Below are 111,537 nucleotides of genomic sequence, written 5' to 3' on the forward strand. Positions count from 1 at the left end.
TCCAGACCGCTCCTCTCCGCTGATCGCCGAGGAGCCAAGCTGTCAGAGGCATGGCCAGCATGAGCAGCGTCAACACAGGGCGATTGAAAATAAAGGGATCGGCCCGCATGCGGATGGCCCTGCGCAGAGCCAAGCCCGTTCTAAGCTCCATCACAATGATAATGCCAGACAGCACGAAGGCGCCGGCCAGGAGCCAAAACATCTGCCGCGTCAGATGCTTGGGCAAGGTCAGAGCCAGGATCAGGGCAGCTGCGATCGGCAGCCAGACCTCTCCCAGGGAGAAAAGGGAGACGGACTTGAACTCGCTCCAGCCGATAGACAGGAGGCTCCAGCCAAAAAACGCAAGCACGGCGAGCCCGAGAGGCGAGGTCAATGCCGCTGAAAGGCTCCGCAGGAAAGGACGAAACCCTCCCTCAAGACACATCGCCACCAAGCACAGGGCGGCACTCAGGACCACATACAGAGGACTGGAGCGGTGTGCGATTGTCATTCCTAAGGGCGTGATAGCCAAGCTCACCATTGCGGCACGCCAGAAGCCTTCGGCAGCGCGAAGCCGAGAGCTGGTTATAGGGACGTCCATGAAAGCCATAAGAAAGCGTGCTCTTTGTTAGATTCTTACGTCAGGCTCTTACGACAAGGTTCAACAGCGATAAAGGACCCAGACGCTTGCCCCTCAAGAAAAGCGCCATTACGGTCGGCGGCACCACGCTCGGACGTGACGTTAAGTCCCATGGAGGAAACAGAATGAGCCAACTTCGAAAGAGCCTTTGGCGCGGCGCCTTGGCTGCGGCTGCCGTTGCAGGATTCGTGACATCGGCTGCGGCCCAGATGGAGCTGAAGATCATGGCCCCGGCTGCGCCCGGCGGCGGCTGGGACCAGACTGCACGCTCCATGCAGCAGGCACTCACCCAATCCGGCATCGCCAAGAGCGTGCAGGTCACCAACGTTCCCGGCGCCGGCGGCTCCATCGGTATCGCCCAGCTGGTGAACAACTCCAAAGGCGATGGCAACCAGCTCATGGTGATGGGCTACGTGATGGTGGGCGCGCTGCTCACCAACAAGTCGCCGGTGACGCTCGACCAGACGACGCCCATCGCCCGCCTGACGGCGGAATACGAGGCGATCGTCGTTCCGGCCGATTCCCCGATCAAGTCCGTCAAGGACTTGGCTGCGGCCATCAAGGCAGATCCGGCCAAGGTCACCTGGGCCGGCGGCTCGGCCGGCGGCGTCGACCACATTGCTGCGGCGCTCTTCGCTAAGGCGGCCGGCGCCGACCCGACCAAGATCAACTACATCCCCTTCTCCGGCGGCGGCGAGGCTCTGGCGGCCATCCTCGGCGGCAAGGTGACGGCCGGCATTTCCGGCTACGGCGAGTTCGAAAGCCAGATCAAGGCGGGCAAGCTGCGCCTCATTGGCCTGACGACCCCGACCAACAAGGGCACCGCTGACCTTCCCTCCATCAAGGCTCAGGGCATCGACCTCGAGATCGCCAACTGGCGCGCCGTCGTGGCTCCTCCCGGCATCTCCGCCGACCAGAAGAAGGCTCTGACGGAGGCCATGGACAAGATGGCCAAGTCCAAGGAGTGGCAGGAGATCCTCAAGGCCAAGGGCTGGGAAGATGCCTATCTGTCGGGCGATGCCTTCGCCAAGCTCCTGACCGAGGAAGTCGTCCGCACGAAGGAAGTGCTGACTGCGGTGGGACTGGTGAAGTCGTAATTTTCGCGATAATGCCCGTTGAAGCGCCGCGTTCTCAGAGCGCGGCGCTTTTTTAGGATATTCATTATGTCATCTCAGCATCGACGCATCGACGTAGCGGGCTTCGTCATTGCCCTTCTTCTCCTTGCCTTGGCCGGCATGGTCTGGTGGGACATGACCAAGCTGCAGCTTTTGTCTCCTTATGACGTTGGCCCGAAGGCCATGCCCGTCATCGTCTCCATCGGCCTGGCTCTCCTGGCTATCGGCAACGGCATCGGAGCCCTCCGCGGCGACCTCCCCGCGCGTGATAGCCTCGATTGGAAGCCCATCATCCTGATCCTCGGCGGCCTCGCCTGCATGATCACCCTCATCGCCATCGGCGGCGGCTTCATGATCGGCACAGCCATTCTCTTCGCGACCACATCGGCGGCCTTCGGGCGCCGGGCCTTCCTGGTGGACCTCCTGATCGGAGCGGTCATTGCCGTCTTCATCTATCTGCTCTTCGCGAAGCTCCTGACCCTGTCCCTGCCGGCAGGGCCGCTCGAACACCTGCTCTGAGGCCCCCATGGAAGCCTTTGTCTCCCTCGCCCACGGCCTGGCTGTAGCTATCCAGCCGATGAACCTGCTGTTCGCGCTCGTCGGCGTCCTTCTCGGCACCGCCGTCGGCGTTCTGCCGGGCATCGGCCCGGCGCTCACCGTGGCACTGCTCCTGCCGATCACCTTCAAGCTCGATCCGGGGGGCTCCATCATCATGTTCGCCGGCATCTATTACGGCGGCATGTATGGTGGCTCGACCACCGCGATCCTCATCAATACCCCGGGCGAAAGCGCCTCGATGGCCACCGCCCTCGAAGGCAACCTGATGGCGAAGGCCGGACGCGGCGGGCCCGCGCTCGCCACCTCCGCCATCGGCTCCTTCGTGGCAGGCACCTTCGCGACCCTGGGACTGGCGCTGCTCGCGCCCTACCTCGTCGACATCGCCGTCAGCTTCGGCCCCGAGGACTACTTCGCCCTCATGTGCGTGGCCTTCGTCACCGTCTCGGCGACCTTCGGGGATTCCCCGGTCCGCGGCCTCACGAGCCTGTTCATCGGCCTGCTCCTCGGCCTCGTCGGCATCGACATCCTGTCCGGCCAGTCACGCCTGAGCTTCGGTGTGCCGGAACTCTACGACAACATCGAAGTGACGACCCTGGCGGTCGGCCTCTTCGCCGTGGGCGAAGCCCTCTATGTTGCCTCGCGCCGTCATGTGCATGAGGAAAAGCTCGAAGCCGTGCGCGGCTCCCTCTGGATGACCAAGGAGGATTGGAAGCGCTCCTGGAAGCCCTGGCTCCGCGGGACGCTCTATGGCTTCCCCATCGGCGCGCTCCCTGCGGGCGGCGCCGAAATCCCGACCTTCCTTTCCTATGCGACGGAGAAGAAGCTCACCAAGCATCCGGAGGATTTCGGCAAGGGCGCGATCGAGGGTGTGGCTGGTCCCGAGGCAGCCAACAACGCCTCGGCGGCGGGCACCCTGGTGCCGCTCCTGACGCTCGGCCTGCCGACCTCCGCCACGGCGGCGATGATGCTGGCAGGCTTCCAGCAATACGGCCTCAATCCGGGCCCTTTGCTCTTCGCCGAGAAGCCGGACCTCGTCTGGGGTCTGATCGCGAGCCTGTTCATCGCCAACGCCATGCTGCTGGTGCTGAACCTGCCGCTGGTCGGCGTATGGGTTCGCCTCCTGGCAATTCCGCAGCCCTGGCTCTATGCGGGCATCCTGGTCTTCGCTACCATGGGTACGATCGCCGCCAATCCGTCGCCGGTGGAACTCATCATGCTGACGGTATTCGGCGTGCTCGGCTTCCTGATGCGGCGCTTCGACTTCCCGATTGCGCCAGTGGTAGTGGGCCTCATTCTGGGTCCCGTGGCGGAGAGTCAGCTGCGGCGCGCCCTGTCGATCAGCCTCGGTGATCCCATGGTGCTTCTGCAAAGTCCGATTTCGGCGACATTGCTCGGAATCGCGCTGATCGCCCTCGTCCTCCCCTTCATGCTGAAGGGCCTGGGGCGCTTCAAGGCCGTCGAGGATTAAGAGCCCAAAGCAACCAATGAAAAAGGCCCGGGAGACCGGGCCTTTTTCATATCTGCCGCTCTTGGCCGATCTTAGTTCAGCGCATGACCGCGCTTGCCCATCTCCTCGCGGGCGCGGCTCAGGATGAATTCCGAGGTCTTCTGGGTCCAGATGGCCATGTCGCGGACGATGGCATCGAGGACACCCGGCTGGATCTGAACCCACTTCTGCCCTACCGCCGACTTGTAGAAGGTGGCGACTTCCTTCAGCTCGGCCTCGTTCATGCCCGCAGCGAGAATCTTCGCCGTGGCGTCGATCATCTCCTGCTTCTTCTGCTCGACTTCAGGGCGAATGAGAGCAACCACCTGATCCAGATCCTGGCGGATCTCGGGGCGGGTCACGTTCATCTGCTGAAGCTGCTTGAGAAGCGGATCGGTCATGGCATCGAAAGCGCCCGTCAGACCGGAGCTGACGGCAACCTCGCGGGCAGCGGCCAGATGGGTAGCGCTCGGCTGGGCCTGCTGCGCAAAGACGGGGCTTGCCAGCATGAACAGCGCAACCGAAGTCGTGGCCAGGCGTGAGGCGGAACGGATCATAGAAGGGACTCCAATCGTAAGGCTGATGGTCAGAGCTGACCGAGTTCGACGAGCCCCTCCCCGGTCGCGAGAATCGCGCCGGTAGCGAGGCCAAGAAAGAGACCGTGCTCGACGACGCCTGGGATGTTGTTGAGCGTCGAGGCGAGAACATTGGGTTTGTCGATGCGACCGAGATGGGCATCGAGGATGAAGTGACCTCCATCGGTGACGTAAGGAGCCCCATCGGCGGCGCGGCGAAGGCGCAGCTCACCGGTCATGCTGAGGCTTTCCAGCAGCTTGGCGATAGCCCGCTCCGTCGCCGTGAGGCCGAAGGGTACGACCTCGATAGGCAGTGGAAACTTGCCGAGTTTCGCGACGCGCTTGGAGCCGTCCGCGATTACGACCATGCGCCGGCTGGCGGAAGCAACGATCTTCTCGCGCAGCAGCGCGCCGCCGCCACCCTTGACGAGGCGCAGGTCGTCATCGAGCTCGTCGGCGCCGTCGACCGTCAGGTCGAGTTCCGGCATCTCGTCGAGGGTCGCGAGGGGAATGCCTTCGCGCTGCGCCTGCTCGCGGGTCGCCTCGGACGTCGGCACGCCGACGACCTTCAGGCCGCCACGCACGCGCTCGCCGATGGCCGCCACGAAATGCGCCGCCGTCGAGCCGGTGCCGAGGCCGAGCCTCATGCCGTTAGTGACGAGTTGGGCCGCTCTTTCGGCTGCTGCACGCTTGAGATTGTCGCTCACTGAGGACCTCTAACAATGTCGCCCCGCTTGAGAAGAGGGCTACGGCCCGCGTCTAGCATGCGAGGATGTTGAAAAGAAAGATGGTTTCATATCTGGCAGAGCACAAAGGCCCGGCGGGTAGGCTTAAGGACGCTGGGGAGAGGCTCCCGAACCCGAGCTGACGCTCGGTGTCGCAGCGGAAGGCGCCAGTGTGGACGCGGCCGAAGATGGCCTCGCCTGCGGCGTACATACCACCCGCTCGTCGAAAACGTAGCAGATGCTCATCTCGCCGGTTCGGTAATTGACCCGGAAGACGCCGCCTTCACGCTCGTGGCGGGACGCGACAAGCCCGTATTCACCAGGCTGCTGGGCCCCTGCCCCCTCGCCCGGGCTGAAGCAGAGGGTGACGCCGATAGTGCCCTCCTGGAGTCCATACTGGCACGAACTGACCTCGCCAGTGACCCGGTCGATCCGGTAGATCCGGTTCAGGTCTGTCTGCGGCGCGGGCACGAAATCATAAGAGGCCGCCAGGGCCGAACCCGGCAGGCTTATCATTGCCAGGGCCATCGACAGAAACGCCGTGCAACCAAAAAGCCGCATTCATCACTCCATAACGGTAAGAACGAATCAACCTTGGGCACCATATCATTCCCATCAACTGATTCCCTTGCTTTGAGCAGGTAACCGAGCTTCATGGTCATTCATACCCCGCAAATCGCCCCGCCCATCGCCGTCTTCGATCTCGACGGCACTCTGGCCGATACGGCCGGCGATCTCGTGGGCACGCTGAACGTCATTCTCGCGCAGGAAGGCCTCGCGCCGCTGCCCGTCGCAAAGGCGCGCGACATGATCGGCGCGGGTGCCCGGGCACTGATCGAGCGCGGGTTCGAGGCTGCGGGCAAGGAGCTCACGCCATCTCACCTCGATACGCTTTTCATGCAGTTCATGGTGCATTACGGCGAAAATATCCGTGTCAGGACCGAGCTTTTCCCCGGTGTCACGGCAGCTCTCGACCGGCTCGAGGCGGCAGGCTTCATCCTGGCCGTGTGTACCAACAAGGTCGAAGAGCATTCGATCAAGCTGCTCGACGAGCTTGGGATCGGCCATCGCTTCGCGGCCAATTGCGGTCGCGACACGTTCCCTTACTTCAAGCCCGATCCCCGGCACCTGACCCTGACCATCGAGCGGGCGGGCGGCGATCCATCGCGAGCGATCATGGTGGGGGATTCGCGCACCGATATCGTAACGGCCCAGAACGCAGGCATTCCGGTCGTGGCCGTACCCTTCGGCTATACGGACGTTCCGGTGCAGGACCTCAAGCCGGATATCGTGATCGATCATTTCGACGAGCTGTTTTCCGCCGTCGAGGCGCTGATGAAGCCCCTGGCAGCCTGACGCGCAGCTTCGCACGCGCTTGCCGTGGCGAGCGCGATGATCCGGATGTCAGTTATCAGGAAGAAAATGGTGGGCGCGACAGGGATTGAACCTGTGACCCTTCGCGTGTGAAGCGAATGCTCTCCCGCTGAGCTACGCGCCCTGACCAGGGCCTTCTAATGGCGACGAAGGCCCGGCGTCAAGCCACTGATTTGGGAACCTCGTGAAGATTTTTCAAATTCGGATTATGGCCGCGCGACATTAACGCCTCGGTTACAAAGTGACGAAAGAAGGCGCGGTCGGGCCAGGAATCGCTAAGCACTCCCGTAGCGGGCCTCGGAAGACCGATGCCAGCCGGCCTTTTCCATAGATGCTCAAGATGCTCAGCGCAGCCGTTCGCGCGAGAGGCCCCTGGCGGCAAGCTCGTCGAGATAGGCCTGCCACTTCTCTTCGTATTGAGCCCCGAGTTCGTAAAGATAGCCCCAGCCGTAGATGCCTGAATCGTGCAGATCGTCGAAGACGAGCTTGACCGCATAATTACCGACCGGCTCGACGCCGATGATCTCCACGTCCTTCTTTCCCGGGACCGTCTTGCGCTCGGCGGGACTGTGACCCTGGACTTCCGCCGAGGGGCTTGTCACGCGCAGGTACTCCGCAGGCAGGTCGAAAGCCGTTCCATCATCGAAAACGACACGGAGGCTGCGCCTGTCCTTGGCGAGACGAAGCTCTGTGGGCCAGCGCTCGATTGTCATGGGGTTGGACCTCTTCTCGGCTTTGTGCTTTGACGATGGCTCTCTACATATGAAGTCTAAAGCAAATCTTCGCGCGCAACCATGAGGCAGGCCCCTGATGCAGGGAGCACCGATCCAGTTTCAATCGTCCTCCTCCGGCTCCCCTCTGCTGGATCCCTTCGGGCGTGCCATTACGTACCTGCGGGTCTCGGTGACGGATCGCTGCGATTTTCGCTGCGTCTATTGCATGTCCGAGAACATGGCGTTCCTGCCTAAACGCGACCTGCTGAGTTTGGAAGAGCTCGACCGTATCTGTTCGGTCTTCGTCGCGCATGGCGTGCGCAAGCTGCGCATCACCGGCGGCGAGCCGCTGGTGCGGCGGGACATCATGACCCTGTTTCGCTCCCTGTCCCGCCATCTCGAAACCGGCGCCCTCGACGAGCTCACCGTCACCACCAACGGATCGCAGCTCGCCCGCTTCGCGCAGGAGCTTGTGTCCTACGGCGTGAAGCGCGTGAACGTGTCCATCGACACCCTCGACCCCGACAAGTTCCACCAGATCACTCGCTGGGGCGATCTGTCGAAGGTGCTGCTGGGGCTCGATGCAGCGCAGGAAGCGGGGCTGAAGATCAAGATCAACACCGTCGCGCTGAAAGGCGTGAACGAGGACGAGATCGAGAGCCTGATTCATTGGGCCCATGGGCGCGGCATGGATCTGACGCTCATCGAAGTCATGCCGCTCGGCGAAATCGACGGTCAGCGCGTGGATCAGTATCTCCCGCTCTCAACGGTGAGACAGCGGATCGAGGCACGCTACACCCTGCATGATCTGCCGGAGCGCACCGGCGGCCCGGCCCGCTACGTGAAGGTGGCGGAGACCGGCGGCAAGCTCGGTTTCATCACGCCGCTGACGCACAATTTCTGTGAGAGCTGCAATCGCGTGCGCCTCACCTGCACGGGCCAGCTCTTCATGTGCTTGGGCCAGGAAGACGCTGCCGATCTTCGCGCGCCGGTTCGCGCCTCGCAGGACGATGCTCTGCTGACGCAGGCCATCGCGGCTGCCATTGCCCGCAAGCCGAAGGGGCACGATTTCATCATCGACCGGACTCACTCCCGTCCTGCTGTCAGCCGTCACATGAGCATGACAGGAGGATAAGTCATTCTGCGAACGTTAAGTCGGAATACTGGTGCTTTCTGTCGATTGACTGTTTAGATTTTTCGAGTGATATCGGCCTTACATAAGCGGGCTGAAGAACTGTGAACGCGTTTCATTTCGGGCGGAAACTGGCAATACTTGCAGGTCTTTTTCTGGGACTTGCCGTTCCCATGGCTTCCGCTCAGGAAGCGACGTCCCCTCAGAAGCCTGTGATCCGCGTCGCGATTGAAGGCGCCTATCCCCCTTTCAACTTCATCGATCCGACCAGCAACGAATTGCAGGGTTTCGAGATCGATCTTCTGAAAAGCCTCTGCGAAGCCATGCAGACCCAGTGCGAGCTCGTTCAGCATGAATGGGATGGCATCATCAAGGGCCTGATCCGCGGCGAATACGATGCGATCATGTCGTCGCTGGAGATCACCGAGAAGCGCCAGAAGAGGATTGCCTTCTCCGACCCTTATTATCGCATTCCGGCTGTCTTCATCGGCTCCAAGGAACTCAAGCCCGGTGAAGTCACACCGCAGGCTCTTGCCGGCAAGAAGATCGGCACCATCGAGCGCAGCGATCATGAGGCTTATCTCAAGGCGTTCTACAAGGACTCCGAGATCGCCCTCTACGCGAAAGCCGAGGAAGCCAATCTCGATCTGCTCGTAGGACGGCTCGATGCTGTCTTCGGCGACGAGCTTTTGCTCTCGAAGTTCCTCGAAAGCCGCGAAGGCGAATGCTGCCATGTGCTTGGTGACGCCCCGGCCGAGCCCGCCTATCGGCGCGAAGCTTACGGGATCGGTCTTCGCAAGGAAGACGAGGATCTGCGCGCTCGCTTCAACCGCGCCATCGCGCAGGTGAAGGCGGACGGCACCTATGACCGGATCCGCGCCAAATATTTTTCCTTCGATATCAAATAGATTCGTTTGACCCCTGCCCTTTCAGTTTGACGCATCGGACGAGAAAAGTGGACACCACTCCGAGGATTCATCCGATGCCCCCTTCTTGTGAAGAGCGCATTGTTGGATGCGGAAAACCGGGTCCACTTTTCCCCACGATGCGCTAGAAATCCTGGGACGAAACGGGAGCATACGATGGCGAAGGTCGCTTTTCTGGGTCTGGGCGTGATGGGCTATCCCATGGCGCGGCATCTCAAGGCCAAGGGTCATGAGGTGACGGTCTATAACCGCACGGTGGCCAAGGCCGACAAATGGGTTTCCGAGAACGGCGGTCGCGCCGCCAAAACGCCGCGCGAGGCGGCGGAAGGTCAGGAGATCGTCTTTTCCTGCGTGGGCAATGACGACGATCTGCGCCAGGTGACCATCGGCGAGGACGGCGCTTTCCACGGCATCCCTAAGGGCGCGATCTTCGTCGACCACACCACCGCTTCCGCAGAAGTCGCCTGCGAGCTTTATGCGGCGGCACGAGACAAGGGCTTTGCCTTCATCGATGCGCCGGTCTCGGGCGGCCAGGCCGGAGCCGAGAACGGCGTGCTCACGGTGATGTGCGGCGGCGATGCGGATGTCTACGCCAAGGTCGAACCGGCGATCATGAGCTTTGCCCGTGCCTGCCGCCTCATGGGCGAGGCCGGTGCCGGCCAGCTGACCAAGATGATCAACCAGATCTGCATCGCGGGCCTCGTGCAGGGCTTGGCCGAAGGCATTCATTTCGGCAAGCGGGCCGGCCTCGACATCGAGGCGGTGCTGGACGTGATCTCCAAGGGAGCCGCCGGTTCCTGGCAGATGGAGAACCGCGGCAAGACCATGAACCAGGGCAAGTTCGATTTCGGCTTTGCAGTGGACTGGATGCGCAAGGATCTGTCGATCGTGCTGGGCGAAGCGCGCAAGAACGGCGCGAGCCTGCCGGTCACGGCGCTAGTGGATCAATTCTATGCCGACGTGCAGAAGATGGGCGGCAACCGCTGGGATACGTCGAGCCTCATCGCACGGCTGGAAAAATAAGCCGCACCGCAAGTTCGATCAAAAGCGCCGGAGCTTTAAGGGCTCCGGCGCTTTTCGCTATGTTTGACTTAATCCCGAAGCAGACAGGGCTTCCCGGGCTCGCAGCCACGCCTGCTCGGCGCGGCTCCAGGAGCCGATGGCCTCTCGGGCTGAGGCCCGGCCGACGGTGCTCGTGGGGGCGCGGGCCTGAACGCGGGCGCGGCAGGCTGAGGCCTGGCTGCAGGAGGCGCCGACCTGACCTCAGGCGCAGCAGGGCGGGGCTGCACCATCGGCCGCGGCGGCCGGATTTCCCTCTGCTCAGGCGCGGGCCTGAACTCAGGTTCAGGCCGTGCCCGGAGCACCCGCGGAGCCGCGGGCCTGAATTCCGGTTCGGGCCGCACCTGCGGCACACGCGGGCGTGCGGGCTGCACAGGACGTTCCACCTCGATCCGAGGCTCGGGCCTGGGTTGTGCTGCTGGACGAGGCGGACGCGGACGCTCCTCCTCCCTGATTGCCGGACGTGGCAGACGAGGCCCATCCGAGCGATCATCATCCACTCCCGGCCGCGGCAGACGCGGCGCAACAGGACGCTCCCGCTCGACGCTCGGACGGAGTGGGCGCGGTGCCGCAGGACGTTCCCGCTCGACATCAGGACGCGCCGGGCGGGCTGCGGCGGGACGCTCCTGTACCAGTCCGGGGCGCGGCAGGCGCGGTCCTGCGTCAGGGACATCCCGAGCCGATGGAACAGGTAGGCGACCGGGTCGCGGTGCCGCTGGCAGCGAAGGCCTCGGGGCAGCCTCCGGCCTGTCATCCACAGCAGGATTGGGTCTTCCGGAAGCCGACGGAACGGGCACCGCCGGGCGCGGCGCCGCGGGCGCGGCGGCTCCGGGAGCCGCAGGCGCAGGACGATCCACCTCCGGCCGCGCAGCGGTCGGAACCGGGATCGGGCGGCTCGGCAGGCGGGGCTGACGGACCCGAGGCGTGTCCGGTGCTCCTGACAGTTCACGAGTTGTCGGCACGCGCGGCGGAGCAGGACGTGCGGCAACCGGAATCGGCTCCGGCTGAGCGGCCAAGCCGGGCTGACGCGGCACGACCGGCTCTGGACGAAGGCCGCGGGAAGGCCTGAGCTCAGGCGCGTCCGGAGCACCCGAAAGCTCTCGAGTGGTCGGCACACGCGGAGGGATGATCCGCGGCAGCCTCACCGGAATGGCGACAGGGCCGCGTGGCGTCACAGGAGCGATAGGCTCATAGAACGAGCGCGGCGGACGAGCATAGCGCGGCACCGGAATCGGAGCCGGGATCGGCAGCACGCCGACCAGGATCGGAGGCGGAGGCGGTTCACGGATGATCGTGACGAACTCCACATCCTCCTCATAATCCGGCAGCAGATAGACCGGCGGAGGCGGCGGAGGGGGCACCTCTCGGATGATCGTCACGACGTCGACGACCTCGATGGTTTCCACCACGGGAAGTGGAGGCGGTAGATCCTCGTAAACGACCTCTTCGAACACCGGCGGCGGAGCAACCGGTGCGGAGAGACGCACGAGCCTGCGGCGGCAGTCAGCCGCGTGCGGACCGTTCGGGTAGCGGCGCAGATAGGTCCAATAGGCCTCGTTCGTGTTGCGGGTGACGGTCTGGCGCCAGACGATGGCCTCCCGTCGCGCGGCCAGCAGCGCCGAGACGCGGCGAGAGAGCGGATGATCAGGGTAGCGGCGCAGGAACGCCTGATAATCCTGGATCGTGTCGCGCTCGACGGCGATGTTGTAGGCCTCTTCGGCAGGAACCTCTTCGATGCGGCGCACTTCTCGCACCGGCGGAGGAAGGGCTGCGGATTCCTCGGGCTCGAAAAACGCGAAAGGCACGTTGCCGAGATTAGACTTGTGCCAAGGCGTCTGCAGACCCTTCGTGGTCTCGTGCGTGCGGAGCCGGACGCGGTTGAACACTTCATCGACCGGCACGCCGGGCTGACGCATCATTTCCGCCAGAGCGGTGGCATAGTGGCCATAAGGGCCGGGCGCATCGCCGGTGGTGATGTTCGGGGCGGAGGAGAAGGCGATCAGGTAACCGGCGGGCGGCTCCATCAGCGCGAGGCCGCGAGCAATCGGATCGCTGCCGGCGGGGAGCGGATAATCGCGCGCCATATCGGCCACGATGATGCGGGCCTGAGCCGGGGTGCCCTCCAGAGAGCGGACGAGGTCCGACAGGCGGAAACCCTCGATCGGCACATCCACATCGCGTCGGATGCGGGCATCGACCGGCAGGAGATAGTTCTCGCCCTCGAGCTGAATGCCATAGCCCGAGAGATAGACCATGATGGCGGCATCGCCCTCGAGGGCCTGGGCCTTGTCGAGGAAGTCGCGCACCACACTGCGCAAGTCGTTGGCGTTCAGGTCGCGACCCTGGACGACTTCGAACCCGGCGCTGGTGAGCGTCTGGGCGATGAGGCCCGCGTCATTGGCGGCAGTGGCAAGCTGGCGGCCGTCATAGGCGCTCTGGCCGATTACCAGCGCGAGGCGCTGCTGTTGCTGTTGAGCCGAGGCGTAGGGCATCGAACCAGCCAGAGAGGCTAGAACGAAGATAGCGAAAACGATAGCACGCTTCATTTGGTACACGATGCGCAAACCTTGTTCACCCGGGGAACGGGCATTTCGGATCAAGGATAAAATGTTACACTTGAATGCCCCGTGAACAAACGAGAACGCATTGAGGCGTCTCAGCGTCGGGTTACGGTGAGATAGACGATGAAGGCGCCGATACCGAGAGCGAGCAGCAGGATGACCATCTCGCGCGTCTCGCCGGTGAACGCCACGCTCCAGTACATTTCCGACAGGCGCTCGGCGCGCTCAGGATCGCGCGAGACAATGATTGTCAAAACGATGCTTAGCGTGGCGAGGATCAGGATCCACGGGAGACGACGCATGATCGATCCCCTCACCGCCCCTCGAACCGGGGGCTGCGCTTCTCGCGGAATGCGGTGACGCCCTCCAGGAAGTCACGGCTGAAACCCGCCTCCCGCTGCAGCCGCGCCTCGAGTTCGAGCTGCGTCTGCAGATCGTTGGAGAGGCTCTGCGCCACGGCCTGCTTTGTGAGGCGTTGGGCAAGTCCCGGACCGGCGGCGACAGATGCCGCAAAGGCGGCTACATCCACCGCGAAGGAGGCATCGTCGAAGACCTTGAAGATCAGACCCATGCGCTGCGCCTCCTCGGCGGGAATGGGCTCGGCGGTGAGCATGAGGGCGAGCGCCTGCTTGGGTCCGACAAGGCGGGGCAGAATCCAGGTACCGCCGGCATCCGGCACGAGTGCGATCTTGGCAAAAGCCTCCTGCAGATAGGCCGAACGCGCGGCCACGACGATGTCGCAGGCGAGCGCGATATTCATGGAGGCACCGACCGCCGGACCATTGAGGGCAGCGATGGTGACCTTCGGATAGTTGGCGAGCTTGAGAACGAGAGGATTGTAGTCACGGGCGAGCGGCGGTCCGAGGTCGATGCGGCCCTTCTCGTCCCTGGGGAGGTTCTCGGTGAGGTCCTGGCCCGAGGAGAAGGCCCTGCCCTCCCCGGTCAGCACCACGACACGCACGGCGTCATCCTGCTCGCACCGTTCGAGCGTCTCCCGCAATTCGGCATGCATGGTGCCGTTCAAGGCATTCAGCTTATCGGGCCGCGCCAGTGCGATAGTGGCGACAGGTCCCTCGATGGTGCAGCGCAGGGTCGTCAGACTCACGGATCAAAGCTCCTCAGCGGTCGAGCTTGAACATAGTGCGGATCTCAGAGCGAAGAACAGGTAAAAGCTCCTCTTCGAACCAGGAATTGGTCTTGAGCCACCCGTTGTTACGCCACGATGGGTGCGGAAGCGGCAGGATGCGCGGCTTCTGCGGGCTGGAGAGGATTTCCCGCCAGCGCTTCACGGTATTCGTCAGCCCCTCCCGACACTCGTCTCCGAGATGCCAGGCCTGCGCGTACTGGCCGATGAGCAGGACGAGTTCGAGATGGGGGAGCGCCTGAAACAGCGGCTGCCTCCAAGTCTCCGCGCATTCGCGGCGCGGGCCCAGATCGCCGCCCTTGGCGTCCTGCCCCGGAAAGCAGGAGCCCATCGGTACAATGGCGACCTTGGAGGCGTCGTAGAACGCTCCCCTATCGAGCCCCAGCCATTCGCGCAGCCGGGTGCCGGAGCGGTCATCGAACGGAATGCCGCTGGCGTGAGCCCGCGTGCCGGGCGCCTGGCTGGCGATGCAAAGCCGCGCCGAAGCACTGCCCTGGATGATCGGGCGCGGCTCATGGGGCAGCGCAGAGCCATAGCGCGGCGCATCGCGGCAGATGCGGCAGGCGCGCAGATCGCGCGCGAGCTCTTCGAAATCAGCAGGATTCATCCGTCTCAGATGGGGATTCCGGCAGTCTTCAGCGAGCGGCGGACAAAGGCCAAAGGGTCGCGCCCGAACTCATTTGCCCGCACGGGAGCGTCGCCAGTCCTGCGGGCGCTCGAACTCGCCGGCCCAGAGACCTTCTCCCCGGCTTTGCGCACGCATTTCCTGAATGTCGTAGTCGCGCCCGTAAGAAACCGCCCAACCGCCCTCCACCATCCGGGCGCCGATATCGCTCCCCTTCACAGTGCAGCGAGCCAGGATCCGCTGGTAGCGGTCACGGCCTGCAGCCCTGCACTGAACATTCTCGCCGGAGACGATGTCGATCAGCGCCCGACGGGCCGTGTCGCCACAGCGATAGGAGCGGCCCGCGCGCAAGCAGGTCTGGTCCATCTCCGGCGCGTCGATTCCCTTCAGGCGGATTTTGGCATCGCCGATATTGATGGTGTCGCCATCGGTAACGTGGGCGCTCCCCTCCAGGGCACGGCCATTCGGCTTGAAGGCGATCACCGATCCGCCGGCGAGCGCCAGCGCGATAATGAGGGATTGAATGCCGCCCGCACCGAAGCGGCGTCGGCGCATTCTCACGACAGGCGCTCGGAAACCCCGGCCTGGCCGAAGGTGGCCATATCGCGATGCACGGCAGCGGCGGCCTTCACGATGCCCATCGCCAGAGCAGCGCCCGAGCCTTCGCCGAGGCGCATGCCGAGAGCCAGAAGCGGGATCTTGCCGAGGCGGGCCAGCACATCCTGATGCGCACCCTCGGCGCTGAGATGGCCTGCAATGCAGTGGTCGATGGTCGAGGGGTGAATGGCGTGGAGAACGGCTGCGGCCGCGGTCGTCGCATAACCGTCGAGCACCACGGGGATGCGCTGGAGACGAGCCGCCAGGATCGCGCCCGCCATCGCCGCGATCTCGCGGCCGCCGAGACGGCGCAGGATCTCGAGCGGATCCTTGAGGTGATCGCGATGATAGGCAACAGCCGCCTCAACGGCAGCGACCTTGCGCTTCAGGCCCTCGTCGTCCACGCCCGTGCCGCGGCCCACCCAATGCTCGGCAGGACCGCCGAAGAGCGCGGTGTAGATCGCCGCAGCAACGGTGGTGTTGCCGATGCCCATTTCACCGACCGCGAGGAGATCCGTGCCGCCGGCGATCGCCTCCATGCCGAAGGCCATGGTGGCAACGCAGGCCTTCTCGTCCATGGCTTCCGCTTCGGTGATGTCGCCTGTCGGCATGTCGAGGGCAAGGTCGAAGACCTTGAAGCCGAGGCCATAGGCCGCGCAGATCTGGTTGATGGCCGCTCCGCCTGCCGCGAAGTTCTCGAGCATCTGGCGGTTCACCTCGGAGGGGAATGCCGATACGCCCTTCGCCGTCACGCCATGACTTCCGGCGAAGACGCAGACCAGCGGACGGTCCGCGGTGGGACTGGGCTTGCCCTGCCAGGCGGCGAGCCATTCGGCGATCCACTCCAGGCGTCCCAGGCTGCCTGTAGGCTTCGTCAGTTGCCGGTCCCGCATCCGCACGGCTTCGATGGCCGCTTCGTCTGGACCAGGCATGGTCGTGATCAGCCGGCGGATATCATCGAATGGCGAGGATGCGGGATTGGTCATGAGGAGCTCCGGCCCAACGGGCATTGCGGAATCTGATTTGGCGTGACCTATAAGCATTTTCCGGCGAAGTCGACACCGGTTTGCCGCAAGAAAATGCGGTCAAAGAAGACAGGGGCCAACCACGCGGGGTGAAGCATGTCCGAGCAAATGGAAACGACCCAGAGTGTCCCGACCGGCTTCTGGCAGGCCGTCATGATCGATCTGGCCCGTTGCCTGCGCTTCTATTCGCGCCTTCCGGTCCCTGCCCTTCCTTATGAGCAGACCCCTCATGCCTTGCCGGACTTCCCCCGCCTTGCCCGCGTCCTGCCGCTGGCGGGCCTTATCCTCGGTATCCTACCTGCGCTTGCGATGGCCAGCGCGCTCTGGCTCGATCTCGGCCCCTGGCTCGCCGCGATTCTGGCTGTGAGCGTCATGACCCTGACCACGGGTGCCTTCCACGAGGACGGCCTTGCCGATACCGCCGACAGCTTCGGCGGAGCCACCCGTGAGCGGCGCCTCGACATCATGCGCGACAGCCGGATCGGCACATTCGGGGCGGCGGCCCTCTTCCTTGCGCTGGCCTTTCGGATCGGAGCCCTGGCGACGCTGATCACCCGCACCGATGGTGTCGCGGCCGCGGCCGCGATCCTCGGCATTGCTGCCTTGTGCCGGACGGCTGGCCTCATGCCGCTCGTCTTTCTCCCTCCGGCCCGGCTCGAGGGAGCCTCCCATGCCGTGGGCCAGCCCCCACGTGACGTCTTCTGGTTCGCCGCGGGCCTTGCCGGTGCCGCAGCGATCATCCTGGGAGTGCTCGGGGGCCTCCCGTTCGAAGGCATCATCCTGATGATGGCTCTCTCCGTCCTGTCCGGCTACGGCATGATCCGCTTTGCCGATCATCACATCCAGGGACAGACCGGCGACATCGCGGGTGCGACCCAGCAGATCGCCGAGATTGCTGCGCTGTTCGGCCTCTTGATCATGATCCATCCGTAACAACATGAAGGTAGCATGACCCGCGCCTCCAGCCCCTGCATCCGAGTCTGTATCCTTGACCCCGAAACGGGGCTCTGCGAGGGCTGCGGCCGCACGCGGGAGGAAATCGGGCGCTGGTATCGCCTGACGGAGCAAGAGCGCCTGCGGATCATGGCCGAGCTGCCGGAGCGCATGCGGCAGGCTTTCGCCATCCAACAGGACAAGGCCGAATGATGTCGGGCATTCGTGGCGCAGGCGGGTTGCTTCTGATGGCAGCGCTGCTGATTGCGATGTTCGCCGAGCAGGATATCGGCGCCTTCACTCCTCTCGAAGCCGCAGGTCTTTTGGGCTTTGGCGGAGTCGGCCTTCTTCTCGCCGGCGGCATCATTGAAGGTTTCGCCCGTCACTGGACCTATGGCATCCAGGCCCTTGCCGTGAGTGGCGGCGTGCTGATCGCGCTCATGGTCATGTATGCCTCACGCGGTGAATTTCAGACCGTGATCGACCGCGCCATCGGCGACATTTCGGTCGGCCGCACGGTCGTTACATCGGATGGCGAAGTGGTCGCCGCGCGCAGAATGGACGGCAGCTTCCTGCTCCAGGGCAAGGTGAACGGGCGCGACACGCGCTTCGTGTTCGACACGGGTGCGAGTACGGTGGTGCTGCGCGCGGAGAATGCGATCGCTCTCGGTTTCAAGCCGGAAACGCTGGACTATTCCGTTCCCGTCGCGACCGCGAATGGCGGTGCGCTCGCCGCTCCCGTCATCATCGACAATCTGTCGGTCGGGCCGATCACGGAGCGCAATATCCGCGCGCTCGTCGCAAGAGAAGGCGTGCTGCACGCCAATCTTCTCGGAATGACATTCCTGGAACGTCTTGGCTCTTACGAGGTCCGCGGCAACCGGCTGATCTTAAGGGCGAGGACAGCTCCTCGATGACGCAACAGGGCAGCTGAAGCCCCGGCCTTTCGCCAGCAGATCATCAAGACTCAGGGAAAGGAATGATTGAAGAGGAGCGCGCGCGGCTCCGCCTGCATCATTTCGAGGCTGCAGTTCTTCGGCCCTAGTCTGCCTGCCAAACGAGGATACCGCTCGGTGAGCTGCTCAAACGTTACATTCTGCGCAATGCGCGGATGAGCGACGCATACCGCACCATCAGGTCCCCAAGCCGCCTCGAACTGCATTCCGTCTGCTTTCTCTGATTTCTGAATGCCGAAACGATCGAAAACATCGACGGATGTGCCATCGCGCGTTGTCGGCTGATCATCTCCGCCGTAATCGGCTCTCAGCATATGCACGCAGGCGCGATGGAGGTCGCGCATCGGGACTCCATCCCTGGCCTCCCAGGGGCGGTAGCCCATGAGAACGCACTTGCCCTCGGCGCCGCTCGTACAGGTAAAATTGAAGCCGCCGGCGCCATCCGGCAGGGGGAATCCTGCATGGCGCCCACGAGAATCGGGCCGACAAAAATTGTCGGACAGGCCGTCAGGCGTGCTGACGGAGAGGCTGTAGAGTGGGATCGATCCGCCGGTTGTTGCCGTATCCTCGGCGAAGCCGACAATCTGAACCTGTGTTTTTCCGTGAGGGCCGGCAAGAACGAAACGCACCCCGATCAGGTCGTCGCCGCGCAGAATCCGGCCATCGTTCAAGCTCAGCACAAGCTCCGGCCCATCGGCCTGAAGCCTGCCGTCCGCGCCGATGGCAGTGTGGGGGAAGGCGAGACTATACAGGGTGATCAGCAGAAAGGATGCGAGGGCCTGGATGCGCATGAACGGATCCTGATCAGGAAGCAGCCTCTCGAACGAGAGGCTGCAAGTTATCAAGTAATTTCTCTTATTGGCCGAGCGAGATCAGCGTACCATCCTGCAGGATTGCCGCTTGAAGCTTCATGCCCACCGGAAATGCGCCGGTGGCATCTCGGCCGTTCACGCTGAGGCCGTTCACGCTGAGACCATTCACGCTCAGACCATTTACGCTCAGACCATTAACACTGAGGCCGTTCACGCTCAGACCGTTGACGCTCAGACCGTTGACGCTCAGACCGTTTGAGATCTCAAGCGCACTTGCACCACAAGTTGCCGAAAGCGCAAACGTGATAGCAAGAACCGAAATGTAAAACCGGTTGATCATATTAATCCCCTTAGTTGCTGTTTTGCGAATGACGTAAAGTTTCTTTTTCATTCGCGAAGAGGAAAATACACTTAATTGCATTACAGTATAGCTTCAAATGTAACGTTATAAATGCAATTTTGCAAGACTAACTTTGCGTAATATTTCTAGTTATCAAGCATACTATTTCATTCAATTACTAATTGAGAATTGCTTACTTAACGTTGCGCAACCTGCAATCTATAACTTAAAGTAAAGATGGTTCCTGACTTACCGGGAACATCTTCAAGAATGGCCAGCGAACACACGACGGACGCGTTCGGAACAGACTTGGTGGCCATCCGCAGGATGAGGCGCGGTGCTACAAGCGCCCTTCACCTACAAAGGCACAAGAACCGGAGCCACGCTCCTGTTGAGGAGGCTGCCGAGCCAACAAAAAGGCCCCCACCGAAGTGGGGGCTGACGACAGGATGAGATCGATAATTCTGTTACTTCAGAAAGATAACAGAACCATCCTGCAGAATTACGGCTTCAAGATCAGTTGAATTGGACGAGGCATCCTTGAGGTGGCCTTGAGAATCCGTGCCATTGGCGCTGAGGCCATTAAGGCTGAGGCCATTTGCGCTTAGACCATTCGCGGCAGGGCCGTTCGCGATCTGAGCCGCTTGCGTACCCGATACCGTTGAGATTCCAACTGCGACTGCCAGGATGGCAGTGCATGAACGAAGAAACATGGACTTTCTCCCTCTAGAGTGAGTGAGCGGGTGCCGAGGCTTGTCCGCTCGAGGCAGAACTAGGACATGTTATGTTATATTAAAGCCGACCATTAATATTTTTCCAATCCTGGAAGAAAATAAGTGAAACTTCACAAGGCTTACGAACGCATGGTTGTATCACAACCCATGATGGGCATAAGCTGCCGAAAATGAACGCAAATGCATCCCGCTGACTAAGGCTGGTCTCTATCCCACGGCTTCCAGCTGCTTAACACGCACATGAGCCACGGCATCGCGAAGGGTGCTGAGGTTAGCTCCAGGCTTCGTCGCCTCTGTCGCCAAGTGTCGACGGAAGGCTCTGGCTCCAGGTTGCCCCGAGAAGAGGCCGAGCATGTGGCGCGTGATGTTGCTGAGGCGCTCGCCCTTCTCTAGCTGTGCTACGATATAAGGCTCGTAAGCCTCCACCGCTTCGAAGCCGTCGGCCACCGGCGGCTCCTCCCCATACAGCTCACGATCGACAGAAAGCAGGATCTCGGGCTCATGGTAGGCCACCCGGCCCAGCATGACGCCATCGACGTGCCTCAGGTGCTCATGAATCTCGGCCCAGGTCTTGATGCCCCCGTTGATGGCAATCGGCAGGTCCGAACGCGCTGCTTTGAGGCGATAGACACGAGGATAATCGAGAGGCGGAATATCCCGGTTTTCCTTCGGCGACAGGCCCTGGAGCCAAGCCTTGCGCGCATGAACCGTGAGCTCGTCGCAGCCTGCGGAGACAACGCTTTCGCTCAGCCGATTGAGAGCGTCCTCCGTATCCTGATCGTCCACGCCGATGCGGCATTTCACCGTCACGGGCACGGAGACAGCGGCCTTCATGGCGGCCACGCACTCGCCGACGAGCACGGGCTCCTGCATGAGGCAGGCGCCGAAGCGGCCGTTCTGCACCCGGTCGGAGGGACAGCCCACATTGAGGTTGATCTCGTCATAGCCGAAATCGGCACAGATCCTGGCGGCCTGGGCCAACTCTGCCGGGTTCGATCCGCCAAGCTGCACCGCCACCGGATGCTCCGCATCACTGAAGCCGAGCAGACGCTCCCGCGGCCCGAAAATGACCGCACCCGTGGTGACCATCTCTGTATAAAGCCGCGCCCGGCGCGACATGACGCGATGGAACGCGCGGCAATGCCGGTCAGTCCAGTCCATCATGGGCGCAACAGTGAGGAACTTCTGGATCATCTTCTCAGCGCGGTTGGATGAGGTCAGGGCGGCCTTTTCCAATATGGGGACGACAATCACAAGGAAAATAAGCGGTCGTCGGTGTCACATGGGCGCCCGCCATTCATGTGACATTCATTTAATACCATAATCGAATCTCAACATAAAAGCGTATTGATATCTTTCAGGCAACGAGTGGAACACTCCTCATCAGCATACGTTCTTCCAGTCCAAGAACCGCATCCCCTAAGGAGCGTAATGATGAAGACAATGCTTGGTATTACTTGTGCCGCCGCTATGCTGTCGGCACTTCCTGTGGCCGCTTATGCGCAGACTTCTAACGGCACTACCAATTCCAACAGCGCGTCCCAATATGCCCCGGGCCAGCAGATGAAGTCCAATACGAACAGTTCGACGACCAGCCCCGGCGCCTCGGGCTACGCCCCCGGTCAACAGATGAAGTCGGACACGACCGGGTCCACGACTGGCACGGGCGCTTCTGATTACGCTCCCGGCCATAAAAAGAAGCTGCCGACGGACACCACCGGTTCGACCTCTTCGACCACGAAGAGGCAATAACACGCTCTTTTCAGCGGAGGGATGCCGAGTGCTCCCTCCGCGCCCTCATGGCATCAGATCAGTTCAGCGACCTTGGCGCCCAGCACCGAGGCCGCGTCGCCTGGCGTCAACTTCACCTGAAGCCCCCGCTGGCCGCCATTCATGAAGACCTTCGGATGCGCGAAGGCGGATTGCTCGAGGAGCGTCGGCACGCGTTTCTTCTGACCGAAGGGACTAATGCCGCCCACGTGGTAGCCGGTCACGCGCTCCGCATCCGCAGGCTTCATCATCTGCGCCGCCTTGCCGCCGAGAGCGGCAGCGAGCTTCTTCAGGTTCACCTCCTTGTCGGAGGGAACGACGACACAGGCAGGCCTCCCATCCACCAGCACCATCAAGGTTTTCAGCACGCTGTTGGGATCCGCTCCCATCGCCTCTGCAGCCTGCAAGCCGATGCGCTCCGCATTCGGATCATACTCATAGGAATGAACCGTGAAGGAAACGCCGGCCTGCTGAAGGGCCTGCGTGGCGCGGGTCGTCTTGGACATGGGATGGCTTCAGAAATTCAAGCGATCAGTGATCGTGCTTGTGGCCATGGTGATGGTGGCCGCATCCGCAGCCATGGCCGTGCTCGTGGTGATGCTCATGACCATGAGAATGCTCGTGGTCATGATGCTCATGCGTGCGGCCATGGGCATGGTCATGATGGTGATCATGATTGTGGTGATGCCCGTGGCCGTGATGGTGGTGATCGTGATCGCAGACATGGGTGCTGCGCTCCGGCTTGAACGGGCGCTCCACGGGCGTTACGGTGCAGCCCTGCCCGCGCGCGAGTTCCGCAAGGGCCGGATCGTTCTCAATGTAGAGAGCATCATTCGTGATCTCGGCCAGGCCATGGTTCGAGCCGAGATGCCAGGCAAGACGCATGAGACGCAACGGGTTCTCCGCCTTCACCTCCAGCAACCCTTCACGCTTTGCCTTCACCTGAACGAGGCGGCCATCCTCCAGACGCAGGGCATCACCATCGTTGATCGTAGTCTCCATGTCGAGATCGAGCAGGATCTCGGTGCCGCCCTCACCCTTCAGCGTCGCCTGCCGCCGGTTTCTCGCCTCATGGTCGAGGGTCACCGTGTCGACGACACGGTCGGCCTTTACGGCGGGCTTGCGAACGATAGTGGTGACGCGGGGCATGGCTTTGTCTCGGGGTGAATGTTTTAAGTCAGCGTTAGATAGGAAGCGCACGAGGCCGAGTTAAGACTCGACATTAATACTCGACCTTGTCCGGCTTGTCCGCCCAAGCCTGAAAGACAGCCTTGGCTTCCAGGCTCGGCAGGTGGTCCATGGGAATGATGCGCTCGGAGATAGGCTTAGGGATTTCGTCATAGATCAGGCTGTCATCGAAGCCGATCTCGGCCGCATCCTGCCGGGTATTGGCATAGACGATGCGCGACACTCGCGCCCAATAAGCGGAAGCGAGACACATGGGGCACGGCTCGCAGCTTGTATAGAGCGTGGCGCCTTCCAGCGAGAAATCGTCGACCGCCTGACAGGCACGGCGGATCGCCGTGACTTCCGCGTGCGCCGTCGGATCGTTGGCGGAGGTCACCTGGTTCCAGCCCTCGGCCAGAACCTTGCCGTCGCGCACGATCACGGCGCCGAAGGGTCCGCCCTCCCCGCCTTCCATGTGCTCGCGGGACAGGTCAATGGCGCGCTTCAGGTAGCGCTGATCTTGTGTGTTCATATCGGTCATGGGGCCTATGTACCGCCTGAGGCAGCGAGAGGCGAGAGATTTCGGTCAAGCTGCCGGCGCTCCCGTATCTGGAGCAGCTGGGCCACCACCGAAGCCGCGATCACCGCCGGGTCCTTGTCCGTGATGCCGGACACCCCGATGGGGCAGACCAAGGAAGCGATCCGCTCTCGAGGCAGCCCCAGCTCCCGAAAACGTTTCTCGAACCTAGCCCGCTTCGTCGCGCTGCCGATGAGGCCGACATAGGGAAAACCGCGCTGCAGGGCCGCAGCCGTGATCGCCAGATCGAGCGGATGATCGTGCGTCATCACGAGAATGACAGAATCCGGCCTCGCTTCCGCAATCTCGGCTTCAGGGCTTTGCAGGCGAATAGCGGATGTATTCGCCGGGACATGAGACGGAAAGGCGTCGTCCCGATCGTCGAGCCAGCGAACGACGAATGGCAACGGCGCAAGCGCCAAGACGAGCGCGCGACCCACATGCCCTGCGCCGAAGAGCAGAACGGGCGTGCGGTCCTCGCCATGAGTCTCGCGCCATTCGGAGCCGGGGGCGACATCTGCCTCGGAGGCCAGCTCACGCGTGACGCGGCCATCCTCCATCCGGCATTCGATGTCGAAGAGGCCGCCCTTGGCCTCCGCTTCGACAAGCGGAGCGATATCGTCGAGGTCGCGCCTGTCGAACGTCTCGATGAGGATCTTTACACGCCCGCCGCAGCACTGGCCGAGATCGGGTCCCAGCGCCTGATCGATGATGCGCGCAGGCCCGCGCCCCTGGCTCAGCATCTCACGCGCGATGTCGAGCATGAGAAATTCGAGCTGGCCGCCGCCGATGGTGCCGTGGAAAGCGCCATCGGGCCGGACGACCATGCGTGCATCTTTCTCCCGAGGCGCGGAGCCTTTCACCTCATGCACAGTGACCAGGGCCGCAGCTCCATGCCGCGTGATGAAATCGGTGAGCTGTCGCCAGACCCTCACCCCATCGGCCTCCCCCGCAAGCTCTCGCAGGCGCGCAGGACCGCCTCCGGTGTCGCAGGCGCATTCAGCGGCACGGGTTTCGAGGGATCGAGTGCATGGATCGCATCGGCCAATGCGCAGAATACGCTGTTCGCCAGCATGAGCGGCGGCTCGCCCACCGCCTTCGAACGGTAGATCGTCTCTTCCCGATTGGAGTTGGGATAGAGCGCCACGTGGAAATCAGCAGGCACGTCAGAGGCAACCGGGATCTTGTAGGTCGACGGCGCATGGGTGAGCAGATGCCCCTCCGTGCTGAACACCAGCTCCTCGGTGGTGAGCCAGCCCATGCCCTGCACGAAGCCGCCCTCGATCTGGCCGATATCAATGGCTGGATTGATGGAGCGCCCGACATCGTGAAGAATGTCCGCACGCAGAAGCCTGTTCTCGCCGGTCAGCGTATCGACGATGACTTCGGAGCACGCCGCACCATAGGCGAAGTAGAAGAAGGGCCTGCCTGTGCCCTTGGCGCGATCCCAGGTGATCTTCGGCGTCTTGTAATGTCCGGCCTCGGAAAGTTGGACACGGGCGAGAATGCACTTCTTCGCCAGCTCGTCGAACGGCATGCTCTCGTTGCCGATGAACACGCGGTCGTCGCGGAACTCGATCTGGTCTTCCGGCACGCTATAGGCTTCGGCAGCATAGGCAATCATGCGCTTCTTGATTGCGCCTGCCGCGATCTTCGCCGCCATTCCGTTGAGATCGGAGCCGGAGGAGGCCGCCGTCGGCGAGGTGTTGGGCACCTTTGCCGTGGTCGTCGCCGTGATCCGCACGCGTTCCATGGCGATGCCGAATTCCTCGGCCACCACCTGAGCCACCTTGATGTAGAGCCCCTGCCCCATCTCTGTGCCGCCGTGGTTCAGATGCACGGAGCCATCCTGATACACATGCACCAGTGCTCCCGCCTGATTCATATGGGTCAGCGTAAAGCTGATGCCGAACTTCACGGGGGTCAGCGCAATCCCGCGCTTCATGATCGGCGAGGAGGCATTGAAAGCCGCAATCTCCTCTCGACGCATGCGGTAATTCGAGGTCTCTTCGAGCGTGCGCACGAGGTTGTGGAGCGTATCCGTCTCCTCCACCTCCATGCCATAAGGGGTGAGGTTCTCATTCGGCCGATAGAAATTGGCATAACGTATATCGAGCGGATCGCGGCCTGTCGCCCATGCGATCTGATCCATCACATGCTCGATGGCGAGCATGCCCTGCGGGCCGCCGAAGCCACGGAAAGCCGTGTTGGATACCGTGTTGGTCTTCAGTCGCTTCGAGGCGATGTGGACGGCAGGCATCCAATAAGCATTGTCCGCATGAAACATCGCGCGGTCCACGACGCCGGCGGAGAGATCTGCCGAATAGCCGCAGCGTGCGAGCAGATCGACGCCGTAACTCTGGATACGTCCCTCGCCATCGAAACCGACGCGCCAGTCGCAGCGAAAATCGTGCCGCTTGCCCGTGAGGATGAAATCGTCGTCACGGTCGAGACGGATCTTGCACGGGCGTCCCGTCACCCGCGCAGCAAGAGCCGCCGTCACGGCCCATTGCGTTGCCTGACTCTCCTTGCCGCCGAAGCCACCACCCATGCGGCGGGTCTCGCAGGTTACGTAAGAATCCGGGATATCGAGCACGCGGGCAACCACGTGCTGTACTTCCGTTGGGTGCTGCGTCGAGGAATAGACATGGACATCGCCGTCCTCGCCTGGAACAGCCAAGGCCACTTGGCCCTCGAGGTAAAAGTGCTCCTGCCCGCCAACGCGAAACTGGCCTTCGAGCCTATGGGGCGCTGCGGCGATAGCGGCATCCGCATCGCCGCGACCAAATGAATAATCCGGCAGGACGGTTTCACCGCGCGCCAGTGCATCCTCGACGGTGACGCTCGGTGTCTCGGACTCGATCTCCATCACCGCTTTCTTCACCGCGCGCCGTGCGATATCGCGGCTCGTCGCGACGACGGCGAAGACGGCCTGTCCGAGAAAGCTGATTTCGCTGTCGACGAACAGAGGATCGTCGCCGAACGCAGGCGACACGTCGTTCTTGCCGGGAATGTCGGCGACTGTGAGAACGGCAATCACGCCAGACGTATTCCGCACGGCGGAGACATCGAGCGAAACCAACCGCCCCCGCGCTTTCGGCGCTTGGCCGATGGCGACATGGAGCGTCCCCTCCGGCTCGCGGATATCGTCGATATATTGCGCGACGCCCTGCACGTGCTTGGGGCCGGAATCATGCGGTAGAGGCTTACGGACGTGGCGGAGCGTTTCTGTTTCGATAGGTTTGGCGGGTACGCTCATGGCCACTACTCCGCCGCCTCGAGCGCTTCGCGCTGGCCAATGATCCGCGTGGCGCGGGTTTCGCCGGAGGCCGTCTCGCTCAGGGCCTTGAACACGAGATTGCGAGCCACCGTCGCGCGATAGGCGGCAGAGGCGCGATGATCGTCGAGAGGCTGGTAATCTCGCGCGATCGCAGCCATGGCCTCGCCCCAGCTGGACGGATCATCGAGGGAAATGCCGAGAAGTGCGGCCTCCGTCGCCAAAGCACGTTTCGGAATGCCCCCCATGCCGCCGAAGGCAATACGCGCCTCGGCGATGCGGCGGCCTTCGAGCGAAAACTTAAAGGCGCCCATGACGGCGGAGATATCCTCGTCGAAGCGCTTCGAGACCTTGTAAGCGCGGAAGATCTCATGTGTCTTAAGCTTCGGCACCATGATCCTGCGCACGAACTCGCCAGGCAGGCGATCCTGCTTGCGATAGGCGATGAAGAAGCTGTCGAGGGGAATGACGCGGGCGTTCTCGCCCTGGCGCAGCTCCAGCGTGGAGCCGAGCGCGATGAGCGCGGGCGCGAGATCGCCGATGGGTGAGCCGTTGGCGATATTGCCGCCGACCGTTCCCGAGGCACGCACTTGAACCGAACCGAAGCGGCGCATGAGTTCACCGAGATCGGAATCGATCGATCCAAGGCTCGCAAAAGCCTGCATATGCGTGACCGTCGCGCCGATGGTCAGCGCATCTGCGCCGTCCTCGATCCAGTCGAGGCCAGCGACGCGCCCGAGCCAGATGATCTTCTCCAGATCGACCATGCCTTTCGTAATCCAAAGGCCGACATCGGTGCAGCCTGCGACAAGCGTGGCATCGGGATGCCGCGCATAGAGAGCTGCAAGAGAGGCTTCGCTCGCGGGAGCCGCGAAGAAGCACGTGTCGGAGCCGATGAAGATGTCCTGACCGTCGGCGAGCTCATCGAGACTGCGCGCCGTTGTCTCGTTCGCTTGAGAGAATGCATCATGCGGTGCGCTTGCGCAGGCATCGAGGGCCGCATCGACGATGGGCCTGTAACCCGTGCAGCGGCAGAGATTGCCTGCCAGAGCATCGTTGATGCGCTCACGGTCCAAAGGCCGCTCGGCCTCCTGATAGAGCGTGAACAGGCTCATCACGAAGCCGGGCGTGCAGAAGCCGCATTGGGAGCCGTGATGCGCCACCATGGCGGACTGGACCGGATGCAACTCTCCGCTTTTCGGCAGATCCTCGATGGTCACGACCTCTGCGCCGTCGATCTGGCCCAGCAGGAGGATGCAGGCATTGATGGGTTCATAATGAACGCGCCCGCCGCGCACGCGGCCGAGAGCCACCGTGCAGGCACCGCAATCACCTTCGGCGCAGCCCTCCTTCGTTCCAACCCGGCGTTCCTGAAGCCTTATGTAGTCCAGGAGTGTGGTGCGCGGGTGAAAGCCGGAAACCTCGATGGGCTGTCCATTCCGCCAGAAGCGGATTGCGTCTCGTGCCAAGATCTTCCTCCGCCGGGTTATTCCCGGCCTCTTATGGTGAGCCGGGAAGAATGACGGAGCAAGGGCTTTTCGCCAAGAGGTCTCTTCTCGCCAAGAGGGCCCTTCTCGAGCTTTCCACGAAACCTTGAGCTTACCAGGTTCCCGTATTCGGCATGGAAGCCCAGGGCTCCTGCACAGGCTTGGGTTCGCCGCGCTGCAGCAATTCGATGGAGATGTTGTCAGGTGTCTTGATGAAGGCCATGTAGCCGTCGCGGGGCGGACGGTTGATGGTAATGCCCGCATCCATCAACTTCTGGCAGGTTTCGTAGATATCATCGACCCGATAGGCGAGATGGCCGAAATTCCGGCCACCCGAATATTCGTGCTCGTCCCAGTTGTAGGTGAGCTCCAGAAGCGGAGCCTTGGTGTCCCTGGCTTTCTCCACATCCCCGGGAGCCGCCAGGAAGACAAGGGTGAACCGGCCCTTCTCGTTCTCCGTCCGGCGGACTTCGACGAGGCCGAACTTGTTGCAGAAGAAATCGAGGGACTGCTCCAGGTTCGAGACCCGGACCATCGTGTGGAGGTATTCCATAGACATCTCTCCTATGCGTTCGGCTTACCGTGATGGCGCATTTGGCGGAGAGATCAAGGCTTATGCTTTATACCCTCGGAAAAAGCCTTGGAATTGTCCAAGTGGGCGTGACTTTTATTGCCAGTCGATTCAGACAATCTTGCCCCTTACCGAGCTCCCGACCTATAACGCAATCACGTTTCACAAGAGAGTAGCCGATGCGCACCGATGTCGCCCAGCTTGTCCGCCTTGAGGATTATCGGCCGAGCGATTTCCTGATCGACCGTGTCGAGCTGGATGTCAGGCTTCATCCCACGATGACCAAGGTGACGGCGACGCTCTCTATGCGATCCAACCCAGCCGGGCGTTCGGACGTTCCGCTGGTGCTCGATGGCGACGAGGTCAACCTGAAGGCAATCGCCCTCGACGAGCGTGCATTGGAGGCTGGGGAGTTCGAGGCCTCGCCCCAATCACTCGTGATTTCCCAGCCGCCGCAGCAGCCCTTCAGGCTCACCATCGAGACCGAGATCAACCCGACGGCCAACACCAAACTCATGGGGCTTTACCGGTCGAGCGGCAACTACTGCACGCAATGCGAGGCGGAAGGCTTCAGGCGCATTACCTATTTTCTCGACCGCCCCGATGTACTCGCCGTCTATACCACGCGCATCGAGGCTGAGCGGGATGAAGCTCCCGTACTGCTCGGCAACGGCAACCCGGTCGAGAGCGGCGCTATCGAGGGCACCGGCAGGCACTATGCCATCTGGCACGATCCTTTCCCGAAGCCGTCCTATCTCTTCGCACTCGTCGGCGGACGTCTGGGCCGTGTTGCAAAGCCCTTCACGAGCATGAGCGGACGTCAAGTGGAGATCGCCGTTTATGTAGAGCCCGGCAAGGAACATCGTGCCGGCTATGCACTCGATGCGCTTGAACGTTCCATGATCTGGGACGAGAAGGTCTTTGGCCGCGAATACGATCTCGACGTGTTCAACATCGTCGCCGTATCCGATTTCAATATGGGTGCGATGGAGAACAAGGGCCTCAACATCTTCAATGACAAATACGTACTCGCTTCGCCTGAGACCGCGACGGACACAGACTACGCGAATATCGAAGCGATCATCGCGCACGAGTACTTCCACAACTGGTCCGGCAACCGCGTGACCTGCCGCGACTGGTTCCAGCTCTGTCTGAAGGAGGGCCTGACGGTCTTCCGCGACCAGGAATTCTCATCCGACGAGCGTTCGCGCCCGGTGCACCGCATCGCGGAGGTGAAAACCTTGAGGGCGCGGCAGTTCCTGGAAGACTCGAGCCCCCTCTCCCATCCGGTCCGTCCGAGCCAGTATCGGGAGATCAACAACTTCTACACTGCCACCGTCTACGAGAAGGGCGCCGAGATCGTGCGCATGCTCAAGACCATCATTGGCGATGAGGATTTCCGGCGCGGGATGGATCTCTACTATGAGCGCTGCGACGGCACCGCTGCGACGGTCGAGGATTTCCTGAAGGCCTTCGCCGATGTGACGGGCCGGGATCTCTCCCACTTCTCGCATTGGTACGCACAATCCGGCACTCCGCGCGTGAACGTGCACGGACATTACGACGAAAACGCGAAGTCCTATCGTCTCGACTTCAAGCAGCAGACCCCGCCCACGCCCGGACAGCCCACCAAGGAGCCGATGGTGATCCCTGTCGTGTTGGGTCTCGTGAGCGAGGACGGGCAGCTCATGCAGGCGGCCTGCGAGCGCGTGAACGCGCGCGGCGTCTTCCTTCTGGATAAGGCTGAGGACAGCATCACCTTCACGGACGTGAGCTCACGCCCTGTTCCGTCCGTCTTCCGTGGTTTCTCGGCACCGGTGAAGGTGTCTCTCGACCTCTCGGGCGAAGAGCTTCTCGTGCTGCTCCGGCACGACACGGATGCCTTCAATCGCTGGCAGGCAGCGCAGACGGTTGCGATGCGCACGCTCGTATCTCTCTCGACGGGTGTCGCGGTGCGCGATGAGGAGATGAACTCCCTCGCCTCCGCCTTCCGCTCCTTCATGGAAACGGACGCCTTGCGCGACCCTGCCTTCGCCGCACTCGTTCTGACGCTGCCGAGCGAGGCCGATATCGCTCAGGAGATTGGCAAAGATGTGGATCCTGACGCGATCCATCGTGCCCGCAAGGAGATGCGCCGGCACATCGGCCGCGCCTGCTTCGAGCGCCTGACGGATTTCCATGGTTTCCTCGCTGAGACTGCAGCCTACAGCCCGGATGCGGCCAGTGCCGGTCGACGGGCTCTGCGCAATGCTGCCCTCGATCTCCTGACGGCTGCGGATCAGCAAGCGGGAGAGAAGCTCGCGAGCGAACAGTTCGAGACCGCCAGCAACATGACCGACCGCCTCGCCTCCCTGGGCGTCCTCATGACGATTCCGGGCATGGTGCGTGAGAACGCCATTGCAAGCTTCGAGCAGCGTTATCGGAATGAGCCGCTCGTTCTCGACAAATGGTTCACTCTGCAGGCAGCCATCCCGGAGGACACGACACTTGATCGCGTGAAGCGCCTGATGGAGCATCCGGCCTTCTCCATCAACAATCCGAACCGCGTGCGCTCCTTGATCGGAAGCTTCGCGATGCTCAATCAGGTTCAGTTCAACCGAAAGGACGGAGCAGGTTATGCGCTCCTCGCATCCATCGTGTTGCGTGCCGACGAGTTGAACCCGCAACTCGCCTCACGTCTGCTCACCGCCTTCAGCACGTGGAAGATGATGGAATCAACACGCCGGTCTCACGCGCGACGCGCGCTGCAATCCATCGCGCAAAAGACGAATCTTTCCCGCGATGTAGGAGACATTGTGAATCGGTCGCTTGAAGAAAGCGAAGCCGGTTAAGGTTAAGAGCGCGATGACAAGTGCAGCTGCGACTTATCCAAAACTATCCCCAGGCCAAGCCAGGAATAAGAATTTTTTATTAACCAAACCGCCGGCATAGCTAGACAAATCACCCGCCCGTGATTCTATTGTTAGTGATTCGGAGAGATGCGGCACGTCCTCCGAATGAGGACAGTAACGGTTCCGAAGGGAGCATCGCATGGCGGGGGCGGTGACCGCATGCGTACCCGCGCGCACGGGTACGATTCTGGGCGTAGCGCGATCGGACGCGAACCCGGCTTATCGTCGGCTCGAGCAGTACGAACCCTTGCTCCGGCTTGCAGTTCCTGCCGTTCTCATTCTCTTTCTCATCACGCTCGCCGGCAGCGCCTGGGTCCAGATCCGAGACGGTCGACGCGACGCCCTGCTCGATGCGATCCAGGACATCGACATCATTGCCTCGCTTTCATCCGCCAAACTCGGCACCTATCGCGCCCCTGCCGATAAAGCACAGGCCGCAGCACAACTCGTCGCCCTCACCAAGGAGATGCCAGCCAGCGCCCTGAGCCAGAGCCGCAGCCTCCTTCTCATCAATCAGTCCGGCGCTGTGCTTGCCATCCATCCGCAGACGGGTAGCGCGCCGCAGACGCTTGCTGAGGTTCTCGGCGATGCGCAACCGCTGGCGTTGTTCGCGGATCGTGCGGGTGTGATGACGATCAGGATGCCCGACGGCAACGAGGGCATTGCGACCGTTCGCTCGCTTCCCTCCTCCTCCGGTCAGATCGCCATCGTCCAGCCCCTGCCCCATGTTCTTTCCGGCTGGTGGACGCGCACCATCGGGCATGTCTCCCTGCTTGGCGCGACGATCATGGTGCTTCTCGGCATTGGCATCGCCTATATGATGCAGGCGAACCGTGCTCGCGCTGCCGACGAAGTTTGCGAGAAGGTGCGCGACCGCATCGACTCCGCCCTCAACCGTGGACGCTGCGGCCTGTGGGATTGGGATATCGGACGCGGACGCATCTATTGGTCCGATTCCATGTATGAGCTGCTCGGGTACGAGCGGCAGGACGAGTTTCTCTCGTTCGGCGAAGTGAACGCCATGATCCACCCTGAGGATCAGGATCTTTACGCACTCGCCGAACAGTTGGCCTCCGCCACCACCTCTCTCGCCGATTTCGAATTCCGCATCCGCAGCGTGACGGGTGATTGGGTGTGGCTGCGCGCCCGTGCGGAGCTGATGAATGATCCGGACGACGCTGCAAGCCACCTCGTCGGCATCGCCGTGGACGTCACCGAGCAGCGCGGCCTGGAGGAGAAGACCGCCCGCGCCGATGCGCGCCTGCACGATGCCATCGAGGCCATCTCCGAGGCCTTCGTGCTCTGGGACGCGAACAATAATCTCGTGCTCTGCAATTCGAAATTCCAGAAGCTCCACGAGTTGCCGTCGGATGCCAATCTCCAGGGCAAGTCCTATGCGGAGGTGATGGCCCTTGGCCGCCCGCCGGAAGTGCAGCACCAGTTCCTGCGCCGTGAGCAGCAGGATGTGGGCGCCCGTACTTTCGAAGCGCGTCTTCAGGATGGCCGCTGGCTGCAGATCAACGAGCGCCGCACCAAGGATGGCGGCTATGTGTCCGTGGGCACCGACATCACCGCGCTCAAGCGCCACGAGCATCGTCTCGTCGAGTCCGAGAAGGAACTCATCGCTACCGTTCTGGATCTGAAGCAGTCGCGCCAAAAGCTGGAAGCGCAGACGCATCAGCTGGCGGACCTCGCCGAACGCTATCTCGATCAGAAGGCGCAGGCCGAGAGCGCCAACCGCGCCAAGTCGGAATTCCTGGCCAACATGAGCCACGAGCTGCGTACTCCGCTCAATGCCATCATCGGCTTCGCTGAGGTGATGCAGAGCGGCATCTTCGGTTCGCTCGGCTCGGAGAAGTACGAAGAATATTGCGCGGACATCCGCTCGAGCGGTGAATATCTTCTGTCCGTGATCAACGACATTCTCGACATGTCGCGCATCGAGGCCGGCCGCACGACGCTGAAGAAGCAGCCACTTGAGGTTCATGCCTCGATCCAGCGTGCGCTGAGACTTGTGAGCGAGCAGACCAAGGCCAAGAACCTTGCGGTCTCGGTCGATGTGAATCCGGAAGACATCGTGGTTCCGGCCGACGAGCGTGCGCTGCACCAGATCCTCGTCAACCTGCTTCAGAACGCGACGAAGTTCACGAGCGAAGGCGGCTGCATCACGGTGCGCACCCGTCTCGCAGGCGGCGCGGTGAACATCTATGTCGAGGACAATGGCATCGGTATTCCAGACCATGCCCTGCACAAGATCGGCCAGCCCTTCGAGCAGGTCGAGACCGAGTTCTCGAAGAGCTACAAGGGCTCAGGCCTGGGTCTCGCCATCGCCCGCTCGCTCGCCGAACTGCACGGCGGCTCACTTCGCATCAAGAGCCAGGAAGGCCTCGGCACCATCGTCCTCGTCCACTTGCCGCTCACGGAAGCCACGAACGCCGACATCGCCCTGGCAGATGCGGCGGCCTGAAGGACCCATGAGCGCATTGAGAAAGCTCTAGGCAATCCGCCAGCGGCGCATTCCACCGTGGCATCATGTCAATGCAGAATGCGCTCGAACACGGCCCTCACCTGCTGGCGCATCTCGTTCATGTGCGTCAGCAGAACATTGGCATCCGGCAGGCCCGCGACCGTCGCAAGGCGCTTGAGGATGGCGGGAGGGGTTTTCGCAGGGTCGAAGGCGCCTTCGATGGTGAGGCGTTGCCATTGGAAAATCAGGCTGAATTGCCGGTGAGCTTCAACGAGAGCCCGGGCATCGTCCTCTGGCAGAAGACCACCCTTACAAGCCTCCTGAAACACGGCCTCCGGCTGGAGACCGATGAGGCTCGGATGCTCCGCTGCATGGGCCAGAACCAGGGCCTGGGCGATGAAATCGAGATCCGTCAGGCCACCCTTGGCGAGCTTGAGATCCCACGGATTGTCGTCACCCTTTTCCTGCGCGATGAGGGCGCGCATGTCGCGCACTTCCTTGCAGACATGCGAAGCGTCACGCTTCACCGCAACGATTTCATGGATCGCGGACTCGACCCGTTTTGCGAATTCGTGATCGCCCGTCAGCACCCGGGTCCGCGTGAGAGCCATGTGCTCCCAGAGATCCGCCTCGCTCTGCTGATAGGTGACGAAGCCTTTGAACTGGGAAGCAACGGGGCCCTTTCCTCCCTGAGGACGAAGGCGCAGGTCGACTTCGTAGAGGAGCCCTCGCCGCGTGGGCACTGTGAGCGCCGCCACGAGACGCTGGGTCAGACGCGTGAAGTAGACCACCACGTCGAGCTGGCGATGCCCCGTGCTCTCGCGCCGCTCCTCGTCGAAATCATAGATGACGACGAGGTCGAGATCGGAGCCTGCCGTGAGTTCTTTCGTGCCGAGCCGTCCGAGCCCGAGGATGACGATCTCCGCGCCCGGCACCCTGCCATGGTCGGCCTCGAATTCCTGGCGTACGCGCTCAAATGAAACACGGATGATGGCGGTTGCGATAGCGGCATAGGCCTCGCCTGCCTGCGCTGGGGAGATGATGTCGGAGAGAAGCCGCGCGCCGGTGATGAAGCGCATCTGCCGTGCCGCATCGCGGGCACGGTCGAGAAAGTCCTCATAACTTTCAGGATTGCCGATGATCTGCCGCACCTGTTCTTCGATGGCTACCTCGTCGACAAGCGGCACATTGAAGGCCGGGTCGATCAGCACGTCGAGCACATGAGGCGATTGCGCCACGGTATTGGCAAGGCGCGGAGCCGTTCCGAGCAGGTCCGCGAAGCGCAGGCGCAATCTGTCATGGGATTGAAGGATCGTGAGGAGCTCGACGGCGGCCGGCATGCGGCCGAAGGCGCTGTCGAGCGCGGCCAGAGCTCCGTCGGGATCGGCTGTGCCGCCGAGGGCCGAGAGCAGAGCGGGTGTGAGTTCCGTCAACACCTCGCGGGCGCGCTGGCTCGTGATGGCGGCACGCCGGCCGAAATGCCAGCCACGCACGGTCTCGGCCGCTTTCTCGGGTTCACGGAAGCCCATGCGTTGTAGCGTGGCGAGCGTCTCGGGATCGTCGGTGGTCCCCGTGAAGACGAGGCTTCCCACTTCGGAGGCTAGTTCAGGCCCCTCCTCGAAGAGCAGCGCGTAATGGCCCTGCACGATCTTGGCCTGATCCGTCAGAGCTTTCGAGAAGGCCTTGAGGTTGGGATAGCCGCAGAATTTCGCAAAGCGCTTGAGGTCTTCCTCATCCAAGGGCAAACGCTGCGTCTGCTCGTCTGCCACCATCTGCAGCCGGTGCTCGACGGTGCGCAGGAAACGATAGGCATGGGAAAGCTCATCGCGCGCCTGCGCCGTGATCCAGCCTTCATTATGCAACTCGACGAGCATATCGAGTGTCCGTCGCCCACGAAGAGCGGGACGCCTGCCGCCGAAGACGAGCTGCTGCGTCTGAACGAAGAACTCGATCTCGCGAATGCCGCCGCGCCCGAGCTTGATGTCGTGACCGGCCACCGCGATCTCATCATGCCCGCGCACGGCATGGATCTGCCGCTTCATGGCATGCACATCGGCGATGGAGGCAAAGTCGAAATACTTGCGCCAGATGAAGGGACGCAGCTCTTTGAGGAAATTCTCGCCCAGCGTCAGATCGCCCGCGACAGGGCGCGCCTTGATGAAGGCCGCGCGCTCCCAGTTCTGACCGAGCGTCTCGTAATAGACATAGGCCGACGACAGCGACATGGCCGTGGGCGTTGAGCCGGGATCGGGACGCAGGCGATAATCGACGCGATGCACATAGCCGTCCGGCGTGCGCTCCTGCAGCAGGCGGGAAAGCTGCTGGGCGATGCGGGTGTATATGGTGGTAGCCTCGGCGCCTTCCCTCAGCGCCGGCGTCTCGGGATCGAAGAAGATGACGAGATCAATGTCGCTGGAGTAGTTGAGCTCACCTGCCCCGTGCTTGCCGAGCGCCAGCACTGTCACGCCCGAGCCCTCGCCTGGTGTATCGGGATTGGGGAGCGTGATGCGGCCCAGATCGGCTGTTTCGGTCAGGATCAGATTCAGACCGCCGGCAACGGAAGCATCCGCGAAATCGGACAGAGCCTGCGTGATTTGCTCCGTACTCCAAAGCCCGCCGATATCGGCCAGGGCCACGAGAAGGGCATGGGAGTTCCGGTTCCGGCGGAAGGCGCTCACCGCATCGTCGCGGGTCATCTCGCCCGAGCGCACGCGGCGGAACAAGTTGGACTGATCATGGATGATGGAGGGATGGACCACTTCCGGCTCCTCCAGCGCAAGCCGTGCCATACGCACGGGGTCATTCGCCACGAGCTGCCAGAGGAAGGGAGAGTAATCGGCAAGCGCCAGAAGCAGGTCGCGGAACAGCCCCTCATCAAGGTGTGGCAGAAGCGCGGTGGCTTCCGGCTCTCCACGGGCGCGCTCGACGAACTCCGCCAGCTGTGCCTTCGCCTTCCTGAGGTCGGAAACGGGTGGAGCCTGCGTCAGGCGGCTAATGAGAGAGCGGTTCTGGTTCGGCACGGCCAATCACCCATGGTCTAGATGGGGTGAGTGTTCATGCCATGGAGCAAGAGGCAACCGAAAATTGCCCTTCCCTCCTTCGACTTCTGGCTCAGGCTGCCGATGGCAGAGCAGCCTGCGGAACCGAAACTTCCTTCAAGGGCAGGACCAGCACGACCCGCAGGCCAGGTGCATTATCTTCCAGCGCGAGGCTTCCGCCATGGAGCCGGACCACGGCAGCGGCAAGGCTCAAGCCCAGCCCGAAGCCCGGGCGCGAGCGTGCCGTTTCCAGCCGCACGAAGCGCTCCAGCACGTGATGGCGCTCTTCTGCCGGGATGCCGGGGCCATGGTCCGCCACGACAATCCTCACCTCCTTGCCGATGCGCTGGGCCGACACGGAAATTGTCTGTGGACTCCCATCGGGAGCTGCGCCGTATTTCAGGGCATTGTCGAGGAGGTTGGCCATAGCTTGGCCCAGCAATTCACGATTGCCGTGGATCGGCAACCCATCCTCGATGGAAACGTCGAGCGAAACACCGGCTTCCTCGGCCAGAGCCTCATAAAGCTCCGCCACATCCCGGACGGCCTCTGCGGCATCGAAGTCGGACAAAGCCTCACGGGCATTGCCAGCCTCAAGCCGGGCAATCATGAGAAGCGCATTGAAGATGCGGATGAGATTGTCGCTCTCCTCAATCGTAGCTTCGAGCGCTGCTTTCAGCTCGTCGGGAGTTTTGGCCGTCCGCAACGCTTCATCAGCCTTGTTGCGCAGGCGCGTCAAAGGCGTCTTCAGGTCATGGGCGATGTTGTCGGAGACCTCGCGCATGCCGCGCATCAGCTCGCCGATGCGGTCGAGCATGTCGTTCAGGTTCTGTGCGAGACGATCGAGCTCATCTCCCGTTCCGGCAACCTTCAAGCGACCATCGAGATCGCCCGCCATGATGTCGCGCGTAATATCCGTCATGTCGTCGACGCGTTTGAGGACGCGCCGTGCGATGAACCAGCTGCCAAGGCATCCCAGAACGCCGATGAACAGCAATGAGTAGCCGAAGGCACGATGGATAATGTCGCGCAGGCGAATGCGCTCTTCGATGTCGCGGCCGACCAGCAGGCGGAAATCGCCTGGCAGGAGATAGACGCGAACAAGAGCAACGTTCGGCTTCGTATCCGTCTCGTCGGTGCGATTATAGAGCGTCTCGAACTGCCCGACGCGGTCAATCACGCCGGGAGGCAGGGCCCCGACATTGCCGGCGATCCGCTCACCGACACTGGTGGTGACGAGATAAAGAGAAGCGCCAGGTGTGCGGGAGCGCCGCTCAACGGAATTCACAAGGCGACGAAGGCCGCCGATCCTGTATTGCTCAGATAAACCATTGATCTCTGCTTCGATAGCAGCGACGAACTGATCGGTCAGCAATCTCTGTGCACTCCAGGCCACATAGCCGAGCGTCACGAAGGCAAAGAGCGTGAAGATGAGAAGGTAGGCGAAGGACAGCTTGAACGCGGTGGTCCGGAAGAGCTTGCCGAGGGCCGTCATGAGAACACACTCATTCCTCGCCCTCCTCCACCAAACCTACACGGACCATGTAGCCTGCGCCTCGGATGGTATGGATGAGCGGCTTGTCGAAGCCCTTGTCGATCTTGGAGCGCAGGCGCGACACGTGAACATCGATCACATTGGTCTGCGGATCGAAGTGATAATCCCACACGTGTTCAAGCAGCATGGTGCGCGTGACCACCTGGTTGGCATTCTTCATGAGATATTCGAGCAGCCTGAACTCGCGCGGCTGCAGCATGATCTCCTGACCGGAGCGCGTGACGCGGTGGGACAGGCGGTCGAGTTCGAGCTCGGCAATGCGATAGACCGTCGGCTCGCCGCTGGGAGCAGATGTTCTGCGGCGTGCGAGAACCTCGACACGGGCCAGCAACTCGGAGAAGGCATAAGGTTTGGGGAGGTAATCATCGCCGCCGGCCCGCAAACCCTTCACACGGTCGTCGACCTGACCAAGGGCGGAGAGGATGAGAACCGGCGTCTCGACCTTCTGCTCGCGCAAGGAGCGAATCAGGGAGAGCCCGTCAAGTTTCGGCAACATGCGGTCGACCACGAGAACGTCGTAATCTCCCGCCTCGGCCATGGCGTAGCCATCGAGTCCATCGGCGGCATGGTCCGCCACATGGCCCGATTCCCGAAATGCCTTCACGAGGTAGGAGGCCGCCTCTTTGTCGTCCTCAATAATGAGAATCCGCATAGCCTATCTGTAACGCAATATGAGCCCGGCGGCAGGCCGGCCCTGGAGGGGAAAAGGCCAACCTGCCGCCGGGCAGAAGACACCAGGTGTCGGGGGCAATCAACACTGAAGGTTCTGGTGTCCTTACTCTTAACCTAAGGATCAGGCACCCTTCGGCTGGCTGCCGACCTCCAGGGTCACCGTCCGTTCCTTACCCTCACGCCACAGGGTGAGGGACAGGGTCTTGCCAGGCGTGGCCTGGGCGACTTTGCGGGAGAGGTCCTTCGCCTCGTTGATCGGCTGACCGTCCACGGCGATGATGGTATCGCCCGTGCGGACACCTGCCTTCGCGGCAGGACCGTCCTTGATCGCATCGGCCACCAGAGCGCCCTTGGCTTCCTTGAGGCCGATCGCTTCCGCGATCTCCTTGGTCACCGGCTGCATCTGCACGCCGATGAAGCCACGGGTCACGGTGCCCTTGTCCTTGAGCGAAGCAACGACCTGCTCGACCGTGCTTGCCGGGATGGCGAAGGCGATACCGACACTGCCGCCGGACGGCGAGTAGATCGCCGTGTTCACGCCCACGACCTCACCGGAGAGGTTGAAGGTCGGGCCACCGGAATTGCCCTTGTTCACCGGAGCGTCGATCTGGATGAAGTCGTCATAAGGACCTGCACCGATGTCACGATGCTGAGCCGAGACGATACCGGCGGTCACCGTTCCGCCGAGACCGAACGGATTGCCGACGGCAAGAACCCAATCACCGATGCGGGCCTTCTGCGAGGCGAGACGCACATAGGGGAAGTCGCTGCCGCCATCGACCTTCAGGAGGGCGATATCGGTCTTAGAATCCGTTCCGATCACCTTGGCCGGCAGTTCCTTGCCGTCATCCATGGTCACCGTCACGTCGGCGGCGTTCTCGACCACGTGGTTGTTGGTCACGACATAGCCGTCAGCCGAGATGAAGAAGCCGGAGCCCAGAGCCTGGCCGAACTGGCGCGGCTGCTGGCGACGGCCGCGCGGCCCGTCCTGCTGCTGATCGCGGAACTGGCGGAAGAACCGCTCCATGGGGCTGCCGGGCGGGAAATCGGGGAAGGCGAATTGCTGGTCGTCATCGTCCTGAGCAGCGACGTTCTGCACCTTGACCTTCACGGCCACGACGGCAGGCTTCACCTTGTCGATCATATCCGCGAAGGACGGCAGACCCTGCATCGGCTGCGCCATGGAGCGCAGTTCGGCATGGGCGGGATTGGGAGCAACGAGGCCGGTTTCGACAGCGCCGCCAGCAATCAGGGCAGCAATAGCCGCGGCACCGAGCCACTTCGCGCTACGTTTACGGAAGGAAGTGGAAACCTTGTCCAACATGTCTTCTCTCTCCTGAACAAACCTTTTTCGGTTCGTGTTGAGAGGAAGATGGGGGGTAGAGCCTTACGGTACCCTCACTCCAAGATGAAATATTGGTAAGGTTCGATCAGGAGGCAGATTGGTCTCGCCTGAGCAGCGCCTCAAGGGCTTTCTGCTCCTCCTGGTTGAGGGTTTCAGGAGCCTGGGGACGCCGGCGGAGAGCCGTATAGGCTCCCATCCCCCCCAGAACCAGCACGAGCACCGGGGTCAGCCACAGCAGCAGATTGTGGCTGCTGAAAGTGGGCTTGAGCAGCACGAACTCGCCATAACGCTTCACCAGGAAGTCACGAACCTGCTGGTCCGTATCGCCCGCTACGAGCCGTTCGCGGACGAGAAGGCGCAGATCCTTGGCAAGCTGGGCATCGGAATCGTCAATGGACTGGTTCTGGCAGACGAGACAGCGCAGACCAGCGGAGATCTCGCGAGCCCGCTTCTCCAGAGCGGGATCCTTCAGCACCTCGTCCGGCTGAACGGCGAAAGCCGAGACGCTGAGAACGAGGGTCGCCAGGAGGACAAGAACAAACCGCATGGCTCACTCCGCAGGAACAGCCGCAGCCGGGCTCGCCTTAGCGCGGGCGGGAGCGCCGATGCGCAGACGACGGTCCGTCAAAGAGACGCCGCCGCCCAAAGCCATGACGAGCGCGCCGATCCAGATCAGCAGTACGAGAGGCTTGTAATACATCCGCACGCCCACGGAACCGTCTGACTGCACCTCGCCAAGGCTGATATAGACTTGGCCCAGGCCGACGGTCATGATGCCAGCCTCCGTGGTCGGCATACCGCGGGTGACGTAGAGACGCTTCATGCTCTCCAGCGTCCCGAGCTCCTGGCCCTGCCGAAAGATGGTGAACACCGCCGCATCCTCCCGGTAGTTCGCATTCGTGCGGGGAACGACACGCTCGAGTCTGGCTTCGTAACCGCCGGTCGTGAGGCGCTCGCCGAGTTTGAGTGTTGCCAGTCCTTCAACGCCCCAAGCCGTGGCAGCGATGCCGATGACGGTGAGACCAACGCCTGCATGGGCCAGCACCGTGCCCCAGGCGGAACGCGGCAGATTGGCGGCTTTGCGCCAGGCAACAGATAGAGGCGTGCCCCTCGACCAGGAGCGTGTCACAATCTCGTTCAAAGAGCCGAGAACCAGATAGACGCCAAGACCGATACCGAGAGGCGCCGCAACAGGCCCACCGTATTTGAACGCGAACATCGCGATTGTCGCGAGAATCGACATTCCGAACACGGCGTAGAGACGCTGGGCGGTGCCCAGGAAGTTACCGCGCTTCCAGGCGAGCGTCTGGCCGAGCGGCAACAGCAGAAGAAGTGGGACGATTAGCGGCAGGAAGGTGAAGTTGAAGAACGGCGCGCCGACGGAAATTTTCTCGCCCGTCAGAACCTCCAATGCCAGCGGATAGAGCGTCCCGATCAGAACCGTCGCACAGGCGGTGGCCAGGAACAGGTTGTTCAGCACGAGCGCGCCTTCGCGCGAGACAGGCGCGAACAGCCCGCCCTGCTTGAGCATAGGCGCACGCCAGGCGAACAGCGCAAGAGAGCCGCCGATGAAGAAGATGAGAATGCCGAGGATGAAGCTGCCGCGTTCCGGATCAACCGCGAAGGAGTGCACCGATGTCAGCACCCCCGAGCGCACAAGAAACGTGCCGAGCAAAGAGAGCGAGAAAGTGAGAATGGCGAGAAGGACCGTCCAGACTTTCAGTGCATCGCGCTTTTCCATCACGACCGTGGAATGCAGAAGCGCCGTACCGGCAAGCCACGGCATGAGCGAGGCGTTTTCCACCGGATCCCAGAACCACCAGCCGCCCCAGCCGAGCTCGTAATAGGCCCAGTACGAACCCATCGCGATCCCAAGCGTCAGGAAAGCCCAAGCGCCGAGCGTCCAAGGACGCACGATGCGCGCCCAGACGGCGTCGATGCGACCATCGATCAGCGAAGCAATGGCGAAAGCGAACGAGATCGAGAAGCCGACATAGCCGATGTAGAGAAGCGGCGGATGGATCGCGAGGCCCGGATCCTGCAGCAGCGGATTCAGATCCTGCCCCTCGGCGGGAGCCGGAATGACGCGCGTGAAAGGATTCGACGTGATCAGAATAAAGAGCAGAAAGGCGATGGTAATCGCTGCCTGCACGGCCAGCGTATTGGCCTGCAATCGCTGCGGAATGCTGTTCCTCGCAAGCGCCACCACAGCTCCGAAGAGAGCCAGGATGAGGATCCACAGGAGCATGGAGCCCTCGTGGTTACCCCACACACCGGAGAGCTTGTAGATGAGAGGCTTTGCCGAATGCGAGTTCTCGACCACGTTGAGAACCGAGAAATCGGACGTCACATAGGCGACCGTCAGCGCCAGAAAGGCAAAGCCGATACAAGCGAAAACGGCCAGGCCTGTGACAGGCCCGACCGACATCAGTACGGGATCGTTGGCGCGTGCGCCCCAGAGCGGCACGACGAACTGGATCAGGGATAACCCAAGCGCCAGCGTCAGCGCGAAATGTCCGGCCTCGACCAACACGAGGGCTCTCCTTGCTTACTGCGTCTTCGGCGCGGCGTTCGCCTCGCCCTGCCAATGCCCCTGCTTCTTCAGGGCATCGGCGACTTCACGCGGCATATAATTTTCGTCGTGCTTGGCGAGAACGGAATCCGCGCGGAAAACCGTCGCGCTTTCAAGCACGCCCTCGGCCACGATGCCCTGCCCTTCACGGAAAAGATCCGGCAACAGGCCCTTGTAGCGCACCTGGATTGCGCCTTGAGCATCCATCACCTCGAAGGTGATCTGCTGGTCGGTGCCGCGTTGCACCGTCCCCTCCTTCACGAGTCCGCCGAGGCGCAGACGCGTGCCGGGCTGCACGTTCTTGGCCTGAATATCCGCCGGCGAGTTGAAGAACACGATGGTGTCGTTCATGGCGTAAAGCACAAGACCAAGCGCAATCGCGAGGATGCCTCCTGCTATACCAATCAAGGTCAGGCGTCTTTTTTTTCTGGTCATGGTCCGGCGTCAGTCAGTTTCAGTTCGCGTGCCATCGCATCGATGGTCTGCAGCCCAGCGTCATTCTGCGCCAGGGCTTGCCGGGCGCGCTCGGCAGCCGCCATGGCTTTGTCGCGCTGCCCGAGAACCGCGTAGGACCGGATCAGGCGCGCCCATTCTTCAGGAGATCCGCCCTGGGTCTCAAGGCGTTCGGCCAAGCCGGACACCATGCGGGCAATGTCTGCTGCTCCTATCTGGGGAGCATCCCCTTGCCCTGCAACGGGCTGCTCGCCTCCAAGGCTCGCCAGGCGCTGCCTGACGACGCCGACCCACGGAGCACCTTCCGGCGACGAGGAGAGAAGCTCACCATAGGCCTGCTTGGCCTTCTCGATCTGCCCGTCCTGTTCGGCAGCGACGGCAAGATAGTAGCGAGCCTTCGGCGAGGTGTTGTCCAACTGCACCGCTTGCTCGAAAACCTTCTGCGCTTCCGAGGAAACGAGGCCGTCCTTGGCAAGGACCATCACCTCGCCGTAATTCGCCAGACGGTCCGCGCTAGGACCGAGATAACGCACGGCAGACTCGTAGGCCTTCACCGCATCGTCGATACGGCCCATGCGGATATACACCGGAGCCACCACCTCCCAGCCACGACCGTCCTGCGGGTTCTGGGCCAGATGCGCCTCGATCTGCGAGATGGCGGCCATCAGATCCATTCTGTTATCCGGGGCCTGAGCCTGTTGCTCCGGTGGATGGGTCAGAAGATGCGGCGAGCCATAGGCTCCGTAGAGTGCGATAGCGACAATCGGGATCACGGACAGGGCCAGTGTCGAAGCGGCTCTGCGACGGCGCAACGCAGGCTCTCCCACGGCAGCCAAAGCATCGGTCGCCGTCATGCCTGTGGCACGCAGAAGGCGACGCCCGGCCTCGGCCTTGGCCGCTTCGGCCTCGCTCGGGAGCAGCACTCCACGCTCACGGTCCCGCTCGATCTCAGCGATCTGCTCACGATAGAACTGCGTATCCGGATCGACCTGCTGCACGGCAAGCGCGCGGTGGCGCGACAACGGCCAAAGCACCGCCATCACGGCTGCCGCCGTCATCAGCAAGAGTATGATCCAGATCACCATAAAATCCTAATTACCCCGAGTCCCCGTCAAGCACGACGGTGGCACGGTGTCACGCGTAAAAATACATAGGATTAGCCTCTATCCCCCGGCAGCTCGAGCACGGCGCGCAAGCCGCCCAGAGGAGCGGCCTCGAGCTTGAGGGATCCTCGATAGAGAGCTGCGAGATCGCTGACAATGGAAAGCCCTAGACCGGAGCCGGGCTTGGTCTCGTCAAGGCGACGGCCGCGCTTCAGGACCTCGGCTCTCGCCGTTTCCGGGAGGCCTGGGCCGTCATCATCGATGAGAAGACGAAACCGGGGGCGATCGTCGTCCTCGCGAATGAACTCGACGGAGATTTCAACCTTGCCTGCAGCCCATTTGGCCGCATTGTCGATGAGGTTGCCCGCCATCTCCTCAAGGTCCTGCTTTTCCCCCCTGAAGCGCAGGTCCCGCGGAATCGCAAGCTCAACCGCCAAGTCCTTGTCGCGGTAAATCTTGGCGAACGTGCGGGCGAGGCCCGCAATCACCGGCTCCACGTCCGTCAGTGTTCCCAACGTTCCAGCGAGAGCCGCAGCGCGGGCACGGTCGAGATAATAGTTCACCTGGTCACGCATGAGAGTTGCCTGCTCACGCACCCGGGCCGCCACCTCGTCGGGGGCATTCTCGGCCTCATTCATGATGATGCTGAGAGGAGTCTTCAGGGCATGAGCCAGGTTACCGACCTGCGTGCGAGCACGCTCTAAAATCTCCCGGTTCGTATCGAGCAGAAGGTTCAACTCGCTGGCGAGCGGGGAAATGTCGCGCGGGTATTCTCCGACGATCCTCTCCGCCTCCCCGCGACGGATTGCGCTGAGGGCACTGCGAAGATTGGCGAGGGGCCGCAAGCCAAAGCGGATCTGGAGAAGAGTGGAAAAGCCGAGCGCGAGCCCGAGAAGCGCGAAGGTGATGGTGAGGGCGAAGAGAAAGTCGCGCACACCCACATCGATTTCGTCGGCTGGACCCGCCACGCGAATGACGTAACGGCCGTCCTCTCCGAGATCGATGTCGCGCTCGATAATGCGAAGATTCCGCTCGTCCGGCGCCTTGCCGTAGCCGCGGCGGATCTGCCCGAACCGGTTGTCGCTGGACACCGCAAGGCTCGGCACCTGTCCGCCGAAGAGGGATTTGGAGGAGCGAATTTCATCCGGCTTGGCATTGGGCCGCGCCACCTGCCAGTACCAGCCGGACAGGGGCAGCTCGAACCGGGGATCGCCGATGGGACCGAGATCGCGATCCGGATCGCCTGGGGCGACAAGGTTCGAGGCCAGGGTGTTGGCATAGACGAGAAGGCGCTGGTCGAAGGCCCTCTCCGTATTGTCGCGATAGAGCGTCAGCAGGATCAACCCGGCGACGAGCAGGATCGCGAAGCTCCAGAAGACGGAGGAAACCGCGAGCCGGACGGCAATGGGCCGTCCGGCGAGACTTTTCAGGATTGGGCGGAAGCCGCTCACGATTTCGTTTGGGTCTGGCTCGCATCGAGGAGGTAACCCAGGCCGCGGACGGTCTGGATGATGTCCACGCCGAGCTTCTTGCGGAGGCGGCCGATGAAGACCTCGATCGTGTTCGAGTCACGGTCGAAGTCCTGGTCGTAGAGGTGCTCCGTCAGTTCGCCCCGGGAAACGATGCGCCCGGTATGGTGCATGAGATAGGACAGAAGCCGGTACTCATGCGAGGTAAGCTTCACCGGGTTCCCGTCCACCGCCACACGGCCCGAACGGGTGTCGAGTTTCACGGGACCGCAGGCGATCTCGCTCGTGGCATGACCCGTGGCCCGGCGCAGCAAGGCGCGGACGCGGGCCAGAAGCTCCTCCATGTGGAAGGGCTTGGTCACATAGTCGTCGGCCCCGGCATCGAAGCCCTGGACCTTGTCGCTCCAGCGGTCGCGTGCGGTCAGGATGATCACGGGCGTCTTCCTGCCCTCGCGGCGCCAGGCGGTGAGAACGGACACGCCGTCCACCTTCGGCAGGCCGAGATCGAGGATGATGGCGTCATAGGGCTCGGTATCCCCGAGGAACTGCCCCTCTTCGCCATCGAAAGCCGTATCGACCGCGTAGCCCGCCTGTTCAAGGGCGGTCACGATCTGCTTATTGAGGGTCTTGTCGTCCTCGACAACGAGAAGGCGCACGTTTCGAGCTTTCTTTTCAATGGACCGATTTCACACGGCCTGTAGAACCGTCGATCATCACTTGCACGATACGACCATCCTTTTGCAAGGCCATGATGACATAAACCAGGGCATCGCTGCTGCGGCAAAGATTGGCCCGCACCACATCCGCATTGGGAACCTGGCGGCGGGCCGTCATGACGGCCATGGCCGGCGCGACGACGCCCTTGGTGGCAACCGCCTCCTGCATTTCCCGGGGCGGCAGGCAATTCTTGAGGGCCGCCGTCGCGCTTTGCGCGGAAGCTGCCCCCATCATCCCCCACATCGCTATGACCAGCCAAACCAGACGCATGTCCGCCTTATGCCTTTGGAGCACTGAACGAAGCCTGAATATCCAATCTAGCCCGCAATCTGCTTGGTGGCCAAGATCCGGAAGACGGTGGAGGCGATGAAGCTGGCCGCCGCAATGAACTGGACCAGGGCCTCCTGGAAGGCTCCTGCATCCAGAGTCGAGGCATCAAAGCCGAACAGACCAAGGATCAGAGCGGCAAGGCCGATCAGGTTGGCCCAGACGGTCCGGCTGGCAAGAATGGTTTTGGTGTCCATCATGATATGTCCTCCTTGGACGGGTTGAGACGAAGATGCGAGCAGGATCGACTCCCGCTCGATGTCGAGAACCCGCCTGCGCCATCCCCGCCCGAAGATGGGCCAGTTAGCGAGACGGGACAGAAAACCGAGACGCTCTTGCGTCAGGCGGCGAATAGCGTCGATGGCATCGGTGCTCCGGGCAGCCTCGAGCGTGACGGGGCCGATCAGCCCATCCACTGCGACACAGAGGACCTTCTGCAGCAGCATGATCGCACGGTCCGGACCCGAGTTGACGGCAAGATCGAAGAGCGCGAGATCAAGTCCTCGGGGAACATCATCAGCGCGGACAGCATCCCAGTAGAAATGGCGATAAATCGCGGCCGCCTCCTCCGGCGTGAGATGACGGACGTCATCGATGGAAGCTGCATATCCTCTTGCCCGGGACAGTGTTTGAAGCGTGATCCCGAAATTCGTCGCCCCTCCGGAATCCCGAGGATGCCGAACGAAACCGCCCTCATGTTGCAGGACAAGCACCAGGGCCTGCTCGAAAGGTGATGAAGAAGCTGCCACGGCCTTGCTCAGAGTTCCGCATCCAGGGCTATGAAGGCGGAGCTTCCGAAATACAGGCTGCCGACGCCTCCGGGTGAGCCTGTGAACAGCGAACTGGACTGAAATCTCAGAACCAATGAGGAGGAATTGGCCGGCAGCGCCGTCGTCAGGGTGAATGTTCCGGTCAGTGTCACCCACGCTGTATTGGTGTTGCTGTAGAAAGCAATCTGGTTTCCGACAGGCGAGGTGTTCACCCACGCGGCGCCGCTCGTCACCAAGGTCGGGGCACCCCGCATCGGCGTGGGCAGGCTCAACGGAATATCGATGAGGTTGCCTGCAATCCTTTGCCCAAGGATCCCCAGGATTTTCGGAGAAATGCCGCTGACAGGCAGAGGCTGGTAATAGCGGCGGCAATGAAACTCTTCTGTGCCGCGTGCCTCACCGACCCAAGGCGTCGCGTAAGATCCGATCTCCAGCTTCACGTGCCTGAAGGAACACGCGTTCGGGGGATTCAATCTGACCACGACATGCCCGGTTTCCGTCTCATCGAGCGTGACCGATACGAAACGACGTCCGGAACCGGCCGGGATCGTCGCCGTCTTCGTTCCGATCACCACCGGCAATGGCCCGGATAGTTCTTCCACAGAGAGCGTCAGGGTCGATCCGCCGAGAGACGCACGTCCGCTCGATGCGGCGACATGCTCCACATCGATCACCTGATCGAGAGCCCCGATCAGCGTAATGGATCCGTCATCTGCGCGGCTGATCGTGCACCCTCCAGGTCCTCCTTTCCAGCGGTCGAAGCCATAGACGCCTTCACCTAACGCTCCTCCGACGAATCCTCTCTGGTTGACATTGAAAGAGGAGTTGATGAGCAGATTGGCGCGCGGCAGGTTCGACAATCCTTGCGGGAAGATACCGATACCCGTCGTTCCGTCGAGGACCAGCGCATCGATCCATTGCGCACCATCAGGCGAGACGCGGATGCTGAAATGATCGTTGCCGATGAGTCCCGTTTCCGCCCGTCCGCTGAAGCCGCGCTGATACACTTGTGAGAGGATATTGTCTGACCCGGCCTTGTTGAGAACGAAGTGCAGGTCTCCCGTTCCCCCCTCCTCCATGCTCAAGGCTGTAAACAGAGCCGCATTGAGCTTCGCAGAGAAACGGTTCAGGTCATCAGGATTGGTTCCGAGACCAAGGCGATCCACGTTGTCGATGACGCGGCAGAAATGACCCATATCGTGCCACTCTGCACCGTCGAAAACGACGATGGCGCTCTCCGCCTCAATATAGACCCTCCAGCCGGCACGTGGTGAGAAGAAGCGCCACATGCCGAGATCGAAAAGCGCGATCTTGGCCTCCTGACCGGAGAATGCGCCGGTTGCGCCCGTTCCGACGAGGTAACGATCTCCTTCGTCAGGAGTGACGGGAGGAGCAGCGCGTCCGCGCTCCTTCACGGCCAGATGAACGAGAGCATCCAGGGATGCGAGCGCTTCGTTATGCGTGACATGCTTTTGCGCCTGCGCAGCAGCGAGCAGCGGCAAAGCCAGATGAGGTGTGGAGATCATTGATGATGTGCCGTGAAATGAACAGGTGAATAATTTTCGTCATGGAGCGCCTAACATCCCCCTCATCCTGAGGAGCAGACGAAGTCTGCGTCTCGAAGGAGGATCCAGCGCGCACTGGAGGCTCCTTCGAGACGGATTGCTCACGCGATCCTCCTCAGGATGAGGGCTGTGTTGGGTTATCATCCTTAGAGAACAGGAAGGGCGACGCTTCTCTCGAAACCTCTTCCTGTGATCGCGCTGACCTGCGCGATGCGAAGACTGAGCATGGTCTGAGGAGCGTCGAAATCGAAGTCTTCTTGAGAAGCAGGATACAGAATGGAAGTCTGGCTGCTCGTCAGCGTGCGAACAACGCTTCCGGCCTTCAGGATGTCGATCTCATATCGCTCGGCATCCTCCGCCAGCGGCACATCGACGGGCTCCCATCCATCCCCACTCTGCCGAGTTCGACGAATCCATGAGATGCGCACTCCGCCTGCCTCACGCCGGAGGCTCACGTGAGCCGGGCTTTGGGGCTTGAGGGCTTCACGCTCCACTCTTGCCGCGATTTCAGTCATGGCCGGATCGGCATGATCGCGCCCTGCAGGACCGACCCTGTAGCGCCAGGTCAAGCCAAGATCGGCCAGGTCGCTGGTGAGAGGAGCAATCGCTTCGTCGAGGCGAACGATGAGAGCTCCCTCCAGTACGGAGCGGCTGGCCTCCGGCTCCGTTCCCGCCAATCCGCGCAGGAACCGCGACAGGCGGTAGGTGCGCTCACCGACCATCTCGGCCCGAGCGGCGGAAAGGATTTCCCAGCGCCCATCCGTGCCCTTCACCGCAAACAGATTGCCGCCGGCCAGCACCGTTTCGTCATCGAGGGAAGCGATTGCGCCGGAGGAAATCTCGATATCGAGAACAGCCTGCGGATCCCATCGCCAGAGGGGACCCGAAGGCAACGCTGTTTTCGTTCGCCCGATTATGGCCGGAAGATCGATAATCCGATGCGAATTGAAACTGGTGCCGGCTCCTGAACGCCAGACGGTCACTGCCCCTGGCCAAGGGTCTGCGGCAACCGCGATGTATTGCAAGGGAGTGGGATCGTCGAGAGCGGCAGGCAGATCGAGAATGACAACCTGCGGCTTGCCAGGAACAGGCGGCGGTCGGCGAACAGGCTTTGAAATCGAGGAGCCGGGCCTTTCGAAAACGGCAGGCTCTACGGCCCGCGTGCTGAGCTTGCGTGCCGGGCCATCCGTGATCCGCACCACGCGGTGAAGTTTAGGCCCCGCGTCGGTGGGAAGTGAGACGACGTCTCCCGGCTCAAGATCGACGCGCCGAGAGGATAGCTCGAACTCCGCCCCTTCCCGCCCCGCCCAGAGATCCTGCAGCCAGGCATCTGCCAGGCGCTGCGCTTCGGCACGGCGGGTAATCATAGCGCAATCGGCCCGTGATTCCCGCCGGCTCGATCCTGACAGGCGGCGAGAGGCCACGGCGGCGCGGCGATAATCCTGCTCGCTTTCCGTGTAGCCGATCTCCACTTGCTGAGGCAGCTCGGTTTCCTGGGAGCGCGTGAGCTTGAGCGAGGGCTCGCCCTCGTTCACCACCAGGTCGTTCTTCGTCAATGCGATGACGGCCCGGCCGCCTCGACCTTTCCAGGTGATGCTGCCGCCACTGGCGACCGCCTCGACACCGAACAGCCCCATGAGAGGCTCGAGCGCTCCACGAAGAGACATGGGCCTGTCGATGACATAGCCGTCCATGAAGCCATCGACAGGGAGCGCTCCCGGATCACTCAAACCGAAATCCCTGAGAATGGCCGCGATCAACCGGTCGAGAGGTGCGCCTTCGATCCGCCCCGTGATCCAATGGCCGGTGTCCCAATTGGGCCCATCGCTCCAGACCGTATCGAAATCGGGGAAAGCGGGAAACGGCCGCGCATCCCAGGCCCAGACGAAGATGCCGGCTGGATCGACCATGCGTCCATCATAGACCGACGAAATCGGATTGTAGGCAGAGGAGAAGCCTCGTTGCGCGGGATCGAACCGGGACAGGATCGCTTCCAGGGCACGCGCTTGCACGAGGTCGTCACGGACCCCGCGGGAGAAAGGCGGATAAGCGGATTCCGATGATTTCGGATCGGGAAACACATTTGGCCCGTTAGGACCCTTGTCCACTGCCGGGACGCCGATCTCAGTCAGCCAGATGGGCTTCGATTGAGGATTCCAAGCGGTCGCGATGGTTTCAACGCCACCGACACGCTCAACGTGCCGGTTCGTCCACCAGGAAACGAGATCCTTCGCGCGAAACACCCATGGCTTGTCATAGGCACTGTCGGTAATCGGCCGGCGGTTCTGCGCCGCACGATCGGCGGCATTGGCATAATACCAATCGAAGGCTTCGCCGCTGCCCAACCTGCTGCGCAGATAAGTCACGTCGTAGATGCTGCGTGCGTCAGCCAGATCCGCATGATCGGAACTGTCGCGCCAGTCGGAAATCGGCGGGTAGTAATCGATGCCGACAGCGTCGATCTCCGCATGGCTGAAGAGCGGATCAAGCGGAAAGCGAACCTCGCTGCCTCCACCAAGTACATGGGCGCCGTATTCGGTCCAATCTGCAGCGTAGACAATTTTCGTGCTGCTTCCCAGGATGGGGCGGATCTGCCCGAGCAGCGAAATCAGATAACCGACAGCAGGATAGCTTCCGGGAGCCTGGCGCACACGTGTGAGACCCACGAGCTCGCTGCCGATGATGAAGCCATGAACGCCGCCTGCATCTTGCGCGAGCTGCGCATAATGGCGGATGAACCTGTTGTAGCCGTCGTCACGGGCGAACCATTGATCGACTTGAGCCGCCGCAGCGCTCGTCCCGTCGGGCGTGCCTGATTGTCCGGGCGCGGGATGGCACGTGATGCGCCCGCGCCAGGGATAGGCCGGCTGGCCAGTGCCGCCATAGGGATCGGGCAAAGCATTTCCGGATGGAATGTCCATCATGACGAAAGGATAGAGAACGACTTCGTATCCCCTCTCCTTCAAACTCCTGATGAGACGAATGACCGTTTCATCCGAAGGCGTGCCGCCATAGGCAGGCGATTCATTGACCAGGGATACAGCCTTGGCCTCGTCCCGCGTTACGCCGGCCACCGACCAGGTCGCACCGTCCGTCGTCTTGGTCTTGATGTCGACCCTCGGCTCGATCAGGCACGCGCCTGCTCTGAGATCGCTGCCGAACCAGCTGACCACGAGAGAGACGCGCTTGACGTTAGGGCAAAGCGCCTCCAGCGCATCGAGGGAAGCCATCACATCTGTGCTTCGCCGCATTTGATGGCGGTTCTCAGGCCTCGTCTTTCCGAGATCGAACACCTGCATCACGGGCAGCGTATCATATCCGAACTCGCTCGCGCCCGGGATCAGACAGACGGCACGGATCATCCTGTTGAGGCCGTCCACCGGCCGCACCACCTCGAAGGAAAACTGAGGAATACGATTTCCGTAATCCTCCAGCGGCAATCGCTCGAACACCACATAGGCCAATCCGCGATAGGCCGGCGCATATTCTGCGCCCTCCTTTGCGACGATGAGCGGATCGGCGGCTTGCGTTTCCGATCCCCGGTGAACGCGCATGGTGATGCCGGCAAGGTCGATCTCGCGCCCATCCGCCCAGACACGACGAATGAAGGCGATCGGCCCTTCACAGAGGCCGACAGCGAGATTGGCAAAATACGAGTAGGTGGTGGTGACCGTCTTCGGTCCGCTCATGCCCTTGCCGCCCTGGGTGCCGGACCGTTCGATCTTCGTGTTCACTACCTCCTCCAGGCGCGTTGCCCAGATAAGCTGTCCACCGATCCGCGCGCGCCCATAGACCCGCGGAATAGCAGCGCCCTCCGTCGAGGTGAGACCGTCGATTTCCTTGAGGCGGGGACCTTCGACATATTTGGTATTGCCGCCGCCGAAGAGCGCATTGTCGATGGCAGCGCCTGCGAGACCACCGAGAGCCCGGCCTGCCATCGCGCCCAGAGGTCCCGCGACCATGCCGCCCACGACCGAGCCGACGGTTTGAAGAACGAGTGTGGCCATGGTCAGTGTTCCGGAAAGCGAAAGGCATAAGCGAGATGACGCCGCCACCACGGCGCGAAGGCGACCTCCGCGACCGAGGCTCCGTCATGGGCATGGATCATGGTCTCGGTCGAGGTTGCGATGGCGCAGTGCTTGGCTGGAAGAGTATCGCGCCAGCGAAAGAGCAGAACGTCTCCCGGCTCGAACGCCGCCACATCGATCGCGACGAGATGACGGCGTGCGGCCGCAACGAGCGTATCGGCGCCAGCCTCCGCCCAATCGGGCGAGTAAGGCGGCGGCAGCTCCGGCTCTATGCCCAGAACGCCTCGCCAGACGCCGCGCAAAAGGCCCAGGCAATCGCAGCCCATCCCTTTCAGGGACGCCTGATGGCGATAAGGTGTTCCGATCCACGAACGCGCCTCGGCGATGACCCGCGACGAGAGAGCCTCGCTCATTTGAACAGGCTCCCGCCGTCGAGCCCCGGCTCGCCCTGCTGCGGCATGCGGATGATGAAATCGTTGCCGGGCATATGGGGGAAGCCGCGGAAGTTCGCGACGTTGCCGAACTTCCTGCGGCAGGTGGCGTGGGTCTTGTCGCACCCGGCCGTCACGCGGAATGTATCGCCGATCCTGATCGCCTGCGGCGCGCGCTGCCAAAGGTCGAACTCATCGGTGCCGTTGATGGCCCGATGCACCTTGATCTCGACGGAGACGCCCACATTGGCGCCGCTCGTCCAGGTGAGCTTGCCTCCCGTGCACCATCCATCCGCGAAGCCGATGCCGGAAGCGGCGACGCCGAGAAAGCTATCGGTCCGCGTGACGGTGCCCGTGTCGGAATAAGTCGATGACGAGAGATTCACGCCGCACTTGGAATCGCCCAGATCGGCCGAGCAGGTGGCGCGGAACAGGCGTCCCCGCTCCTCGTCATAGCGGTGCATGAGCCCGCGCACCTCCGCGACGAAGCTGCCGTCGGCGCGGCGGATCTCGCCGATCGAGCCGATTTCGAGAAGCAGACGCTCCGCGACATCGCTCCAGTTCACGAGCCAGGTTTCCACGCTCGCATCGTTGTAAAGGCCCGAGGAGATGTCGTCTTCCGTCAACCCGGCCGACATGAGCGCGCCGGAGACCTCGCCGCCGCCGACGACGAAACCGAGTTCGGCACTGGCCTCCGCCGCTTCCAGGCCGGACCGTGCGGCAAAGACGGTCCCGCCGAAGGTGAGATCACGGTCGTGATCGGTGAAGCCGAAGCTCCTGCCGTCGCGGCGGATGAGCTTCCAGCAATGGCAAAGTGTCGTCGTCCCGTCCGCCATATGGGCGGCGAGGTTTGAAGGAATAGTGCGCATGATGATGGGTGCCTTAGGGAACGATCTCGATCAGTGGGATTTGCGGAATGCCGCCCGCCTCGAAGGTCGAGAGATCGATGTCGAGCTCATCCGTGTCGAAGCGCACGGGCACGTCGAAGGCAAAGCCTGCCGTAATGACAGCCTCGGCAGGCGGGGCTTCGGCAAATGTCACGAGCCCGGTCGTCGGATCGCAGTTGAAGGCGGCGCCCACCTCCTGCTCGACACCATCGACGGCCACTTTCACCGAGCCTCCCACGGGCTTCGTGATGGTGCGGACATAGGGCGCGAAGGACGAGCCATAGGTCTTGACGAGCTGGAAACTCTTCGTCGCGCCGTCCCCCGTGCCGATCCGCTGGTCGAGGGGCGTCGGCTCTCTCGAGGGCTCGCCCGAGCGCCAATCGGTGCGGTCGCGGAAGCGGAAACCGTAGAGCCTGCCGCGCCGCTCCTCGAAGAAGGCGATCACCGCATGGAGCGCATCGACAGTTCTCACCCCCAAGCCCGCATCGTAGCGGCGGCGGGAGGAGGCCCAGCGGCTGTTGCGGTGCTCGCGGCCGGAGGCCAGCGTGACGATATCGGTGCGCCGCACGGGCCCTCCCCGGCTGCCCAAGGAGACATCGAGGGGGAAGCGAACCTCATGGAAATCGGATGCCATGATCCATCCTTCGCGAACATGAAACGAAAAAAGAGGGGGTGGCGTTGACGTCCCGGCAGGACATTCAGCCAGGATATTCAGCAGGGAGAAGGCAGGCGATGAGCAACGTTCCCAACGACCTCACCGAGGATTTTCCGGACAAGGCCGATCGGATTCGTCAGTTGAAGGCGAGCGACAATCGCTTCGCGCGGCTCTATGACGAGTACAACGAGCTGAACCGCACCATTCATCGCGTCGAGACCCGGGTGGAACCTAAGCCCGAAGAGATCGAAGAAGAGCTCAAGCGTCGCCGCCTGCAGATCAAGGACGAGATCATGGCGATGCTCGACAGCGGGAATGCCTGAGCCCTTTAATCCTTACATGCCGCGCTGGCCCCGGGCGACGGCCCGCGCCAGCGCGGCGGACACCTGCGCCTCGGAGCGGCGAAAACTCTCCGCGTCCGGGGTCGAGATATTGACCGTGATCGAAGCGGGACGTCCTCCGCCGGTACGGACACCGAGCTTGCCGTCAGGCCCGCGGGCGAGCGGCATCACGGCCTCGGCTCCCCTCTCGCCCATGATTCCGAGGCCGCGACCTAACGGAAAGTAGGTCGGCGCCCCCACCACACCGCCTTGCGCGAACGGCATCACCATGCCGCGCGAGAACACACCGCCTTTGGCGAAGGGTGCCGCTGCGGCAGCGCCGCCGAAAAGGGAGCCGAAGAGCGAGCCTATTCCCTTGAAGAGACTGCCAAACAGATCTCCACCATTCATGGGGAGGGAACCTTGCAGGGGCTCGGCCGTCAGCCCCTTCAAACTCTGACTCAGGGCGATCTGCAGGGGCCCAAGCGCGAGACGTAACCCTGTTTCCACAAGAGACTCGCGCACCTTCTTCAAAACAACGTCGAATTTCTTGCCCTCAGCAATGTTCTTTGCGAAAGCATTGGACAAAGAGTCACCGAATTTTTCGGAGAGGCCGATGAGAGTATCGAGCTGGCGCTTTCTGTCTTCATTCTCCTGTTTGCTACCGGTCTCAGTCTTGTCTGGCAGCTTACTCAAAATTTCTTCTCCCAAGTTTAAATCAATTCTTGCCATTCCGCTGGTCAGCGTGACGGTCGGTTGCATGAGCACCCCGCCGACACGGTCTTATTTCAAGACACCCGGGATCAGTGATGCTCAATGGAGCCGGATCGACGACGAGTGTACGTACGAGGCGGAAAAAGCCACCGCCTCCGACTATTCAGGGGCCGTCTCCTACACATGGAATCGGCTTTACGCCCTGTGCACCAAATTAAAGGGTGCAACCTTCGTCGGCAGAGTCACAATGCCTAAGGAGGAATGGAGGCGGATCAATAATCTTTGTGAAGGCGAGGCAGCGGCTGCCGTTGCCGGCAGACCAGCTTCCAGAACTCGGGACGAATTGAAGGAAGATCTACAGGTTGAATGTCTCAAGCGGAATGGGGCTGTGTTCCGGCAATCCTATTATCCATGAGATCCAACTTTCTCGAAGGGACTTAATCATCACTCACCGTCCGGAAACGTCTTCATCATCCGCCTCAAATCCTGGCAAAGCGCAGGCTCCATACGCCTCCCACCACTCAAACCTTCCCAAGCGGCGAACAATTCGCGCGGCGTTGCGCGCCAGAACTGGTCGGGGCTCCACCGCAGAACGCTTAAAGCCAGCATCATCGCGTCTTCCCATGGAAAGACCTGCGGCTCGCTCAAGCGTCCTGCGGATGCGGAGGGTTTGAGGGAGTGCTCTCCGCACCGAAGGTGACGACGAGGAGATCGGCGACGGCCGACGCTACGGGCTCGATGCCGTCGGAGAGCGGCAGGTTCGCCACCTCCGCATCGCTCACCTCATGACCACCGCCGCGCAGCGCAACCGCCAGCAGCCTCAAGAGATCCCGGCTCGACAGACGGCCCGTGCCGAAGCGTTCGGCTAGAGCCACGAGATCATCGACGCCGAAGGCTTCCTCCAGTTCGGCGAGAGCCCCAAGCGTGAGGCACAAGGTATAACGCTTGTCGCCCCATTGCAGCGCGACTTCGCCGCGTCTTCTGTTGGCCATGACGCGTTCCTTCACAGCGCCACGAAGGTCAGGGCGCCGGCGGATTCGAAGGCCATCTCGAACGTGACCTCGCCCGCATGATCGCCGCGATATTCGAGGCTGGTGATCTGGAACGGACCTTCGATGCGCCCGAAATCGGGAACGATGATCTGGTAGGTGAGAATATCGCCGTCGAAGAACACCTGGCGCATGCGCGCATCCGAGGCTTCATCCTTGAACACGCCGGATCCGGTGATGCCGGCGCGGCGCACGCCGACGCCGGCCAGCAATTCCCGCCAGCGTCCGGCGGATTCCGCGCTGGTGACATCGACGGTCTCGGCGTTGAACGAGATCTGGCGGGTGCGAAGACCGGCCACGGTCACGAAGCCCGTGCCGCCGTCGCTGATCTTGACGAGCAGGTCCTTGCCCTTCTGAGCAGGCATGAAGAAGTCCTTTCTAAAATGACCATTGAGATCTTTGTGCCGTGACTCGTCTCTCCTGCGTCATGGCCGGACTTGATCCGGCCATCCACGTCTTGGAAGCATCGCGCTAAGAAGACGTGGATCCCCGGGACAAGCCCGGGGATGACGGGAGAGCGAGTCTCAGCTCATCCGCGTTCGGTGACGGCGCGAAGATGAAGGGTGACGCGGGCAAGCTGCGTGTCCTTGTCCCGCGCGGAGGCAATCTCCGCCACACGCAGGTTCACGAGCCGGTGGCCGTCGAGCGTGAGCGGCGCATCGTCGAGAAGGGCGGCGAAGCGCTCGGCTGCCGAGAGGCCCGTGCGGGCGCTGCCGCGCTCCGACCACACCACGATGGTGAGATCCTGCTGGTGCCCGCGATCCGTGTCGGTGGACCAATCCTGCGCCGTCACATCTCCGAACAGGGCATAGACCGGCTCAGCATTCCGAGGCGGCTCATCGTAAAGACGCAAAGTTCCGCCCATGAGAGTCATCAGCTCCGCGTCTCCCGATGCCGCCTCCAGAATGGCGCGACGGAGCGCGAGGATCGGGCTTGTCATGCCTTGATCTCCTCGACCAGACAGACGAGATCGCGCCTCAAGCCGTCCGGATCGGAGGCCGCGCGAATGGCGAAGCGGCGAAGGCCCGAGGTCAGGCGCATGGCGCCCGTCACGCCGTCGCGATAGCGCAGGGTGATCTTGTGGGTGAGGCTCTGCTCGAGGCGGTCGGCGCGCACGCGCTCGGAACCGGAGAGCATCTCCATCGCGCCCCAGACCTGCGGTCCCTGCCTGTAGGAACGAATCACGCCGCCGAACCCGTCAGGGCTTTCGAAAGGCACTTCGAGAACGAACCGGCGCGCCCGCGCGCCGATAGATAAGGTTTTGGTTTTCATGGGAACACGCGAAAGAAAATTGATCTCGCGTCATGGCCGTCCTCGGACTTGATCCGAGGATCAGCCCGGCCATCCACGTCTTGGAAACGCTGCGCATTGAAGACGTGGATCCCCGGGACAAGCCCGGGGATGACGGGGAGGAGGCTTAAAGACGTGCCCGCTGGAACGGAGCCGTGAGCGCCATCGCTTCCGGCGGCAGGATCTGCTCACCCGCCACATCACCCCGGTTCTCGTACCAATGGGCGACGAGGATCCTGATCGCGAGCTTCAAGGGAGCGGGCACCGCATCGGGCGAAGCGCCGTAACCGGCGTGCAGCGCGATCTCGATGCCGTTTCTCGGCTTGCCGGGCTCCGGCGCATTCGTGATCAGGATCCAAGGAGGATCGCTTGCTGGATCGACCTCGATTGAACCGGCTGGGACTTCAATAGGTATGCCTGCGGCGTCGAACACCTTGATGCCGTCCACCGCGAGCAGAGGCGATATTGGGAGCGGCACCTTGCCACCTATCGGCCAGCGATCCATCACTACGCGCCAGCGCTGTTCGATCAGGATGCGTCGGGAGGCGGATTCCACCATGAGCCGCGCAGCCCTGATGAGCCCGGAGATCAGATCGTCCTCCGTCTCGTCATCGACACGCAGATAGGCCTTCATCTCAGGCAACGTTACGGGCTCGACGGCGGGGCCATCAACGAATATCGGGATCATCGCAACAGGAATCCTTCCATGATGAATCGTCTGATCACGCTCTCCCTCGCCCTGTCGCTTGCCGCGACCGGAGCAAAGGCCATCGTCGGCGGCGCGGAGGACCAAGGTCCCCTCGCTCGTCAGAGCGTGATGGTGTTGAGTTCGAATGGCGGCGTCTGCAGCGCCGTCGTGGTGGCGCGCGACGTGGTCCTCACCGCAGCCCATTGTGTGACGGGCGCGGACGAGCATCGGGTGCATTTTCGCGACGAGACGGGCGAGCCGGTGCTGATCAAGCCCTCCGCGAAGGCCGTGCATCCGGGCTACAACGCGAAAGCCATCGAGACCCGACAGCGCTCCATCGATCTGGCGCTCGTGCGCATCCCCGAGGCTCTGCCGGAGCGTTTCGAGCGGGCGACGCTCACCGGCACTAGGCCCGCCAAGGGTGAACCGATCATCGTCGGCGGCTATGGACTGGCCCGCGAAGGCGAGGCCAAGACGACGGGAACCTTCCGCACCGCGTTGCTCACGGTGACGGAGCCCTTTGGCCCCAGCAGGATCCTGCTCTGGTCACAAGGTTCCGGGGTCGCGGGAGCCTGCCAGGGCGATTCCGGAGGGCCGATGATCTCGGGAACAGCCATTGCTGCGATCATATCCTGGTCATCACCATCACGTGGACAGAGCTGCGGAGGAGCAACACAGGGCATTCTCCTTGGCCGGCAGAAGGAATGGATCGACCGCACTCTCAAAGCGTGGAACCGTGCGGCGTTGTGGGACCGCAACTAAAGCTGGAAAAATCAAGCGGGGCGGAACTATCCTGCATTGATAGCCCTTCCCCTACGTAACGATTCCCCTCACCTCATAATCCCGATGCGCGCCCTTTCATTGATTGCTTTCCTCGCTCTCACCCTTTTTTCGGGTTCCGCGCAGGCCGTTCTGCTGGGCGCGACGTCGCGGGATCCGAATGGATTGCGGCGCTCGGTCGTGTCCATCGAAAATTCAGCAGGAGAGCTTTGCTCCGGCGCTCTCATCGCCCCAGAGTTGGTGCTGACCGCCGCCCATTGCGTGACGGATTCAGCCGCTTATCGCGTCGTCGCCGTCAGTCGGGCCTTCAAGCCGCAGCGGTTCAGGGTCGTTGCTCTGGCCGTGCATCCCTCCTTCGTGACAGGCACCACTCCCCGCACGCAGCCCGGGGTCGATCTCGCGATCCTGCGCCTTGAGCGTGCGCTTGGTCCGGAGTTCCTGCCGCTCGATCCGACGCTCGCGGGCTCGATCGATGTCGGCGACGAGGTGACCATTGCAGGTTTCGGCGTGTTGAGCGAGCGGCGCAAGCAGACTGCACGTGTCTTACGCCAGGCCAATCTTGTTTCGCTCGGCCCCATCCAGGTGGCCAACCGCGTGCTGATCGTGGTCGACCGCCAGCGATTGGCGGAAACGAGCGGCGCCGGCGCCTGCCGGGGCGATTCCGGCGGGCCGATCCTTGCCGCAACCCGGGACAGCTATCTGCTCTACGGCATTGTCAGCTGGTCGAGCGGCGCCATGCGCACGCGCGAGCCCAGCGCCTGCGGAGGCCTGACTGCCGTGACACCCATCGTCGAGCATCTTGGCTGGATCAGGCAAGCCGTCCGCAGCCTCGCCACCTCCGAAGGTGCGTGGGCGAGACGCTAATCTCGCCCACGCATTATTTAGAACACCCAGCAAACCCCTTCCCTCATCCTGAGGAGCAGCCGTGAGGCTGCGTCTCGAAGGAGGATCCAGCGCGCACTGGAAACGCCTCGTTCCCCGGATCAAGTCCGAGGACAGGCTCTTCGAGACGGATTGCTGGCGCAATCCTTCTCAGGATGAGGCTTAAGGAGACTTCGTTATTACCGTTACGCGGCAAACTTCAAAAGCTTGATCGCCGCATAATCCTGCACGCCACCACCCACGCGCTTGGTGGTGTAGAACAGCACGTAGGGCTTTGCGGAATAAGGATCGCGCAGCACGCGCATGCCAGCCCGGTCGACGATCAGATAACCGCGCTTGAAATCGCCGAAGGCGACGGCGCAGGAGCCGGCCGCGATGTCAGGCATGTCCTCGGCCTCCACCACGGGGAAGCCCATCAGGGTCGCGGACTGGCCGAGGCTTGCGGGCGGTGCCCAGAGATACTGGCCGTTCGAGTCCTTGAACTTGCGGATCGCGCTCTGGGTCTTGCGGTTCATGACGAAGGAGGCGTTCTGGCGATAGCCCGCCTTGAGTGCATAGACCAGTTCCACCAGCACATCGGACGGGTTGGTCGATGGGAAGGCCGCGCCGCCCGTATGGACGGCACCAAGCTTGCCCCAGTCCCAGGTGTCGTCCTCCACGATATCCGATGCGAGGAAGCCTTTCGGCTTGTTGACGCCGTCGCCGCTCACGAAGGCAGCGCTCTCCTGCTCGGCGAAGGCGGCCTCGACCTCTTCCGCGATCCAGCGGTCAATGTCGACCACCGCATCGTCGAGAAGCGTCTGGGTCGCCGCCGGCATGGCGTAGAGTTCCATGGCCGGGAAGCTGAGTTCAGAGAGCGTCGGACCGGCGGTCTGGGGACGCGCCGCCGTCTCGCCGACCCAGCCGGTGGCCGGGCCCGTGGTGGAGAAGGCGCGCTTGTACTGACCGCCGGAGATCACGCGCACCGACGAGATCGCACGGATCGGCGAAATCGCGGAGAGACGGCGCAACACTTCCGTCTCGATCGTATCGGGCACGAGATAGCCGCCATCCGGGCCGGAACCGGCGGAAAGTGCCTTCTCCTCCAGGCGCTTCAGGCCGGTGGCCTCGCCAGAGCGCATATAGGCGTGGAAGGCCGCCTTGTGCTCGGTCAGCATGGGGTCGCGCGGATGCTCCGCGCTGCGGCCCAGCGGCGGACGGGAGCGGTCGAGAGCGAGACGATCGAGGCGACGCTTGGCATCGTCGAGCGCGGTATCGATGCGGGCGAGCTTTTCTTCCGTGACGACGTCGCTCGTCAGGCGCGTCTCGATCTCGGACAGGCGCGTGTCGTTAGCATCCTTGAAGGCCTCGAAGGCGCGGGCGAAATCCTCGAAAGCCGACGCGACATCGTCGGATACCGATTTGGTTTCAACAACAGGAATCATATCAATCCAAAGGTTCTGAAAAGGGTGGGCTTCAACGAAAAGGCCCGCCGGAGGGCGGGCCATTATTCCCCTGTTGGGGGAATAGCTTAGCGATGTCGGCGGCGATGGGTGTGACGGGTGCTGGCCTGCACCTGGTGAGTCACGGTCGGGCCAGCCATTGCGCCGACCGCACCGCCGACGATCGCACCGGGCGGGCCGGCCACAGCGCCGACGCCGGCACCGACGGCAGCACCGCCGACGCGTTCTTCAGTCGTGGTGCAGGCCGCGGCCGCGAGACCGAGAAGGGCCACGAAAACGAGCTTCCTCATGAAATCCTCCCGAGAAGGCGGACGGCAGCACGATCAATGCCCGCAGCGTCCGCATCTCCACGGGCTTGCGGGTAACGCGCTCGGCCAGCCAAGGTTCAGGAAAATAATCGAGCCGCCGTGGCGCGAATGGATGAGGCGAGGTTTTTTGGCACCTGCTTCACGGTTTCCACCCGCGCTCCCGGAAGCATCGGAAAGGTCACGACAGAGATCTCCCACAGATCGAGCTTTTCGAGGCGACGCAGGCCGGTGGGCCGCTCAACTCTCGCCCGCTCCACTCGAAATCCGATGGAGAGCCCATCGACGGCACCCTCGCGCATCAGTGCATGGATATCCCGCGCCCGCTCGACGGCGAGATTGAGCTTGCCGCGAACACGAAGCCCGCGCCGGTCCTCTTCGATGGAGAGCCACCGGCCGATGGGCGTAGCGGGATCGTGCTGCCAGAGCAGCCGCACCGCGCTCGCCTCGCGTTTCTTCAAGCTGTCCGTGAAGGCGCCCGGCATGACCACGTCCTTGCCGAGATCGGCAATGCCGAACAGGCTGGCATAGCCCTCGAAGACGCCGCCGGCATCGACGGCGTTCAGAGGCTGGCTCAGAAATTTCATCTCCTGTGTGGTGGGAATGACAGCCAGTTTCATGCGCGCGCTCCACGCGGAGATTTGTCAGGCTTTGCGTCGAGCTTCTCGAGCTGGCGAACGAAGTCGCGGAACACGAGCGAGGCGCGGCTCTGCCCATTCCTCACGGCTTTCGGCTTCCGGACAGGACGGGGCAACGGTCGGTTCATGAAAGATCTCCCGTGTGACGGCGGTTGAAGAGAGACAGCTCGCGCACGAATTCATCGAACCGACGGTTGGCCGCGAACAGATCGCGCAGAGTCATGGCAAGCAAAGCGGAGGCCCCGCTCGCCCAAACGAAGAGCGCGAGATGGGCAAGATCGCCGCGACTGATGACGGCTTCGGCGATCCGGTCAAAAAAGTTCATGATTTGTTCTCTCGCAAGATGCCCCCGTTCATTGAGGTTTGCTGAGGTTTTCTCTGGATTATGGGCGAGAAATTGGGTCATCCCGGACGGAGCGCAGCGACGATCCGGGATCGGTTAGGCCAGCCCAGCACTGTCATCCCGGCGGAGGCCGGGATCCATAACCGCGACAGTCCTTCATTCTGCATCCACGGTGTTCATGGATGCCCGCCTGCGCGGGCATGACAGTGGAGGTTCGGGCGCCTCGCTCTGATAACGATCCCGGGTTCTGCTGCGCAGCCCCGGGATGACGTTAGGCGGAACGCGTCTGCTTTCCCCTGTCTGCACGAGCAACAGCACCACGCCCGTACCCCACCGCCTCGCGCTTCTCATCGTCCGTGAGGAACGAAGCGGAGGACACGCGGCGCCAAAGGCTTTCACGCTCTTCCGCCAGCGCCTCGATGGCATCGAGATCGGGTTCGAGCTGCAGCACCTCGCCAAAGCCGGGCGAGAGCCATTGCGCGAAGGCCTCCATCGTGCGCTTCACGAGGGGAATCACGGTCTGACGATAGAAGGCGCGATTGGCTTCCGCGTAATTGGCATGCGTGTTGTCACCCGGGAGCCCCAACAGCAACGGCGGCACCCCGAAGGCGAGTGCAATCTCCCGCGCGGCGGCCGCTTTCGCTTCGACGAAGTCCATGTCCTTCGGCGACAGCGACAACGGTTTCCAGTCGAGGCCGCCTTCGAGAAGCAGGGGACGGCCTGCATTCGAGGCGCCCTGGTAATTGGCCTCGAGCTCGCTCTTCAACCGCTCGAACTGCGCATCGGTCAGCGTCGCTCCGCCAACGATGAGCGCGCCGGAGGGGCGCGCCGCATTGTCGAGGAGCGCCTTGTTCCAGGCGCCCGCCGCATTGTGAATATCGAGGGCCGTCGCCGCTGCTTCCATCGGCGAGAGACCGTAATGATCGTCCGCCGGATGGAAGAGCGTCAGGTGCAGGATCGGCGGAACCGCCTCCCCCTGCCCCATCGAGAAGCGCACCGTTTCCGCTCCGACTGTGTATTCGTAAGCCGCGGGCCACCCATCGGAACCTGGCACCACGCGCATGCGATCGGGCCGCAGGACATAAAGTTCCGCAGGCGCTCCATCGACGCCGACAGCCTCCACATAGGCATTGCCCGACACCATGAGATGTCCATAGACGCTTTCCAGAAACCGCTGCCCGCCCTCACGGACATTCGGACGTGCGAACAGAGCCAGCAGCGGATGGGCCGCGAGATCGCGCCCCTCCTGCTTCAACGTGAGAGGCAGAGACGCCGCCGCCTCGGCCACGAGCCGCACCGCTCGGTGAACGATGGCGTTCTTCTGAAAACCTTCGCGAGAGAGCGCTGTGTAATCGCGCGGCGTCCACACGGCGCGCCCATCGAAATAGAACGCGACAGCCGAGTGCGCGCGCGAAGCCTTGGTTTCAGGCGGCGCCCGAAACCAGCGGGTCAATTTGGTCAGCATGAAAAACTCCTGCCCGAAACGAGGGCACGAAGGGGGGTGGGAAGGCCACACCTCGTCACGTCATGGCTCTCCGTCCTGGCCGGACTTGATCCGGCCATCCACGTCTTCAGAACCGCCCCGTGTCAAAGACGTGGATTCCCGGGACAAGCCCGGGGATGACGTGAGAGTTGGCTTTGGTTCGATGCTCTAGCCTTTCCCCGCCCGGGAAACTCCGGAAGGGTCAGATCATGGGGGCTCCCGGCGCAGCAGCGAAGCTCTTCGCGGCCATCACGTCGAGAAATCTTGCCGTCGGCGTACCTTGGAGCATGGACGCCATCTCCTCCCAGAGAGCCCAGACATGCGTCATGGAATCACGGGCAGACTGCTCATTGTCGAAGAGGGAAAGAACGAAGACCTCCCCTTCTTCGTCCATGAGCCCGATCCATTGCTGGAGGCCCGGCTGGGCATAGATCGCCGCCTCGTTCTCCTCACGCCAGCGGAGCAGATCTTCCATCTTGTCAGGCTTGACGCGAAACGTCGTCAGTCGTGCGTACATGGTGACCTCCTCAGGGAGGTTGATGTGACTGGCATCAGGCCAGCGCTCACTGAACGCGACGCGGCGAGTCTAAACCCTCTCGACCAGCTTGGAAAATGGAAAGCATCCCATGCCAAGCTCTGACGGTGGCATCGCGACTACAAGCTATAGCACCCGCACACGCGGCTCTTGTCTGTCCCGCAGCATCAGTTCCGTGAGCGCCCAGACGAGCGCATCCATGCGGTCGGGCGAACGGCCCGACGTGAGTCCACCGGGCCCGAAATCGCAGAGCTCATCCTCGAGCTCCGGCAATGCACCCACATGGCGCACGCGGCGTTGCGCGTAGAGAACAGACACGGGCTCCGCGCGCAGATATTTTCCGCGCGTCGCGCGAACGCTCATCACCGGTACGGACGGATCGACCTCGCGGATCACGCCGGTCGCCATCTCGCCCCCCTGGTTCGTCTCGACGACCAGAGCGTCGGCCTCAAGCCGCCGGTAGAGAGCGACAGCCTTGGCCGCCCATTCCGGCGGCTTGAGGCCGGATGCCGTCGCATCCTCCAGCACATAGGCCGTGCCGCCCTCGTCCAGGCCCGCCGCGACAATGCCGCAGGCATCCGCGCGCTTCGATGACGATGCGGGCGGATCGACGGCAACGACGATGCGCATGAGCGGCGGCACGCCGTCGATCCGGCTCTTCTCGATCATGTCGCGGGTCCAGAGCGCATCGGGGCGATCCTCGATGATGTCGCCATCAAGCTCCTGCCGTCCGAGCCGCGTGCCGGCATAACGCCCGACGACAGCTTCCAGGAAGGCGGGCGCGAGGTTGGCCGCATTGTCCGATGTCCGGGCGCGGGAGACCGCCACCGAAGGATCGGCGAGAAAGCGCTTCAGCAACGGAATGGGCCTTGGCGTGGTCGTGACCATCTGGCGCGGATGCGCGCCGAGGCGCAATCCGAATTGCAGCATGTCCCAGGTTTCCTCCACGTGCTTCCACTTGGCGAGCTCGTCCGCCCACGCGGCCTCGAATTGAGGACCGCGCAGGGAATCCGGGTCCTCGGCGGAGAACACATGCGCCACCGCACCGTTGGGCCATTCGAGCTTGCGCAGGGACGGCGACCAGGTGGGGCGCTCGTGGCGCGCATGGACGGCAAGAATGCCGGCCGGTCCCTCGACCATCACGTTGCGGGCATCCGAAAATGTTTCTCCGATCAGCGCGATGCGCCGCATCGGAGCGTCAGTGAAATCCAGTTCGCCGAGAGCGACGCCGCGGATCCATTCAGAGCCGGTTCGGGTCTTTCCCGCCCCTCGCCCGCCCAGCATGAGCCAGAGCGTCCAGGGATCGTGCTGACGGCTCAAGCCCGGCAGACGCTGCTCGGGCCGGCAGCGGATCGGCCAATAGCGCAGAAGCTGTTCGAGTTCGGTTTTAGATAAGGAGGCCGTCGCTTCCGCGAGCCTCCTCCTCCGCGATAACCCGCTCAAGATGGCGAGCAAGCTCGTCGCGGAGTTCGTGCAGGCTGCGGGGTGTTTCGTCTTGGTGCTCGGTTCCATCGAGCGTTGAACCTTCCTGCTCCAGGAGCGCCCGCACCGTCGTCAATGTCTTGGCATAGGAAGCCAGCGTCCGGGCTATCCCGTCGTGATCCTCGATGCCTTCGCTGCGTTGCTTCTCCATGAGAGCGTTGATGTGGATTCGGGTGGCCCGCGCCAGGGATCGCGCCGCTTCGCGCAGGGATGTCGCCGCTGCAGCGCTTCCGGTAAGGTTTTCCGTCCGATCCTTCGTGGCCTTGCTCAATTCGTTCTCAGCAAGTGCCGCAAGACGCGGCGGCCAAGCCCAGCGCTGTTTCAGACGATAGAAACTGCTGATGCTGACGCCGAGAGAGGCCGCTATGTCGGAGACGCTGAGCTCGGGGGCGCTGACGTAATCAGCATAGGCCTGCCGCCGCTTCTCGTCGGGGATCTCGATTCGGGGATACATGGCGCGTCGTGCGGAAAATGAGCCGGGCTTTTCGCTGATCCGGACCTCCGGTCGGCTGCGCACGATGTGCATGAGGAGCATCGCGCCCAACAAAAAACCGCCCAAGCGGCCCGTCGAAACGGCACTTGAGCGGCGGAGATGGTGTTTAACGAAATGAAGCCGGGCGGGGTTTCATTCACACTTCGTCAGTGTTCACGTTTTGTACTCTATCAGCGTCGCGCTGTCAAGGTGCTTTTTGAGCGGCGGCTCGACTGTGCGGGTTCTCGAGGGAGGGAGCCCAAGAACCTGAGCTTTACGAACCTCGACTTCGACGTAATCCGAGGACGGAATATATTGAAGGCGAAGAGGCATGCCGCGGTTGACGTTGGCGCGGCCTCGATCCAGCGCATCATCCATTGAATGAGATTGACGAAGCAACTCTTCCCTCTCTGCGCTCTAAAGCTGACACAAGGGCATCCTTTGGCGGGACCTAGGGGTGTTTGGCCAGAAAATCACAACGAATCGCAACTGAGGCTCTCCCCGAGAGCCGGCGAGCTTGTGCGGCGCGCCGAATGGGAATAATATAACATTATATCAAAATGATCCAATCCCTCCGGTGAGGCCGCAAAAGCTTCATCGGCCCCTATCGCTGGAGACACACCATGCCCCTGACGCTCGCCATTCAGTCATTCACGCGACCCGGCGGTTCGAACCTCATCCGCCTGATCTCTGCCGGTGACGGCACACAGAGCAATGGCGATAGCTTCGATGCTCAATTCAGCGCGGACGGGCGTTATGTGGTGTTTAGGAGCGATGCCAGCAACTTGGTGGCGGGCGATACCAACGGTAGCTACGATATCTTTCGCAAGGATCTGGTGACGGGTGCGGTCGAACGGGTCTCGGTCGCGGCCGATGGCACGCAGGCCAGTAGTGCGAGCTACACTCCCAGCGTTAGCGCAGACGGTCGCTATGTGGTTTTTTGGAGCTCTGCCAATCACTTGGTGGCGGGCGATGCTAACAATGCTCCAGATATCTTTCGCAAAGATCTGGTGACGGGCGCAGTTGAGCGGGTCTCGATCGCGGCTGATGGCACGACGCAGGGCAATGGCGTCAGCTCCAATGCCCATGTCAGTGCGGACGGGCGCTATGTAGTTTTCGAGAGCTCTGCCAGCAATCTGGTGGCCGACGACACCAACGGTAGAACCGACATCTTCCGCAAGGATCTGGTTACTGGCGAGCTGGTACGCGTCTCGATGGCGGCCGACGGCACAACACAGGGCGATGCCAGCAGCTTCAGTGCCCACATCAGTGCGGACGGGCGCTATGTTGTCTTCGAGAGCTCTGCCAGCAATCTGGTGGCCGACGACACCAACAATGCCCCGGATGTCTTCCGCAAGGATCTGATCACGGGTGCCGTCGAGCGGCTATCGATGGCAACGGACGGCATCACGCAGGGCAATAGTTTCAGCTCCGATCCCCATCTCAGTGCAGACGGGCGATACGTGATATTTTCAAGCGATTCCAGCAACCTAGTGCCGGGCGATGGGAATAGAGAAGTTGATATTTTCCTCGTCGACACGGCCCCTCCGAACCGCCAGGCCATCGTCGAGGGACGGTACGTGGAGGCAGCTCTCAGCGTCGGCGCCGCTTGGCAGGTCAGCGTCGCCTGGGGCGACGGCACGACGAGCAGCGTTGTGCCGGTGAATGGCCGCGCCTCATTCAGCCATGCCTATGACACGACGGGAGTGAAGGCCGCCTCCATCACCGTCAAACAGGGCGCGCAGAGCTGGATCGTGCCCTACCGGATTGATCTCGCCGCCGGAACCATGGCCCGCAACACGGCGCTGGCCGACATCCTGTCGGGCGGAGCGGGAAGGGACGCCCTGACCGGCGACCCCTTCGCCAATAAGATCTACGGCCTGTCGGACAACGACAAGCTCCTCGGTGGCACCGGCAACGATACGCTGTATGGCGGCGCAGGCAGCGACACGCTCGAGGGCGGCACGGGCCGGGATGTCCTTGTGGGCGGCACCGGCACGGACCGGGACGTCTTTGTGTTCAAGGATCGGCCGGGCAGCACGAACTATGACAAGATTACGGACTACAACAAAACTTATGACAGTATCCAGCTCGACAACAAGTACATGAGCAAGCTTGGTGGCGTGGGGCGTCTGAGCAGCTCGAAATTCGTGCTGGGTACCAAGGCCAAGGACGCCAACGACCACCTGATCTATGACCGGGGCACGGGCAACCTGTACTACGATGCGGACGGCTCCGGGGCTGCCGCCAAGCAGCTGATCGCCCAGTTCACCAACAAGGCCGCTCTCGCCTACTCAGAGTTCACCATCATCTGAGATGATCTGACGGCAAATCGCCGAGGTAGCTTGACGCGTGGATGCCTTGCTGCGCCCGCCGGGATGATGCATCCGGCATGGAGCCGGGATGACAGCCCAGCGTGCCAAGAACGACACTCCTGCGCATGAAGCCTCAAGTCCATCATTCAAAGACGACATCGACCGTCAGCATCTCATGATCCGAAATCGGCTGTCCCTGCGCGTCGAGCGACGGAACGACCTGCGGGTTTTCCGCCGCGACACCCCGCACGAAGAGCCAATCGAGTTTGCCGAAAGGCCGGGGATGCTTCTTCCACGGACCCTCGCGCTGAGTCGGAGAAGCCAGATTCGCAGTCGCCCAGGAGAATCCCGCATCGCGAAGATCGGCAAAGAACGGTTCATATCGTTCCGGCTGCTCCAAAAGCAGATGCCGTTCTCCGTCAGCTCTCGGCAGTGCCTTGGAATTGAAATCTCCGCCGATGATGCAAGCCTCGTTCGGCATCCGTTGCTCAAGTGCGGACAACAGGCTCCGAACCTGCACGCGACGGTCCGCAGGATCCGTCTTGCTTTCGAGATGCAGGCTCACGACCCACAAGGGAAGCGGTGCATCGGCCAAGCATGCGGCGAGCGCGATTCGTCCTCCGATCCGCCTTTGAGCGCCGTCAAATCCCGCAAACCATCGGCCATTTTCCTCGAGCGGAATCACGTGCGGGCGTTCGAAGCCTAGACCGCTGACGATGGCATTGCCATGGAGGGCGCAGGCATTGCGCTCGCCCGCATGGCGGCGCATTTCGTCGGCGTCGCCGAGATCGAGTTCCACGAATTCGACACCATAGAGATGACCCCACCCCGGGGAATTGGTGAGCTCGCGAATCGTGTGGATATTCCTTGAGCGCGCCATGCCCACATCCACTTCGCTCAAGAGCGCGATGTGAGCGCCTGTCTTCTCGATCAAGTGTCTGACTGCTTCGGGGCGTGTCAGCCGTTCGGCATTCAAGGCGGCCATGCGCAATCGCCTTGGGACTGCCTGCTCTTGTCTCGGAGGCTGAACTTCGACGACGTGAAAGGCCCCGATACGATCCATGAATTCATGGTGAGCCGTCCTGTCGTGCGTCACCTGCCTCGCCCGCTGCAGAAGAGGCTCTTCCGGACAGGGAAGATCTTGTACGCTCCGGTCGATCAAAGAACGCAAGGCTCTCACCCTCCGCTATTGGCTCCGGCATCTAGCGCATCGTGCGGACCCGAAGGGCCGCGTCAGTGACCCGAAGGGCCGCGTCAGCGAAAAGTGATTCCGGTTTTCCGCTGTCAACGATGCGCGGCTTAAAAAGGGAGCATCGGATCAATCCCAAAAGTGCAAATCCACTTTTCTCGTCTGATGCTCTAACGCCCTCGCGCCGACGATGAGCCAAGAGGGAAAAATTTTCAGGCTGATTAGGAACTTCTTTGTCTCTTTCGGGTTAGAGGAGCGCACAAGAAAATATGCCGGGAGAAGGCCCATGCTCGCTTGGGCTACCATCATTGCGCTTGCAACGGGCGTGCTTTTTTATGCCCTCGATCCGTCAGCCGTCATCGTGAACCTCGCAGAATTGGCAGGCGTGATCGCTCTTTTCACCCTCGTCTGCGCGGCCGAGGCTTTCAGTGAACCCAAAGGGTGAAGCCGCCCGATCCAACTCCGCGAGCTTTCACGAAAGGACTGCGGACGAACTTCCCCGCACCTAAGACATTGCTTAACCTCATCTTTCTAAGGGCACTTGCGGTCAGCTCAAGGATTGCGCTTTATTTGAAACATAATTATATTGCAATAAATGAACCGGCCTCGATCAAAACTTTCACCGCTCGACAACCTGCAGGAGCTTTCCGGCGACCTCGTGGTTCCGAATGCCCATCGGAACTCTCGGGGATCAATAGAGAAAGTGCTTCACCAGACCATCGAGCGATCGGTCGAAGCGCGACTGGAGGCGCGGCTTTCCGAGCTCCTGGAAGGGATTGGCGACGCCTTCTACTCTCTCGATCGAGAGTGGCGCTTTTCGTATATCAACCGTTCGGCAGAGGCCTATTTCGGCACTCGTCGCGAAGAAATGCTCGGAAGGAATATCTGGGAGCTGTTTCCAAACTCCGTGGGAACGGAGTTGAGACGACGCTATGAAGAGGTCGCGGCCACACGAATCGCGACCTCCTTCGAAACGGATTCGGTTGGAGTTCCCGGGCGTTTCCTGGAAATCCACGTCTTTCCTTACAACGGGGGCCTCGGCATCAGCTTCCGTGACTGGACGGAGCTTCGCCGTGCAGCCGATGATCTGCGCGAGAGCCAGGCCCGCCTCAGCTCTCTGACGGACAACGTCCCTGCCTGCATGGTTTATCAGATCAGCGACGCGGCGGATTATCGAGACCGCAAGCTTCTCTACATCTCCAAGACTTGCGAGCGGCTCAACGGCATTCCCGCCGAAGAGGTGCAGTCCGATCTCTCACTCCTTTATGAGCTTGTCTTACCTCAATATCGGGATCGCATGCTGGCCAAGGAGGTTGAGGCCGTTCGCGAGCACAAGGCATTCGATATGGAATTCGAGATGCGCCATGGTAAGACCGGGGAGGTTCGCTGGCACCGCCTGGTCGTAACGCCGCGCCAGCTGGCGAACGGGAACTATGTCTGGGACGGTCTTCAGATCGACATCACCGACCACAAGCGCGCTGAAGAGCATCTGCGGCTTCTCGTCAACGAACTCAACCATCGGGTGAAGAACACTCTTGCGACCGTTCAATCCCTGGCGGCCCAAAGCTTCAGCCGGCTCGGCTCGCACGTTGACGATGATCTCCGAGTGGCCCGCAGCGCCTTCGAGGCGCGCCTGTTCGCCCTTGCGCGCGGCCATGACGTTCTCACGCGGGAGAATTGGGAAGGCGCAAACCTCTCGGATGTTTTTGCCGAAGCGTGCGCGCCCTACGGGGCCAATACAACAGAGGGCATGCGCATTGCGATCGAAGGGCCTGATCTGCGTGTTTCGCCGCCGATGGCTCTCAGCCTGTCCATGGCTCTGCATGAGCTTTTCACCAATGCCCTCAAATACGGCGCCTTGAGCAATTCATCCGGACAGATCCGGATTTCCTGGTCAACCCCGACCACTTCGACCGGACAGCGCCTGATCATGCAATGGGAGGAGCACGGCGGACCTCCGGTGAAGCCTCCCTCCCGGAAGGGTTTCGGTTCACGCCTGATCCAAGACGGGCTGGCCCGGGAGTTGAACGGCGTCGTCCATCTTCACTATGAGCCGACCGGGGTCATCTGCGTGATGGACATGCCTCTTTGTTAAGCATTTTCAAGGATCTATTCACAATCCGTCTAGATCATTGGTCGATAGTGCGACGAAACCTTCTTGCGATTTCGGCTCGATTTGGTGTCAATTGACGCAAGTGACGAAGTCACGATCCAGGGAGGAGTTTAACAATATGAAGCGTCGTCAGTTTCTTCAGGCCGCTACGGTCGGTGCCGCCTCGACGGCCGTTGCCGCCCCCGCCATCGCCCAGTCGATGCCGGAGCTCAAGTGGCGCCTGCAATCCGGTTTCCCGAAGTCCCTCGACACGATCTACGGCGCGGCCGAGGTGATCTCGAAGTTCGTTTCGGAGGCGACCGACGGCAAGTTCCAGATCCAGCCCTTCGCGGCCGGTGAAATCGTCGGTACGCCGCAGGTGGCCGATGCCGTCGGCAATGGCACCATCGAGATGGGCCATACCTGCTCCTACTATTATTTCGGCAAGGATCCGACCTTCGCCATCGGTACGGCCCTGCCCTTCGGCCTCAACGCCCGCCAGATGAATGCCTGGCTCTTTCACGGCGGCGGCAACGACCTGCTGAACGAGTTCTATGCCAAGCACAATCTGTACGGCATGCCTGCCGGCAACACCGGTGTGCAGATGGGCGGCTGGTTCCGCAAGGAGATCAAGACCGTTCAGGACATCCAGGGCCTGAAGATGCGCATCGCCGGCCTCGCCGGCATGGTCATGGCCAAGCTCGGTGCCGTGCCGCAGCAGATCCCGGGCGGCGACATCTATCCCTCGCTCGAGCGCGGTACCATCGACGCCGCCGAGTGGGTCGGCCCCTACGACGACGAGAAGCTCGGCTTCGCGAAGGTCGCGCCGTACTACTATTACCCGGGCTTCTGGGAAGGCGGCCCCTCCATCCACCTCTTCATCAACAATGCAAAGTGGAAAGAGTTGCCGAAGGCCTATCAGGCGATCCTGACCACGGCTGCGGGCTATGCCAACAACGACATGCTCGCGAAGTACGACGCCCGCAACCCGGCCGCCCTGCGCCGTCTGCTCGGCGCCGGCACGCAGCTGCGTCCGTTTGCTCCGGAGATCCTGGAAGCAGCCTACAAGGCCGCCAACGAGGTCTACGACGAAGTTTCGGCCAAGAACGCCGACTTCAAGAAGATCTACGAGAGCGTCCGTGGCTTCCGCAACGAAGAGTACCTCTGGTTCCAAGTGGCCGAGTACGCTTACGACACCTTCATGATCCGCACCCGCGCTCGCGGCTGATCGGATCTTTCATCGATCTTGAAAAAGGGCGGCCATTGGGTCGCCCTTTTTTATGGCTCCAGTGCTGCCCACATAGGGTCCTTCCCGACCGCCTGTCTGATCATTGCTCTCGACAGGGTGCGGCCGGCCGTGCAGTGAAGGAATGACCGAGCATATGCGCTGGACAATACGGATCAGCTTTCTCCTGTTTCTGGCCTGGGCGATCTTCATGGTTTCGCCCTTCGTGGCCCTCTACGACCTCAGCAAGGCAATCGAAGCCAGGAACATTGACCGGATTACGGAGCGCGTGAATTTTAACGCCCTGCGAAACTCCCTCTCCCGCCAAATCCTCGGCGAGTACATGAAGGACCAAGATCTCGAAGGAGCTGAGCGGGATCTTGCAACCGAGGCGGGAGCCGCGGTTCTCAATCCGGTCGTGGAGCAGCTCGTAACACCCCAGGCCCTGATCGACCTGCTTGAGGATGGCTGGCCTGAGAAGACTGCAGGAGGCATGGGCGGAACGACCGTTCCCTTGCATTTCGACATGGGCTCGCTCAAGCAGGCTTGGAGAACCTTCATTTTCTCGGAGTCCCAGGGTTTTCGAAGCGTCACCATTCCCGTTCCGGTGGATGAAGCCAAAGAGAAGCAGTTCAAGATCACCATGCGCCTGAAGGGCACCACCTGGCGCTTGAGCGGGATCGAGCTGCCGGTACCGTTGCGTGAAGAACTGATCAAGCGGGCGGCCGTCGCCTCGCGGTAGACACTGGCGACACTCGCGACACCAAAAACCCGCCTCTGTTGTGGCGGGTTTTTAGTGCGCTGACACTGAGGGATGCTTCATTCGCCACTCTCACCTTCGAGAGAAGGATTCCGGCGTCAATGAGAGATCATCCAGCCGACGGTTGCCAGAGGGAACACTGTGCCAAGCAAAAAGCAGATGATATTCGAGGTCATTACATGATCCCTCCTTCTGACACACCAACTTCTTTTGCAGTTTTACGTTCCCGAAAGCCGACAGAGCCATGAATACAAAATAACAACAGCCAGGCAGGAACAAAATCGCTCTTCAGGGTATACGCTAAGCTTTCAAGGGAACCGAGCTTCGCCGTTTCGATTGTCCCGTTGACGTGGCAAGGGACGGATCAATGGACGATGACGGCTATTCCTTTCGCAGGATCATGGGTGACGCCGAATTCGTGCGCAAAACCCTGATCGTCCTTGGACTGGTTCTGCTGGCGCTTCTGCTTTGGAAGCTCTCAGATGTTCTTCTGCTTGCCTTTGGGGCTATTTTGGTTGCGCTGATCCTGCACGCCTCCGCGGACTTGCTGGTCCGCTACCTTCGTGTGCCTGATCGTTGGGCCCTGTGGGTTGCGAGCATCCTCATCTTCGGCATTGTCCTAGGTTTGATCACTCTTTTCGGGACGCAGATGCGGGCGCAGTTCTCCAATGTGGTGGAGCGCCTTCCTCTCGTCATCGACAATTTCAGCAAAAATCTCGGCTTAGGCGCCGTGTCCGACGATCTGTCCGAAATGATGAACAACATGCCCAGCGGTGGGCTCGCGACGCGCATCGCCGGAATCGGCGGAGCGGTTCTCAGCGGGTTGGCGGATTTCCTTCTGGTGATGATCGCCGGCATTTACATCGCGGCCTCACCGACGCTCTACAAACAGGGTTTCATCAAGCTCTTCCCCATGCGGCACCACGAGCGCGTCGAGAGTTCACTCGATGCGTCAGGCCAAGCCCTGAGGCTTTGGCTCATGTCGCAGCTGATCGCCATGGCGTGCGTGGGGATCCTGTCCTCGCTGGCCTTCTGGCTCATCGGGCTCCCCTCGCCCTATGCGCTGGGCATGATCGCGGGCTTGGCCGACTTCATCCCCTTCCTCGGCCCGATCCTCGGCGCGCTTCCAGCTGTTCTTTTTGCCTTCAGCATCAGCGGCGAGACTGCGCTCTGGACAGTGCTCGCAGTCGTCGCGATCCAGCAGATCGAAGGCAACGTGATCTTTCCGCTTGTGGCAAGAAGCGTGGTCAGCATTCCCCCAGCGCTCGCACTCTTTGCGATCCTGGTTGGAAGCATTCTCTTTGGAAGCTTGGGCTTGGTCTTCGGCTTTCCGCTCGCCGTGGTGGCCTATGTGCTGGTCAAGAAACTCTATGTCCGTGAGACGCTCGGCGAGCGGACGACCGTCCCCGGAGAAGCCGAAGCCAAAGAGAAAGGCGGCGTTTAGGCCGGCTCGTCAGTCTCCAAGTCTTGCATCGGCCAATCGGTGATGCGCTCCAGAAGCTCTGCGAGGCTGAACTCCTCCTCGGGCCCGGCAACCCGGTCTCGCACGGAAACACCGGCAGCATGCACCGTCTCCGGATCGCCGGACACAAGTGGATGCCACCAGGGGAGATCCCGTCCCTCGGCCACGAGCCGATAGGCACATGTCTGCGGCAGCCAGGAGAGGCTGCGCACGGCCTCCGGCGTCAGGCGCACGCAATCAGACACCTTGGCCTGGCGGTTCGGGTAGTCCCGGCAACGGCAGGTCTCGTCATCGAGAAGGGTGCAGCCCACATCCGTATAGAGAACCTCGGACGTATCCTCGTCCTCAAGCTTGACCAGACAGCAGCGCCCGCAGCCGTCGCACAGGCTCTCCCATTCGTCGAGGGTCAAAGCCTCGAGCGTTTTCACGCGCCAGAAGGGCTGCTCCTCCGGCTTGGAGCGGATTTTGGATGCGATGTGGGACATGCAGGCTCTGTGGGCTCTCTTTGCGGCGGTTTGAAGGAAGGTGCGATGTCGCACATCTACAAGCCTTTTTCTCGTCCGGGGTAGATCTATATGAACCGGGGAACATGTTTGTGAGTTGTTGATAAAACATCACGCAACGTGCAAGCGTTGCCGTTAGGGAAATCAACGATCATAAACAAGGCATATCAGGCCTCCTGACCTGCCCCGAAGGACTACCGTGCGCCAGCATCCCTCCACCCCCCTCTCGACACGGATCAAGCGTGCCGCGCTCTGGCTGGACGCATGGCTCAACTCGTTTCTGTTTCAGAGCGGGCGCGGGCTGGCATCGGCGTACGAGTCCTATTCCGAGAAGATGAAATGCCTGCGGTTTCGGGGCCCCTTACGCGTTCTTCTCGATCTGACCAGCGAGGCCACGACTCTGGGTGCTGCCGGAGGCATCGTGATGCTCGCCCTGGCGCTCCCAGCCTTCCGCGAGACGGAGGATGACTGGCTGAAAACCCAGGACCTTGCCGTCACCTTCCTGGACCGATACGGGCAGGAGGTTGGTCGCCGCGGTCTGCACCTCGACGATTCCTACAAGCTCGAGGATTTCCCGGATTACATGATCAAGGCCGCGCTGGCGACGGAAGACCGGCGCTTCTACGATCACTGGGGCATCGACCCCATCGGCACCTTTCGCGCTCTCCTGGTCAATGCGCAGGGCGGCGGCGTGGTTCAGGGCGGCTCCTCCATTACCCAGCAGCTGGCGAAAAACCTCTTCCTGACCAATGAGCGCTCGCTCGAACGCAAAATCAAGGAAGCGTTCCTGGCGGTCTGGCTCGAATTCCACCTGACCAAGGACGAAATCCTCAAGCTCTATCTCGACCGCGCCTATATGGGCGGTGGCGCCCACGGCGTCGTGGCGGCGGCTGATTACTATTTCGGCAAACCCGCCAAGGATTTGACGCTGGCTGAAGCCGCCATGCTGGCCGGCCTCTTCAAGGCTCCGACGAAATACGCTCCTCACGTGAACCTGCCGGCGGCTCGCGCCCGTGCCAACGAGGTGCTGCGCAACATGGTCGAGGCGGGCTTCCTCACCGAGGGCCAGATCCAGACCGCCCGCCGCAATCCGGCAACCCCGGTGAGCCGCGAGCGAGAGACCACTCCCGACTTCTACCTCGATTGGGCTTTCGAGCAGGTTCAGGCCCTCGCAGCCGCGAAAAAACTAGGCAGCGAGCGCGTGCTGATCGTCAAGACGCCCCTCGACACCGCTCTTCAGCGCCATGCGGAAGAGGTTCTGGAAAACGAGCTACGCCAGAACGGACGCCAGTACCACGCCGGTCAGGGCGCCATCGTCGTCATGGACGTGGACGGAGCTGTTCGAGCCATCGTCGGCGGCCGCGATTACGGCCAGAGCCAGTTCAACCGCGCCACCAACGGCCTGCGGCAGCCCGGCTCCTCCTTCAAGCCCTTCGTCTATGCTGCCGCACTCACCACCAATCCGAAGCTGAACCCAAATTCAAAGGTGGTGGATGCTCCCATCTGCCTCGGCAATTGGTGCCCTCAGAACTACGGCCGCTCTTATTCCGGCGCGATGCCCCTGGTCTCGGCCCTAGCGCGCTCGATCAATTCCATCCCGGTGCGGATGTCGCTCGAGATCGGCAAGGGGAATGCGAAGGCCGGGCGCGCCATTATTATCGACACCGCCAAGCGCATGGGCCTGACACACCCGCTGGCGAACGAAGCGCCTCTGCCCATCGGTGCCGCCGAGGTGACGCCCATCGACATGGCGGCGTCCTATGCGGTCTTCGCCAATGGCGGCAAGCGGGCAGAGCCTTATGCGACCTGGGAAGTTCGCAACTCATCTGGAGAAGTGATCTATCGCCATGATCGCGATACACCGCCCAGGCAGGTGCTCGAACCGCGCGTCGTTACTGACATGAATTTCATGCTGAACAAGGTCGTCACGGAAGGCACCGGCAAGCGCGCAGCAATCGAAGGCGTCCCCGTGGCGGGCAAGACCGGCACCACCAACGCCTATAAGGATGCCTGGTTCGTGGGCTTTACCGGCAATCTCGTCGCCGCGGTCTGGTACGGCAACGACGATTCCAAGCCCATGAACAACATGACCGGCGGCACCCTTCCCGCTCAGACCTGGCAAGAGGTGATGGGCTTCGCGCACCAGAACCTCGAGATCCGCCCGATCCCGGGAGTCGACTCGGCGCCCTTTGCCCGTGTCGCAGCCTCGGGCCGACCGGCTGCGGACCAGGCGCAGGGACCCTCGCAAGCCTTCCTGGCAGGCACCCTCTCCCGCAAGTCCTATGAGGTTCTGGGCAATATCGGCTCCCTGTTCCAGGCAGCGGAACGCACGATGACGACCGTGAAGGAAAGCACCGCTCCGCGCGTGACCGGGTCCGTGGAAGCCTCACGCCAAGTGGCTATGCCGTAACAATGAATAGCCAGGCCATATTGACGAATGCTGCTGGGGCCGCTTCGATGCGCGCCCCGACGACTGCATCGAAGCCCGTGCCCACCCGCATTGTTCCCACCGCTGTCCTGGTCGTCTACGCGCTCCTCCTCGCGCTGGGGCTGGGATTGGGCTCGACCTACCTGATCCTCAATAGCGATCCTCCCTTTGGGCGACTGCGTATCGGTCCCTGGACGGCATGGCCTGCCCTCGGATCGGCCGATGCCGACCCCTACATGCGCGCCATTCTCGCTCAGCGCGGCGCAGTCCCCCTCGCGATCGGCGAAGGTCTCGGCTTCACGGCCGTCACGGATAGCGAAGGGAGGCCTCTCGATTCCGCCTGCACCTACCGCGTCGGCTCCGGCGCCCCGGCGGCACGTTTTTGGACGTTCTCCATCTATGACCAGAACGGCCAACTCCCGAAAACCGAACTGGGACGCAGCAGCTTCACCTCGGCTGAGATTTTGCGCGACCAGCAGGATCATTTCACCATTGCCCTCTCGCGAGGCCTCCAGGACGGCAACTGGCTTCAACTCCCAGGCTCGGGCAATTTCAGCATCGTGCTCAGGCTCTATGATACGCCTGGAGCCGCCGGCACTGGTCTGAACGAAAGCGTCTTTCCCACCATCCAGCGTGTGGAGTGCGGCGCATGAGAGGATTCGGCCGTTTTCTGATCGCCACGCTCTGCGGCCTCGTGCTGGCCGTGGGCGTTCACATCGCTTCCATTCTCGCCACGCCGCATCTCGCCGAAAATGACGCCTTCGCGAAGATCGCGCCGACGCTCACAGCCGAAAAGGCGCAGATCATCAGCGCGCCGGGCGGGGAGAACACCTGGATGCCGTTGCCCGATCCGGCCACCGCAGTCGCTGCCTGCGCCTATGACCTGCGCGATGGGCCCATACGCGTCTCGACGAAAACGGGATCGAATCTGCTGTCGTTTGCCTTTCACAAACAGTCCGGCGGTGTCTTCTTCGCCGTGACGGATCGCGCTGCCGTGCGCGGCGAACTTGAAATCGTCGCCATGACGGCGCGTCAGCTCGACGAGGCGCGCGCGGCCGAGGACGAGAACGAACCCTCCCGCGACGTGCGGATCGTCGCTCCCGAGCAGCAGGGCTTTGTCATCGTGCGAGTGGCCGCGCCCACCGCCAGCCAACGCCTTCAGGCGGAAGAGGCGGCCAAGGCCGTCTCCTGTATCACCGAGCAGGAAGATTAGGCTTCAAGACCATGCCCTGGCGCCCCATGACTGCGCAGGATCTCGCGCGAGCACAGATCCTGGCTGACACGATCCATATCGATCACCCGGAGGATGCGGAGGTCTTTGCCGAGCGCCTGCGCCTTTATCCGCAAGGCTGCCTGGCGCTCGAAGAAGGCGGACGCCTGATCGGCTATGCCCTCACTCATCCCTGGCATTTCGGCAAACCGCCCGCCCTGAATTCGTTGCTCGGCGAAATTCCGCATGACGCGACGACCTACTATGTGCACGATGTGGCGCTGCTGCCGGAGGCACGCGGCAAGGGCTATGCCGCGCAGGTCGCCCAAAAACTGGCTCACCACGCAGAGGGAGCAGGCTTCAGCAATCTGTCTCTCGTGGCCGTCAATAACTCCCAAGGATTTTGGGAGCGGCTGGGTTTTCGCACGAGAAATGTTCCCGGTCTGGAAGAAAAACTCCTCTCATATGGACCGGATGCGGGGCTGATGGTGCGCGAACTCGCACAAGCACTGAGCTGACGCAAAAAGCGTCCTGATTAAAAAATAAACCCAAAAAGAGTTACGAGCGGCGACGGTCAGGGCGGCTATTGGCATAAGGGCGGGACGGACCAGGACTCGGCTCGGGGCGCTCGTAGCGCACACCCGTGAAGAGAAGGATCTCGCCTCGCGGCTCTCCGGCATTGACATGCGGACGTTGCGGCCGGTCCGCGGCATCGGGAAAAGCAATCACCACCCCGGGCGATCTCGCCCACGTATCCTGCATTGCAGCCTCCTCTATGGCTTTAAAATCAACAATTGTAACTCGCCCACCCAAAAAGCCTTATGGTTAACAGACCGTTTCCAGCACGCAGAGCTTGCTCGAAAATTGCGGGGCCTGACATGAAAACAACATTCCCGGCCTCGCTTCAGTTCCGGGGCGCTCACGTCGATGTGTGCTGTACCGCACAGTTGGGGCTCTGCAGTCTTGCAGGTTAAAGATGCGCTAACACACGATCTCTAGGGTTCGAGCCGGGCTACGCTGGAGAACGAGTTGAGTATGGCATCCTCTGCGAACCCAGGCCTCTGGTCTGATCTTTCCGACTTGAGCGGCAAAGACGCATGCGCCGCGCTATTGAAAGTCAATGTGGACATGTTCGCGGCCGCTCCCGTGCGCGACCGCGAGAGCATCGAGACTTTCGAAGCCTTGGCGCTGGGTTTCCTGCCGAAAGCGGACCGCACAACCCTTGTTGAGATCGCACGCATTCTCGCGCCCTGCCCGGACACGCCGCCCTCCGTTCTCGATTATCTGCTCCAGCATGTCCCCGAGGCACGCAGCACCATTCTGCACCACCAACCAACGCCCGCGTCCTCGCCGGATGCCATGTCTCTCGCAACACCGGCCGGCCGGGTGCATCTTGCCTCACGGCCTCGTCTCGACATCGCGACCATTGAGCGGATTCTCGTGCTCCGGGAAGAGACGAGCGAGGACACTCTTGCCGCCAATCCTGCCTTCCCATCGTCCGCATCGGCTTTTCGCCAACTGGTGAGACGGGCCATCGAGCGCCCTGCCCTCGCGCGCATCCTGCTTCAACGCACCGATCTCACCGCGGCACACGAGGCATGCCTCTACCTCGCAACGGATGGCAGACGGCGCAGGCTCATTCGAGAGCGTGTCGCGCAGACCCTCGCACAGGCAACATCCTTGTCCTTTCACCTGACGGAGCACGATATCGCGGCATTCCTTGCCGCCGCGAAGGGTGGCGACATCGCACACTTCGAGCGATTGCTGTCGGAAGCCTTCGGTTTTCCCGTCTCGGCAGAGTGGCACATTCTGCAGATCGGACGGCACCTGCTTCTCGCGCTGGCATTGAAAGCGCTCGGCTTTTCAGACAAGGAAGCGGCGCGCATCTTCCTGACGCTTCATCCGGCACTGTCCTATCCGCTTTCCGCAATCCGCGAGTTGATGCATGAGACGCGGGAGGTCTCCAGTGCCGTCGCGCTCGTTCTCGTCGAAATGATCCTGGGCGTGAAGGCGCTCTCGGGAGACGGCAGAGCGATCTAGCGCATCGTGCGGAATAATGGATCCGGCTTCCCGCTCAAAACGATGCGCTCATTAGAGAGGGGAGCATCGGACCCAAAAGTGCAAGTCCAATTTTTCCGTCCGATGCTCTAGGTTTCAGGCGCGAGGTCGAGGAAGTGACGGCCCTCACGATCGTCCACTTCCACCAGCCAGAGATCGGAATCGAAGCGAAGCTCGCGCGCCATTCTCTCCTCCACATCGAGAGGCGTGACGCCCTGCAAGATCGGCGCGAAGAGGCGCTCGTCGCTGTCCTCGAGGAAGAGCTGCGGTGCGGGTCCGTAGAGGCTCGCCGTGCCGTCGAGATGATCGACCTTTACGAAAATCGCTCCGGCCTCGGCAGCACCACGCCTGCGCAAAGCGGCGTCCACGCCTTCCACACCGCAGCGGCGCAAGTAGGCGGAGACCCAGAAATCGGAGCGAAGGCGAGCCATTACTGGACGGCAATGCCCGACAGCGCGGAGAGTTCACGCACTGTACGCGGGCTGAACGTTCCGGTCACCGGCAGGCGCCTGTCCTGCTCGAAGCGCTGGATCGCCTGGCGCGTTCCGGGCCCCATCCCGCCATCGACCTTCACGCCGTATCCTAAGCGCACGAGTGCACGCTGGCCGGAGAGCACGATGTCCCCTCCATCGGGCCGCCCCACATTGGCAGGCGGCGTCGGCACCGGACCGCCGAGACGGATCATTTCCGCGATCGGATCGCGCACGGTCGATGCGTGCGCGGAAGCCGGAACAGGAGCCTGAACAGCAGCCTGTTGCGTGCGTGCGGGTTGTGGCTGAGGCGCGGCACTGGGCACGCCGTTGTTACGGATCAGATCGGAGATGGCACTGCGCGATGCCGCTCGAGGCGCAGGAGCCGGAGCAGCTTCAACAGGAGCCGGAGCCCGTCCGGCAGGCTCCTCGTACACAGCCATGTCCTGTGCTTCAGGACGCTCATCCCCTGGCCGCGCCGGAGGCAGAGGCTGTCCGGGCGCAGGCAGTGGCGCAGGAGCGACAGCAACTGTCGGATCACGATGGGTAAAAAGCGGCGCTGGATGCCGAACATTCTGCAACAGCAACGCATTCCATGCGATCGCGCCTGCGCAGCCCGTGAGGAAAACGGCCGCCACCATGCGACCGGGATGGTTCATAGCCTGCGTGACCAGGCGCTCGCCTAAGCCGATCTTGCGCGGTGGCTGCTTCGCCGCGCGCCTTTGTTGCGGACGCGGCGGAGCCTTCCGCCGCACGACGGCAGGCAGATCGAAATCGTCATCGGACTCGGCAGCGAAAGCGTCACGCACAAGCATCACCCTGTTATCGAAGGAGCAGCATGATGGTTGGGCGCATCCTCTTCGTGACAAGCCCCGAACGAATGTCGGACGTCACGGGCGATAGCATCCAAGGCCGCTCCTCCCTCTTCTTGTCGAAAGCGTGGCAGAGGCCCCTTAAGCGAACACTAAAACCATGCCCTCTCATTTCTCTAAAACATGGCTGCTGACGGACCAATGAACGTGGCCGCGGCCTCAAGCACAACGCGCACCCGATCTTTTTTCTTGAAATTCAAAGACCTTAACAAGCCCGCCGCCGACCGCGGAGTCTTTAACGGTTGATTCATCCTGTTCACAAGTTGTCAGGCCCTCACCTACGCGCAGCCAGCCCGGTACGTTATGATGCATCACCTTTTGACCCGTTCAGGCAACCAGCAGCCGCTAAATGTTTTCGATTCTGCGTTTCGTCGTCATCGTCGGTGTGATCTTTTACTATTCGCCCGTTCGCCAGCGAGGCGAGGGACCGGATCCGCTGCAGGAGTTCTTCGCCTCGAAGAAGGTTGCGCAGACAATCCCAAAGACGATAACCGCGCCTGCGTCTGAGGGAACACAGGGCCATCTGGAAACCGTATGGCAGGCCCTGCCCGATAGCGCCAAGCAGGCCGTGGTCGACAAGATCCTGACCACCTCCGGCCTCACACCCGCCTCCACGAAGCCCTCCGACACGCTGCAGCCGGAAGACCGCGCCCCCCTTGGACATAAACCCCGCGGCTGATTGTCGGCCGGCCCGTCGCCAAACGCTTCGGCAATGATTATATGAGCGGCAGACAAAGCAGGAACGCCATGCTGCCAACCATTGACGAGATCGTCTCCAATTTCGAACTGCTCGACGACTGGGAAGAGCGCTATCGCTATGTGATTGAGCTGGGACGGATGATGGAGCCGCTGCCGGAGGAAGCCCATACCGAGGCGAACAAGGTGAAGGGCTGCGCGAGCCAGGTCTGGCTCGAGACGCGCCTCGACCAATCCAACGGCAAGCCCGTGCTTCACCTCATCGGAGACAGCGATGCCCATATCGTGCGCGGCCTCGTGGCGCTCATGATCGCGCTCTACAACGGCAAGACCCCCGAGGAAGCCCTCTCTACCGATGCGCTTGGCCTGTTCAAGGAGCTTGGCCTTGCGGAACATCTGACGCCGCAACGGTCGAACGGCGTCAGATCCATGGTCGAGCGCATCCGCCGCGATGCGCAGGTCGCCCAGGCCGCTCTCTAAATCCCGCCTTAAGCGCGCCCGCCCTCGATCACGACGGCTCGCCAAGTCTTGATCCCGCGTGAAGCCGCAGGCCCCCGTGCGACGGCTTCGATGCCGTAATGCTCGGCGAGCCTTGCCAAGGCGAGGCGCACCACGATTTTGGCCGAGCGCGGCGGCCATCCCCGCTCGCGTTCGATCTGTTCCAGGCCTTTCAGAAAGCCGCACAGGTCCATGAGCAGATCGCTGAAGTCGGAGCCGACTGCATCGAAGGCATGCCGGATGCGCTGGCGGGCTGCGATCATGCGATCGGTTGCTTCCGAAGGGGAGACGGACCCTCCCCCTGTGGGCATGGCGTCCCACCGCGCCGTCACCCCCGGCAAGAGGCCGGCCAGCATGATGTCCGTGCGCAGCCGCTCGCCGGCCTGATAGGCGGCCTCGTCGATCATCGGCTCCCCGCTGCGATTCCTGCGGCGGTGCAGCCAGTCGAGAGGGCTCTCCTCCGCATCCATCCGCACCCGCTTCAAGCCGGCCCCGGTCCGGATCGTGGCGGTAACGGTTTCCCGGTGCTGGTGCAGAAAGGCTGCCTCTGGCTCATCGGCAGACGCACGGCGCAGATAAGAGCGGCCTGCCTCGCTCAGGATCAGCATCCTTTGTCCTGCTTCGCTACGTTGCCAGTGGGCAAGATCCTGCCGGACGAGCATCTCGGCATCCGCGATGTTAAAACGTCCGGCCCCGACCGATATACCTGCGCGCTTCCTGTGGACGATGACGCTCCCGTCGTCGGTGGGATCGACCATGACGCGAGTTTCCACAACGTCGAGCACAGCCAGAAGTCGTCCCGCCTCTCGCCGGAGGGTTTCGGACGTTGGGGCCATGGATACGGGGCCAATCGCCCCCCTTACCTGCTTGAGATACCTTTGCTTTTTAACCTTCCGGCGCACCGGAGCACCTGCGGGAGCAATCGTTTCATGAACTCGCTCGGTCTCATTTTTGTTCATGTTTTGTTCCTATAAATAAAGAAAGAAAGGACTCACCCCTCCACCTCTGATAGTGGGCCCTTATTCCTAGCTGTCAACGAGATTCAAATCTGTTGATAAGAATGAGGATAAGTCAGGCAACACGCCTCTCAGGCCAACAAACGCCATGAAGAGCGCGACTCCGCGTCATGTCCGGAAACAGAAAGCCGCCCCGGAGGGCGGCTTCAAAAGACGTAATACTTTACCGGGCTCAGCCGCGCGAGGAACGGCGCTTCCGGCGCTGCTGGCCGAGCCCCATTTCCTTGGCAAGCTCGGAACGAGCCTTGGCGTAGTTCGGGGCAACCATCGGATAATCTACCGGCAGAGCCCACTTCTCGCGGTATTGCTCAGGGGTCATGTTGTACTGAGTGCGCAGATGGCGCTTCAGCGACTTGAACTTCTTACCGTCCTCCAAGCAGACGATGTAGTCGGGAGTGACGGACTTCTTCACGGGGATGGCAGGCTTCGGAGCCTCGGCCGGGGCTTCGACGGTGCCGCCACCAACACGCATGAGAGCCGAGTGGACGTCGTTGATCAGCGCAGGCAGCTCGCCCGAGGGAACAGAATTGTTGCTCACATAGGCCGAGACGATATCCGCAGCCAGCTCAATGTAGTTCGATGCAGCGATATTGTCGCTCATTTTGATTTTCTTCCTTTCCGGCCCACAAGAACAGCTCAAATGCCTTCCGGCCTGATTTTTGAGCAGTCATCACGCAAGCAATGCTTGCTTCATTCTTGAACCGCACTGTGCACGCACAGAAATCGTGCCTGACCGTTCAGGTATGGCAAATTCGCTCTGAAAACAAGATCATTAAAAGGAAAACTTTGGAAAACTTGGGGTCAACTTTCTGAGTGAAATAAACTCAGGTTTAACCAACGCGAAAGCGGAATCGGTCTCAAGCAACAAAATATTGAGTTCGCGCCACTTTCAGCCAGAAGAAGTAGTTAAAAAGACGCCTCGCACATGGCGTGATCGGATGTCCCAAGATAACTGGCGACGGACCTCGCATGGGAAATTCGAGTTATGTATGCATAATCGATCCCGCCTTGACCCGATCCGGATAGTTTCATGAAACGCGAGCGCCTTCCGTCCCGCCCTCTGCCTCCTGCGCCGGGTATCCCCGCAAAGCCTTACAGTTTCGAGGTGCATGGGGTCAGGATCCAAGACGATTACGCATGGCTGAAGGCCGAGAATTGGAAGGAGGTGCTCAAGAATCCCGCTGCGCTCGATTCGTCCATCCGCCAATGCCTCGAGCAGGAGAACGCCTATACGGCCGCCGCCTTTGCCGGCACGGAGGATTTTCAGGCCCGACTCGTGGCCGAAATGCGCGCGCGCATCAAAGAGGATGATTCCTCCGTTCCCGAGCCTGACGGCCCCTTTGCCTATTTCACCCGCTACCGGGAGGGAGGCCAGCACCCCCTCGTCTGCCGCCAACCTCGGGATGGCGGCGTGGAGACGATCATGCTCGATGGGGACAGGGAGTCCGGGGGCCATGCCTTCTTCGACCTGGGCGGCGCGGATCATTCCCCGAATCATCGGCTTCTGGCCTGGGGCTCGGACGTGAAGGGCTCCGAATACTTCACGATTCGTATCCGGGATCTCGAAACCGGCAAGGACCTTTCCGACGCGGTGCCCCATACCTCGGGCGGTGTCGTGTGGCTCAACGACAGTTCCGGCTTCTATTATGTGGAGCTCGACGAGAATCACAGGCCCGTCAGGGTCAGGCGTCATTTGATCGGCACCGATCCGGCTGGGGATGAGGCAATTTATGAGGAAGAGGACCCGGGCTTCTTCGTGAAGCTCGGCGTGACCCAATCGGATGCTTTCGTGCTGATCGAGGCAAGCGACCACGAGACCTCGGAGGTCTGGCTCCTCGACCGGTCTGATGCCGCCGCCAAGCCCCGCCTCGTTGAGGCCCGTACGCCCCAGCTGCAATATGATGTGGAGCACCACGGGGACAGCCTGATCATCCTCACCAATGCGGACGGAGCAGAGGACTTCAAGATCGTGACCGCTCCGGTAACGGCGCCCGGGCGCGCCTCTTGGAAGGATCTCGTTCCCTACCGCCCAGGCATTATGATCCTCTCAGTCGTGGCTCTTGCCCGCTATCTCGTGCGCCTGGAGAGGGAAAATGCGAGCCCACGAATCGTCCTGCGTGAGATCGCAACCGGACGGGAAGAGACGATTGCCTTCGACGAGGAGGCCTATTCCCTCGGTTTCACGCCGGGCTACGAGTTCGACACGGACGTGATCCGCTACCACTATTCATCGCTCACTACGCCAAACGAGGTAACGGATTACAACCTGCGCACGGGCGAGCGTACCTTGCGCAAGCGGCAGGAGGTGCCGAGCGGCCACAATCCTGCCGATTACGTGACCCGCCGTCTGTTCGCCACCGCTCCCGATGGAGAGCAGGTCCCTATCTCGATCCTGCACCGGCGGGAAATCGCCCTCGACGGCTCGGCTCCCTGCCTGCTCTACGGCTATGGCTCTTACGGCATGTCCATGCCGGCGAGCTTCCGCACGAGCATTCTGTCCCTCGTTGACCGGGGCTTCGTCTATGCCATCGCCCATATCAGGGGCGGCACGGAAAAGGGCTGGCGCTGGTATCTCGATGGCAAGCGCGAGAAAAAGCCGAACACTTTCAAGGACTTTATTGCCAGTGGCGAGGCGCTGGCTCAGGCAGGCTATACCTCACGCGGGCGGATCGTGGCCCATGGCGGTAGCGCGGGCGGCATGCTGATGGGAGCGGTCGCCAACATGGCGCCGGACCTCTTCGCAGGCATCATCGCCGAAGTGCCTTTCGTCGACGTGCTCAACACCATGCTGGACGCGGAACTCCCCCTTACCCCGCCCGAATGGCCGGAATGGGGGAATCCGGCTGCCGACGAAGCGGCTTTCCGCACCATCCTGTCCTACTCGCCTTATGACAACGTGACCCCCCAGGCCTACCCGGCGATCCTGTCGCTCGCGGGCCTCACAGACCCGCGCGTAACCTATTGGGAACCAGCGAAATGGGTGGCCCGCCTCAGAGCCACGATGACGGGGGGTGGCCCGATCCTGCTCAAGCTCAACATGGATGCAGGACATGGCGGAGCCTCCGGGCGCTTCGATCGCCTGGAAGAGGTCGCCCTTGCCTATGCTTTTGCCATCAAATGCATTGAGGGATTTCAGGCCTGATATAACTTGTCACTATGGTAAGGTGCAGCCCTGTCGAGAGTGTGCGTGAATGAGCAAGCGCGGTAGTTCACCGGCCCCTGATAAGGAGGTTTCTCTCCAGAAGGACGATAAGCAGAGGATTGCGGATCTTGAACAGCAACTCCATGAGACGGAGCTGGCCCTGCGCTTGAGCAATGGCAAGCTGCGCATGGCGCTTGACATTGGAAAACTCGGCACTTGGGAACACAACCTCGAGACAGGCGAGATCACCGGCACGACCGCCTTCAAAGGCTGTCTGGGGCTCAAGCCGGACGCAAAGCTCACGCACGCCGAACTGCAGGCCATGCTTCACCCGGGGGACGTCGAGCGCATCAACCAAGCTGTATCCTATGCGCTTCGCACCAAGACGGACTTCAATATCGAATACCGTATCCTGAAGGCTGACGGAAGCATCGGCCATGTTCATGTGCGTGGCGGTGCGATTTATGAAGGCAACAGGCCTATCCGCTTCGTCGGCGTGATGCAGGACATCAAGGAGCGACAGAAAATCAGAGAGGAAATGGACCAGGCTCAGCGCCGTCAGGAGTTCCTCCTCAAGCTCAACGATCAGCTCAGCAATATCGATGACCAGTACGCAATCATGGAAATCGCGGCACGCAACGTGAGCGAGTTCCTGAAGGTCGACACAGCAGGCTACGGCGAAGTCTATGAGGAACGCGGCGTCATTATCGTTGAGCGCGAGTGGTCCTGGGGGCTCATCAGCAATGAAGGCAAGGTTGAGAAGATCGACCAGCATGCCGGCCCGATCCTTGAGGCCTTGAAGGGCGGACAGCCTGCCATCATCAATGATGTGAGGACCGACTCTCGCCTGAGCGACCCGGCTCTTCAGACCACTTTCACCACCATCAACGTACGTTCAGGTTTTACCGTTCCTCTTCACAAGAATGGACGCTTCATCGCCGAATTCTACGTTTATTCCTCTGTGCCTCGGAATTGGACGAGCGATGAGATCGCACTTGTCGAAGATGTGGCGGAGCGCACTTGGCTCGCGATAGAGAAGGTCCGAGCCGAGGTGAATCTTCGCGAGACGGAAGCACGTTTCAAGCTCATCGCGGAATCCCTTCCCGCTCTCGTGTGGATCGTTAAACCCAACCTGGAATTGACTTACACAAATGAACGGTGGGTGACCTATTCGGGCCTGCCTCCGGAAAAGGCTCTGGGACATAGCTGGACGGCTGCCATTCACCCGGACGACTGGGCGAGAATGACCGAAGAGTTGAAGCCTGTCGTTGCCAATGAGACCCCTTATACCACGGAGGTCCGCTACCGCTCAGCGGAAGGAGAATATCGCTGGCACATCATTCGAGCAGCGCCTGTGCACAATGCCACCACGGGGGAGTTCAAGGGATGGGTCGGCACCAGCGTCGACATTCATGATCTGAAGATGATCGAAGAGGCGCTGCGCACCAGTGAGGAGCGTCTGTCGCTCGCCCAGCGTGCAGCCGGCATCGGCGTATTCGACTGGCACGTCCCTTCAGGGAAGGTCATGTGGACGGCCGATCAGGAGCGCCTTTTCGGCTTGGAACAGGGCACGTTCGAAGGGAATTTCACCGGTTGGGCGGCCAGAGTGCTCCCGGAGGATCTGGATCGCGCCAACAGAGCTATGGCAGAGGCAATGGCCCGCGGGGACAGGGAGATCAACTTGTCCTATCGGATGCGGCGGCCCGATGGCAGCATCCGCACGATGGATACCACCGCGCTGTTCTTTTATGATGAGCAGGGCACTCCGATGCGCATGGTAGGAGTCAATATCGACATCACGCGCTACAAGGAGGCGGAGAGGCGCCAAAATCTTCTTATCCGCGAACTCCACCATCGCGTGAAGAACACCTTGGCGACCGTGCAAGCTATCGTGGGCTCGACTGCGCGCACCGCATCCAGCATCGATGAATTCTATCAAGGGTTCGTGGGCCGCATCGTCTCGCTCGCGCGCACACACAACCTGCTCACCGAAGACCTTTGGCAGAGAGCCGATCTGCAGGAATTGGTGGAGACAGAGCTCGGTCCCTACGAAGATGAAGCGCGCAATCGCATCCTGATCGACGGTCCGCATGTCGAGCTCCCCTCGGAAGCGGCGGTGCCCATTGGTATGGCGATTCACGAACTCACGACCAATGCGGCCAAACACGGCGCTTTGTCGACCTTCGGCGGGCAGGTTGAAGTCCGTTGGCATATCGAACCCGGCGAGGAGCGTCCGACGTTGCAGTTCACCTGGACGGAGAATGGTGGACCACGTGTCACGAACCCAGCTCGCCAAGGCTTCGGCTCACGCCTGCTGCAGCGGGTCCTGTCCGCGCAGCTGCAAGCTCAGGTGAACATGGACTTCCGGGAAGAAGGCCTCCACTTCACGATGAGCATGCCCATGCCGGGCGAGCCACCCCTTTTCAATCCCGATAAGTAGCACCGCACACTCCCATCGCAGATGACGAACGCCGCCCTTCACCATTGGCATTCGGTTCAGGCTGTTCCAAACGGCGGGAGAGCTCACATTTAAAGCTTGGCTCAGTATCGGCATTCACACGCCCGGCCTAGTGTAAATATTCAGAAGGAATCTGCCCATCTAACGCAGTGAGGAGACATCATGTTGTTGAGTGCAAAACGATCGCATCTTCTCGTGGTGGATGTGCAATCCAGGCTCATGCCTGCCATTCACGAGGGTGGCTCCACGCTCAGGAATATCGGCGTGCTGCTGCAGGCAGCCTCTCGGCTCGGCGTTCCCGTAACGGTTACGGAACAGTACCCGAAAGGGCTTGGACCGACAATCGGCCCCGTAGCGGACAACCTTCCGGCTGCTACACCCGTGCTTCCGAAGACGAGCTTCTCCGCAGCCAGAGATCCGGCAACGGCGGAGCGCGTCGTCGGGCTGCGCGGCGAAGGGCGCGATCAACTCGTGATCTGCGGGGTCGAAGCGCATATCTGCGTGCTGCAGAGTGCCCTTGGCCTCAAGGATACGGGGCTCGATGTCTTCGTCGTTGCCGATGCAGTTTCGAGCCGCTCACCTCACAGCGTCAATGCCGCTTGTGCCCGCCTGCTTCATGCGGGCTGCCATTGGGTGACCACGGAAATGGTAGCGTTCGAGTGGATGGAGAGGGCTGCGACGGACGACTTCCGGGCCCTCTCTCCCCTATTCAAGTAGCGACAGCTCCCCCCTCACCGCCAGAGGCAATGAAGGCCTTCAGCTCGTCGAGGGACTGGAAGTGGAACACACCGCTCGGGGTCTGCGCTTCAATGGAGCCATCGGAGAACATCACATAGGTGTTGTCGCCGGAATTGTAGGTGCCGACGACCGTAGCGCCGGAGCGCGGCTCCTTGGCAGCCTCCTCCTCGCGCGCCGGTTCTCCCGTAGAGGCTGCCTCTTCGTCGGCGAGGACAGGTTCGGGCTCCCGCTCGGTCTTCTCCGTCTCCCGGGCGGAGACAGGCTCGGGCCGTGGCTCGAGACTACCATCGCGATCAAAGGCGTTCTGCTGCTCCTCCGGCTCTTCGAGCCTGGGCTCGTCGGCAAAGAGCGACGTGTCGGCGTCGGAGCTACGGGACTCGGTGTAAGTTTCCTTGCGCCTTTCAGCCAGGAGAAAATCCGGAACCTTGATTTCAGGCTCCTCGGCGCGGTCTCCGGCGCTCTCCATGCTTTCCCTAGGGGGAAAGAGTGGGAAAGGCTCGACCTTGGGGATCTCATCCTCGTCCCGGTACTCACGAGCCTCGGCGGCCGGCTCCGGCTTATCGCTTTCGGCGAAAAGAGGCAGGTCCGCCTGGCTTTTGTCCCGGTCCGTGTCCTCGCCACGGTCAAGCAGCTTGCCGCCCAGCAGGCCGCCTGCAAGGGCAGCCATGGATACACCAGTCGAGGACGATGGCGCTTGTTCCTGTATCTCTTCGTCGATACCGATTCGTAGGCGGGCAAGTTCAGCCTGAATCCGGGTGAGTCTGGACACGGCTGCTGTAATGCCGAGGAGCAGTGCGCCGCAAGCCGCGCTGAAGCTGCCGGCAATCACCATCACCCAGCCACGTTCTATCAGAACGATGTCCCATCCGAAGAAAGCAGCCACTAACCCACCCAAGATCATCGCAAAAGCGAGGGCCAGAAGAGCGATGATCATGCCGTCTCCATCATACGCAAACCAAGGTTTTCGAAGGCAAAGCTATGCCTCTATAGGCGAAAGGCAACCTATCGGTAAAGATTGGGCAGAAAAAAGTCCCCGTGCCAACCGTTGCTCTTGAGCCAGGGGAGCTTTAACTAACGCACACAGGTCGCTCAATCCAAAGGAGACGCCGATGTCGTTCACTCTGCCCGAACTGCCCTACGCCTATGATGCCCTGCAGCCCTATATGTCGCGGGAAACGCTGGAGTTTCACCATGACAAGCACCACGCTGCTTACGTCAACACCGGCAATAACCTTCTGAAAGGTACGGAATTCGAAGGCAAGAGCGTCGAGGAAGTCGTGAAGGGCTCCTACGGCAAGAACCAGGCCCTCTTCAACAATGCCGGCCAGCATTACAACCACATCCACTTCTGGATGTGGATGAAGCCCAATGGCGGCGGTGCGCTTCCCGGCAAGCTGGAGAAAAAGATCGTCGAGGATCTCGGCTCCGTCGACAAGATGAAGGAAGACTTCATCCAGGCCGGCGTCAGCCAGTTCGGCTCCGGCTGGGCCTGGCTTGCCGTCAAGGACGGCAAGATCACGGTCATGAAGACCCCCAACGGCGAGAACCCGCTGGTCCACGGCGCTCAGCCGATCCTCGGCTGCGACGTGTGGGAGCATTCCTACTACATCGACTACCGCAACCGCCGTCCCGACTACGTCAAGGCGTTCCTCGACAACCTGGTGAACTGGGAGCATGTCGAGGAGATGTTCGAATCCGCGATAAAGTAAGCGGACTTCTCGTTATGTCAGGCGGGCCTCTTCGGAGGCCCGTTTCGTTTTGGCGCTACCCGGTTCCGCTTGCCCGCCAGAACTCCGCGCTGGGAATGCATCCTTCCGCATCGGCACTGAACTCGGGCCGGATGCGGTTGAGGAAATACATGTCGATCGCGCCGATATGTTTGACGCTCACCGAACCCCGCGCCTCGGCCTCGAACAGGCGTGAGACGTGATGGAACGTGCTGGCCGAGATATTGATGCGCCCCGGTTCGCACGCCTCCTCGAGCCTCTGCGCAACATTCACCGCATTGCCCCAGATGTCGTAGGTGAAGCGGCGATGTCCAACGATTCCTGCAATCGCAGGACCTGAATTGATGCCGATGCGAAGTTCCCAGGAGGCAAGACGCAACTTCTCGCGCTGGCGATTGGCGGCTCGGATAGAGGCCTGCATTTGCAAGGCTGCGAGGCAGGCATCAATGGGATGAGTGCGGTTGGGCACCGGCAATCCCCCCGCGCACAGATAAGCGTCGCCTATCGTCTTAATCGTCTCCAGTCGATTATCGGCCGCGATCTCATCGAAGCGCCCGAAATTCTGGTCGAGCTGATTGAGCAGGCGCGCCGGATCGAGAGTTTCGGTGAGAAGCGTGAACTTCTTGAAGTCGGCGAAGAGGATCGTGGTTGCCTCGTGAAAGCGAGGCTCGACCTTGCCGTATTGCTGCAACTCGTCAGCGACCGGCTCCGGCAGGATGTTACGCAAAAGCCGATCCGATTGGTCCCTCGCCTCCTCCGCCAAAGCTTTGGCTTGGGCGAGTTCATTCAACAGAGCATTGCGTTCCAGAAGCTGACGCCGCAGCTCCAGGAGAGCCATGGCCTGCTGTGCCAGCCGGCGGACCGCCTCGCGCTGGGACGGGCGCAGTTCCCGCGGCTCGAAGGCCACCACGCACAAAGTGCCGAGCGCATATCCCTCCCGATTGATCAGCGGCATTCCACAATAGAAGCGCAGATGCGGTTCCTGCGTAACGACGGGAAGATCCTTGTAACGCTCGTGAGCCGTCAAATCGGGAACATAGATGAGATCGTTCGAGCAGACCGTATGGCTGCAGACCGTGATCTCGCGTGGGCATTCGGTGAAATCGGCGGGCAATCCGTATTTCGACTTCATCCATTGCCGATGCTCATCCACAAGGCTGATCAGGGCGACAGGACAACCGCAGATTTCGGCGGCAAGTTCGGTGACGGCATCGAAGGCGAATTCGGGCGGGGTATCGAGCACCTGATACAGGGCAAGCGCCGCCAGCCGCTCAGCTTCGTTGCCGGAGGATGCCTCTTGCATCGACCTGCTCCTTAGGCCCCCTCAGCCCCTGGATAAGCCTGCGCTGCAGCGCCCTCCTACTATACTCATCTTTTCGTCGAATTTCAGGGAAAATCCAAGCTCGGAGCGAGCGTTAGTCCCCGCTCCTGCAGCAGGGCGATAAAGGCATCGGACTTGAGATAATTCAGCTCTGCGACACGACTTTCGACGGCGGGATCGAGTGTCCTCAGCTCGTCATCCACATAGCCCGGATGGCACATGATGAGCGGCATTGATCCCAAATGGGAGAAAGCCGTCTCGAAAATGCGGTTGGCCGGCACAGAGAGATCGAAAGGCGCAAAGCCCGAAAAGCCCTGGTTGGTGGGAAAACCGGCGGCCCGCGTCTCCTGGGCAAAGCCTCGTGCAAACCCTTTGACGATGAGCGCCTTCCCTCGCCCTATGGGACGGCGCAGGATCGAGGCCATTCGATCCGCAGGGTCACGCAGCCAGACGCGACCGGCATAACCGCGTGCCTTCAGCACCTCGAGCAGAGGCTCTCTCACCCCAGGCAGCACATGCACGTGCTGATGCCCGTCGATGAAGGACGGAGCCCCCCCATGGGCCTCCTCGAAGGCATTGATCTGGCGCGCGATTTCTCCCGCGATCTCGGCCTTGTCGAGTTGCCCCTTGAGGGCCCTGGCCAGGATGTCCTTGAGGGCCGGAAACCGCCCTTTGGGAGCCAGGCGCGGCATTGCCCCCAAAGGGACTCCGGTCGTCAGATTGAGATGGAGGCCGACCCCGATCCGCCCCGTCAAGGGCTTGAGATCGGGCGCAGCGCGCCGCCAGCCGGGCATGTTGGTCATGGCCCCCGTGGCCGAGAGGCGGCCCATCTCCGCCAGTTCCGCGATCCCCCGGCTCACGCCATCGCTGAGGCCATAATCGTCGGCGCAGAGAATGATGTTGCGGAAAGACGGCATGGTTCCCTGAAATCGGCTTTGCCGCACCCTAAGCATGATCCGTAAAAGTGGGAACCCGTTTTCCGGTGCGACCATGCGGCAATAAGAGACCGGCCCAGCACGTCATATTCTAACGTCAAACTGTACATAGGCACTTGAGCAAAGCCGCAAACTCGGCTCTTGATGCGGCCGAACATGAAGGGTTTACTGCCGTGGCGTCGCCAAAGCTCAGCGTCATCATTCCGGTCCATAACGAGAGCGCCAATGTCGGGCCGCTCTGCGAACGCCTGTTTCCGGTGCTCGGCCGGATCGGCCTCGCCTGGGAGGTGGTGTTCGTCGACGACGGCAGCCGGGACGATACCCTCGACGTCATTCGCGCCATGAGCAGGACAGAGCCCCGGATCGGCGCCGTCTCCTTCAGCCGCAACTTCGGCAAGGAAATCGCCATTGCCGCCGGTCTCGACCATGCCCGGGGCGATGCGGTGGTGATCATGGATGCGGACCTGCAGCACCCGCCGGAGATGATCGAAGCCTTCGTCGAGCGCTGGCAGCAAGGCTACGACATGGTCTATGGCCAGCGCACCGACCGCTCGGACGAGACACGGGTCAAGCGCGGCTTCGCGCAATTGTTTTACCGCCTCTTCTCGCGCTTTGGTGAAATCAGCTTGCCTGAGGGGGCAGGCGACTTCAGGCTCATCGATCGCAAAGGCGTCGATGTGCTGCGCACCCTGGGCGAGAAGGCGCGTTTCTCGAAAGGGCTTTATGCCTGGATCGGATTCAAGGGGGCCGGCGTTCCCTTCGTGGTGGAGGAGCGCCGTTTCGGAACATCGAAGTGGAGTTTCAGAAAGCTCTTCCGCTTCGCCTTCGACGGCATCGCTGCCTTCTCGACGGTACCCTTGCGGATCTGGACCTATCTCGGCTTCCTGATCTCGTTCCTGTCCATCGCCGCTGCCCTCTTCTTCTTTGTCAGAACCCTTCTCTTCGGCACCGACCTCCCCGGCTTTCCGAGCCTGATCGTGTCGATCATGTTCTTCTCCGGCATTCAGCTGATGTCCCTCGGCATCATCGGCGAATATGTGGGCCGCATCTTCGCGGAGGTGAAGCGCCGTCCGCTTTATGTGGTGGCCGAGCGGATCGGCGCATCGGCGGAAGTCTCGAACAGCCTCGTTCCCGACAATTACCTGCTGCGTCAGGCCTGACCGATGTTCAAGAAGCTTCTCTCCGTCGGCGGCTGGACGCTCGTCTCTCGCCTCACCGGCTTCATCCGTGACGTTGTGATCGCGGCCGTGATGGGTGTCGGACCCGTGGCAGACGCATTCTTCGTCGCCTTCCGTATCCCCAATCATTTCCGTGCCATTTTCGGTGAAGGAGCGTTCAACAACGCCTTTCTCCCGACCTACGCGCAGGTGCTCGAAAGAGAGGGCAAGGCACGTGCCACCTCGTTCGCCAGCCGCATCACGACCCTGATGCTGATCATACAGATCGCGCTGCTGCTCGTGGCGTTCTTCGCGATGCCTTTCGTCGTATCGCTTCTGGCTCCGGGCTTCTCAGGCGAACCCGCAAAGTTCGACCTCGCCGTCACGCTGACACGGATTACCTTTCCTTATCTGCTGCTGATCACCATCGTCACGATCTATTCCGGCATCCTGAACGCCCATGACCGGTTCGCGGCAGCCGCGGCTGCGCCGGTCCTCCTCAATGTCTCGATGATCGTGGCGCTGGCGGCGGTATTTCTGTTCCCGAATGCGGGATATGCCGCGGCCTGGGGCGTCACCGCCGCAGGAATCTTCGAATTGCTGCTGGTCTGGATATCAGCGCGTCGGATCGAGGTGTCTCCCGGTCTGGAAAAGCCGCGCGTCGACATCGCCATGAAGCGTTTCTTCAAGGTTCTCGGCCCTGCCGTGATCGGCTCCGCCGGCGTGCAGCTCGCCATCTTTGCCGACACCATCATCGCATCGTTCCTGCCCACAGGCGCTGTCTCGTCGCTCTATTACGCTGACCGTCTCTATCAACTTCCCCTCGGCGTGATCGGCATTGCTGCCGGCACCGTGCTGCTCCCTGAAATGAGCCGCCGCATCGCGGCTGGCGACGAGGCAAGCGCCTATGCCGCGCAGAACCGCACAATGGGTCTCACGCTGGCTCTCGCCGCCCCATTCCTCGTCGCCTTCCTGGTGATGCCGGACCTCATCATGTCCGCCCTCTTCCAGCGCGGCGCCTTCGATGCCGAGGCAGCACAGCGCGCGGGCGCTGTCCTGGCAGCCTATGGTCTCGGCCTTCCCGCCGCCGTGCTGATCCGCTCCGCCGTGTCGAGCTTCTATGCCCGCTCCGACACCACGACGCCGCTGATCGCCTCGCTGACGGCGGTGGCCGTGAACGTCCTCGTGAAGATCCTGCTGATGAACACTTACGGCGTGGTGGGACTTGCCCTTGGAACAGCCATCGGCGTGTGGACCAATCTGATCCTGCTCTTCATCCTCGCCTACCGGCGCGGATGGACGGCGCCGAACCGCTCATTGGCCAAGACCTGCCTGGCCATCGCGGCAGGAAGCGTTCTCCTCGCCGCCTTCGCCTGGTTTGCACCCGCACCTCTGGAGCGCTGGACCACCCTCCTCCCCTTGTGGCGAAACGAAACGCTGCTGGGTGCGCTTGGGCTCATCGGTGCACTGATCTACGGCGGTGTCCTGCTCGCCGGAATGAAAGTCATGGGCGTGAGACTCGCGCGCCGCTGAACCTTATCGAGCGGCGTGACGGGTCATGCCCCCGGTGCCTGCAATCTCCGTCAGCAGCTTGCGCCTTGCAGCCAATGCGAAGGGTTGCGTCTCGGCCGCGATTTCCACGAACGATCCCGGCCCACCAATCACGTTCTGTGCATAGTAATCCTCGAGCGGCATGCCGCCGGGACCTCCGGGGCGTCCGCTGCCGGGACGGCGGATCGCAAGCGCGTTGATGGTGAACCCTTTCGCGAGCGCATCGGCCCGCGCGCTCTCAATCGAACGTCCGCCCATGTTCGGCCCGTCGCCAGAGACATCGATGACTTTGCGCATGCCTTCGTGCGAGTTCTGTTCCACGAGGCGCACGGAAAAGTCGATGGCGTTGGAGATCGAATTGTAGCCGGTGGCACCACGCGGCGTATTCATGAGCTTATTAGCGAAGATTCTCGCGCTCGGTTCATCCCGGATCACATGCCAGTCGACGATCAGCACCTGCGAGCTCGGCCCGCCCCATTCCATATAAGCCACGGCAATGGCGCCGGCAGGCCCATCCTTGATGCCGGTTAACACTTCGGGACTCGTGAGCGCGTCGGCCCAGCCCTTCCGCTGCAGGCGCAGCTCATCGTTGTCGATGGAGCCGGAGCCATCGGCGGCGAAGACGAGTTCGAGATCAACGGACTCCGCAAAGACCGGTGCTGTCAGAAGACCAAGGACAATAAAGCTGTTCAGGATCAGGCGCATCGGAGGCTCCGAACGGGGGCACGATGCTGAGCCATTTAGGGCAACAAAAAACCGGGGCCTCTCAGCCCCGGTTCACAAGTCCTTGAGAAGGGATATCAAGCCGCCCTGCTGACGGGCTGGGAATGAGCGTAGGCCCAGTAGAGTTCACGGGCGCGGCGATAGAACGGGCCGGGCTGGAGATCGCGGCTGTCGATGCGCAGAACTGGCATCACCTTGGAATAATTGCCCGAGATGAAGATCTCGTCCGCAGCGGCGAAATCCTCGTAGCGCAGCGTGGCCTCGAGCACGGTCGCGCCGTCGTCGCGCAGGAGCTGGATCACGCGCTGACGGGTGATGCCATTGAGGAAGGTGCCATTCGGGTACGGCGTATAGACCACGCCGTCCTTCGCCATGAACACGTTGGACGTGCCGGTTTCGGCCACGTTGCCCAAAGCGTCGCAGACGAGCGCGTTGTCGAAGCCCTTCTCTTTCGCCTCGCGGATCACCCGGGCATTGTTGGGATAAAGGGCACCCGCCTTCGAGTCGGTGGGCATGGATTCCAGCGTCGGGCGGCGGAAGCTCGACTTCATCACCGACATGCCACCCGGCACCGGCATGGGCGCCTCGAAGAGCGACAGGCAGAACTGGGTCGATTCCGGATCGGGCGCGATGGTTGCCAGGCCCTCGGCCTCACCCCAATACATGGGCTTCACGTAGAGTGCCGTGCCGGGAGCGAACTTCTTCACGCCCTCCCGCACCAGATCGACAATCACCTTGGGGTCCATGGTGGGCTTGAGACCGATCGTGGTGGCAGAGCGGTTCACGCGGGAGCAGTGTAGGTCCATGTCAGGCATGACGCCCTCGAACACGCGCGCACCGTCGAATACGGATGAACCAAGCCAAGCAACATGGGAACGCGGCCCGATGAGGGGCGGATTGCCCTCATGCCATGCGCCGTTGAACCAGTTCCAAGTCTGCGAATACCAAGCCACTTTCTCGATCCTTTGGTCAGAATAGCTGCCCTATCGAATCCCTTTGAGTAGCATCCGTCAATCGCTTGCCAGAGTTTAGGGAGATAAAGTCTTGTGATGGAATGCATGAAAGAGGATGATTATTCCCCGTAAATCGGCCCCACCCTCGTTCTCGGACCGCAAGATGTCGCCGCTTTCCATCATCCCAGCCGATACGAAGGCCGTCGTGTTCGATGCCTATGGTACATTGTTCGATGTTCACTCGGCCGTCGCCCGCCATGCGGCGCAAGTCGGTGGGGAAGCCGTGCGCCTTTCCGAAATCTGGCGTGCCAAGCAGCTCGAATATTCCTGGGTGCTGTCTCTGGCCGAACGGTACGTGCCTTTCTGGTCCCTGACGGAACAGGCGCTCGACTACGCTTTCGCCCGCTGCCCGACCGCGGATATCTCGCTACGTCCCCTGCTGCTCGATGCCTATCGCAGCCTCGATGCCTATCCCGAAGTCAAGACGACTCTCAGTGCTCTGCGCGCGCAGGGGCTGCGCACGGGCATTCTCTCGAACGGCGACCCCATGATGCTGAGCACTGCCGTCGCTTCCGCCGGTCTCTCAGGTGAGCTCGACGCGGTTCTGTCCGTCGAAGAGGTGAAGGTCTTCAAGACGAGTCCGGACGCCTACCATGTCGCCCTCGAAGCTTTATCCCTGAATGCGGACGAAATCGTCTTCGTCTCATCCAACCGCTGGGACATCGCGGGAGCCTCCGCTTTCGGCCTCATTCCCATCTGGGTGAACCGGCTCAACTTACCGGATGAATATCCGGAATTCCCTCCCCGTGCGGTCATCGACTCCCTTGAGGGGCTATTCTCGTAATCGTCATGGCCGCACCTGTTGCGGCCATCCACGTCTTAGGAACCGCCTCGTCAAAAGACGTGGATCCCCGGAACAAGTCCGGGGATGACGCAAGCAACATGCTGATGAAGAGACTTACTTCGCGAGCGCCGCGAGGATGCGCGCCCAGGAGCGCGTACCTTTGTGGAAGCTCTTGAGATCGTACTTCTCGTTCGGCGAATGGATGCGGTCGTCGTCGAGACCGAAGCCGACGAAGAGCGTGTCAAGGCCGAGCGTGCGCTTGAAGTCGCCGCCGACCGGGATCGAGCCGCCCATGCCGATGACGATGGGCTCCTTCTTCCACTCGTCATGGAGTGCTGCCTTCGCGACGGTGAGCGCCGGGAAGTCGTGCGGCAACGCCAGAGCGCGCGAGCCCTTGTGCCTGATGAACTCCACCGAGCAGTCGGCGGGAATGCGCGCGCGCACGAAGGCCTGGAAGTTGTCCGAGATCTTTGCAGGATCCTGATCGCCGACGAGACGGAAGGAGATTTTGCAGCGGGCTTCCGCCGCAATCACGGTTTTCGTGCCCTCGCCCGTATAGCCGCCGATGATGCCGTTCACATCGCAGGTGGGACGCGACTGAATCTGCTCGATGAGCATGCGACCCTTCTCGCCCGCCGAGTGCTTCAGGCCGACCTGACCGAGGAAATCCTCCTCCGCCAGATTCAGGCCCTTCCACTGCTCCAATACCTGCGTGGGAGTCTCGGGCACGCCCTCGTAGAAATCCGGGATCGTGATGCGGCCGTTCTCGTCGTGAATGTCGGCGATGATCTTCGACAGCACATGAATCGGGTTGCGCGCGGCGCCACCGAACATGCCCGAGTGCAGGTCGCGATCCGCGCAGCGCACGATAACTTCCTCGTACACCATGCCGCGCAGCGACGAGGTGATGGCAGGCGTATTCTGGTCCCACATGCCGGTATCGCAGACGAGCGCCACATCGGCCTTCAGCTCGTCCTTGTTGGCCTCAATGAACTCGGGAAGGAACTTGGAGCCGTCCTCTTCCGCCCCCTCGATGAGGAAGGTGATGTTGATCGGAAGCGATCCGGTCACCGCCTTCCACGCGCGGCAGGCCTCGACGAAGGTCATCACTTGGCCCTTGTCATCGGAAGAACCGCGGGCGCTGATGGCCTTGCGGCCATCCGGCAGCGTAATGATGCGGGGCTCGAAGGGCGGCGTCTCCCACAGCTCCAGCGGATCGACCGGCTGAACGTCGTAGTGCCCGTAGAAGAGCACATGCGGCATCGCCTCGCCCTTGGCATGAGCGACCACGGCCGGATGCCCGCCCGTCTCGCGAAGCGAGGCCTCGATGCCGATCCCCTTCAGCTCCTCCACAAGCCATTCGCCGGCGATGCGGCAATGGTCCTTGTAGTCAGGGTCGGTCGAGATCGAAGGCACCTTCAGCCACTGGAACAAACGTTCCAGGGAGGCATCGAGATCGGCATCGATCTTGGCTAGAACTTGGTCGAGCTGGGACATAGCGGTCCTTATCAGTTGAAGAATCTGTCCGGTTGCGCGGCAAAGTGCGCCTAAGACGAGCAGGCCGCAAGGGGGGCACGGCCTTGGGTCGGCCTCCTTGGAGTGGCCCGGAGGGTTCCGATGGGTTACGGCCGTCATCAAACCGTCACGTATAATCCATATTTCCGGAAATATGGATAAGACAGATGCCATCGCAGCCCTGGCCGCGCTCGCGCAACCGACGCGCCTCGAAATTTTCCAGTTGCTGGTCGGCATGGGGCCGGAAGGCATCCCCGCCGGAGAGCTCGCCAGCCGCTTGGAGGTTCCCCAGAACACCCTGTCGGCGCATCTGTCTGTCCTGTCGCGGGCGGGCTTGGTAGCCGGAGAACGGCGCTCCCGCTTCATCATCTATCGCGCTGACATCGCACGCCTCCAGGAGATGATGTTGTTCCTGCTGAAGGATTGCTGCGGCGGCAAGGCCGATATCTGCGCTCCCCTCGTTGCCAACCTGACATCCTGCAAGAGCCCCGCGCATGACTGATCGCGTGTTCAACGTTCTCTTTCTCTGCACCGGCAACACGGCCCGTTCCATTCTTGCCGAGGGCATCCTCCGCAAGGATGGCCAAGGCCGGTTCAATGCCTTTTCCGCCGGAAGCCAACCCAAGGGCACAGTCAATCCTTTCGCCCTGAAGGCTCTCGATAGCTACAACTACCCGACGCAGGGCCTTCGCTCGAAGAGCTGGGACGAGTTCGCCGGCCCGGATGCCCCCATGATGGATTTCATCTTCACGGTCTGTGACAACGCTGCAGGCGAGGCTTGCCCGTTTTGGCCCGGACATCCCGCCTCCGCCCATTGGGGTATCGAGGATCCCGCAGCGGTCGAGGGCACCGATATCGAGAAGGAACGCGCCTTCGTGCAGGCTTTCCAGTACCTGCGCAACCGCATCTCCGTTTTCCTGTCCCTGCCTGTCGCCGAGATGGAGCGTGAGGCCCTCCTCAGTCAGCTCAAGACCATCGGCACGATGGAAGGAGCGACACGCGATCCGGGAAAGACTCATCGATGAATGAGCCGCTCTCGCGCCGCCTTCTCGCTGAAGGCTTGGGAACGGCGTTTCTTCTCGCGACCGTCGTCGGCTCCGGCATCATGGGAGCGAAGCTCGCCGGGGGCAACATCGCGCTGGCTCTGCTCGGCAATACTCTTCCGACCGGAGCGATCCTCGTCGTCCTGATCCTTATCTTCAGCCCCGTTTCAGGAGCGCATTTCAACCCGGCCGTCACCCTTGCCTTCACGCTGAAGCGCGCCCTCACGTGGCAGGAAGGAGGCCTCTACATTGCCGCGCAAGTTGTGGGCGCAGTCCTGGGCGTGTGGGCCGCTCACGGCATGTTCGAGCTGCCTGTATGGCAGCTCTCGGTGACGGTGAGAACCGGCGCGGGCCAGTGGATTGCGGAGTTCATCGCAACCTTCGGGCTTTTGCTGACGATCTTCGGCTGCATCGCCCGTGCGCCGTCGGCAATCCCCTACGCCGTCGGGCTCTACATTACGGCGGCGTACTGGTTCACCGCTTCGACGTCCTTCGCCAACCCTGCCGTGACCCTGGCCCGCGCCCTCTCCGATACATTCGCCGGCATTGCGCCTGCCAGCGTTCCGGGCTTTGTCCTCGCCCAACTCGCTGGCATGCTGATTGCCACAGCAATTCAGCCATGGCTTTGGCCGAGACGTGAAGAAGCAAGAGAGGTCTAGCGCCTCAGCAGACCGCCCAAGGTGCCCCGCACGATGGCGCGGCCGATGGAGCTGCCCTGGCGTCCTCCGATGGACTTTCCAAGCTCGGCCGCGATGTTGCCCACGGTCTGGTTGACCACGGTGCGGGTCACTTCGCGCACGACCTTCTGACCCATCGTCATCGTGCCCTTCCGCTGTGGGCCATTGGTGCCGAAGATGTTGCCCAGCATATCGAGAATGCCCCCGCCGCCCTCGGCGGCCTTGGCATCGGCAGCAGCCTGCTCGGCGCGTTTCGCCAGCATCTCGTAGGCGGATTCCGGATCGATGGGCTGATCGTATTTGCCCTTCATCGGACTCGACGCGAGAATCTGCTGGCGCTCGGATAATTCGATGGGACCGACCTGGGCCATCGGCGGCGCGATCAGCGTACGCTCCACCATGGAGGGCGCGCCCTTCCCCTCAAGCATCGAGACCAGCGCTTCGCCGACGCCGAGTTCCGTGATCGCCTTTTCGGTGTCGAAAGCCGGGTTCTGACGGAATGTTTGCGCAGCGACGCGCACGGCCTTCTGCTCGCGCGGCGTATAGGCGCGCAACGCATGCTGCACGCGGTTGCCGAGCTGCGCGAGCACCGTCTCAGGCACGTCGACCGGATTTTGCGTGATGAAATAGACGCCCACGCCCTTCGAGCGGATGAGGCGCACAACCCGTTCCACGGTTTCGACGAGCGCCTTCGGCGCATCGTTGAAGAGAAGATGCGCCTCGTCGAAGAAGAAGACGAGCTTGGGCTGATCGAGATCGCCGACTTCCGGCAGCTCCTCGAACAGCTCCGACATGAGCCACAGCAGGAACGTGGCGTAGAGGCGCGGATTGCTCATGAGCTTGTCCGCCGCCAGGATGTTGACGACGCCGCGCCCGTCGCGATCCGTGCGCATCAGATCCTTGATGTCGAGCGCCGGTTCGCCCAGGAACTCGTCACCCTGCTGGTTTTCGAGCACGAGCAACTGACGCTGGATCGTGCCGATCGTGGCTTTCGACACATTTCCGTAAGTGGTGGTGAGCTCGCCCGCATTGTCGGAGATGAGCTGCAGGAGGGCGCGCAGATCCTTCAGATCGAGCAGCAGCAATCCCTGCTCGTCCGCGATGCGGAAGGCGATGTTGAGCACGCCCTCCTGTGTCTCGTTGAGATCGAGAAGGCGCGAGAGAAGCAGCGGGCCCATCTCGGAGATCGTCGCGCGGACACGGTGTCCCTGCTCGCCGAAGATGTCCCAGAACACGACCGGGAACTGGTCCGGCTTGTATTCGATGCCGATATCCTGCGCGCGCTTGACCAAGGGCTCCTTGCCGTTGCCGGGAGCCGCCAGGCCCGAAAGATCGCCCTTGATGTCGGCGGCGAAGACCGGAACGCCCGCCTTGGAAAAACCTTCCGCCAGCACCTGCAGCGAAACTGTCTTGCCTGTGCCCGTGGCGCCCGTGACGAGGCCGTGGCGATTGGCGAGCCTCAAGTCCAGATATTCCGGCTTGGTGCTTTTGCCGATGAAGATCTTTCCGTCTTCGAGCATCGTGTCTGTCTCCAGAATCTGCAAAAGGATCTTAGAAGACCCGTTGCCAGTTTCCACTCGGGAATTTTCGATTGAGATTTCTCGACTAAATAGTTTACAGCTAAACTATCACATCAACCAAGCACCAGGAGAATCATATGGACGAGCTCATCGCCCGCGTCACGCAGAAGACCGGTCTCGATCAGGCGACCGCCCGCAAGGCCATCGGCCTGATCCTCGGCTACCTGCAGAAGGAAGGTCCGCAGAACGAGGTGAACCAGCTGATCGCCGCCCTTCCGGGCGCCCAGGACGCGATTGACGAGGGCAAGGCTGGCGGCGGTGGCGGCGGTCTCATGGGCATGGTCGGCTCCATGGGCGGCGGCGTGATGGCGCTCGGCGGCCAGCTCATGGGCATCGGCGTTTCCATGGGCCAGATGCAGCCCCTCGGCAAGGAACTCTTCGCCTATGGCCGCGAAAAGGCCGGCGAGGACACGATGGGTGCCATCATGGGCTCGATTCCCGGTCTGTCGCAGTTCGTTTAAGCCCTTTTCTTACAGCGGTCCCGGACAGCACAAGCCGAACCGGGATCGCTGTCGAGACAGAGGCGTCGATGAGCCGATCTCTCTCGATGGAGCGGAACGTCAGGCGATCACGAAATCATACCGCCCCAAACGTTCGGAACCGGCGCTCTCGATGTCGAACAGGAGCTGCGTCCTGAAGAGCCGATCCCGCTCATTTCCCGGTTCGCCGGGGAAGAAGAGCTGCGTCGTGAGGATCGAGCCACCGGAGCGCTGAACCTTGAAATGGATGTGGCGCGTACGGCCCGGGTACTGGCCAGGAACAACTGTCGTGAACGACCAGCGCCCCTGTGCATCGGTTCTCTGATAGCCGCGCAGACGATGCCCAACGTTGTCGTACTGACCGTTCCCGTCAGCCTGCCACAGCTCGACGATGGCGTTTGTGATGGGACGGCAGGACCGATCGACCACATGACCGCCGATCCTCAGGCGCATTCCACTCACCTCCCCAGCGGTCAGATCGCTGCGCAAGGGGCTCTTAGGCTTGTAGAACGGCCCTTCGGTCAGCGACGGCGTGGGTGCGTGACCGTCTTCACAGGCGGGCGTGAGAGGCAGCGGGAATGGGGCATTCTGCGCGAAGGCATGACGCCCCGAGAGAAAGGCTAGAGCAGGCGGGGCAAAAAGCCCTGAGACAAGATCACGTCGGGTAACGCTCATGTGACGCTCCTTCTGAAGATCCTCCACCTTGGCGAAGCAGGGTGTCACATCCTGCATGGATTGAAAGATGGAAGTTCTGTACCTGGACAATTCCTCGTCCTTTAAGGGCATTTCCACGCCCCCGCCGACCCGGTATCTTCCGGCGCAATTTTTAGAGCCGCTCTCCTCCAGACGAGGATACACCCATGGACGATCTCCCTCTTGCCGCCGATTTCCCTCACGCCACCCGCGAGCAATGGCTCAAGCTGGTCGAGGGGGTGTTGAAGGGAGCCGACTTCACCAGGAAGCTCGTCGGCCGCACTTACGATGGCATCGAGATTCAGCCGCTCTATCCCAAGGCGGAGGGAGCGGCCCGCATCGCACGCGAGCAGGCCGGGCGCTGGCGCGTGTCGCAGCGGATGGACCATCCCGATCCGGAAAAGGCCAATGAACTCGCCCTCGCGGACCTCGAAAGCGGTGCCGATGCACTGACCCTCGTCACCCGCAAAGCCCCCGCCGCGCGCGGCTTCGGCGTCAAGATCGAGACGATCGAGGATCTCGACAGGACGCTCTCCGGCGTGATGCTGGATCTCATCCATCTGCGCCTCGATGCCGGCGGCAAGGGCCGCGCCATGGCCGAGCTTCTCATCGCACTTGCCGAAAAGCGCGGCCATAAGCTGTCGGACCTCTCACTCGATCTCGGCATGGACCCCATCGGTAGCCTGGCTTCCATCGGCAGTCTTTCTGTCGCGTGGGACGAAGTCTCGGCCCGCATGGGCGCGATGCTGAAGAGCCTGACCGAGAAAGGCTTCAACGGCCGCGCCTTCCTGGCAGACGGACGCACCTATCACGAGGCGGGCGCGAGCGAAGCGCAGGAACTGGCCGCCGTTCTCGCCACGGGCGTCAGCTATCTGCGGGCGCTCGAGACCCAAGGCCACTCCCTCGATGCCGCCCGCAAAGCCTTGTCCTTCCTGCTGGTGGCGGATGCGGACGAGTTTCTGACCGTGGCGAAGTTCCGGGCACTGCGCCGCCTCTGGGCTAAGGTTGAGCAGGCCTGCGGCCTGGAGCCCAAGCCCATTCGCCTGCAGGCCGAAACCGCCTGGCGCATGACCACGAAGCGCGATCCGTGGGTGAACATGCTGCGGGCGACGGTCGCCACCTTCTCGGCCGGCATCGGCGGCGCGGATGCGATCACGGTCCTGCCCTTCACGGCGGCGCTCGGTCTGCCCGATGCCTTCGCTCGCCGGGTGGCGCGCAACACGCAGCTGGTGCTGCTGGAGGAGTCGAATCTCTGGCGCGTGGCCGATCCTGCGGCAGGCGCCGGCGGTTTCGAGGCGCTGACCGATGCGCTCTGCGAGAGAGCCTGGGGGCTCTTCCAGGAGATCGAGCGCGAGGGCGGCATCGTCGAGAGCCTCAAGCAGGGAGCTGTCCAGAGCCGCATCGCCACCGTTCGCGCGCAGCGGGAGAAGGCGGTCGCCACCCGCAGGGAGCCGATCACCGGCACGAGCGAATTCCCAAACATCCACGAGGCGGATGTCACAATCCTGATGCCGGCCGCTCCTGCGGCGAAGCAAGAGACTGTTCAAGCTGTCGTATCGGTCACGCCCCTGCCCTCGATCCGCTCGGCTGAAGCCTTCGAGCGGCTGCGGGATCTGTCGGATGCCTACCTTGCGAAGACGGGGGGGCGTCCGAAAGTGTTCCTGGCCAATCTCGGGCCCATCTCCGCCTTCACGGCCCGCGCGACGTTTGCCAAGAACTTCTTCGAGGCCGGCGGGATAGAGGCCGTGACGAACGATGGTTTTTCCGATACGGACAAGCTCAAGCAGGCCCTTCTTGAAAGTAAAGCAAAGCTTTCCTGCATCTGTTCGTCAGATGAAATTTACGAAAGTCATGCAATTGAGGCCGCTAAGAACTTGCGTGAGGCGGGGTTATCTACTATCTACCTGGCTGGGCGCCCGGGGGAACGCGAAGAACAGCTGACCGGCGCCGGCATCACCACTTTCATCTATGCTGGGTGCGACACCCTCAAGGTTCTGAGCGAGGCTTTGGAGAAGGCCTGCTCATAAGTCCTTGAGCTGTCCTCCCGGCCTTTTAAACCGGGAGGATCGCGGTTTGATGATTCTTGCTAAGCGAACGGCTGTGGCCCTGGGCCTCGGCTTGACGATGATCGGCGGCGCCCTTGCCGCCCCTGGCGCCAAGCATGACGGGATCTGGAGCGTTCAGTTGGCGACGGATTCCGGCACTTGCGACAGCAGCGCCAGCTATTCCATCGCCGTCGAGAACGGCAGCGTTCGGTATATCCCGAGCCCTGGATCCTCCCCGGCCACCGTGTCGGGCCGGATTGGTCCGGACGGGACGGTCGATCTCGACATCCGCCGCAGCATCGCCAAAGCCGATGCCAGCGGCCGCCTGAACGGCAAGTCGGGCTCCGGCACCTGGCAGCTTGCCATGCTTGGGTGCTCTGGCCGCTGGACGGCTCAGAAACGCCCGGCTTAAAGCCCCAGCAAGATCAAGCATTCCCAGCCGCCGCATTGTTCGATGTGGCGGCTTTTTGCTGCCCGGACCTCTTCCTCTAGGGAGGAACCCCGTTCGGGACCTCACGTTATTCCAGCCTATTCCTTGGACTTGGAGGGCATGGAGTTTTCGATGCGAATGATGTCCTGGCTCGGCGCAGCGGTTCTGGCAGCCACCCTCGTTGCGCCCGCAGCCCAAGCACAAACCCATAAGTTCGACGGCACCTGGAGCGTCGAGGTCGTCACCGAGCAGGGCGGCTGCGACCGAGCCTATCGCTATTCGGTGATCGTTCAGAACGGGCGCGCCCGCTACGGTGGCCCGGAGCAGTTCGATGTGAATGGCCAAGTCCGCTCCAACGGTTCCGTCTCCGCCAGCATCTCGCGGGGGCAGGACAGAGCCAACGTTTCCGGCAGGCTTGTGGGCAAAACCGGCCGCGGCACCTGGACCACATCCGGGGGGCGCTCCTGCTCAGGCTACTGGAACGCCGAGAAGCGGAGCTGAGCCTA

At 61.9% G+C, this 111,537-nt stretch carries 112 protein-coding genes and 1 tRNA gene (1 of these 113 cut by a window edge); 43 read left to right on the plus strand and 70 right to left on the minus strand.

Going from position 1 to position 111,537, the window contains the following annotated elements:
* Positions 1-349, minus strand: partial view of an O-antigen ligase family protein gene (locus ACUXUR_RS07780; protein WP_445501777.1) — the 5' end (the start) only. Its footprint begins 656 nt before the window's first position; 349 of the gene's 1,005 nt are visible here — the first part of the coding sequence; the start codon lies at positions 347-349; its stop codon lies off the left edge, out of view.
* 395 nt (positions 350-744) lie between these two features.
* Between ACUXUR_RS07780 and ACUXUR_RS07785 the strand changes: the two genes are divergently transcribed.
* The 3 genes from ACUXUR_RS07785 (at position 745) to ACUXUR_RS07795 (ending at position 3,760) form a co-directional block, all read left to right on the plus strand.
* Positions 745-1,716: a Bug family tripartite tricarboxylate transporter substrate binding protein gene (locus tag ACUXUR_RS07785; protein ID WP_445501778.1), complete on the plus strand. Its 972-nt coding sequence runs from the start codon at positions 745-747 to the stop codon at positions 1,714-1,716.
* A gap of 66 nt (positions 1,717-1,782) precedes the next feature.
* Complete coding sequence (locus ACUXUR_RS07790; protein WP_445501779.1) at positions 1,783-2,253, plus strand: tripartite tricarboxylate transporter TctB family protein; 471 nt, start codon at positions 1,783-1,785, stop codon at positions 2,251-2,253.
* A gap of 7 nt (positions 2,254-2,260) precedes the next feature.
* On the plus strand, positions 2,261-3,760 hold the full coding sequence (locus ACUXUR_RS07795; RefSeq protein ID WP_445501780.1) for a tripartite tricarboxylate transporter permease: 1,500 nt from the start codon (positions 2,261-2,263) through the stop codon (positions 3,758-3,760).
* A gap of 71 nt (positions 3,761-3,831) precedes the next feature.
* Here the strand turns inward: ACUXUR_RS07795 and ACUXUR_RS07800 are convergent, their stop codons facing one another.
* From ACUXUR_RS07800 to ACUXUR_RS07810, 3 genes are all read right to left on the minus strand, one after another.
* Complete coding sequence (locus ACUXUR_RS07800; protein WP_445501781.1) at positions 3,832-4,335, minus strand: DUF2059 domain-containing protein; 504 nt, start codon at positions 4,333-4,335, stop codon at positions 3,832-3,834.
* Positions 4,336-4,364: 29 nt separating this feature from the next.
* Complete coding sequence (gene rpiA, locus ACUXUR_RS07805; RefSeq protein WP_445501782.1) at positions 4,365-5,060, minus strand: ribose-5-phosphate isomerase RpiA; 696 nt, start codon at positions 5,058-5,060, stop codon at positions 4,365-4,367.
* Between the two features lie 123 nt (positions 5,061-5,183).
* Positions 5,184-5,606: a hypothetical protein gene (locus ACUXUR_RS07810; RefSeq protein ID WP_445501926.1), complete on the minus strand. Its 423-nt coding sequence runs from the start codon at positions 5,604-5,606 to the stop codon at positions 5,184-5,186.
* Positions 5,607-5,732: 126 nt separating this feature from the next.
* Here ACUXUR_RS07810 and ACUXUR_RS07815 point away from each other — a divergent pair, with 126 nt between their 5' ends.
* Positions 5,733-6,434 (plus strand): HAD family hydrolase, encoded by a 702-nt coding sequence (locus ACUXUR_RS07815; protein ID WP_445501783.1) that lies wholly within the window; start codon positions 5,733-5,735, stop codon positions 6,432-6,434.
* Between the two features lie 67 nt (positions 6,435-6,501).
* Here the strand turns inward: ACUXUR_RS07815 and ACUXUR_RS07820 are convergent.
* Both ACUXUR_RS07820 and ACUXUR_RS07825 read right to left on the minus strand, forming a co-directional pair.
* Positions 6,502-6,576 (minus strand) — tRNA-Val (locus ACUXUR_RS07820).
* 220 nt (positions 6,577-6,796) lie between these two features.
* Positions 6,797-7,165, minus strand: a complete 369-nt coding sequence (locus tag ACUXUR_RS07825; protein WP_445501784.1) for a gamma-butyrobetaine hydroxylase family protein — start codon at positions 7,163-7,165, stop codon at positions 6,797-6,799.
* A gap of 97 nt (positions 7,166-7,262) precedes the next feature.
* Between ACUXUR_RS07825 and moaA the strand changes: the two genes are divergently transcribed.
* From moaA to ACUXUR_RS07840, 3 genes are all read left to right on the plus strand, one after another.
* Positions 7,263-8,300, plus strand: a complete 1,038-nt coding sequence (moaA, locus tag ACUXUR_RS07830) for a GTP 3',8-cyclase MoaA (protein WP_445501785.1) — start codon at positions 7,263-7,265, stop codon at positions 8,298-8,300.
* A gap of 170 nt (positions 8,301-8,470) precedes the next feature.
* Complete coding sequence (locus ACUXUR_RS07835; RefSeq protein ID WP_445501786.1) at positions 8,471-9,205, plus strand: transporter substrate-binding domain-containing protein; 735 nt, start codon at positions 8,471-8,473, stop codon at positions 9,203-9,205.
* Between the two features lie 174 nt (positions 9,206-9,379).
* The gene (locus tag ACUXUR_RS07840) at positions 9,380-10,246 is read left to right on the plus strand and encodes an NAD(P)-dependent oxidoreductase (protein WP_445501787.1); all 867 of its coding nucleotides are present in this window, start codon (positions 9,380-9,382) and stop codon (positions 10,244-10,246) included.
* Between the two features lie 68 nt (positions 10,247-10,314).
* On the opposite strand, the gene ACUXUR_RS07845 is transcribed toward ACUXUR_RS07840, so the two are convergent.
* The 6 genes from ACUXUR_RS07845 to cobT all read right to left on the minus strand — a co-directional run bounded on the left by ACUXUR_RS07845 (position 10,315) and on the right by cobT (position 16,195).
* Positions 10,315-12,828, minus strand: coding sequence for a caspase family protein (locus ACUXUR_RS07845; protein WP_445501788.1), 2,514 nt, complete (start codon positions 12,826-12,828; stop codon positions 10,315-10,317).
* Positions 12,829-12,938: 110 nt separating this feature from the next.
* Positions 12,939-13,145 (minus strand): hypothetical protein, encoded by a 207-nt coding sequence (locus ACUXUR_RS07850; protein ID WP_445501789.1) that lies wholly within the window; start codon positions 13,143-13,145, stop codon positions 12,939-12,941.
* An 11-nt stretch (positions 13,146-13,156) separates the two neighbouring features.
* Complete coding sequence (locus tag ACUXUR_RS07855) at positions 13,157-13,948, minus strand: enoyl-CoA hydratase-related protein (protein WP_445501790.1); 792 nt, start codon at positions 13,946-13,948, stop codon at positions 13,157-13,159.
* Between the two features lie 13 nt (positions 13,949-13,961).
* Complete coding sequence (locus ACUXUR_RS07860) at positions 13,962-14,594, minus strand: uracil-DNA glycosylase family protein (protein ID WP_445501791.1); 633 nt, start codon at positions 14,592-14,594, stop codon at positions 13,962-13,964.
* A 69-nt stretch (positions 14,595-14,663) separates the two neighbouring features.
* Positions 14,664-15,167, minus strand: a complete 504-nt coding sequence (locus ACUXUR_RS07865; RefSeq protein WP_445501927.1) for a thermonuclease family protein — start codon at positions 15,165-15,167, stop codon at positions 14,664-14,666.
* A 2-nt stretch (positions 15,168-15,169) separates the two neighbouring features.
* Positions 15,170-16,195: a nicotinate-nucleotide--dimethylbenzimidazole phosphoribosyltransferase gene (cobT, locus tag ACUXUR_RS07870; RefSeq protein ID WP_445501792.1), complete on the minus strand. Its 1,026-nt coding sequence runs from the start codon at positions 16,193-16,195 to the stop codon at positions 15,170-15,172.
* A 135-nt stretch (positions 16,196-16,330) separates the two neighbouring features.
* Between cobT and ACUXUR_RS07875 the strand changes: the two genes are divergently transcribed.
* Genes ACUXUR_RS07875 through ACUXUR_RS07885 form a run of 3 tightly spaced genes read left to right on the plus strand, consistent with a single transcriptional unit; the run spans position 16,331 to position 18,084 of the window.
* A complete protein-coding gene (locus tag ACUXUR_RS07875; protein WP_445501793.1) occupies positions 16,331-17,167 on the plus strand; it encodes an adenosylcobinamide-GDP ribazoletransferase in 837 nt (278 codons plus the stop codon).
* 15 nt (positions 17,168-17,182) lie between these two features.
* Complete coding sequence (locus tag ACUXUR_RS07880) at positions 17,183-17,380, plus strand: DUF1289 domain-containing protein (protein ID WP_445501794.1); 198 nt, start codon at positions 17,183-17,185, stop codon at positions 17,378-17,380.
* Positions 17,377-18,084 (plus strand): retropepsin-like aspartic protease family protein, encoded by a 708-nt coding sequence (locus ACUXUR_RS07885; protein ID WP_445501795.1) that lies wholly within the window; start codon positions 17,377-17,379, stop codon positions 18,082-18,084. The genes ACUXUR_RS07880 and ACUXUR_RS07885 overlap by 4 nt, the downstream gene beginning before the upstream one ends.
* Before the next feature lie 50 nt (positions 18,085-18,134).
* Here the strand turns inward: ACUXUR_RS07885 and ACUXUR_RS07890 are convergent, their stop codons facing one another.
* The 3 genes from ACUXUR_RS07890 to dusA all read right to left on the minus strand — a co-directional run bounded on the left by ACUXUR_RS07890 (position 18,135) and on the right by dusA (position 21,230).
* Complete coding sequence (locus ACUXUR_RS07890; protein ID WP_445501796.1) at positions 18,135-18,914, minus strand: ADYC domain-containing protein; 780 nt, start codon at positions 18,912-18,914, stop codon at positions 18,135-18,137.
* Positions 18,915-18,978: 64 nt separating this feature from the next.
* The gene (locus ACUXUR_RS07895; protein WP_445501797.1) at positions 18,979-19,356 is read right to left on the minus strand and encodes a hypothetical protein; all 378 of its coding nucleotides are present in this window, start codon (positions 19,354-19,356) and stop codon (positions 18,979-18,981) included.
* 860 nt (positions 19,357-20,216) lie between these two features.
* Positions 20,217-21,230, minus strand: a complete 1,014-nt coding sequence (gene dusA / locus ACUXUR_RS07900) for a tRNA dihydrouridine(20/20a) synthase DusA (protein WP_445501928.1) — start codon at positions 21,228-21,230, stop codon at positions 20,217-20,219.
* 210 nt (positions 21,231-21,440) lie between these two features.
* On the opposite strand from dusA, the gene ACUXUR_RS07905 reads away from it, so the two are divergent.
* Positions 21,441-21,761 carry a hypothetical protein gene (locus ACUXUR_RS07905; RefSeq protein ID WP_445501798.1) on the plus strand — a complete coding sequence of 107 codons (321 nt, stop codon included), beginning with the start codon at positions 21,441-21,443 and terminating at the stop codon, positions 21,759-21,761.
* Between the two features lie 53 nt (positions 21,762-21,814).
* Here ACUXUR_RS07905 and ybaK read toward each other — a convergent pair whose 3' ends face one another.
* The 7 genes from ybaK to ACUXUR_RS07940 form a co-directional block, all read right to left on the minus strand.
* Positions 21,815-22,285, minus strand: coding sequence for a Cys-tRNA(Pro) deacylase (ybaK, locus tag ACUXUR_RS07910; RefSeq protein ID WP_445501799.1), 471 nt, complete (start codon positions 22,283-22,285; stop codon positions 21,815-21,817).
* A gap of 25 nt (positions 22,286-22,310) precedes the next feature.
* Positions 22,311-22,928 (minus strand): urease accessory protein UreE, encoded by a 618-nt coding sequence (locus ACUXUR_RS07915; RefSeq protein ID WP_445501800.1) that lies wholly within the window; start codon positions 22,926-22,928, stop codon positions 22,311-22,313.
* Positions 22,929-23,001: 73 nt separating this feature from the next.
* Positions 23,002-23,487, minus strand: coding sequence for a nucleoside deaminase (locus ACUXUR_RS07920; protein ID WP_445501801.1), 486 nt, complete (start codon positions 23,485-23,487; stop codon positions 23,002-23,004).
* 5 nt (positions 23,488-23,492) lie between these two features.
* Entirely contained in the window at positions 23,493-24,458 is a 966-nt protein-coding gene (gene xdhC, locus ACUXUR_RS07925) for a xanthine dehydrogenase accessory protein XdhC (RefSeq protein WP_445501802.1), read from the minus strand.
* A complete protein-coding gene (gene xdhB / locus ACUXUR_RS07930) occupies positions 24,455-26,782 on the minus strand; it encodes a xanthine dehydrogenase molybdopterin binding subunit (RefSeq protein ID WP_445501803.1) in 2,328 nt (775 codons plus the stop codon). The genes xdhC and xdhB overlap by 4 nt, the downstream gene beginning before the upstream one ends.
* A gap of 5 nt (positions 26,783-26,787) precedes the next feature.
* Positions 26,788-28,269: a xanthine dehydrogenase small subunit gene (xdhA, locus tag ACUXUR_RS07935; RefSeq protein ID WP_445501804.1), complete on the minus strand. Its 1,482-nt coding sequence runs from the start codon at positions 28,267-28,269 to the stop codon at positions 26,788-26,790.
* A gap of 130 nt (positions 28,270-28,399) precedes the next feature.
* A complete protein-coding gene (locus ACUXUR_RS07940; RefSeq protein WP_445501805.1) occupies positions 28,400-28,840 on the minus strand; it encodes a VOC family protein in 441 nt (146 codons plus the stop codon).
* Between the two features lie 197 nt (positions 28,841-29,037).
* Here ACUXUR_RS07940 and pepN point away from each other — a divergent pair, with 197 nt between their 5' ends.
* Positions 29,038-31,689, plus strand: a complete 2,652-nt coding sequence (gene pepN / locus ACUXUR_RS07945; RefSeq protein ID WP_445501806.1) for an aminopeptidase N — start codon at positions 29,038-29,040, stop codon at positions 31,687-31,689.
* A 199-nt stretch (positions 31,690-31,888) separates the two neighbouring features.
* Entirely contained in the window at positions 31,889-34,216 is a 2,328-nt protein-coding gene (locus ACUXUR_RS07950; protein ID WP_445501807.1) for a PAS domain-containing sensor histidine kinase, read from the plus strand.
* Positions 34,217-34,284: 68 nt separating this feature from the next.
* On the opposite strand, the gene ACUXUR_RS07955 is transcribed toward ACUXUR_RS07950, so the two are convergent.
* The 17 genes from ACUXUR_RS07955 to ACUXUR_RS08035 form a co-directional block, all read right to left on the minus strand.
* Positions 34,285-37,236 carry a bifunctional [glutamine synthetase] adenylyltransferase/[glutamine synthetase]-adenylyl-L-tyrosine phosphorylase gene (locus ACUXUR_RS07955; RefSeq protein ID WP_445501808.1) on the minus strand — a complete coding sequence of 984 codons (2,952 nt, stop codon included), beginning with the start codon at positions 37,234-37,236 and terminating at the stop codon, positions 34,285-34,287.
* A 91-nt stretch (positions 37,237-37,327) separates the two neighbouring features.
* Positions 37,328-38,749 carry a HAMP domain-containing sensor histidine kinase gene (locus ACUXUR_RS07960; protein WP_445501809.1) on the minus strand — a complete coding sequence of 474 codons (1,422 nt, stop codon included), beginning with the start codon at positions 38,747-38,749 and terminating at the stop codon, positions 37,328-37,330.
* Positions 38,750-38,759: 10 nt separating this feature from the next.
* Positions 38,760-39,461, minus strand: coding sequence for a winged helix-turn-helix domain-containing protein (locus tag ACUXUR_RS07965; protein WP_445501810.1), 702 nt, complete (start codon positions 39,459-39,461; stop codon positions 38,760-38,762).
* Positions 39,462-39,602: 141 nt separating this feature from the next.
* The gene (locus ACUXUR_RS07970) at positions 39,603-40,805 is read right to left on the minus strand and encodes a S1C family serine protease (protein WP_445501811.1); all 1,203 of its coding nucleotides are present in this window, start codon (positions 40,803-40,805) and stop codon (positions 39,603-39,605) included.
* 106 nt (positions 40,806-40,911) lie between these two features.
* Entirely contained in the window at positions 40,912-41,373 is a 462-nt protein-coding gene (locus ACUXUR_RS07975; protein ID WP_445501812.1) for a cytochrome c-type biogenesis protein, read from the minus strand.
* 3 nt (positions 41,374-41,376) lie between these two features.
* Complete coding sequence (locus ACUXUR_RS07980; protein WP_445501813.1) at positions 41,377-43,359, minus strand: heme lyase CcmF/NrfE family subunit; 1,983 nt, start codon at positions 43,357-43,359, stop codon at positions 41,377-41,379.
* Between the two features lie 15 nt (positions 43,360-43,374).
* A complete protein-coding gene (gene ccmE / locus ACUXUR_RS07985) occupies positions 43,375-43,833 on the minus strand; it encodes a cytochrome c maturation protein CcmE (RefSeq protein ID WP_445501814.1) in 459 nt (152 codons plus the stop codon).
* Positions 43,830-44,936, minus strand: coding sequence for a c-type cytochrome biogenesis protein CcmI (gene ccmI / locus ACUXUR_RS07990; RefSeq protein WP_445501815.1), 1,107 nt, complete (start codon positions 44,934-44,936; stop codon positions 43,830-43,832). Before ccmI ends, ccmE begins: the two co-directional genes overlap by 4 nt.
* 71 nt (positions 44,937-45,007) lie before the next feature.
* A complete protein-coding gene (locus tag ACUXUR_RS07995; RefSeq protein WP_445501816.1) occupies positions 45,008-46,405 on the minus strand; it encodes an ATP-binding protein in 1,398 nt (465 codons plus the stop codon).
* Positions 46,402-47,079 carry a response regulator transcription factor gene (locus ACUXUR_RS08000; RefSeq protein ID WP_047189527.1) on the minus strand — a complete coding sequence of 226 codons (678 nt, stop codon included), beginning with the start codon at positions 47,077-47,079 and terminating at the stop codon, positions 46,402-46,404. Before ACUXUR_RS08000 ends, ACUXUR_RS07995 begins: the two co-directional genes overlap by 4 nt.
* A 16-nt stretch (positions 47,080-47,095) precedes the next feature.
* Positions 47,096-47,410, minus strand: coding sequence for a PepSY domain-containing protein (locus ACUXUR_RS08005; RefSeq protein ID WP_445501817.1), 315 nt, complete (start codon positions 47,408-47,410; stop codon positions 47,096-47,098).
* A gap of 47 nt (positions 47,411-47,457) precedes the next feature.
* Positions 47,458-48,216, minus strand: coding sequence for a glycoside hydrolase family 108 protein (locus ACUXUR_RS08010; RefSeq protein ID WP_445501818.1), 759 nt, complete (start codon positions 48,214-48,216; stop codon positions 47,458-47,460).
* A gap of 8 nt (positions 48,217-48,224) precedes the next feature.
* A complete protein-coding gene (locus ACUXUR_RS08015) occupies positions 48,225-49,763 on the minus strand; it encodes a DUF2793 domain-containing protein (RefSeq protein WP_445501819.1) in 1,539 nt (512 codons plus the stop codon).
* A 185-nt stretch (positions 49,764-49,948) separates the two neighbouring features.
* Positions 49,949-53,809, minus strand: a complete 3,861-nt coding sequence (locus ACUXUR_RS08020) for a baseplate multidomain protein megatron (protein WP_445501820.1) — start codon at positions 53,807-53,809, stop codon at positions 49,949-49,951.
* Between the two features lie 2 nt (positions 53,810-53,811).
* The gene (locus tag ACUXUR_RS08025; RefSeq protein WP_445501821.1) at positions 53,812-54,243 is read right to left on the minus strand and encodes an NlpC/P60 family protein; all 432 of its coding nucleotides are present in this window, start codon (positions 54,241-54,243) and stop codon (positions 53,812-53,814) included.
* Positions 54,240-55,130 (minus strand): DUF2163 domain-containing protein, encoded by an 891-nt coding sequence (locus tag ACUXUR_RS08030; protein WP_445501822.1) that lies wholly within the window; start codon positions 55,128-55,130, stop codon positions 54,240-54,242. Before ACUXUR_RS08030 ends, ACUXUR_RS08025 begins: the two co-directional genes overlap by 4 nt.
* A gap of 13 nt (positions 55,131-55,143) precedes the next feature.
* Positions 55,144-55,782 (minus strand): phage distal tail protein, Rcc01695 family, encoded by a 639-nt coding sequence (locus ACUXUR_RS08035; RefSeq protein ID WP_445501823.1) that lies wholly within the window; start codon positions 55,780-55,782, stop codon positions 55,144-55,146.
* Positions 55,783-55,880: 98 nt separating this feature from the next.
* Here ACUXUR_RS08035 and ACUXUR_RS08040 point away from each other — a divergent pair, with 98 nt between their 5' ends.
* Complete coding sequence (locus ACUXUR_RS08040) at positions 55,881-56,126, plus strand: YdcH family protein (protein WP_445501824.1); 246 nt, start codon at positions 55,881-55,883, stop codon at positions 56,124-56,126.
* 12 nt (positions 56,127-56,138) lie between these two features.
* Here ACUXUR_RS08040 and ACUXUR_RS08045 read toward each other — a convergent pair whose 3' ends face one another.
* From ACUXUR_RS08045 to ACUXUR_RS08075, 7 genes are all read right to left on the minus strand, one after another.
* Positions 56,139-56,810 (minus strand): phage tail tape measure protein, encoded by a 672-nt coding sequence (locus ACUXUR_RS08045; RefSeq protein WP_445501929.1) that lies wholly within the window; start codon positions 56,808-56,810, stop codon positions 56,139-56,141.
* Positions 56,811-57,281: 471 nt separating this feature from the next.
* A complete protein-coding gene (locus tag ACUXUR_RS08050) occupies positions 57,282-57,485 on the minus strand; it encodes a phage tail assembly chaperone (RefSeq protein ID WP_445501825.1) in 204 nt (67 codons plus the stop codon).
* Positions 57,482-57,829, minus strand: coding sequence for a gene transfer agent family protein (locus ACUXUR_RS08055; protein WP_445501826.1), 348 nt, complete (start codon positions 57,827-57,829; stop codon positions 57,482-57,484). Before ACUXUR_RS08055 ends, ACUXUR_RS08050 begins: the two co-directional genes overlap by 4 nt.
* An 11-nt stretch (positions 57,830-57,840) precedes the next feature.
* The gene (locus ACUXUR_RS08060) at positions 57,841-58,251 is read right to left on the minus strand and encodes a phage major tail protein, TP901-1 family (RefSeq protein WP_445501827.1); all 411 of its coding nucleotides are present in this window, start codon (positions 58,249-58,251) and stop codon (positions 57,841-57,843) included.
* 164 nt (positions 58,252-58,415) lie between these two features.
* Positions 58,416-58,826 carry a DUF3168 domain-containing protein gene (locus ACUXUR_RS08065; protein ID WP_445501828.1) on the minus strand — a complete coding sequence of 137 codons (411 nt, stop codon included), beginning with the start codon at positions 58,824-58,826 and terminating at the stop codon, positions 58,416-58,418.
* Positions 58,823-59,158 (minus strand): phage head closure protein, encoded by a 336-nt coding sequence (locus ACUXUR_RS08070; RefSeq protein WP_445501829.1) that lies wholly within the window; start codon positions 59,156-59,158, stop codon positions 58,823-58,825. The genes ACUXUR_RS08065 and ACUXUR_RS08070 overlap by 4 nt, the downstream gene beginning before the upstream one ends.
* Before the next feature lie 145 nt (positions 59,159-59,303).
* Positions 59,304-59,864 (minus strand): head-tail connector protein, encoded by a 561-nt coding sequence (locus ACUXUR_RS08075; protein ID WP_445501830.1) that lies wholly within the window; start codon positions 59,862-59,864, stop codon positions 59,304-59,306.
* 18 nt (positions 59,865-59,882) lie between these two features.
* On the opposite strand from ACUXUR_RS08075, the gene ACUXUR_RS08080 reads away from it, so the two are divergent.
* On the plus strand, positions 59,883-60,626 hold the full coding sequence (locus tag ACUXUR_RS08080) for a S1 family peptidase (RefSeq protein WP_445501831.1): 744 nt from the start codon (positions 59,883-59,885) through the stop codon (positions 60,624-60,626).
* Between the two features lie 84 nt (positions 60,627-60,710).
* Positions 60,711-61,508 (plus strand): S1 family peptidase, encoded by a 798-nt coding sequence (locus ACUXUR_RS08085; protein ID WP_445501832.1) that lies wholly within the window; start codon positions 60,711-60,713, stop codon positions 61,506-61,508.
* 203 nt (positions 61,509-61,711) lie between these two features.
* On the opposite strand, the gene ACUXUR_RS08090 is transcribed toward ACUXUR_RS08085, so the two are convergent.
* The 9 genes from ACUXUR_RS08090 to ACUXUR_RS08130 form a co-directional block, all read right to left on the minus strand.
* Positions 61,712-62,950 carry a phage major capsid protein gene (locus ACUXUR_RS08090; protein WP_445501833.1) on the minus strand — a complete coding sequence of 413 codons (1,239 nt, stop codon included), beginning with the start codon at positions 62,948-62,950 and terminating at the stop codon, positions 61,712-61,714.
* Between the two features lie 86 nt (positions 62,951-63,036).
* Positions 63,037-63,258, minus strand: coding sequence for a hypothetical protein (locus ACUXUR_RS08095; protein ID WP_445501834.1), 222 nt, complete (start codon positions 63,256-63,258; stop codon positions 63,037-63,039).
* 95 nt (positions 63,259-63,353) lie between these two features.
* On the minus strand, positions 63,354-63,893 hold the full coding sequence (locus tag ACUXUR_RS08100; RefSeq protein ID WP_445501835.1) for an HK97 family phage prohead protease: 540 nt from the start codon (positions 63,891-63,893) through the stop codon (positions 63,354-63,356).
* Positions 63,890-64,039, minus strand: coding sequence for a hypothetical protein (locus ACUXUR_RS08105; RefSeq protein ID WP_445501836.1), 150 nt, complete (start codon positions 64,037-64,039; stop codon positions 63,890-63,892). Before ACUXUR_RS08105 ends, ACUXUR_RS08100 begins: the two co-directional genes overlap by 4 nt.
* Positions 64,036-64,236: a hypothetical protein gene (locus tag ACUXUR_RS08110; RefSeq protein ID WP_445501837.1), complete on the minus strand. Its 201-nt coding sequence runs from the start codon at positions 64,234-64,236 to the stop codon at positions 64,036-64,038. Before ACUXUR_RS08110 ends, ACUXUR_RS08105 begins: the two co-directional genes overlap by 4 nt.
* A 289-nt stretch (positions 64,237-64,525) precedes the next feature.
* Entirely contained in the window at positions 64,526-65,719 is a 1,194-nt protein-coding gene (locus tag ACUXUR_RS08115; RefSeq protein ID WP_445501838.1) for a phage portal protein, read from the minus strand.
* Positions 65,720-65,939: 220 nt separating this feature from the next.
* The gene (locus tag ACUXUR_RS08120) at positions 65,940-66,254 is read right to left on the minus strand and encodes a hypothetical protein (protein WP_445501839.1); all 315 of its coding nucleotides are present in this window, start codon (positions 66,252-66,254) and stop codon (positions 65,940-65,942) included.
* 144 nt (positions 66,255-66,398) lie between these two features.
* Positions 66,399-67,727: a DNA-packaging protein gene (locus ACUXUR_RS08125; protein WP_445501930.1), complete on the minus strand. Its 1,329-nt coding sequence runs from the start codon at positions 67,725-67,727 to the stop codon at positions 66,399-66,401.
* Positions 67,660-68,280, minus strand: coding sequence for a hypothetical protein (locus ACUXUR_RS08130; RefSeq protein ID WP_445501840.1), 621 nt, complete (start codon positions 68,278-68,280; stop codon positions 67,660-67,662). The genes ACUXUR_RS08125 and ACUXUR_RS08130 overlap by 68 nt, the downstream gene beginning before the upstream one ends.
* Positions 68,281-68,849: 569 nt before the next feature.
* Here ACUXUR_RS08130 and ACUXUR_RS08135 point away from each other — a divergent pair.
* Positions 68,850-70,541: a hypothetical protein gene (locus ACUXUR_RS08135; protein WP_445501841.1), complete on the plus strand. Its 1,692-nt coding sequence runs from the start codon at positions 68,850-68,852 to the stop codon at positions 70,539-70,541.
* Positions 70,542-70,683: 142 nt separating this feature from the next.
* Here ACUXUR_RS08135 and ACUXUR_RS08140 read toward each other — a convergent pair whose 3' ends face one another.
* Positions 70,684-71,526: an endonuclease/exonuclease/phosphatase family protein gene (locus ACUXUR_RS08140; RefSeq protein WP_445501842.1), complete on the minus strand. Its 843-nt coding sequence runs from the start codon at positions 71,524-71,526 to the stop codon at positions 70,684-70,686.
* 490 nt (positions 71,527-72,016) lie between these two features.
* On the opposite strand from ACUXUR_RS08140, the gene ACUXUR_RS08145 reads away from it, so the two are divergent.
* The 5 genes from ACUXUR_RS08145 (at position 72,017) to ACUXUR_RS08165 (ending at position 77,251) form a co-directional block, all read left to right on the plus strand.
* The gene (locus tag ACUXUR_RS08145) at positions 72,017-72,175 is read left to right on the plus strand and encodes a hypothetical protein (protein ID WP_445501843.1); all 159 of its coding nucleotides are present in this window, start codon (positions 72,017-72,019) and stop codon (positions 72,173-72,175) included.
* 258 nt (positions 72,176-72,433) lie between these two features.
* Entirely contained in the window at positions 72,434-73,825 is a 1,392-nt protein-coding gene (locus tag ACUXUR_RS08150; RefSeq protein WP_445501844.1) for a sensor histidine kinase, read from the plus strand.
* 136 nt (positions 73,826-73,961) lie between these two features.
* Complete coding sequence (locus tag ACUXUR_RS08155; protein ID WP_445501845.1) at positions 73,962-75,050, plus strand: TRAP transporter substrate-binding protein; 1,089 nt, start codon at positions 73,962-73,964, stop codon at positions 75,048-75,050.
* A 154-nt stretch (positions 75,051-75,204) separates the two neighbouring features.
* The gene (locus ACUXUR_RS08160; RefSeq protein WP_445501846.1) at positions 75,205-75,789 is read left to right on the plus strand and encodes a DUF2939 domain-containing protein; all 585 of its coding nucleotides are present in this window, start codon (positions 75,205-75,207) and stop codon (positions 75,787-75,789) included.
* 385 nt (positions 75,790-76,174) lie between these two features.
* On the plus strand, positions 76,175-77,251 hold the full coding sequence (locus ACUXUR_RS08165; RefSeq protein ID WP_445501847.1) for an AI-2E family transporter: 1,077 nt from the start codon (positions 76,175-76,177) through the stop codon (positions 77,249-77,251).
* On the opposite strand, the gene ACUXUR_RS08170 is transcribed toward ACUXUR_RS08165, so the two are convergent.
* Positions 77,248-77,754, minus strand: coding sequence for a YcgN family cysteine cluster protein (locus ACUXUR_RS08170; RefSeq protein WP_445501848.1), 507 nt, complete (start codon positions 77,752-77,754; stop codon positions 77,248-77,250). The two genes, ACUXUR_RS08165 and ACUXUR_RS08170, sit on opposite strands and share 4 nt — an antisense overlap.
* Positions 77,755-77,971: 217 nt before the next feature.
* Between ACUXUR_RS08170 and ACUXUR_RS08175 the strand changes: the two genes are divergently transcribed.
* From ACUXUR_RS08175 to ACUXUR_RS08190, 4 genes are read left to right on the plus strand one after another with little or no spacing between them, the layout of a single operon-like run.
* Positions 77,972-80,182 (plus strand): transglycosylase domain-containing protein, encoded by a 2,211-nt coding sequence (locus tag ACUXUR_RS08175; RefSeq protein WP_445501849.1) that lies wholly within the window; start codon positions 77,972-77,974, stop codon positions 80,180-80,182.
* Between the two features lie 47 nt (positions 80,183-80,229).
* The gene (locus tag ACUXUR_RS08180) at positions 80,230-80,853 is read left to right on the plus strand and encodes a DUF1214 domain-containing protein (protein ID WP_445501850.1); all 624 of its coding nucleotides are present in this window, start codon (positions 80,230-80,232) and stop codon (positions 80,851-80,853) included.
* Positions 80,850-81,413 (plus strand): DUF1254 domain-containing protein, encoded by a 564-nt coding sequence (locus tag ACUXUR_RS08185; protein ID WP_445501851.1) that lies wholly within the window; start codon positions 80,850-80,852, stop codon positions 81,411-81,413. Before ACUXUR_RS08180 ends, ACUXUR_RS08185 begins: the two co-directional genes overlap by 4 nt.
* An 11-nt stretch (positions 81,414-81,424) precedes the next feature.
* Positions 81,425-81,928 (plus strand): GNAT family N-acetyltransferase, encoded by a 504-nt coding sequence (locus tag ACUXUR_RS08190; RefSeq protein ID WP_445501852.1) that lies wholly within the window; start codon positions 81,425-81,427, stop codon positions 81,926-81,928.
* Positions 81,929-81,968: 40 nt separating this feature from the next.
* Here ACUXUR_RS08190 and ACUXUR_RS08195 read toward each other — a convergent pair whose 3' ends face one another.
* Positions 81,969-82,172, minus strand: a complete 204-nt coding sequence (locus ACUXUR_RS08195) for a hypothetical protein (RefSeq protein ID WP_445501853.1) — start codon at positions 82,170-82,172, stop codon at positions 81,969-81,971.
* Positions 82,173-82,445: 273 nt separating this feature from the next.
* Between ACUXUR_RS08195 and ACUXUR_RS08200 the strand changes: the two genes are divergently transcribed.
* Positions 82,446-83,450: a hypothetical protein gene (locus ACUXUR_RS08200; RefSeq protein ID WP_445501854.1), complete on the plus strand. Its 1,005-nt coding sequence runs from the start codon at positions 82,446-82,448 to the stop codon at positions 83,448-83,450.
* Positions 83,451-83,557: 107 nt separating this feature from the next.
* On the opposite strand, the gene ACUXUR_RS08205 is transcribed toward ACUXUR_RS08200, so the two are convergent.
* Both ACUXUR_RS08205 and ACUXUR_RS08210 read right to left on the minus strand, forming a co-directional pair.
* The gene (locus ACUXUR_RS08205; protein ID WP_445501855.1) at positions 83,558-83,899 is read right to left on the minus strand and encodes a DUF1491 family protein; all 342 of its coding nucleotides are present in this window, start codon (positions 83,897-83,899) and stop codon (positions 83,558-83,560) included.
* Positions 83,899-84,747 carry a peptidoglycan-binding domain-containing protein gene (locus ACUXUR_RS08210; protein ID WP_445501856.1) on the minus strand — a complete coding sequence of 283 codons (849 nt, stop codon included), beginning with the start codon at positions 84,745-84,747 and terminating at the stop codon, positions 83,899-83,901. The genes ACUXUR_RS08205 and ACUXUR_RS08210 overlap by 1 nt, the downstream gene beginning before the upstream one ends.
* A 412-nt stretch (positions 84,748-85,159) precedes the next feature.
* On the opposite strand from ACUXUR_RS08210, the gene ACUXUR_RS08215 reads away from it, so the two are divergent.
* The gene (locus ACUXUR_RS08215) at positions 85,160-85,489 is read left to right on the plus strand and encodes a hypothetical protein (RefSeq protein WP_445501857.1); all 330 of its coding nucleotides are present in this window, start codon (positions 85,160-85,162) and stop codon (positions 85,487-85,489) included.
* Positions 85,490-85,557: 68 nt separating this feature from the next.
* A complete protein-coding gene (locus ACUXUR_RS08220; RefSeq protein WP_445501858.1) occupies positions 85,558-85,986 on the plus strand; it encodes a SufE family protein in 429 nt (142 codons plus the stop codon).
* Positions 85,987-85,994: 8 nt separating this feature from the next.
* On the opposite strand, the gene ACUXUR_RS08225 is transcribed toward ACUXUR_RS08220, so the two are convergent.
* Both ACUXUR_RS08225 and ACUXUR_RS08230 read right to left on the minus strand, forming a co-directional pair.
* Positions 85,995-86,963 carry a DUF6456 domain-containing protein gene (locus ACUXUR_RS08225; protein WP_445501859.1) on the minus strand — a complete coding sequence of 323 codons (969 nt, stop codon included), beginning with the start codon at positions 86,961-86,963 and terminating at the stop codon, positions 85,995-85,997.
* A 229-nt stretch (positions 86,964-87,192) separates the two neighbouring features.
* On the minus strand, positions 87,193-87,621 hold the full coding sequence (locus ACUXUR_RS08230) for a Ros/MucR family transcriptional regulator (protein ID WP_047189559.1): 429 nt from the start codon (positions 87,619-87,621) through the stop codon (positions 87,193-87,195).
* A 429-nt stretch (positions 87,622-88,050) separates the two neighbouring features.
* Here ACUXUR_RS08230 and ACUXUR_RS08235 point away from each other — a divergent pair, with 429 nt between their 5' ends.
* The 3 genes from ACUXUR_RS08235 to ACUXUR_RS08245 all read left to right on the plus strand — a co-directional run bounded on the left by ACUXUR_RS08235 (position 88,051) and on the right by ACUXUR_RS08245 (position 93,337).
* Complete coding sequence (locus ACUXUR_RS08235) at positions 88,051-90,162, plus strand: S9 family peptidase (RefSeq protein WP_445501860.1); 2,112 nt, start codon at positions 88,051-88,053, stop codon at positions 90,160-90,162.
* Positions 90,163-90,211: 49 nt separating this feature from the next.
* Complete coding sequence (locus ACUXUR_RS08240; RefSeq protein WP_445501861.1) at positions 90,212-92,602, plus strand: PAS domain-containing protein; 2,391 nt, start codon at positions 90,212-90,214, stop codon at positions 92,600-92,602.
* 180 nt (positions 92,603-92,782) lie between these two features.
* Positions 92,783-93,337 carry a hydrolase gene (locus ACUXUR_RS08245; RefSeq protein WP_445501862.1) on the plus strand — a complete coding sequence of 185 codons (555 nt, stop codon included), beginning with the start codon at positions 92,783-92,785 and terminating at the stop codon, positions 93,335-93,337.
* On the opposite strand, the gene ACUXUR_RS08250 is transcribed toward ACUXUR_RS08245, so the two are convergent.
* The gene (locus ACUXUR_RS08250; protein WP_445501863.1) at positions 93,330-94,292 is read right to left on the minus strand and encodes a hypothetical protein; all 963 of its coding nucleotides are present in this window, start codon (positions 94,290-94,292) and stop codon (positions 93,330-93,332) included. The two genes, ACUXUR_RS08245 and ACUXUR_RS08250, sit on opposite strands and share 8 nt — an antisense overlap.
* A gap of 175 nt (positions 94,293-94,467) precedes the next feature.
* Between ACUXUR_RS08250 and ACUXUR_RS08255 the strand changes: the two genes are divergently transcribed.
* Positions 94,468-95,067 carry a superoxide dismutase gene (locus ACUXUR_RS08255; RefSeq protein ID WP_445501864.1) on the plus strand — a complete coding sequence of 200 codons (600 nt, stop codon included), beginning with the start codon at positions 94,468-94,470 and terminating at the stop codon, positions 95,065-95,067.
* Between the two features lie 55 nt (positions 95,068-95,122).
* Here ACUXUR_RS08255 and ACUXUR_RS08260 read toward each other — a convergent pair whose 3' ends face one another.
* Both ACUXUR_RS08260 and ACUXUR_RS08265 read right to left on the minus strand, forming a co-directional pair.
* On the minus strand, positions 95,123-96,388 hold the full coding sequence (locus ACUXUR_RS08260) for an adenylate/guanylate cyclase domain-containing protein (RefSeq protein ID WP_445501865.1): 1,266 nt from the start codon (positions 96,386-96,388) through the stop codon (positions 95,123-95,125).
* 83 nt (positions 96,389-96,471) lie between these two features.
* Positions 96,472-97,323, minus strand: coding sequence for a ChbG/HpnK family deacetylase (locus ACUXUR_RS08265; protein WP_445501866.1), 852 nt, complete (start codon positions 97,321-97,323; stop codon positions 96,472-96,474).
* Between the two features lie 191 nt (positions 97,324-97,514).
* On the opposite strand from ACUXUR_RS08265, the gene ACUXUR_RS08270 reads away from it, so the two are divergent.
* The gene (locus tag ACUXUR_RS08270; protein ID WP_445501867.1) at positions 97,515-98,501 is read left to right on the plus strand and encodes a glycosyltransferase family 2 protein; all 987 of its coding nucleotides are present in this window, start codon (positions 97,515-97,517) and stop codon (positions 98,499-98,501) included.
* Between the two features lie 3 nt (positions 98,502-98,504).
* The gene (gene murJ / locus ACUXUR_RS08275; RefSeq protein WP_445501868.1) at positions 98,505-100,031 is read left to right on the plus strand and encodes a murein biosynthesis integral membrane protein MurJ; all 1,527 of its coding nucleotides are present in this window, start codon (positions 98,505-98,507) and stop codon (positions 100,029-100,031) included.
* 3 nt (positions 100,032-100,034) lie between these two features.
* On the opposite strand, the gene ACUXUR_RS08280 is transcribed toward murJ, so the two are convergent.
* Positions 100,035-100,754, minus strand: a complete 720-nt coding sequence (locus tag ACUXUR_RS08280; protein ID WP_445501869.1) for a DUF1194 domain-containing protein — start codon at positions 100,752-100,754, stop codon at positions 100,035-100,037.
* 95 nt (positions 100,755-100,849) lie between these two features.
* Positions 100,850-101,725 carry a branched-chain amino acid aminotransferase gene (locus tag ACUXUR_RS08285; RefSeq protein ID WP_445501870.1) on the minus strand — a complete coding sequence of 292 codons (876 nt, stop codon included), beginning with the start codon at positions 101,723-101,725 and terminating at the stop codon, positions 100,850-100,852.
* Between the two features lie 163 nt (positions 101,726-101,888).
* Between ACUXUR_RS08285 and ACUXUR_RS08290 the strand changes: the two genes are divergently transcribed.
* Entirely contained in the window at positions 101,889-102,569 is a 681-nt protein-coding gene (locus ACUXUR_RS08290; protein WP_445501871.1) for a haloacid dehalogenase type II, read from the plus strand.
* 114 nt (positions 102,570-102,683) lie between these two features.
* On the opposite strand, the gene ACUXUR_RS08295 is transcribed toward ACUXUR_RS08290, so the two are convergent.
* Positions 102,684-104,066 carry a dipeptidase gene (locus ACUXUR_RS08295; protein ID WP_445501872.1) on the minus strand — a complete coding sequence of 461 codons (1,383 nt, stop codon included), beginning with the start codon at positions 104,064-104,066 and terminating at the stop codon, positions 102,684-102,686.
* Between the two features lie 172 nt (positions 104,067-104,238).
* Here ACUXUR_RS08295 and ACUXUR_RS08300 point away from each other — a divergent pair, with 172 nt between their 5' ends.
* Genes ACUXUR_RS08300 through ACUXUR_RS08310 form a run of 3 tightly spaced genes read left to right on the plus strand, consistent with a single transcriptional unit; the run spans position 104,239 to position 105,786 of the window.
* Positions 104,239-104,586, plus strand: coding sequence for an ArsR/SmtB family transcription factor (locus ACUXUR_RS08300; RefSeq protein WP_445501873.1), 348 nt, complete (start codon positions 104,239-104,241; stop codon positions 104,584-104,586).
* The gene (locus tag ACUXUR_RS08305) at positions 104,579-105,109 is read left to right on the plus strand and encodes an arsenate reductase ArsC (protein WP_445501874.1); all 531 of its coding nucleotides are present in this window, start codon (positions 104,579-104,581) and stop codon (positions 105,107-105,109) included. The genes ACUXUR_RS08300 and ACUXUR_RS08305 overlap by 8 nt, the downstream gene beginning before the upstream one ends.
* Positions 105,106-105,786 (plus strand): aquaporin, encoded by a 681-nt coding sequence (locus tag ACUXUR_RS08310; RefSeq protein ID WP_445501875.1) that lies wholly within the window; start codon positions 105,106-105,108, stop codon positions 105,784-105,786. The genes ACUXUR_RS08305 and ACUXUR_RS08310 overlap by 4 nt, the downstream gene beginning before the upstream one ends.
* Here ACUXUR_RS08310 and ACUXUR_RS08315 read toward each other — a convergent pair.
* Positions 105,783-107,324: a helicase HerA-like domain-containing protein gene (locus ACUXUR_RS08315; RefSeq protein ID WP_445501876.1), complete on the minus strand. Its 1,542-nt coding sequence runs from the start codon at positions 107,322-107,324 to the stop codon at positions 105,783-105,785. The genes ACUXUR_RS08310 and ACUXUR_RS08315 overlap by 4 nt on opposite strands.
* A 137-nt stretch (positions 107,325-107,461) precedes the next feature.
* Here ACUXUR_RS08315 and ACUXUR_RS08320 point away from each other — a divergent pair, with 137 nt between their 5' ends.
* On the plus strand, positions 107,462-107,845 hold the full coding sequence (locus ACUXUR_RS08320) for a DUF2267 domain-containing protein (RefSeq protein WP_445501877.1): 384 nt from the start codon (positions 107,462-107,464) through the stop codon (positions 107,843-107,845).
* A gap of 99 nt (positions 107,846-107,944) precedes the next feature.
* Here ACUXUR_RS08320 and ACUXUR_RS08325 read toward each other — a convergent pair whose 3' ends face one another.
* Positions 107,945-108,538, minus strand: coding sequence for a dioxygenase family protein (locus tag ACUXUR_RS08325; protein ID WP_445501878.1), 594 nt, complete (start codon positions 108,536-108,538; stop codon positions 107,945-107,947).
* 185 nt (positions 108,539-108,723) lie between these two features.
* On the opposite strand from ACUXUR_RS08325, the gene ACUXUR_RS08330 reads away from it, so the two are divergent.
* The 3 genes from ACUXUR_RS08330 (at position 108,724) to ACUXUR_RS08340 (ending at position 111,532) form a co-directional block, all read left to right on the plus strand.
* Positions 108,724-110,583: a methylmalonyl-CoA mutase family protein gene (locus tag ACUXUR_RS08330; protein ID WP_445501879.1), complete on the plus strand. Its 1,860-nt coding sequence runs from the start codon at positions 108,724-108,726 to the stop codon at positions 110,581-110,583.
* A gap of 49 nt (positions 110,584-110,632) precedes the next feature.
* Positions 110,633-111,013 (plus strand): hypothetical protein, encoded by a 381-nt coding sequence (locus ACUXUR_RS08335; RefSeq protein WP_445501880.1) that lies wholly within the window; start codon positions 110,633-110,635, stop codon positions 111,011-111,013.
* Positions 111,014-111,163: 150 nt separating this feature from the next.
* Positions 111,164-111,532, plus strand: coding sequence for a hypothetical protein (locus ACUXUR_RS08340; protein WP_445501881.1), 369 nt, complete (start codon positions 111,164-111,166; stop codon positions 111,530-111,532).
* Positions 111,533-111,537: the final 5 nt, after the last annotated feature.

The sequence above is a fragment of the Microvirga medicaginis genome (genome assembly GCF_052658925.1).

What these genes read in the sequence shown, in the direction of transcription:
- ACUXUR_RS08020 (WP_445501820.1), bottom strand. Translation starts at nt 53,809, where the DNA reads ATGGCCACACTCGTTCTTCAAACCGTCGGCTCGGTCGTGGGCGGCATG.
- ACUXUR_RS07865 (WP_445501927.1), bottom strand. Translation starts at nt 15,167, where the DNA reads ATGCGCCGACGCCGCTTCGGTGCGGGCGGCATTCAATCCCTCATTATC.
- ACUXUR_RS08155 (WP_445501845.1), top strand. Translation starts at nt 73,962, where the DNA reads ATGAAGCGTCGTCAGTTTCTTCAGGCCGCTACGGTCGGTGCCGCCTCG.
- ACUXUR_RS07950 (WP_445501807.1), top strand. Translation starts at nt 31,889, where the DNA reads ATGGCGGGGGCGGTGACCGCATGCGTACCCGCGCGCACGGGTACGATT.
- ACUXUR_RS08085 (WP_445501832.1), top strand. Translation starts at nt 60,711, where the DNA reads ATGCGCGCCCTTTCATTGATTGCTTTCCTCGCTCTCACCCTTTTTTCG.
- ccmE (WP_445501814.1), bottom strand. Translation starts at nt 43,833, where the DNA reads ATGACCAGAAAAAAAAGACGCCTGACCTTGATTGGTATAGCAGGAGGC.
- ACUXUR_RS07960 (WP_445501809.1), bottom strand. Translation starts at nt 38,749, where the DNA reads ATGACGGCCCTCGGCAAGCTCTTCCGGACCACCGCGTTCAAGCTGTCC.
- xdhB (WP_445501803.1), bottom strand. Translation starts at nt 26,782, where the DNA reads ATGAGCGTACCCGCCAAACCTATCGAAACAGAAACGCTCCGCCACGTC.
- ACUXUR_RS07915 (WP_445501800.1), bottom strand. Translation starts at nt 22,928, where the DNA reads ATGCCCCGCGTCACCACTATCGTTCGCAAGCCCGCCGTAAAGGCCGAC.
- ACUXUR_RS08130 (WP_445501840.1), bottom strand. Translation starts at nt 68,280, where the DNA reads ATGCACATCGTGCGCAGCCGACCGGAGGTCCGGATCAGCGAAAAGCCC.
- ACUXUR_RS08145 (WP_445501843.1), top strand. Translation starts at nt 72,017, where the DNA reads ATGCTCGCTTGGGCTACCATCATTGCGCTTGCAACGGGCGTGCTTTTT.
- ACUXUR_RS08315 (WP_445501876.1), bottom strand. Translation starts at nt 107,324, where the DNA reads ATGCTCGAAGACGGAAAGATCTTCATCGGCAAAAGCACCAAGCCGGAA.
- ACUXUR_RS08215 (WP_445501857.1), top strand. Translation starts at nt 85,160, where the DNA reads ATGTTTTCGATTCTGCGTTTCGTCGTCATCGTCGGTGTGATCTTTTAC.
- ccmI (WP_445501815.1), bottom strand. Translation starts at nt 44,936, where the DNA reads ATGGTGATCTGGATCATACTCTTGCTGATGACGGCGGCAGCCGTGATG.
- ACUXUR_RS08320 (WP_445501877.1), top strand. Translation starts at nt 107,462, where the DNA reads ATGGACGAGCTCATCGCCCGCGTCACGCAGAAGACCGGTCTCGATCAG.
- ACUXUR_RS08305 (WP_445501874.1), top strand. Translation starts at nt 104,579, where the DNA reads ATGACTGATCGCGTGTTCAACGTTCTCTTTCTCTGCACCGGCAACACG.
- ACUXUR_RS08240 (WP_445501861.1), top strand. Translation starts at nt 90,212, where the DNA reads ATGAGCAAGCGCGGTAGTTCACCGGCCCCTGATAAGGAGGTTTCTCTC.
- ACUXUR_RS08200 (WP_445501854.1), top strand. Translation starts at nt 82,446, where the DNA reads ATGGCATCCTCTGCGAACCCAGGCCTCTGGTCTGATCTTTCCGACTTG.
- ACUXUR_RS08165 (WP_445501847.1), top strand. Translation starts at nt 76,175, where the DNA reads ATGGACGATGACGGCTATTCCTTTCGCAGGATCATGGGTGACGCCGAA.
- ACUXUR_RS07840 (WP_445501787.1), top strand. Translation starts at nt 9,380, where the DNA reads ATGGCGAAGGTCGCTTTTCTGGGTCTGGGCGTGATGGGCTATCCCATG.
- ACUXUR_RS08030 (WP_445501822.1), bottom strand. Translation starts at nt 55,130, where the DNA reads ATGCGCACTATTCCTTCAAACCTCGCCGCCCATATGGCGGACGGGACG.
- ACUXUR_RS07800 (WP_445501781.1), bottom strand. Translation starts at nt 4,335, where the DNA reads ATGATCCGTTCCGCCTCACGCCTGGCCACGACTTCGGTTGCGCTGTTC.
- ACUXUR_RS07810 (WP_445501926.1), bottom strand. Translation starts at nt 5,606, where the DNA reads ATGGCCCTGGCAATGATAAGCCTGCCGGGTTCGGCCCTGGCGGCCTCT.
- ACUXUR_RS08160 (WP_445501846.1), top strand. Translation starts at nt 75,205, where the DNA reads ATGCGCTGGACAATACGGATCAGCTTTCTCCTGTTTCTGGCCTGGGCG.
- ACUXUR_RS07975 (WP_445501812.1), bottom strand. Translation starts at nt 41,373, where the DNA reads ATGCGGTTTGTTCTTGTCCTCCTGGCGACCCTCGTTCTCAGCGTCTCG.
- ACUXUR_RS07835 (WP_445501786.1), top strand. Translation starts at nt 8,471, where the DNA reads ATGGCTTCCGCTCAGGAAGCGACGTCCCCTCAGAAGCCTGTGATCCGC.
- ACUXUR_RS08295 (WP_445501872.1), bottom strand. Translation starts at nt 104,066, where the DNA reads ATGTCCCAGCTCGACCAAGTTCTAGCCAAGATCGATGCCGATCTCGAT.
- murJ (WP_445501868.1), top strand. Translation starts at nt 98,505, where the DNA reads ATGTTCAAGAAGCTTCTCTCCGTCGGCGGCTGGACGCTCGTCTCTCGC.
- ACUXUR_RS08090 (WP_445501833.1), bottom strand. Translation starts at nt 62,950, where the DNA reads ATGATTCCTGTTGTTGAAACCAAATCGGTATCCGACGATGTCGCGTCG.
- ACUXUR_RS08190 (WP_445501852.1), top strand. Translation starts at nt 81,425, where the DNA reads ATGCCCTGGCGCCCCATGACTGCGCAGGATCTCGCGCGAGCACAGATC.
- ACUXUR_RS08255 (WP_445501864.1), top strand. Translation starts at nt 94,468, where the DNA reads ATGTCGTTCACTCTGCCCGAACTGCCCTACGCCTATGATGCCCTGCAG.
- ACUXUR_RS08080 (WP_445501831.1), top strand. Translation starts at nt 59,883, where the DNA reads ATGATGAATCGTCTGATCACGCTCTCCCTCGCCCTGTCGCTTGCCGCG.
- ACUXUR_RS08340 (WP_445501881.1), top strand. Translation starts at nt 111,164, where the DNA reads ATGCGAATGATGTCCTGGCTCGGCGCAGCGGTTCTGGCAGCCACCCTC.
- cobT (WP_445501792.1), bottom strand. Translation starts at nt 16,195, where the DNA reads ATGACCAATCCCGCATCCTCGCCATTCGATGATATCCGCCGGCTGATC.
- ACUXUR_RS08100 (WP_445501835.1), bottom strand. Translation starts at nt 63,893, where the DNA reads ATGAAACTGGCTGTCATTCCCACCACACAGGAGATGAAATTTCTGAGC.
- ACUXUR_RS08115 (WP_445501838.1), bottom strand. Translation starts at nt 65,719, where the DNA reads ATGCTGACCAAATTGACCCGCTGGTTTCGGGCGCCGCCTGAAACCAAG.
- ACUXUR_RS07890 (WP_445501796.1), bottom strand. Translation starts at nt 18,914, where the DNA reads ATGCGCATCCAGGCCCTCGCATCCTTTCTGCTGATCACCCTGTATAGT.
- ACUXUR_RS08180 (WP_445501850.1), top strand. Translation starts at nt 80,230, where the DNA reads ATGCGCGCCCCGACGACTGCATCGAAGCCCGTGCCCACCCGCATTGTT.
- ACUXUR_RS07920 (WP_445501801.1), bottom strand. Translation starts at nt 23,487, where the DNA reads ATGACCGATATGAACACACAAGATCAGCGCTACCTGAAGCGCGCCATT.
- ACUXUR_RS08205 (WP_445501855.1), bottom strand. Translation starts at nt 83,899, where the DNA reads ATGGCTCGCCTTCGCTCCGATTTCTGGGTCTCCGCCTACTTGCGCCGC.
- ACUXUR_RS07850 (WP_445501789.1), bottom strand. Translation starts at nt 13,145, where the DNA reads ATGCGTCGTCTCCCGTGGATCCTGATCCTCGCCACGCTAAGCATCGTT.
- ACUXUR_RS08120 (WP_445501839.1), bottom strand. Translation starts at nt 66,254, where the DNA reads ATGTACGCACGACTGACGACGTTTCGCGTCAAGCCTGACAAGATGGAA.
- ACUXUR_RS08035 (WP_445501823.1), bottom strand. Translation starts at nt 55,782, where the DNA reads ATGGCATCCGATTTCCATGAGGTTCGCTTCCCCCTCGATGTCTCCTTG.
- ACUXUR_RS08055 (WP_445501826.1), bottom strand. Translation starts at nt 57,829, where the DNA reads ATGGCCAACAGAAGACGCGGCGAAGTCGCGCTGCAATGGGGCGACAAG.
- ACUXUR_RS07845 (WP_445501788.1), bottom strand. Translation starts at nt 12,828, where the DNA reads ATGAAGCGTGCTATCGTTTTCGCTATCTTCGTTCTAGCCTCTCTGGCT.
- ACUXUR_RS07825 (WP_445501784.1), bottom strand. Translation starts at nt 7,165, where the DNA reads ATGACAATCGAGCGCTGGCCCACAGAGCTTCGTCTCGCCAAGGACAGG.
- ACUXUR_RS08325 (WP_445501878.1), bottom strand. Translation starts at nt 108,538, where the DNA reads ATGAGCGTTACCCGACGTGATCTTGTCTCAGGGCTTTTTGCCCCGCCT.
- ACUXUR_RS08225 (WP_445501859.1), bottom strand. Translation starts at nt 86,963, where the DNA reads ATGAACAAAAATGAGACCGAGCGAGTTCATGAAACGATTGCTCCCGCA.
- ybaK (WP_445501799.1), bottom strand. Translation starts at nt 22,285, where the DNA reads ATGTCCAAGACGACCCGCGCCACGCAGGCCCTTCAGCAGGCCGGCGTT.
- ACUXUR_RS08170 (WP_445501848.1), bottom strand. Translation starts at nt 77,754, where the DNA reads ATGTCCCACATCGCATCCAAAATCCGCTCCAAGCCGGAGGAGCAGCCC.
- ACUXUR_RS08245 (WP_445501862.1), top strand. Translation starts at nt 92,783, where the DNA reads ATGTTGTTGAGTGCAAAACGATCGCATCTTCTCGTGGTGGATGTGCAA.
- ACUXUR_RS08095 (WP_445501834.1), bottom strand. Translation starts at nt 63,258, where the DNA reads ATGAGGAAGCTCGTTTTCGTGGCCCTTCTCGGTCTCGCGGCCGCGGCC.
- ACUXUR_RS08290 (WP_445501871.1), top strand. Translation starts at nt 101,889, where the DNA reads ATGTCGCCGCTTTCCATCATCCCAGCCGATACGAAGGCCGTCGTGTTC.
- ACUXUR_RS07815 (WP_445501783.1), top strand. Translation starts at nt 5,733, where the DNA reads ATGGTCATTCATACCCCGCAAATCGCCCCGCCCATCGCCGTCTTCGAT.
- moaA (WP_445501785.1), top strand. Translation starts at nt 7,263, where the DNA reads ATGCAGGGAGCACCGATCCAGTTTCAATCGTCCTCCTCCGGCTCCCCT.
- ACUXUR_RS08310 (WP_445501875.1), top strand. Translation starts at nt 105,106, where the DNA reads ATGAATGAGCCGCTCTCGCGCCGCCTTCTCGCTGAAGGCTTGGGAACG.
- ACUXUR_RS08025 (WP_445501821.1), bottom strand. Translation starts at nt 54,243, where the DNA reads ATGAGCGAGGCTCTCTCGTCGCGGGTCATCGCCGAGGCGCGTTCGTGG.
- ACUXUR_RS07965 (WP_445501810.1), bottom strand. Translation starts at nt 39,461, where the DNA reads ATGCGGATTCTCATTATTGAGGACGACAAAGAGGCGGCCTCCTACCTC.
- ACUXUR_RS08195 (WP_445501853.1), bottom strand. Translation starts at nt 82,172, where the DNA reads ATGCAGGATACGTGGGCGAGATCGCCCGGGGTGGTGATTGCTTTTCCC.
- ACUXUR_RS08105 (WP_445501836.1), bottom strand. Translation starts at nt 64,039, where the DNA reads ATGAACCGACCGTTGCCCCGTCCTGTCCGGAAGCCGAAAGCCGTGAGG.
- ACUXUR_RS07905 (WP_445501798.1), top strand. Translation starts at nt 21,441, where the DNA reads ATGATGAAGACAATGCTTGGTATTACTTGTGCCGCCGCTATGCTGTCG.
- ACUXUR_RS08110 (WP_445501837.1), bottom strand. Translation starts at nt 64,236, where the DNA reads ATGAACTTTTTTGACCGGATCGCCGAAGCCGTCATCAGTCGCGGCGAT.
- ACUXUR_RS08250 (WP_445501863.1), bottom strand. Translation starts at nt 94,292, where the DNA reads ATGATCATCGCTCTTCTGGCCCTCGCTTTTGCGATGATCTTGGGTGGG.
- ACUXUR_RS08075 (WP_445501830.1), bottom strand. Translation starts at nt 59,864, where the DNA reads ATGATCCCGATATTCGTTGATGGCCCCGCCGTCGAGCCCGTAACGTTG.
- ACUXUR_RS07860 (WP_445501791.1), bottom strand. Translation starts at nt 14,594, where the DNA reads ATGAATCCTGCTGATTTCGAAGAGCTCGCGCGCGATCTGCGCGCCTGC.
- ACUXUR_RS08065 (WP_445501828.1), bottom strand. Translation starts at nt 58,826, where the DNA reads ATGACAAGCCCGATCCTCGCGCTCCGTCGCGCCATTCTGGAGGCGGCA.
- ACUXUR_RS08260 (WP_445501865.1), bottom strand. Translation starts at nt 96,388, where the DNA reads ATGCAAGAGGCATCCTCCGGCAACGAAGCTGAGCGGCTGGCGGCGCTT.
- ACUXUR_RS08280 (WP_445501869.1), bottom strand. Translation starts at nt 100,754, where the DNA reads ATGCGCCTGATCCTGAACAGCTTTATTGTCCTTGGTCTTCTGACAGCA.
- ACUXUR_RS08005 (WP_445501817.1), bottom strand. Translation starts at nt 47,410, where the DNA reads ATGCGTCTGGTTTGGCTGGTCATAGCGATGTGGGGGATGATGGGGGCA.
- ACUXUR_RS08265 (WP_445501866.1), bottom strand. Translation starts at nt 97,323, where the DNA reads ATGCCGTCTTTCCGCAACATCATTCTCTGCGCCGACGATTATGGCCTC.
- ACUXUR_RS08015 (WP_445501819.1), bottom strand. Translation starts at nt 49,763, where the DNA reads ATGATCTCCACACCTCATCTGGCTTTGCCGCTGCTCGCTGCTGCGCAG.
- ACUXUR_RS08335 (WP_445501880.1), top strand. Translation starts at nt 110,633, where the DNA reads ATGATTCTTGCTAAGCGAACGGCTGTGGCCCTGGGCCTCGGCTTGACG.
- pepN (WP_445501806.1), top strand. Translation starts at nt 29,038, where the DNA reads ATGCGCACCGATGTCGCCCAGCTTGTCCGCCTTGAGGATTATCGGCCG.
- ACUXUR_RS07940 (WP_445501805.1), bottom strand. Translation starts at nt 28,840, where the DNA reads ATGGAATACCTCCACACGATGGTCCGGGTCTCGAACCTGGAGCAGTCC.
- ACUXUR_RS07790 (WP_445501779.1), top strand. Translation starts at nt 1,783, where the DNA reads ATGTCATCTCAGCATCGACGCATCGACGTAGCGGGCTTCGTCATTGCC.
- ACUXUR_RS07795 (WP_445501780.1), top strand. Translation starts at nt 2,261, where the DNA reads ATGGAAGCCTTTGTCTCCCTCGCCCACGGCCTGGCTGTAGCTATCCAG.
- ACUXUR_RS07875 (WP_445501793.1), top strand. Translation starts at nt 16,331, where the DNA reads ATGTCCGAGCAAATGGAAACGACCCAGAGTGTCCCGACCGGCTTCTGG.
- ACUXUR_RS08220 (WP_445501858.1), top strand. Translation starts at nt 85,558, where the DNA reads ATGCTGCCAACCATTGACGAGATCGTCTCCAATTTCGAACTGCTCGAC.
- ACUXUR_RS07785 (WP_445501778.1), top strand. Translation starts at nt 745, where the DNA reads ATGAGCCAACTTCGAAAGAGCCTTTGGCGCGGCGCCTTGGCTGCGGCT.
- ACUXUR_RS08040 (WP_445501824.1), top strand. Translation starts at nt 55,881, where the DNA reads ATGAGCAACGTTCCCAACGACCTCACCGAGGATTTTCCGGACAAGGCC.
- ACUXUR_RS07970 (WP_445501811.1), bottom strand. Translation starts at nt 40,805, where the DNA reads ATGTTGGACAAGGTTTCCACTTCCTTCCGTAAACGTAGCGCGAAGTGG.
- ACUXUR_RS08230 (WP_047189559.1), bottom strand. Translation starts at nt 87,621, where the DNA reads ATGAGCGACAATATCGCTGCATCGAACTACATTGAGCTGGCTGCGGAT.
- ACUXUR_RS08330 (WP_445501879.1), top strand. Translation starts at nt 108,724, where the DNA reads ATGGACGATCTCCCTCTTGCCGCCGATTTCCCTCACGCCACCCGCGAG.
- ACUXUR_RS08185 (WP_445501851.1), top strand. Translation starts at nt 80,850, where the DNA reads ATGAGAGGATTCGGCCGTTTTCTGATCGCCACGCTCTGCGGCCTCGTG.
- ACUXUR_RS08140 (WP_445501842.1), bottom strand. Translation starts at nt 71,526, where the DNA reads ATGGCCGCCTTGAATGCCGAACGGCTGACACGCCCCGAAGCAGTCAGA.
- ACUXUR_RS07895 (WP_445501797.1), bottom strand. Translation starts at nt 19,356, where the DNA reads ATGCAATTAAGTGTATTTTCCTCTTCGCGAATGAAAAAGAAACTTTAC.
- ACUXUR_RS07885 (WP_445501795.1), top strand. Translation starts at nt 17,377, where the DNA reads ATGATGTCGGGCATTCGTGGCGCAGGCGGGTTGCTTCTGATGGCAGCG.
- ACUXUR_RS07880 (WP_445501794.1), top strand. Translation starts at nt 17,183, where the DNA reads ATGACCCGCGCCTCCAGCCCCTGCATCCGAGTCTGTATCCTTGACCCC.
- ACUXUR_RS08300 (WP_445501873.1), top strand. Translation starts at nt 104,239, where the DNA reads ATGGATAAGACAGATGCCATCGCAGCCCTGGCCGCGCTCGCGCAACCG.
- ACUXUR_RS08060 (WP_445501827.1), bottom strand. Translation starts at nt 58,251, where the DNA reads ATGCCTGCTCAGAAGGGCAAGGACCTGCTCGTCAAGATCAGCGACGGC.
- ACUXUR_RS08070 (WP_445501829.1), bottom strand. Translation starts at nt 59,158, where the DNA reads ATGAAAACCAAAACCTTATCTATCGGCGCGCGGGCGCGCCGGTTCGTT.
- ACUXUR_RS08135 (WP_445501841.1), top strand. Translation starts at nt 68,850, where the DNA reads ATGCCCCTGACGCTCGCCATTCAGTCATTCACGCGACCCGGCGGTTCG.
- ACUXUR_RS08235 (WP_445501860.1), top strand. Translation starts at nt 88,051, where the DNA reads ATGAAACGCGAGCGCCTTCCGTCCCGCCCTCTGCCTCCTGCGCCGGGT.